The organism is Micromonospora citrea (assembly GCF_900090315.1).
Lineage (GTDB): Bacteria > Actinomycetota > Actinomycetes > Mycobacteriales > Micromonosporaceae > Micromonospora > Micromonospora citrea.
In genome coordinates, this window is sequence record NZ_FMHZ01000002.1 from 6088028 (window position 1) to 6203370 (window position 115343).

The 115343-nt window shown below is 75.0% G+C and carries 88 protein-coding genes and 1 pseudogene (2 of these 89 running past the window's edge); 44 read left to right on the forward strand and 45 right to left on the reverse strand.

What is annotated here, in order from left to right:
• Nucleotides 1-401, reverse strand: partial view of an RNA polymerase recycling motor ATPase HelR gene (gene helR / locus GA0070606_RS27840; RefSeq protein WP_091106203.1) — the start only. The gene continues 1756 nt to the left of window position 1, outside the view; 401 of the gene's 2157 nt are visible here — the first part of the coding sequence; it begins with the start codon at nt 399-401; its stop codon lies off the left edge, out of view.
• Between the two features lie 777 nt (nt 402-1178).
• Between helR and GA0070606_RS27845 the strand changes: the two genes are divergently transcribed.
• Nucleotides 1179-2051, forward strand: a complete 873-nt coding sequence (locus GA0070606_RS27845) for a class I SAM-dependent methyltransferase (protein WP_091108271.1) — start codon at nt 1179-1181, stop codon at nt 2049-2051.
• A 6-nt stretch (nt 2052-2057) separates the two neighbouring features.
• Here the strand turns inward: GA0070606_RS27845 and GA0070606_RS27850 are convergent, their stop codons facing one another.
• Entirely contained in the window at nt 2058-3209 is a 1152-nt protein-coding gene (locus GA0070606_RS27850; protein ID WP_091106204.1) for an FAD-dependent monooxygenase, read from the reverse strand.
• Between the two features lie 59 nt (nt 3210-3268).
• On the opposite strand from GA0070606_RS27850, the gene GA0070606_RS27855 reads away from it, so the two are divergent.
• Nucleotides 3269-3892, forward strand: a complete 624-nt coding sequence (locus GA0070606_RS27855) for a TetR/AcrR family transcriptional regulator (RefSeq protein WP_091106205.1) — start codon at nt 3269-3271, stop codon at nt 3890-3892.
• A gap of 335 nt (nt 3893-4227) precedes the next feature.
• Here the strand turns inward: GA0070606_RS27855 and GA0070606_RS27860 are convergent, their stop codons facing one another.
• A complete protein-coding gene (locus GA0070606_RS27860) occupies nt 4228-5121 on the reverse strand; it encodes a hypothetical protein (protein ID WP_141721865.1) in 894 nt (297 codons plus the stop codon).
• A gap of 404 nt (nt 5122-5525) precedes the next feature.
• Between GA0070606_RS27860 and GA0070606_RS27865 the strand changes: the two genes are divergently transcribed.
• From GA0070606_RS27865 to GA0070606_RS27885, 5 genes are all read left to right on the forward strand, one after another.
• A complete protein-coding gene (locus GA0070606_RS27865) occupies nt 5526-6383 on the forward strand; it encodes a DUF4132 domain-containing protein (RefSeq protein ID WP_091108273.1) in 858 nt (285 codons plus the stop codon).
• Entirely contained in the window at nt 6380-11467 is a 5088-nt protein-coding gene (locus GA0070606_RS27870; protein ID WP_091106207.1) for a hypothetical protein, read from the forward strand. The genes GA0070606_RS27865 and GA0070606_RS27870 overlap by 4 nt, the downstream gene beginning before the upstream one ends.
• A 116-nt stretch (nt 11468-11583) precedes the next feature.
• Nucleotides 11584-12774 carry an ATP-binding protein gene (locus GA0070606_RS27875; protein WP_176737447.1) on the forward strand — a complete coding sequence of 397 codons (1191 nt, stop codon included), beginning with the start codon at nt 11584-11586 and terminating at the stop codon, nt 12772-12774.
• Nucleotides 12771-16541, forward strand: a complete 3771-nt coding sequence (locus GA0070606_RS33580) for a DUF5682 family protein (RefSeq protein ID WP_091106208.1) — start codon at nt 12771-12773, stop codon at nt 16539-16541. The genes GA0070606_RS27875 and GA0070606_RS33580 overlap by 4 nt, the downstream gene beginning before the upstream one ends.
• On the forward strand, nt 16538-18454 hold the full coding sequence (locus GA0070606_RS27885) for a hypothetical protein (protein ID WP_218106073.1): 1917 nt from the start codon (nt 16538-16540) through the stop codon (nt 18452-18454). The genes GA0070606_RS33580 and GA0070606_RS27885 overlap by 4 nt, the downstream gene beginning before the upstream one ends.
• Before the next feature lie 182 nt (nt 18455-18636).
• On the opposite strand, the gene GA0070606_RS27890 is transcribed toward GA0070606_RS27885, so the two are convergent.
• Both GA0070606_RS27890 and GA0070606_RS27895 read right to left on the reverse strand, forming a co-directional pair.
• Nucleotides 18637-19074, reverse strand: coding sequence for a DUF6463 family protein (locus GA0070606_RS27890; RefSeq protein WP_091106210.1), 438 nt, complete (start codon nt 19072-19074; stop codon nt 18637-18639).
• Nucleotides 19075-19261: 187 nt separating this feature from the next.
• On the reverse strand, nt 19262-20416 hold the full coding sequence (locus GA0070606_RS27895; protein ID WP_091106211.1) for an epoxide hydrolase family protein: 1155 nt from the start codon (nt 20414-20416) through the stop codon (nt 19262-19264).
• A 62-nt stretch (nt 20417-20478) separates the two neighbouring features.
• Here GA0070606_RS27895 and GA0070606_RS27900 point away from each other — a divergent pair, with 62 nt between their 5' ends.
• Nucleotides 20479-21429 carry a helix-turn-helix transcriptional regulator gene (locus tag GA0070606_RS27900; RefSeq protein ID WP_091106212.1) on the forward strand — a complete coding sequence of 317 codons (951 nt, stop codon included), beginning with the start codon at nt 20479-20481 and terminating at the stop codon, nt 21427-21429.
• 299 nt (nt 21430-21728) lie between these two features.
• Here GA0070606_RS27900 and GA0070606_RS27905 read toward each other — a convergent pair whose 3' ends face one another.
• Complete coding sequence (locus tag GA0070606_RS27905; protein ID WP_091108277.1) at nt 21729-22421, reverse strand: cation efflux transmembrane domain-containing protein; 693 nt, start codon at nt 22419-22421, stop codon at nt 21729-21731.
• The gene (locus GA0070606_RS27910; RefSeq protein ID WP_091108279.1) at nt 22418-22777 is read right to left on the reverse strand and encodes an ArsR/SmtB family transcription factor; all 360 of its coding nucleotides are present in this window, start codon (nt 22775-22777) and stop codon (nt 22418-22420) included. The genes GA0070606_RS27905 and GA0070606_RS27910 overlap by 4 nt, the downstream gene beginning before the upstream one ends.
• Nucleotides 22778-22993: 216 nt before the next feature.
• Between GA0070606_RS27910 and GA0070606_RS32755 the strand changes: the two genes are divergently transcribed.
• From GA0070606_RS32755 to GA0070606_RS27925, 4 genes are all read left to right on the forward strand, one after another.
• Nucleotides 22994-23143, forward strand: coding sequence for a hypothetical protein (locus tag GA0070606_RS32755; RefSeq protein WP_176737448.1), 150 nt, complete (start codon nt 22994-22996; stop codon nt 23141-23143).
• A gap of 16 nt (nt 23144-23159) precedes the next feature.
• Nucleotides 23160-23408 (forward strand): hypothetical protein, encoded by a 249-nt coding sequence (locus GA0070606_RS27915; protein WP_091106213.1) that lies wholly within the window; start codon nt 23160-23162, stop codon nt 23406-23408.
• The gene (locus tag GA0070606_RS32975; RefSeq protein WP_218106075.1) at nt 23405-24649 is read left to right on the forward strand and encodes a M28 family metallopeptidase; all 1245 of its coding nucleotides are present in this window, start codon (nt 23405-23407) and stop codon (nt 24647-24649) included. Before GA0070606_RS27915 ends, GA0070606_RS32975 begins: the two co-directional genes overlap by 4 nt.
• 149 nt (nt 24650-24798) lie before the next feature.
• On the forward strand, nt 24799-25365 hold the full coding sequence (locus GA0070606_RS27925) for a hypothetical protein (RefSeq protein WP_091106214.1): 567 nt from the start codon (nt 24799-24801) through the stop codon (nt 25363-25365).
• On the opposite strand, the gene GA0070606_RS27930 is transcribed toward GA0070606_RS27925, so the two are convergent.
• The 13 genes from GA0070606_RS27930 to GA0070606_RS27990 all read right to left on the reverse strand — a co-directional run bounded on the left by GA0070606_RS27930 (nt 25362) and on the right by GA0070606_RS27990 (nt 44064).
• Complete coding sequence (locus GA0070606_RS27930) at nt 25362-26033, reverse strand: lysophospholipid acyltransferase family protein (protein ID WP_091106215.1); 672 nt, start codon at nt 26031-26033, stop codon at nt 25362-25364. The two genes, GA0070606_RS27925 and GA0070606_RS27930, sit on opposite strands and share 4 nt — an antisense overlap.
• Nucleotides 26034-26079: 46 nt before the next feature.
• Entirely contained in the window at nt 26080-26667 is a 588-nt protein-coding gene (locus GA0070606_RS27935; protein WP_091106216.1) for a TetR/AcrR family transcriptional regulator, read from the reverse strand.
• Nucleotides 26668-26860: 193 nt separating this feature from the next.
• The gene (locus GA0070606_RS27940) at nt 26861-32374 is read right to left on the reverse strand and encodes an ATP-binding protein (RefSeq protein WP_091106217.1); all 5514 of its coding nucleotides are present in this window, start codon (nt 32372-32374) and stop codon (nt 26861-26863) included.
• A gap of 259 nt (nt 32375-32633) precedes the next feature.
• Complete coding sequence (locus GA0070606_RS27945) at nt 32634-33938, reverse strand: FAD-binding oxidoreductase (RefSeq protein WP_091094741.1); 1305 nt, start codon at nt 33936-33938, stop codon at nt 32634-32636.
• Between the two features lie 25 nt (nt 33939-33963).
• The gene (locus GA0070606_RS27950) at nt 33964-35400 is read right to left on the reverse strand and encodes an MFS transporter (RefSeq protein WP_218106077.1); all 1437 of its coding nucleotides are present in this window, start codon (nt 35398-35400) and stop codon (nt 33964-33966) included.
• 220 nt (nt 35401-35620) lie between these two features.
• Nucleotides 35621-36130 (reverse strand): hypothetical protein, encoded by a 510-nt coding sequence (locus GA0070606_RS27955; protein WP_245724839.1) that lies wholly within the window; start codon nt 36128-36130, stop codon nt 35621-35623.
• Nucleotides 36131-36241: 111 nt separating this feature from the next.
• Nucleotides 36242-38068, reverse strand: a complete 1827-nt coding sequence (gene cydC / locus GA0070606_RS27960) for a thiol reductant ABC exporter subunit CydC (protein ID WP_091106219.1) — start codon at nt 38066-38068, stop codon at nt 36242-36244.
• Nucleotides 38068-39789: an ABC transporter ATP-binding protein/permease gene (locus GA0070606_RS27965; protein WP_091106220.1), complete on the reverse strand. Its 1722-nt coding sequence runs from the start codon at nt 39787-39789 to the stop codon at nt 38068-38070. The genes cydC and GA0070606_RS27965 overlap by 1 nt, the downstream gene beginning before the upstream one ends.
• Nucleotides 39786-40583: an ABC transporter ATP-binding protein gene (locus GA0070606_RS27970; RefSeq protein WP_091106221.1), complete on the reverse strand. Its 798-nt coding sequence runs from the start codon at nt 40581-40583 to the stop codon at nt 39786-39788. The genes GA0070606_RS27965 and GA0070606_RS27970 overlap by 4 nt, the downstream gene beginning before the upstream one ends.
• Nucleotides 40580-41554, reverse strand: a complete 975-nt coding sequence (locus GA0070606_RS27975; protein ID WP_091106222.1) for a FecCD family ABC transporter permease — start codon at nt 41552-41554, stop codon at nt 40580-40582. Before GA0070606_RS27975 ends, GA0070606_RS27970 begins: the two co-directional genes overlap by 4 nt.
• Nucleotides 41551-42525: a FecCD family ABC transporter permease gene (locus GA0070606_RS27980; RefSeq protein WP_176737449.1), complete on the reverse strand. Its 975-nt coding sequence runs from the start codon at nt 42523-42525 to the stop codon at nt 41551-41553. The genes GA0070606_RS27975 and GA0070606_RS27980 overlap by 4 nt, the downstream gene beginning before the upstream one ends.
• Complete coding sequence (locus GA0070606_RS27985) at nt 42522-43499, reverse strand: ABC transporter substrate-binding protein (protein ID WP_218106078.1); 978 nt, start codon at nt 43497-43499, stop codon at nt 42522-42524. Before GA0070606_RS27985 ends, GA0070606_RS27980 begins: the two co-directional genes overlap by 4 nt.
• Nucleotides 43500-43608: 109 nt before the next feature.
• A complete protein-coding gene (locus GA0070606_RS27990; protein ID WP_342672194.1) occupies nt 43609-44064 on the reverse strand; it encodes a DUF6463 family protein in 456 nt (151 codons plus the stop codon).
• A 228-nt stretch (nt 44065-44292) separates the two neighbouring features.
• Between GA0070606_RS27990 and GA0070606_RS27995 the strand changes: the two genes are divergently transcribed.
• The 3 genes from GA0070606_RS27995 (at nt 44293) to GA0070606_RS28005 (ending at nt 46994) form a co-directional block, all read left to right on the forward strand.
• Nucleotides 44293-45120 carry a peptidoglycan-binding domain-containing protein gene (locus tag GA0070606_RS27995; RefSeq protein ID WP_091106225.1) on the forward strand — a complete coding sequence of 276 codons (828 nt, stop codon included), beginning with the start codon at nt 44293-44295 and terminating at the stop codon, nt 45118-45120.
• A gap of 456 nt (nt 45121-45576) precedes the next feature.
• Nucleotides 45577-45924: a PadR family transcriptional regulator gene (locus GA0070606_RS28000; RefSeq protein ID WP_245724840.1), complete on the forward strand. Its 348-nt coding sequence runs from the start codon at nt 45577-45579 to the stop codon at nt 45922-45924.
• Entirely contained in the window at nt 45921-46994 is a 1074-nt protein-coding gene (locus GA0070606_RS28005) for a hypothetical protein (RefSeq protein ID WP_091106227.1), read from the forward strand. The genes GA0070606_RS28000 and GA0070606_RS28005 overlap by 4 nt, the downstream gene beginning before the upstream one ends.
• A gap of 71 nt (nt 46995-47065) precedes the next feature.
• On the opposite strand, the gene prfH is transcribed toward GA0070606_RS28005, so the two are convergent.
• Together prfH and GA0070606_RS28015 are read right to left on the reverse strand one after the other, a co-directional pair.
• Complete coding sequence (prfH, locus tag GA0070606_RS28010; protein ID WP_176737450.1) at nt 47066-47746, reverse strand: peptide chain release factor H; 681 nt, start codon at nt 47744-47746, stop codon at nt 47066-47068.
• The gene (locus GA0070606_RS28015) at nt 47743-48930 is read right to left on the reverse strand and encodes an RNA ligase RtcB family protein (RefSeq protein ID WP_091106228.1); all 1188 of its coding nucleotides are present in this window, start codon (nt 48928-48930) and stop codon (nt 47743-47745) included. Before GA0070606_RS28015 ends, prfH begins: the two co-directional genes overlap by 4 nt.
• Nucleotides 48931-49141: 211 nt before the next feature.
• Between GA0070606_RS28015 and GA0070606_RS28020 the strand changes: the two genes are divergently transcribed.
• Together GA0070606_RS28020 and GA0070606_RS28025 are read left to right on the forward strand one after the other, a co-directional pair.
• Nucleotides 49142-49591, forward strand: coding sequence for a VOC family protein (locus tag GA0070606_RS28020; RefSeq protein WP_176737451.1), 450 nt, complete (start codon nt 49142-49144; stop codon nt 49589-49591).
• Between the two features lie 150 nt (nt 49592-49741).
• Nucleotides 49742-50722, forward strand: coding sequence for a DUF2804 domain-containing protein (locus GA0070606_RS28025; RefSeq protein WP_091106229.1), 981 nt, complete (start codon nt 49742-49744; stop codon nt 50720-50722).
• A gap of 30 nt (nt 50723-50752) precedes the next feature.
• Here GA0070606_RS28025 and GA0070606_RS28030 read toward each other — a convergent pair whose 3' ends face one another.
• Nucleotides 50753-51973: an MFS transporter gene (locus tag GA0070606_RS28030; RefSeq protein WP_091106230.1), complete on the reverse strand. Its 1221-nt coding sequence runs from the start codon at nt 51971-51973 to the stop codon at nt 50753-50755.
• A 194-nt stretch (nt 51974-52167) separates the two neighbouring features.
• Here GA0070606_RS28030 and GA0070606_RS28035 point away from each other — a divergent pair, with 194 nt between their 5' ends.
• The 7 genes from GA0070606_RS28035 to GA0070606_RS28070 all read left to right on the forward strand — a co-directional run bounded on the left by GA0070606_RS28035 (nt 52168) and on the right by GA0070606_RS28070 (nt 61828).
• Nucleotides 52168-55482, forward strand: a complete 3315-nt coding sequence (locus GA0070606_RS28035; RefSeq protein ID WP_245724841.1) for an AfsR/SARP family transcriptional regulator — start codon at nt 52168-52170, stop codon at nt 55480-55482.
• Between the two features lie 47 nt (nt 55483-55529).
• Nucleotides 55530-56165 carry an NAD(P)H:quinone oxidoreductase gene (wrbA, locus tag GA0070606_RS28040; protein ID WP_091106232.1) on the forward strand — a complete coding sequence of 212 codons (636 nt, stop codon included), beginning with the start codon at nt 55530-55532 and terminating at the stop codon, nt 56163-56165.
• A 263-nt stretch (nt 56166-56428) separates the two neighbouring features.
• On the forward strand, nt 56429-57634 hold the full coding sequence (locus GA0070606_RS28045; protein ID WP_091106233.1) for a macrolide family glycosyltransferase: 1206 nt from the start codon (nt 56429-56431) through the stop codon (nt 57632-57634).
• 102 nt (nt 57635-57736) lie between these two features.
• Nucleotides 57737-59239: a B12-binding domain-containing radical SAM protein gene (locus tag GA0070606_RS28050; RefSeq protein ID WP_091106234.1), complete on the forward strand. Its 1503-nt coding sequence runs from the start codon at nt 57737-57739 to the stop codon at nt 59237-59239.
• A gap of 377 nt (nt 59240-59616) precedes the next feature.
• Nucleotides 59617-60210 (forward strand): hypothetical protein, encoded by a 594-nt coding sequence (locus GA0070606_RS28055; RefSeq protein WP_091106235.1) that lies wholly within the window; start codon nt 59617-59619, stop codon nt 60208-60210.
• A gap of 5 nt (nt 60211-60215) precedes the next feature.
• Nucleotides 60216-60773, forward strand: coding sequence for a copper resistance CopC family protein (locus GA0070606_RS28060; RefSeq protein WP_091106236.1), 558 nt, complete (start codon nt 60216-60218; stop codon nt 60771-60773).
• 482 nt (nt 60774-61255) lie between these two features.
• Entirely contained in the window at nt 61256-61828 is a 573-nt protein-coding gene (locus GA0070606_RS28070) for an SRPBCC family protein (protein ID WP_091106238.1), read from the forward strand.
• A gap of 73 nt (nt 61829-61901) precedes the next feature.
• Here GA0070606_RS28070 and GA0070606_RS28075 read toward each other — a convergent pair whose 3' ends face one another.
• The 11 genes from GA0070606_RS28075 to GA0070606_RS28125 form a co-directional block, all read right to left on the reverse strand.
• Complete coding sequence (locus tag GA0070606_RS28075) at nt 61902-63128, reverse strand: cytochrome P450 (RefSeq protein WP_091106239.1); 1227 nt, start codon at nt 63126-63128, stop codon at nt 61902-61904.
• Nucleotides 63125-64555, reverse strand: a complete 1431-nt coding sequence (locus GA0070606_RS28080; protein ID WP_091106240.1) for an NDP-hexose 2,3-dehydratase family protein — start codon at nt 64553-64555, stop codon at nt 63125-63127. Before GA0070606_RS28080 ends, GA0070606_RS28075 begins: the two co-directional genes overlap by 4 nt.
• Before the next feature lie 89 nt (nt 64556-64644).
• Complete coding sequence (locus tag GA0070606_RS28085; protein ID WP_091106241.1) at nt 64645-64911, reverse strand: MoaD/ThiS family protein; 267 nt, start codon at nt 64909-64911, stop codon at nt 64645-64647.
• A gap of 2 nt (nt 64912-64913) precedes the next feature.
• The gene (locus tag GA0070606_RS28090) at nt 64914-65864 is read right to left on the reverse strand and encodes a formylglycine-generating enzyme family protein (RefSeq protein WP_091106242.1); all 951 of its coding nucleotides are present in this window, start codon (nt 65862-65864) and stop codon (nt 64914-64916) included.
• 4 nt (nt 65865-65868) lie between these two features.
• Nucleotides 65869-66939, reverse strand: coding sequence for a methyltransferase (locus tag GA0070606_RS28095; protein WP_091106243.1), 1071 nt, complete (start codon nt 66937-66939; stop codon nt 65869-65871).
• Between the two features lie 30 nt (nt 66940-66969).
• On the reverse strand, nt 66970-70785 hold the full coding sequence (locus tag GA0070606_RS28100; RefSeq protein WP_091106244.1) for a type I polyketide synthase: 3816 nt from the start codon (nt 70783-70785) through the stop codon (nt 66970-66972).
• Between the two features lie 42 nt (nt 70786-70827).
• Nucleotides 70828-71862 (reverse strand): ketoacyl-ACP synthase III family protein, encoded by a 1035-nt coding sequence (locus GA0070606_RS28105; RefSeq protein WP_091106245.1) that lies wholly within the window; start codon nt 71860-71862, stop codon nt 70828-70830.
• A 49-nt stretch (nt 71863-71911) separates the two neighbouring features.
• Entirely contained in the window at nt 71912-73174 is a 1263-nt protein-coding gene (locus GA0070606_RS28110; RefSeq protein ID WP_091106246.1) for an NAD(P)/FAD-dependent oxidoreductase, read from the reverse strand.
• 42 nt (nt 73175-73216) lie between these two features.
• The gene (locus GA0070606_RS28115; RefSeq protein ID WP_091108289.1) at nt 73217-74440 is read right to left on the reverse strand and encodes a cytochrome P450; all 1224 of its coding nucleotides are present in this window, start codon (nt 74438-74440) and stop codon (nt 73217-73219) included.
• A 77-nt stretch (nt 74441-74517) separates the two neighbouring features.
• Nucleotides 74518-75654: a nucleotide disphospho-sugar-binding domain-containing protein gene (locus GA0070606_RS28120; RefSeq protein ID WP_091106247.1), complete on the reverse strand. Its 1137-nt coding sequence runs from the start codon at nt 75652-75654 to the stop codon at nt 74518-74520.
• Between the two features lie 33 nt (nt 75655-75687).
• Nucleotides 75688-76818 (reverse strand): DegT/DnrJ/EryC1/StrS family aminotransferase, encoded by a 1131-nt coding sequence (locus GA0070606_RS28125; protein ID WP_091106248.1) that lies wholly within the window; start codon nt 76816-76818, stop codon nt 75688-75690.
• 135 nt (nt 76819-76953) lie between these two features.
• On the opposite strand from GA0070606_RS28125, the gene GA0070606_RS28130 reads away from it, so the two are divergent.
• Together GA0070606_RS28130 and GA0070606_RS28135 are read left to right on the forward strand one after the other, a co-directional pair.
• Nucleotides 76954-78006, forward strand: a complete 1053-nt coding sequence (locus GA0070606_RS28130) for an aldo/keto reductase (protein WP_091106249.1) — start codon at nt 76954-76956, stop codon at nt 78004-78006.
• A 44-nt stretch (nt 78007-78050) separates the two neighbouring features.
• Complete coding sequence (locus tag GA0070606_RS28135) at nt 78051-79244, forward strand: macrolide family glycosyltransferase (RefSeq protein ID WP_091106250.1); 1194 nt, start codon at nt 78051-78053, stop codon at nt 79242-79244.
• A 229-nt stretch (nt 79245-79473) separates the two neighbouring features.
• Here GA0070606_RS28135 and GA0070606_RS28140 read toward each other — a convergent pair whose 3' ends face one another.
• The 3 genes from GA0070606_RS28140 to GA0070606_RS28150 are packed head-to-tail and all read right to left on the reverse strand — an operon-like array spanning nt 79474 to nt 83752.
• The gene (locus GA0070606_RS28140; protein ID WP_091108292.1) at nt 79474-80664 is read right to left on the reverse strand and encodes a DUF2268 domain-containing putative Zn-dependent protease; all 1191 of its coding nucleotides are present in this window, start codon (nt 80662-80664) and stop codon (nt 79474-79476) included.
• Between the two features lie 50 nt (nt 80665-80714).
• The gene (locus GA0070606_RS28145) at nt 80715-82391 is read right to left on the reverse strand and encodes an ABC transporter substrate-binding protein (RefSeq protein WP_091106251.1); all 1677 of its coding nucleotides are present in this window, start codon (nt 82389-82391) and stop codon (nt 80715-80717) included.
• Nucleotides 82388-83752, reverse strand: a complete 1365-nt coding sequence (locus GA0070606_RS28150; RefSeq protein ID WP_091106252.1) for an aminotransferase class V-fold PLP-dependent enzyme — start codon at nt 83750-83752, stop codon at nt 82388-82390. Before GA0070606_RS28150 ends, GA0070606_RS28145 begins: the two co-directional genes overlap by 4 nt.
• A gap of 159 nt (nt 83753-83911) precedes the next feature.
• Between GA0070606_RS28150 and GA0070606_RS28155 the strand changes: the two genes are divergently transcribed.
• From GA0070606_RS28155 to GA0070606_RS28170, 4 genes are all read left to right on the forward strand, one after another.
• Entirely contained in the window at nt 83912-84910 is a 999-nt protein-coding gene (locus GA0070606_RS28155) for a methyltransferase (protein WP_091106253.1), read from the forward strand.
• Nucleotides 84911-84935: 25 nt separating this feature from the next.
• Complete coding sequence (locus GA0070606_RS28160; protein WP_091106254.1) at nt 84936-86642, forward strand: ABC transporter substrate-binding protein; 1707 nt, start codon at nt 84936-84938, stop codon at nt 86640-86642.
• A gap of 117 nt (nt 86643-86759) precedes the next feature.
• Nucleotides 86760-87746: an ATP-binding cassette domain-containing protein gene (locus tag GA0070606_RS28165; protein WP_091106255.1), complete on the forward strand. Its 987-nt coding sequence runs from the start codon at nt 86760-86762 to the stop codon at nt 87744-87746.
• The gene (locus GA0070606_RS28170; protein ID WP_091106256.1) at nt 87743-88585 is read left to right on the forward strand and encodes an ABC transporter permease; all 843 of its coding nucleotides are present in this window, start codon (nt 87743-87745) and stop codon (nt 88583-88585) included. The genes GA0070606_RS28165 and GA0070606_RS28170 overlap by 4 nt, the downstream gene beginning before the upstream one ends.
• Nucleotides 88586-88896: 311 nt before the next feature.
• Here the strand turns inward: GA0070606_RS28170 and GA0070606_RS28175 are convergent, their stop codons facing one another.
• The 3 genes from GA0070606_RS28175 to GA0070606_RS28185 form a co-directional block, all read right to left on the reverse strand.
• Nucleotides 88897-89457, reverse strand: a complete 561-nt coding sequence (locus GA0070606_RS28175; RefSeq protein ID WP_176737452.1) for an SRPBCC family protein — start codon at nt 89455-89457, stop codon at nt 88897-88899.
• Nucleotides 89454-89999, reverse strand: a complete 546-nt coding sequence (locus GA0070606_RS28180) for an SRPBCC family protein (RefSeq protein WP_091106257.1) — start codon at nt 89997-89999, stop codon at nt 89454-89456. The genes GA0070606_RS28175 and GA0070606_RS28180 overlap by 4 nt, the downstream gene beginning before the upstream one ends.
• Nucleotides 90000-90208: 209 nt before the next feature.
• Entirely contained in the window at nt 90209-90982 is a 774-nt protein-coding gene (locus GA0070606_RS28185) for a class I SAM-dependent methyltransferase (protein ID WP_091106258.1), read from the reverse strand.
• A 206-nt stretch (nt 90983-91188) separates the two neighbouring features.
• On the opposite strand from GA0070606_RS28185, the gene GA0070606_RS28190 reads away from it, so the two are divergent.
• Entirely contained in the window at nt 91189-92376 is a 1188-nt protein-coding gene (locus GA0070606_RS28190) for a glycosyltransferase (protein ID WP_091106259.1), read from the forward strand.
• A 229-nt stretch (nt 92377-92605) separates the two neighbouring features.
• On the opposite strand, the gene GA0070606_RS28195 is transcribed toward GA0070606_RS28190, so the two are convergent.
• Nucleotides 92606-93019: an ArsR/SmtB family transcription factor gene (locus tag GA0070606_RS28195; RefSeq protein ID WP_091106260.1), complete on the reverse strand. Its 414-nt coding sequence runs from the start codon at nt 93017-93019 to the stop codon at nt 92606-92608.
• 130 nt (nt 93020-93149) lie between these two features.
• On the opposite strand from GA0070606_RS28195, the gene GA0070606_RS28200 reads away from it, so the two are divergent.
• Both GA0070606_RS28200 and GA0070606_RS28205 read left to right on the forward strand, forming a co-directional pair.
• A complete protein-coding gene (locus GA0070606_RS28200) occupies nt 93150-93884 on the forward strand; it encodes a class I SAM-dependent methyltransferase (RefSeq protein WP_091106261.1) in 735 nt (244 codons plus the stop codon).
• Between the two features lie 356 nt (nt 93885-94240).
• On the forward strand, nt 94241-95425 hold the full coding sequence (locus GA0070606_RS28205; protein ID WP_176737453.1) for an acyltransferase family protein: 1185 nt from the start codon (nt 94241-94243) through the stop codon (nt 95423-95425).
• A 95-nt stretch (nt 95426-95520) separates the two neighbouring features.
• Here GA0070606_RS28205 and GA0070606_RS28210 read toward each other — a convergent pair whose 3' ends face one another.
• The 3 genes from GA0070606_RS28210 to GA0070606_RS28220 all read right to left on the reverse strand — a co-directional run bounded on the left by GA0070606_RS28210 (nt 95521) and on the right by GA0070606_RS28220 (nt 98821).
• The gene (locus GA0070606_RS28210; protein WP_091106263.1) at nt 95521-96510 is read right to left on the reverse strand and encodes an NAD-dependent epimerase/dehydratase family protein; all 990 of its coding nucleotides are present in this window, start codon (nt 96508-96510) and stop codon (nt 95521-95523) included.
• Between the two features lie 6 nt (nt 96511-96516).
• On the reverse strand, nt 96517-97878 hold the full coding sequence (locus GA0070606_RS28215) for a nucleotide sugar dehydrogenase (protein ID WP_091106264.1): 1362 nt from the start codon (nt 97876-97878) through the stop codon (nt 96517-96519).
• Between the two features lie 76 nt (nt 97879-97954).
• The gene (locus GA0070606_RS28220; protein ID WP_245724842.1) at nt 97955-98821 is read right to left on the reverse strand and encodes a helix-turn-helix domain-containing protein; all 867 of its coding nucleotides are present in this window, start codon (nt 98819-98821) and stop codon (nt 97955-97957) included.
• Nucleotides 98822-99087: 266 nt separating this feature from the next.
• Between GA0070606_RS28220 and GA0070606_RS28225 the strand changes: the two genes are divergently transcribed.
• The 7 genes from GA0070606_RS28225 (at nt 99088) to GA0070606_RS28255 (ending at nt 111073) form a co-directional block, all read left to right on the forward strand.
• The gene (locus GA0070606_RS28225) at nt 99088-100056 is read left to right on the forward strand and encodes a DUF1702 family protein (protein ID WP_091106265.1); all 969 of its coding nucleotides are present in this window, start codon (nt 99088-99090) and stop codon (nt 100054-100056) included.
• Nucleotides 100057-100059: 3 nt separating this feature from the next.
• Nucleotides 100060-102033 (forward strand): CRTAC1 family protein, encoded by a 1974-nt coding sequence (locus tag GA0070606_RS28230; protein WP_091106266.1) that lies wholly within the window; start codon nt 100060-100062, stop codon nt 102031-102033.
• Nucleotides 102030-102992 (forward strand): enediyne biosynthesis protein, encoded by a 963-nt coding sequence (locus GA0070606_RS28235; protein WP_141721867.1) that lies wholly within the window; start codon nt 102030-102032, stop codon nt 102990-102992. Before GA0070606_RS28230 ends, GA0070606_RS28235 begins: the two co-directional genes overlap by 4 nt.
• Nucleotides 102875-108745: a type I polyketide synthase gene (locus GA0070606_RS28240; protein WP_091108298.1), complete on the forward strand. Its 5871-nt coding sequence runs from the start codon at nt 102875-102877 to the stop codon at nt 108743-108745. The genes GA0070606_RS28235 and GA0070606_RS28240 overlap by 118 nt, the downstream gene beginning before the upstream one ends.
• A gap of 2 nt (nt 108746-108747) precedes the next feature.
• A complete protein-coding gene (locus tag GA0070606_RS28245; protein ID WP_091108299.1) occupies nt 108748-109188 on the forward strand; it encodes an acyl-CoA thioesterase in 441 nt (146 codons plus the stop codon).
• Between the two features lie 5 nt (nt 109189-109193).
• A complete protein-coding gene (locus tag GA0070606_RS28250; RefSeq protein ID WP_091108301.1) occupies nt 109194-110330 on the forward strand; it encodes a trans-sulfuration enzyme family protein in 1137 nt (378 codons plus the stop codon).
• 83 nt (nt 110331-110413) lie between these two features.
• Complete coding sequence (locus GA0070606_RS28255; protein WP_091106267.1) at nt 110414-111073, forward strand: NHL repeat-containing protein; 660 nt, start codon at nt 110414-110416, stop codon at nt 111071-111073.
• An 86-nt stretch (nt 111074-111159) separates the two neighbouring features.
• Here GA0070606_RS28255 and GA0070606_RS28260 read toward each other — a convergent pair whose 3' ends face one another.
• Entirely contained in the window at nt 111160-111867 is a 708-nt protein-coding gene (locus GA0070606_RS28260) for a DUF899 family protein (RefSeq protein ID WP_091106268.1), read from the reverse strand.
• 105 nt (nt 111868-111972) lie between these two features.
• Here GA0070606_RS28260 and rfbA point away from each other — a divergent pair, with 105 nt between their 5' ends.
• The 4 genes and pseudogenes from rfbA to GA0070606_RS28280 all read left to right on the forward strand — a co-directional run.
• Nucleotides 111973-112866, forward strand: coding sequence for a glucose-1-phosphate thymidylyltransferase RfbA (gene rfbA, locus GA0070606_RS28265; RefSeq protein ID WP_091106269.1), 894 nt, complete (start codon nt 111973-111975; stop codon nt 112864-112866).
• 99 nt (nt 112867-112965) lie between these two features.
• Nucleotides 112966-113826: pseudogene (locus tag GA0070606_RS28270) on the forward strand (class I SAM-dependent methyltransferase); the annotation flags it as partial.
• Nucleotides 113827-114074: 248 nt separating this feature from the next.
• Nucleotides 114075-114893, forward strand: coding sequence for a crotonobetainyl-CoA--carnitine CoA-transferase (locus tag GA0070606_RS28275; RefSeq protein WP_091106271.1), 819 nt, complete (start codon nt 114075-114077; stop codon nt 114891-114893).
• Nucleotides 114890-115343 carry the start of a cysteine desulfurase gene (locus tag GA0070606_RS28280; RefSeq protein WP_091106272.1) on the forward strand. Its footprint extends 815 nt past the window's final position, so 454 of the gene's 1269 nt are visible here — the first part of the coding sequence; the start codon lies at nt 114890-114892; its stop codon lies beyond the right edge, outside the window. Before GA0070606_RS28275 ends, GA0070606_RS28280 begins: the two co-directional genes overlap by 4 nt.

A 115343-nucleotide genomic window follows, 5' to 3' on the forward strand; every position in this document is an offset into this window, starting at 1 on the left:
GCATGGGTGGCGCCGAAGAACGGCTCGGCCGCGGGTGAGCGCCAGTCGAGCAGCAGTTGGCGGCCCGCGCTGTCGGTCAGACCACGTCGTCCGATGTACACGGTCTCGGAGTCGTCCGCCCTGACCATGTGCCCGAGACACAGGTCCAGACCGAAGCGATCCAGTGCGCGCAGGCGGGCGGTCAGCCGGCGGATCTCCTGGTCCCGGTCCACCGCCTGCCGGCCCTTGCCCCCGGGAGCCCTGCGTGCGGCGTCGAGGCGATCGGTCAGATCGGTGGACAACTGCTCGAGGCTCTCCGCGAGGGCCGCGAAGTGCTGTTCGTCGCGGGCGATCAGCGCCGGATCGGCCTTCTGGGCGTGGCGGTCGGAAAGGTCGAACACGGCGGAGGTCAGGAAACGCAATTCACAATTCCGATCTGAGGTCATTTCTGTTTCCCGGGTGGGTGGGCGAGGAACCGCATTCGCGGCGTGACGAATCTGGCGGCGGCGAAGGCGGCACGGGCCCGTCGCCGTCGCCCGTTCAGGTGGCCAGGGTCCGCCGGATCCGCGTCACGGGCCCCGGCCCGGCGCCTCGGCCGCTGGCCAGGCCGGGTCCACCGACGACGGCGGCGCGCTCGTCAGCGCGTGGACCGGCCGGGGCGGGCCACCGGCACGCGCCCGGCGAACTCGGCGCGCACACCCACGCCCCGGCACCGGGCGCGCGAGCGCACCGCGCGCCCGGTGCCGGGGCGCCCCGCACGCGCACCTCGCCGTCCGAGCCGCGGTCGGACGTCCTCCTGTGACCCAGGGGTCGATAACAACACACGCATTTCGCGACGTCCATTCCTGTGGGTTCCGGCTCAGGCGGACGATTCTGCGGCACGACCCGGGTCTTGCCGCAAGCCCCCGGGTGCGCTATACATTACGAGTGGGAGGGATTGTGCTTCCTCCAAAGGTCGGCACATTCAGCCGCGAGAGAGTCCTCAATTTCCCCGGGCGAGGCCGGCCCGGCGTCGGCGAAGAGCGCTCCGATCCTCACCAGGTTCGCCGACGCGCCGGCCGCGCGCCGGACGGAGGCCCGCAGCGCCCGCCCGTGCGAAGGTCGAACTCTGGTGGGCCTGGTCGCCGACGGCTGCCACGGGCGGACGTGCTCGACGGTTCCGGGCTGCCGGCGACCAGCCCCGCACGAGCGGAGTGGACATGCCCGACGGATGGCAGTGGGACCCGACGTTGTTCCAGGGCAGCGCGGCCTACTACGAACGGGGCCGCCTGCCGTACGCGCCGCGGTTCGCCGAGCGGCTCGCCGAGGAGTTGGCGCTGGACGGTTCCGGCCGGCTCCTCGACGTCGGCTGCGGGCCTGGCACCGCGACGCTGGCGCTGGCGCCGTACTTCGTGGCGGTCGTCGGCGTCGATCCCGACCCGGACATGCTGGTCGAGGCCGGTCGCCGCGCGCGGCGGCTCGACGTCGGCAACGCCCGCTGGGTGGCGGCGCGGGCCGAGGAGCTGCCGGCCGGCCTGGGGGAGTTCCGGGCGGTGATGTTCGCGCAGTCGTTCCACTGGACCGACCGGGACGAGGTCGCCGCGGTGGTGCGCGGGATGCTCCCGCCCGGCGGGGCCTTCCTGCACATGAGCGACCGCAAGGGGCCGCCGACCGAACCGGCCGGGCTGCCGCACCCGGCCCCGCCGTCGGGGCCCGTCGCCGCGCTGGTGCGCAGCTATCTGGGCGAGGTGCGCCGGGCCGGGCGGGGCGTGCTGGTGGACGGCACGCCGGGCGGGGAGGAGCACGTGCTGGCGCGGGCGGGGTTCGAGGGGTTCCGGCGGCTCATCGTGCCGGCCGGCGCGGTGGTGGAGCGCTCCGCCGACGACGTCGTCGCGAACGTGTTCTCCCGCTCGGACTCGGCGCCGCACCTCTTCGGAGACCGGCTGGGCGCGTTCGAGCGGGACCTGCGCCTCCTGCTTCGCGAGACGTCGCCGGGCGGCGTCTTCGCGGAGCGGGTGCCGGACACCGAGATCAAGATATGGCGGCGGCCGGTCGCCGCACGCCGGCGCCGGGGCCGGCGACCCTCGTCGTGAGCGTCCCTACTGCGCACGCCACGTGGCGGCCAGCAGGCGGGTGGCGAGCTGAGGCGGCACGGCCCGCAGCAGGGCGTCACGCAGCCACGCGGCGCCGCCGGTCCGCGAGGTCATCCGCGACTGCCGGGACGCCGCCGCCATGAGGCGGCTGGTGCGGGGCCGGCGTTCGGCGTCGTAGCGACGAAGTCGATCAGGAACGTCGACCGGGCGGGCGTCGGCGAGGTGCCGGGTCAACGCGGCCGCGTCCTCGAACGCCTGGCTGGCGCCCTGGCCGAGGTCGGGGGTCATCGCGTGGGCGGCGTCGCCGAGCAGCGCCACCCGGCCGACCGCGAACGACGGCAGCGGCTCGGCCAGGCGGGCGATCGCGTCGACGTGGACGTCCGTGGGCGGAGTGGCCTCGATCAGCGCCGGGACGGCCGGGTGCCAGTCCGCCATGAGGGAGAGGACCTGTCGGCGCGCCTCCTGCGCCGCAGGCGGGGGCCCGGCCAGCGCCGAGTCGGTGAACCAGTACAGGTCGCTCTCGCCGAGCGGGAACAGGCCGAACACGGCTCCGGTGCGACGGTCGACCATGATGCTGGCCAGCAGCTCGGAGACGTCCAGGCCGGCCGGCGTGGGCAGCACGCCCCGCAGGTCCAGCCGGCCGACCTGCCGCAGCCCCGGATGGTCGGGAAACAGCTGGCCGCGCAGGCCGCTGCCGATCCCGTCGGCCACGATCACGGCGTCGGCCCTGGTCACCCGGTGTCCCTCGGTGACGACGGCCACCTCGTTCCCGTGGGGCTCCAGCCGCCGCACCGGCGTGCCGGTCCGCAGCAGCGCGGTGGGCAACGGCGCGCGCAACGCCCGGTGCAGCCCCGCGCGGGACACCACGTGCGCCGCGCCGACCGACCGCTGTGCCTGAACGGCGTCCGCGACCAGCAGCGCCCTGCCGCGCCAGTCCCGTAACCCGCCGCTGGTCGCGCGTACCGCCTGGCCGCGCAGGTCGTCGCCCAACCCGAGCGCGTCCAGGGCGCGGGCGCCGTTGGGCATGATCACCACGCCGGTGCCCGCCTCGCGTAACTCGGCGCCGCGCTCGTACAGCGTCACCTCGTGACCGGCCCGGTGCAGCCCGACCGCCACCGAGACCCCACCCAGACCGGCACCGACCACCGCGACCCGCATGACACCCTCCCCTGAACCACTACGATCGTTCTACTACGGATATTGGATACCATGGAGCGATGCCGCCGACCAACCCCGGCCGTCGCCGAGCCCTGACCGACGCCGCCATCGACCTGCTCGCGACGTCCGGCGTCCACGGCGTGACGCACCGCGCGGTCGAGCAGGCCGCCGGGCTGCCCCCGGGCACCGCCTCCAACTACTTCCGCAGCCGCGAGGCGCTCCTGGTCGCCGCGGCGCGACGCATCGTTGACCTGCACCACGCCGACACGGACGGGTTCGCCCCCCGCGCGGGGACCGCCGAGGCACCCGCCGCGAGCGCGCCCGCCGGCACGAGCGCACAGTTGGCCGAGCTGCTGGCCGAGTCGCTGTTCGCGGCGGCGACCACACTGCGCAACCGCTACCTGGCGGTGTTCGAACTGCAGATGGAGGCGACACGGCGACCGGCGCTGGCCGCCGTACTGACCGCGTTGCAGGACAGCTCGTTCCGGCTCACCGCCGACCAGCACGCCGCACTCGGCCTGGCCATCCCCGCCGAGCGGATCCCCATCCTGGTCGCCCTCTACGGCGGGACGCTGTTCGCACTGGTGGCGGCACCGCCCGGGCACGTCAGCAGGGAACTCGTCGACGATCTCGCTTGGGCCATCGTGCGCGGCGCGCTGCCCGATCTCGACGTGGGTGCCTGACCGTTCTGGGGCACCCCCGGCCGATTCACCGTCGCTCACACAGGGGCGTCCACCTGCGCCGCCCGACGACGTGCGCGCACCGAGCGGCGCAGGTGGACGCGGCCGTCCAGCGTCACGGCCGCGGGCGCTGCCGGCCGCCGAGCGGCGGAGGTGGACACGGCGGTCGAGCGGCACGGCCGGGCGCCACGGCCGGGCGGCCGAGGTGGACACGGCGGCCGAGCGTCACGGCCGGTCGGTCGAGCGACACGGCGGCCGAGCGCCACGACCGGCCGGCCGCGCCGTCGGCGCTGGTCCGGCCGCTGCGGGTCAGGCGCCGGTGGTCCGGCCGCGGCGGGTCAGGCGCCGGTGGCCCGGCCGGCGCCGTAGCCGTGCCGCATCCGGAACCTCATCGGGTCCGTGCCCGTCGCCGTGACGTGGTCGATCAGCACGGTCCGCAACGGCTCGGGAAGCTCGGCGCGCGGCGGACGGGTCCACTCCAGGGACGTGAACAACTCCGCCGCGCCGTCGAGCTGTGCCGGAGTCGGTGACACCGACGCCAGGGCCTCGAAGATCAGCTCGGTCGGCTCGGCCAGCAGGAGGCGCTGGGGCGCCAGCTCGTGCCAGGGCGTGCCGTCCGGCTGACGGGGTGGGAAGCCGGCCCAGGCGAGAAGGGCCAGGACGCGCTCGACGGCGTCAGGGTGTCGGCGGGCCACCAGATCGACGAGTCGCTCCTCCGCGCCGGCCTCCCGGCGCGACGTGGCCGCCGCGACGGCGGTGAGGCCCCGCGGCGCGGCCGCCACCCACCGGGCCCGCCGGTCCTCCCGCTCGACGGCCGCACGGGCCAGGGACTGCTGGACGTCACGCGAGCCGGTCAGGCCCCGGCCGGCCAGCCACCGGGTGAGGGCGGACCCGTCACGAAGAGCCGCGTCGCAGTTTCCCAGGCCGCCCAGCGCGGCCTGGTGATGCAGCGTCCACAGGGCGAGCCGCCGGCCACCGGCTGCCGACACGAGGACCGTCGGCCAACCCGGGCACCGACAACGGTCCCCGGTGCCGCCGTCCACGACAGACAAAAGTCGGGCCAGCTCCGCGATGTCCTCGCCGGTCACCACGGTCCGTGCCGCGTCGGCGCGATCCAGCTCGTCTGGCGACGCCTCGACGATCACCACCTCGGCCGCCTGGGCGAGGACGCTCTCCAGCAGCGCCGTGGTCGGCGCGCCGTCCACATCGTCGGGCACCGTGGGGTCCGTCACGGCGGAGAGCGTACCCACCGGTCCCGCTCGCCGGTCGAGCCGGATCCGCGTGGTGGTCCGGTGTCGCCACGGCAGGGCGACCAGGAGCAGCCGGCCATCGCGTCGCCCGGTCGGGGCGACGCGCCGTCGTGGGGCGGGACACCGGCAAGCCGAGGACTTCGCTGTGACCCCCGTCACTTAACGCTGGTGGCGGGGGTGGCCGGCGTTTGCCCGCGGTCGGATCGGACGGGCCGGACCTGCGGCTCCGACAGATCCTCGGGCCGCTCGTCCCGCCGTACGCGCACCGCCGCCCCGCCGGCGGGGCGCTGTCGTGTCGGTCACTACTGTTAGCGTGCCCTGCGGCGTCGATCGTGGCTGATTCCTCATGAAATATGCCTAGTTTGCCACTGCGGAGGGTGTTCCTGATGGCCTGGCTACCGATGGGAGACTCGTACGAGATCTCCCTCGTGGACGGAAAGGTGGCGGCCCGGTCCAGCGGCCCGCGTGCCACCGGCCGTCCGTTGAAGATCCTGCCGAAGGCGTTGCGCGACGACCCCGAGGTGGACCGGTTGCGCCAGCTCGCCCAGTGGCTGGACCGGCACGCCGCCGAATGCCTGGCCCGGGTCGACGCGTGGGTGGTGTCCTCGCTGCCGGTGCCGACCGGGCTGCTGGCCCGGGTCTGGCCGGATCCGGCCTGGCGGGACGCGCTGCGTGACCTCGTGGTGCTCGGCGACGACCCGGCCGAGCCGGGCTTCCTGCGGGACGTCACCGACACCGGCGACCTGCGCGTGGTCAACCTCGACGGGGAGACCGTCCGGTCTTCGCCGGCCACCGCGACCCTGCCCCACCCGGTGCGCCTGCCCGACCTGGCCGACCTGCGTGGCTTCGCCGAGGAGCTGGAGATCACCCAGCGGATCGAGCAACTGTACCGGGGCACCTGGGGCAGACCCGACAACGTCCGGGAGCGCGACACCACGATCACCGACTTCCAGGGCGCCACGGTCCCCAACCGGCTGGCCGCCCGGGCCGCCACCCTCGGCTACCGGGTCTCCGGCTCGCAGGTCACCTGCCGGGTCTGGGAGGACGGCCGGACGGTCGAGGCCGCCATGTGGTTCGACGAGGACTACTGGGACTCCGAGGCGACCCTGGGCACCCTCTCCTGGTCGGTGGTGGACGGGCCGACGCTGCGGTTGACCGAGGTCGGGCCGGTGGCCTGGTCGGAAGGAATGCGGATGGCGACGGCCCTGTCCGGCGCCGCGACGCGAGCGGGGGAGAAGGCGTGAGCGGTAAGAAGACGACGGCGGACGAGGAGTCGACCGAGAGCCTGCTGGCCGCCGGCGCGGTGCTGCCCGCCGACACCGCCGGGGCCGGCGACCGGGCCGTGCCCCTCACCGCCCGCACCTACCGGCACCCGGCCCTCGACGATCGGCCGGTGGTCCGGCTGGTCGACGCCGCGCTGGGCGAGGGCGAGGACGTCGCCGTCAGCTTCCTCGGCCTGGCCCCGGCCGCCGAGCCGGTCGTCGTCGGGCTCGGCCCCCGCCGTCCGCTGGCCTTCCCGGAGTGGGTGCTGGTGCACCACCCGGCGGACGGCCGGCACGCGCTGGCCGTGGTGCCGGAGCTGCAGAAGCTGGCCAAGCAGGCACGGTCCCGGCCGAAGGCCGCCCTGGACGGGCACCAGGCCATCGCCGACCGGTTCGCCCGTACGCTGCCGCACTTCCTGCCGACGTTCTTCGAGCAGGCGGCGCGGGTGTTCCTGGCCGCCGGGCAGGACACCTACGCGCTCCAGCTGTTCAACAAGGCACGCAAGGCGGAGGCACAGCACGGCCTGCCGGTCGACCCGAGCCGGCTCGACGAGGTCTACGTGGAGTTCGTGTCCGCCAAGGTGGTGTCCGCGACCGCGCTGGCCGCGTACGCGAAGGAGCTGGCCGCCCTGCTGCCGGCGGACGAGGCGTTGGAGCGGTTCTGCCGGCTGGCGCTGCGGGCGGCGACCGCCGGCGTGGTGCCGTCCGCGCAGTCGGCCAACGCCGTCAACCGGCTGGTCCGCGCCGCCACGAAGGCCGCCAAGGCGGGTGCCGGCGCGAAGTCCGCGAAGGCGGGCACCGGCGCGAAGGCCGTCAGGACCGTCGCCGACAGGGAGGCGGCCTACCTGACCGAGCTGCTGCGGCTGCCGGTGGTCGCCCAGGCGCCGGCCGGCTGGTGGAAGGCGCATCTGCCCGCGGTGACGGCGCTGGCCGGCCGGGATCCGGCGATCCGCGGCAGACTGCTCGACCTGATGCCCGCCGACCGGGACGACCTGGTGGCGTGGCTGGCACTGTTGACCGACACCGGCGCGCTCGCCGGGCTGACCGACCCGGACGTGCCGGACGCGGCCCGGCCGCGGGACGGCGTCGTCGGCTGGCTGCGCCGCTTCGTGAACCGGGTGCACTCCGGCTACCACCGTCGCCCGCTGCCGCAGCTGTACCCGCTCGTCGAGCGGATGGCCGACCGGCTGCGCGCCGAACTGGCCGACAGCGGCGAGACCCTCACCGTCCACGAGGACCTCGACCTGCTCGACCTGCTGCTCGCCCTCGACGTGCCGGTGACCCCGCCGAAGGAGCGCGAAACCCTCGACCTGGCGCGGTGGGCCGGGGCCGGGGGAGAGCGGGACCTGCTCGCCGTCGCCGGCGACGACCGGTTCACCGCGGCCCTGCGCCGGGGCCTCGACCAGCTCGACGACAACCAAGCCGCCCTGCGCCGGACGGCCGGGACGCCGGGCATCCGGCCGCTGCTCACCGACTGGCTGCGGGCGCGGCTCCGCGACCGCTTCGCCGCCGGGCTGCCCCACCTGCCCGAGGCGGTGGACTGGCTGGGCAGGCTCCCGATCGAGGCGCTGCGCCTGGTGTCCGACGAACTCCGCCGGCCAGGCGACGCCGGGACGGGCGGCGACCTCGGGCAGGGCCTCGGCGTCGACCTCGCCGAGCGCGTCACCCGCAGCCTGCGCGGCGGTCTCCTCGACGAACTGGGCTGGCCGGACTGGGAGCTGGCCTGGCAGGAGGTGACCGGCGGAGACCGCCGGGTCGAGGTCGTCCAGGCGGAGGCCTGGCCGTACGTGATCCTGGGCGGGCCGACCACGGTGCGCGTGATCGGCACCGAGGGCATCGTGCTCCGCCACGACCTGCGCATCCCGGCCGGCGACATGTACGGCAAGCCCGGCTACCACTACGTCGACGGCCACCTGCTGGTCTACTGGCGTTCCCAGGCGCTCGGCTACGACCTGCGCGGCTACTGGCACTCGTCGCCGGGCGAGCCGCAGCCCATGCAGGGCCGGCACCACGGCAGCGAGCGCGGCAACGAGGTCACCCTGCCGCTCGCCGGCGGCGGGCGGACGACCGGTGGCGGCGTGCTGCACGTCGGTGACACCGTCGTCCCGTCCGAGCTGCCGGTCATCACCGACGGCACCTGTCACTGGGTCTACCGGAGCGGCGAGGACGACGGCGCCTTCGGCTGGCGCGAGTACGACCCGGCCGGCAACGCCCACGGCCGGCGCAGCCTGCCCCGGTTCCTGGCCGACGCCCCGGTCGACGGTGGCCGCCTCCGGGAGTCGGCCAGCTGGCTGCGGCCGGCCCTGTCCGACCGGGCCACCCCGGCCGCCGTGCCGGTGGACGGTCTGCTCGGCTGGCGGGTGGTCGGCCTGCCGGACGGCTCGGTGCGTGGCGAGGACCTGGCCGGCCGCAGCGTCACCGTGGCCGCCGGGCAGGAGCCGATCGCGGCGCTGGTGCTCCCCGGCGACGACCGGCCCCGGGCCGTCCTCAAGGGCCTCGCCCTGGTCGACCCGGACGGGATGGTGTCGGCCGTCGCCGGGCCGCCCGACAGCCGGGACTTCCACCGCCGCCGGCACCCGCTGCCGGGGCCGAGGTTCCTCGGCCACCTGGTGCCCCGCGATCCGGCCGGCTCCGCCGCCCTGCGCCGGATCGACCGGGACACCGTCGCGGCGCTGCTCAAGTTCGCCGTCGACCAGCGCCGCGCCGCCCTGGCCGAGCAGGCCGCACGGGCCGCGGCCCGATCCGGGCTGACCGCGGCCACGCAGGCCGTCACGGGCCTGCCCGTCGCAGTCCCGGCGTCCCTGGTCGGCGCCCCGGCCGGCGCCTCCGGCCCCGCCACCTCCGACGAGGACGACCGGAACACGCTGTTCGAGCTGGTCCGTTCGACGCTGCCGACGGTCAGCCACGAGGCGGTGCTGGCCGCGGTGACCGGGGCGCTGCGGCTGGCCGCCCGGGTACGCACCGACCTGGACGCGGTCACCAAGCGGATCACCAGGTCCCTGTCCACCCCGAAGCCGGTGGCGGCGGCGGCCGTCGTGACCGGGCCCAGCGACGCGCAACTCGCCACGGCGCTGGACGGCCTGCGCGGATCGGTCCGTGGGGGAAGCGGCTCGCACCAGGTCTTCACCCAGTTCCAGGCGTTCACCGCCCAGCGCTCGATCGCCGGCGACAGCGGCTCCGGGGTGCGGCTGCACCTCGACGGGCCGTCGCTGCCGGCGGCGCCGGACTGGTGGTCCCTGCTCGGCGGTGTGGCGGCCGTCGCCTACCGCGCCGTCGCGGCGACCACCCCCGACGAGGACCGGGAGACGCTGCGCGCCCTGCTCACGGAGCTGGACCGGCTCCACCTTGGTGCGGCGGCCGAGCCGGCCCGGTGGCGCCGCTTCAGGCTGCACCTGCTGCACGACGACCTCAAGAGCCATGACGGCACGCGCCGGCCTCCCCGGCCGGGTCTCCTGCCGTTGCCGGACGGTGCCTTCATCGCCGTCCTCAACTACAGCGGCTCGCGCACCGGATACCTCTTCGAGGCGCTGTACCACGACCCGGCCGGCGTGTTCGCCGTGCCGGAGCCGTACACCGTGGAGTCGTCGACCCCGGTCGGTGACGATCGTCCCGCCGGCTGGCTGGCCCGGTTCCGCGCCGAGTGGGCCGCGCGCGGCCCGCTGCCCTGGCGGCCGGAGGCGGCCGAGCGGTTCGCCGAGCTGACGGGTGTCACCCCCACCGCCGGGAAGCTGGTGCTGGCCGGTCTGCCGTACGCCGACTCGGCGAACACCGTGCCGGCCGAGCTGCGCAAGGCCCTCGGGATCAAGCAGGTCGGCGAGGTGCGGCTGGCCTTCGGGATGCTCGACGAGGCCCGCCCGAAGGCGCGGCGGGCCGTGCTCTCGGCGCTGCTGCCCGACGACCCGGCCCGGCTGTGGACCGACGGTCCGGACGTGTCGGCCGCCGCGGCGGTCTGGAACGCGGAGCTGGGGCGGCGCGTGGCGGTGCCCGAACAGCTGCTCGCCGAAGCGGTGCGCGCGGTACGCACCGACTGGGAGCCGGCGAAGGCGTTGCCGGCGCTGCTCGCCCCGGCCCGTTCGGCCGAGCTGAGCGCCGACCTGGCCTTCGCCATCAGCGGCGACCGGGCCCGGCCGGTCGACGACCGCACCCGGGGCTTCACCGGCGTGGTGCTGCGCTCCACGGTCGCCCTGGCGGCCTGGGTCGCCCACCACACGCCGGCCGGCGATCCGTGCCGGGCCGCGCTGCCGGCCGCGCTGGCCGCGGTCCGGGACCGGCTGGCCAACCCGGACCTGCTGCTGGACCTCAACCGGTACGTCTCGCTGCCCGAGTTCCGCCAGGTGGCCGGCAGCCCGTCGGAGACCGGTCCGGGGTGGGAGCGGTACGGCGCGATCGTCCTGTCCACCTACGACAACCAGCCCTCGCCCGCGCTGCGGCCGCATCTGCTCGACGCCGACGGGACGGACCCGTACCTGCCGGCGCTGCGACAGGACGCCGCCAAGCCGTACGCGACGGAGGTGGCGCTGCGCCTGGCCCGCGACCCGCGCTTCGCGGCGCTGCTCGGCGATCCGGGGCAGCCGCTCGGCGAACCCCCGGCCGCGGACGGGACCTGGTGGCCGCAGGACCCGACCCGGTCGGTACCCGGCCTGGTCGCCGAAATCGCCGGCGAACTCGGCCTGCACGCCGACGCGGCGGCGGTGTACCTGATGCTGCTGGCCATGCCGGATCCGACCGACCGCAACACGGCGAGGTGGACCGGCTGGCGGCCGGCCCGGCTGAAGGCGGCCCGCGCCGAACTGGCCGGCACCGATCTGGTCGTCGAGGCCAGCCGGTCCCGGGCCGGGCGGTCGCTGTTCCTGCCCGGCCCGTGGCTGGAGCGCGGCGGCGGGCAGGCGCCGATCGAGGGCTGGAAGGTGCCTCTGTTCGACCTCGCGCCCGACGGCACGGCCGGGCTCGGCGTGACCGTGCCGTTCGAGCCGGTCGCCGACCTCTACCGGCGGGCCCGGCAGCGCCTGCGCGACGGCGACCGGCCCCGGCTGAACAGCATGCCCACCCGCGGCGCCCGCCGCTGACCCCGAACCCTGACCGGCGGCGGTGGCGCCGACCCGACCGTTTCGCCGTGCGGTGCCACCACGCCGCCGGCCCCTGTCCCGAACACCCCTTCGAACCAGAGAGATCGAGGAACCCCGTGACCGTGACGGAACACGTCCGCCCCACCGTGACGCCGGAGACCGCCGCCCAGGTTCTCTCCGCCGAGCAGCGGTACGCCGACGAGTTGGCCTTCCTGGCCGCGTACGACGACGGGGCCCGGCCGCCGGGCTGGGCGCTGACCCCGCGCGCCGTGGTCACCTTCATCCGGGGCAGCGACGGCGAGGCGCTGAAGCTGCCCGCCGGGCGGCGCACCGGCCCCGACGGCGCCGAGCTGCCGGCCAGCATGACCATCCCGGCGAAGTTCGTCGGCGAGCGGAGCCTGGTCGAGCGGTGCGTGGTCACCCTGGCCGGCGAGCGGGGGCTGCTGCTGGTCGGCGAGCCCGGTACCGCCAAGTCCATGCTCTCCGAACTGCTCGCCGCCGCGGTCTGCGGCACCAGCGCGCTGACCGTGCAGGGCACCGCCGGCACCACCGAGGACGCCTTCCGGTACGGCTGGAACTACGCCCTGCTGCTCGCCCAGGGCCCGACCCCGCAGGCGCTCGTCGACTCGCCGGTGCTGACCGCGATGCGCACCGGCCGGGTGGTCCGGATCGAGGAGGTCACCCGCTGCCTGCCCGAGGTGCAGGACGCGCTGGTGTCCATTCTGTCCGACCGGCGGATGAACGTGCCGGAGCTGTCCGGCAGCGAGGACGGTCTGATCCGCGCCGTGCCCGGGTTCACCGTGATCGCCACCGCCAACCTGCGCGACCGGGGTGTGTCGGAGATGTCCTCGGCCCTCAAGCGCCGGTTCAACTTCGAGACGATCCACCCGATCTCGGACGCGCAGACCGAGACCGACCTGGTCCGCCGGCAGGCCACCGCCGCCGTGCAGCGCGCCGGCGCGGCGTACACGGTCGACGACGCGGTGCTGGACGCCCTCGTCACCGTGTTCCGTGACCTGCGCTCCGGCCGCTCCGGCGAGGGCTGGGACGTGGAACGGCCCGGCACCGTGATGTCCACCGCCGAGGCGGTGCAGGTGGCGGTGTCGCTCGGCCTGGCCGCCGCGTACCTGCCCGGCGGGGACGCGCTCGACCTGGTGCCCGGGCACCTGCTCGGTGTGGTCCGCAAGGACGACCAGAACGACCACGCCCGCCTGCTCGGCTACTGGGACGGCCCGGTCCGCCGTCGCGCCGAGGACGGCTCGGCGATGTGGCGGCGGCTCTGGGACCTGCGGGAGAGCCTGCGATGACGGCACCTGCCAGCACGTCGCCCGGCGCGGCCCCGCCGGTGGCCGCCCCCGCGGCGGTCGATGCGACGACGGCCGACCCGCGAGCGGTGGTCGACGCGCTCGCCGGATCGGCCCGGCCGTACCTGATCGGGGTGCGGCACCACAGTCCGGCGCTGGCGGCGGTCGTCCCGGCGCTGCTGGACGCCGCCGGGGCCGAGGTGGTCTGCGTCGAGCTGCCGGTGGACTTCCAGCGCTGGCTGCCGCACCTGTCCGACCCGGCCGCCCGGGCCCCGCTGGCCCTGGTCGGCAGCCACGGCACCGACGGGCCGATGGGCTTCTACCCGTTCGCCGACTTCTCGCCGGAACTGGCCGCGATCCGCTGGGCCCGGCAGCGCGGCGTCGAGGTGGTCTGCTGCGACCTGCCGCTGGCCGACCCCGGCTGGGCGGCAGACGCCGACCCGACCGCAGACGCCGATCCGGCGGCGGGTGCCGCGCCGGCCGCCGGGGGTGGTCCCGGCCCGGACGCCGGTGGATCGACGCCCGGCCCGCGCCGCTCCTACGCGGCCGCGCTGAGCGCCAGTGGCACCGGCCGCGACGGTGACGACCTGTGGGACCGGGTGGTCGAGGTGCGTGCCCCGGGCTGCGCGCCGGAGGCGATCCGCCGGGCCGCGCTCGGCGTCGGCTGGGCGATGCGTACCGACAGCGCGGGTGGCGACGGCGTGCCGGCCCGTGACCTGGCCCGCGAGCGGCACATGCGCCGGGTGCTGGCCGAGGCCGGCGCGGACGGCCGGCGGGTCGCCGCCGTCGTCGGCGCCTTCCACGCCCCGGCCCTGCTGGCCGCCGGCCCGTCGGACGCCGCCGGCTCCACCGTGGCCGCCGGCTCCACCGTGGCCGCTGCGTCGACCGCCGCCGCGTCGACCGACGCCCCCGCGTCGACCGATGCCGCCGGGTCCATCGCCGCCGCGTCCACCCGGACCGTCGCCGCCCCGCCGGCGCGGGCCGTGCCGGGCCGTGCGGAGTCGGCCGACGGTGGCGGCACGGCGGTGACCTCGCTGGTGCCGTACGCGTTCGACCTGCTCGACTCCCGGTCCGGCTACCCGGCCGGGATCCGCGACCCGCGCTGGCAGCAGTCCGTCCTCGCCGCCGACGGCGACCCGGAACGGATCCGGGCCGCCGCCGCGCGGGCCGTCACCGACCTGTGCCGGGAACTGCGCGCCGCCGGGCACACCGCCGGCACCGGTGAGGCCGCCGAGACGGTACGACTGGCCGACGACCTGGCCCGGCTGCGCGACCTGCCCGCCCCCGGCCGGGGCGAGGTGCTGGAGGCGGTCACCACCGTGCTCGGCCAGGGCGAACTGCTCGGCCGTGGCCGGGCCCTGGCCAAGGCGCTGGAGACCGTGCTGGTCGGCACCGAGCGCGGCCGGATCGCCCCCGGCACGCCCCGGTCCGGGCTCGGCCCCGCCGTCGAGGCGGAGCTGGCCGCGCTGCGGCTGCCCGACCCGGACAGCCCGAAGCCCCGCGAGGTCCGCCTGGATCCGCTGCGCACCGAGCTGGACGGGCGGCGGGAGATCCTGCTGCAGCGCCTCCAGGTCTGTGGCGTCGGCTACGGCGAACCGATCGCGGTGTCCGGCACCGGCGACGGCGCCGCCCTGACGACCCGCTGGCAACTCGCCTGGACGCCGTCCGTGGCGGCCCGGCTGGACCTGGTCGGCGTACGCGGGGTGACCGCGGCGCTGGCCGCGGCGGGCACCCTGCGGGAGCGTTTCCGCCGGGAGGCCGCCGACGGCGGTCCCACCGCCGCGCAACTGCTCACCGGCCTCCACGACGCCGCGCGGTGCGACCTGCCCGAGCTGGTCACCGACCGGCTCGAACTGGCCGCCGCGGTGCTGCCGGGCACCGGCACGCTCCCCGAGCTGCTGGCCGCGCTGGACCTGCTGGAGGCGCTGCGCCGGGAGCACCTGCCCGGCACCACCGCCGACGGCCGGGCGCGGGCGGCGGAGCTGGCCGTGCTGCTGCTGGACGCGGCGGTACGCGGGCTGCCCGGCCTGGCCGGCAGCGACGCCCCGGCCGACGCCGCCGCTCTGGTCGACCTCGCGGTGCGGGCCGGCGAGGACCGGATCGGCCTGCGCCTGGACGAGGCCCTCGACCACCTGGCCCGGGCCGGTTCGTCGCTGATCCAGGGCGCCGCCCTGGCCGCCCGGGTGCTGCTCGACCTGACCGACGTGGGGACCCTCGGCGCGCGGGTGGCCGGCTGGATCGACGCGGCGACCGGACCGGACACGCGGCGACACCTGCACCGGCTGCTCGCCGGTCTGCTCACCGCGGCCCACCCGCTGCTGCAGTCCGCGCCGGCCGCCCTGGACCCGCTGCTGGACCGGATCGAGCGGCTCCCCGACGCCGGCTTCCTGGACCGGCTGCCGGCGCTGCGCGGCGGGTTCGACGTGCTCACCCCGGCAGCCCGGGACCGGCTGCTGCACACCGTCACCGAACGGCTGGGCGACCGGCTCGACCTGAGCCTGTCCGCCCCGCCCGAGCTGCTGGCCCGCTGGGCGGCCGCCGACGCGGCCGGGCGGGCCGCCCTGGTGGCCCGCGACATCCCGATCCCGGGCACGTCGACCGACACCGACGCCCCCGCCCCGACCCACGCCGCGCACGGACCGGACGACCCGGACGCCCGGCTCACCCCCACGGACCGGTGGCGGCTGCTGTTGGGCCGCCAGCCCGACAACCTGCCCGCCGACGCCCGCCGCTACGCCCGTGCCCTCGACGAGCTGTACGGGGCCGGCCAGGGGGAGGGCGCCACCGATCTCGGCCAGGGTGTCGGCGGCGGCCAGGAGGCGTCCTTCCCGACGGCCCGCGAGTGGGCCGACGAACTCGAGGCGCTGTTCGGCACCGCCGTACGCGAGGAGGTCATCGCCCGGGCCGCCGAGACCGGCCGCACCGACGTGCTCACCGAGCTCGACCCGGCCGCGGTACGCCCCTCGATGGACCTGCTGACCTCGGTGCTGTCGCTGGCCGGTGGCCTGCCCGAGGGGCACCTGGCCAAGCTGCGGCCACTGGTCCGGCGGCTGGTCGAGGAGCTGACCAGGCAGCTGGCCACCCAGGTGCGCCCGGCGCTGACCGGGCTGACCAACCCGCGTCCGTCGTACCGCCCCGGCGGCCGGATCAACCTCGCCCGTACGCTGCGGGCGAACCTGGCGCACACCCAGCGGCTCGGCGACGGCCGGACGGTGGTGGTGCCGCAACGCCCGGTCTTCAACAGCCGCACCCGCAGGGAGGCCGACTGGCGGCTGGTGCTGGTGGTCGACGTGTCCGGCTCGATGGAGGCGTCGGTGGTGTGGTCGGCGTTGACCGCTGCCGTGCTGGCCGGGGTGCCCACCCTGTCCACCCACTTCCTCGCCTTCTCCACCGAGGTGGTCGACCTGACCGACCGGGTCGACGACCCGCTGTCGCTGCTGCTGGAGGTGCGCGTCGGCGGCGGCACGCACATCGCCGCCGGGCTGGCCGCCGCCCGCTCGCTGGTGACCGTGCCGAGCCGCACCATCGTCGCGGTGGTCAGCGACTTCGAGGAGGGCTACCCGCTGGCCGGGCTGCTCGGCGAGGTCCGCACGCTGGCGGCCTCCGGCGTGCACCTGCTCGGCTGCGCCGCGCTGAACGACAGCGGCGTGCCCTGCTACTCGGTGCCGGTCGCCGAGCAGCTCGTCGCGGCCGGGATGCCGGTCGCCGCTCTCAGCCCGCTCGAACTCGCCCGCTGGGTGGGCGACCGCGTACGCGGAGGATCACGTTGACGGACCGCACATCCACCGCCGTGGACACCGACCGGTTGCCGCCGGTGCTGCCGGGGGTCACCGCCGCGGCGGTGGCGGCCCTGCCGCCCCGGCTGCACCGGCGGCTGGACGCCACCGTCGAACGGCTGGCCGCTGTGCCGGTCGGCCGGGCCGACGGTGGCGTGTCGGTCGACTGCGGCCCCGAGGCACTGGTCACCCTGACGCCCGGTCCGGCCGGCGCGGTCACCGGCCCGGAGCAGGCGCGGTGCAGCTGCCTGCTGGCGCCGCGCTGCCTGCACCGCACCGCGGTCCTGGTCGCCTGCCCGGTCGCGGATCCGGCCGCCCACCCCGATCCGGCGTCCACCGCCGCGCCGCCCACCTCGGACGGCGCCGGCACGGTAGCCGGCCGGGTCGGGCGTGCCGGAAGGTCGGCCGCCACGGTCGGCCGGGCCGGCCGCGGCGCGGCGCCGACGAAGGCTCAGCGGGCCGCCGCCGGCGCGCTGTGGCGGGCGGCCGCCGCCGTGCTCGCGGCCGGCGTGCCGGCCGCCGGCGCGGTGCCGCAGGCCGAACTGCTGCGGGCCGCCCACGGCGCCCGGCTGGCCGGCCTGCCGCGGGCCGAGAGCGCCGCGCTGCGCACGGTACGTGGCCTGCGCGCGCACCGGGAACGGCAGAACGGCCACCGCCTCGCCGAACTGGTCGAGGTGCTGCACGACCTGCTGTACGTGACCGGCCGGCTGGCCGCCGGCGACGCCGACCCGGCCCTGGTCGGCATCCTGCGGCGGGCCTACCAGCCCGACGGCACGCTGGAGGTGTACGGCGTCTGCCGGGAGCCGGTGATCAGCGCGACCGGGTACGCCGGCGTGGTCACCCACCTGGTCGCCGCCGACGGGCGACAGCTCTCCTTCGGCGACGTGCGACCGGGCGGCCCGGACCGGGCGCGGGACTGCGCCCGGGCGGTCACCGAGATGGGCGCGGTCGCGGTCAACCACGCGGTGCTGGCCCGCGGCGGCCTGCGGATCACCGGCACCACCGTCTCCCCGGACGGCCGGCTCGGCGCCGGCAAGGGCGTCCGGGCCACCCCGCTGACGGCGACCGACTGGTCCACCGGGGCGCTGGCGGCGCTGTTCGCCCGCCCGCTCGCCGAGGTGGTGACCGCCCAGCTCGCCACCGAGGATCCGGAGGACCCGGCCCGGGCGGGGACCGCGCTGCTCGGCTGCGACCTGGTGGTGGTGGGCGCCGCCGGCGACCAGGTGCTGGCCCGCGAGCTGGCCCCGCCCACCGCCCTCGGAGCGGACCGCGCGCCGGTGGCGGACGGGCCGGTGATCCGGCTGGCGCCGGTCGACTCCCACCCCACGCTCGCGCACGTGGCCAACCTGCGGCGGCTCGCCTCCCGGCCGGGCCTGCGGATCCGGGTGGTGGGCCGGCTGGACCCCGACCGGGCCAGCACGCTGCGACCGCTGGTGGTCGGCCCGGTGCCCGACGCCGCCGCGACGCTGCGGCTGCCGGCGGACTGGCACGGCCGGGCCGACCTCGGCTACGACGAGATCCAGGGCGGGCACCTGCCGCCGCGCGACCCGGCGGCGACCACCGAGTCGGTGGTGGGCGCCGACGCCGTCGCGGAGTCGCCGCTGTGGCGGGTTCGTCGGCTGGTGGAGTTGGCCGTCTCCGGCGGTCGTCGCGCGGTCGCCGAGGCGGCTCGCGGAGACGGCGCGGGGCTGACCGGTCCGCTGCGCCGCGCCGGCTTCACCACCGCCGCCGCGGTGGCCGCCGCCCTCGCCGACGAGTCCGATCGTGGTGGCCGTAACGCCTTCGGCCGGCGTACCGATCCCGACCAGGACCGGTACGCCTGGGCCTGGCTCGCCGCGACCGCCCATCTCGCCGCCGCCGAGCGGGAGCTGGTCCGGTCCTCCTGGACCGCCCCGCCCGTAGGCTGACGGCGAGCAGGGTGGGCTCGCTGCGGCAGCGGTGAGCCGACCGCCGGCAGCGGGGGTGTTCGCGGCGCCCGACTGGCTTCGTGCCTTGCGGGAGCCGTTCACCCCCGCTGTCGGCACCGGTCCGACGGAAGACGTGTGGTCTCGGTCGCCATCTCGTCGAGCGGGGTGAGGGTGGCACGCGCTCAGTGCGGCGACCGGGCGTACCGCCTCCGTTCGGCTGCCGGCGTCGACGCGTCCCGGGCGGCGTCCCGACGGCGTGCCAGCAGGTCCTCGGCGATGAGCAGGCCGGCCGGGACGAGGCCCAGCAGGAAACCGCTGGGACCGATGAGCAGCGCGCAGCCGGCCGCCCAGCCGCCCAGCGCCCAGCCGGCGTAGGCCGGCGCGCGCTCGCCGCGCCGCCCCAGCCGCACCACCAGGAGGCCCAACAGGACCAGGGGGACGACGAAGCTGCCGGGCAGGGCCCAGAACACGGACAGGGACGCGTCGCCGCCCTCGCCCGAGCGCAGCCCGCCGGAGAGCCACTCGTCCCAGTGGGGGTGGGGCAGGAAGACGACGGCGTGCAGGACCCCGATGGTCGCCAGCGACCATCCGGCGGCGACGGTCAGTCTCTTCTTGATCATGCCCTCAGCCTGCGCCTTCCGCCGGGGCCACGCCTCCCCCGGGAGAGCGGCCCTCCTCCCTCTGCGGAGGGACCGCGCGCCGGGCGGGGCGGCGCTCGTACGACCGAGGGACGCGCCCCGACGCGCACGAGCCGCCGGTGGCGCCGAACCACGGCGCCGACCTGGTCGGGGCCGGCGCCGCGGCGGTTCAGCGCAGCTTGCGGAAGAACTCCCGGATGTCGCCGACGAGCAGGTCGGGAGCCTCCATGGCGGCGAAGTGGCCGCCACGGTCGAACTCGGACCAGTGCACGACCGTGTGTTCCCGCTCGACGGCGCGTCGGATCGACACGTCCAGGGGAAACACCGCGACCCCGGTCGGCACCGTGGAACGCTCACTCGCGCTCCAGGCTCCGGCGTGCGCGGTCTCGTAGTAGCTGTTGGCCGACGACCCGGCGGTGCCGGTCAGCCAGTACAGCATCACGTTGGTGAGCAGCAGGTCCCGGTCCACCGCGTCCTCGGGGAGTTCGGCGGCCGGATCGGTCCACTCCTTGAACTTCTCGACGATCCAGGCCAGCTGCCCGACCGGCGAGTCGTGCAGCGCGTGTGCCAGGGTCTGCGGCCGACTGATCTGGATCATCACGTAGCCGCTCTGCTCGGTGTGCAGGTATTCCAGGTGCGCCAGCCGCGCCCGCTCGGCGTCGGTCAGCTCCGCCGCCTCATCGGAGTCGATCTGGGTGAACGCGGAGAGCCCGTTCGCGTGCACGCCGACGACCCTGTCGGGGTTGAGCCGGCCGAGCCCGGGGGAGACGACCGCGCCGGTGTCCCCGCCCTGCGCGCCGTAGCGGTCGTAGCCGAGCCGGTCCATCAGCTCGGCGAACGCCCTGGTCACCCGGTTGGTGTCCCAGCCGGCCTCGACGGTCGGCCCGGAGAACCCGCTGCCGGGGATCGACGGGACGACCAGGTGGAACGCGTCCTCGGGGGCGCCGCCGTGCGCCCCGGGGTCGGTCAGCGGGCCGATGACGTCCAGGAACTCGGCGATCGAACCGGGCCAGCCGTGGGTCAGGATCAGCGGCAGCGCGTCCGGCTCGGGCGAGCGTACGTGCAGGAAGTGGATGTTCTGCCCGTCGATCTCGGTGGTGAACTGCGGGTACGCGTTCAGCCTGCGCTCGTGGACGCGCCAGTCGTAGCCGTCGCGCCAGTATTCGGCCAACCCCTTGAGGTAGCTCGCCGGCACTCCGCGGCTCCAGCCGACGCCGGGCAGGTCCGTGGTCCAGCGGGTCCTGGCGAGCCGGTCCCGCAGATCGTCCAGGTCGGCCTGGGGGATGTCGATGGTGAAGGGCCGGATCTCGCTGTTGTTCTCCATGCCGGAACCCTGCCAGCCGGCTAGGTCAGGCTCGGTCCTAGCTGGCTGGCAGACTTCGGATCATGTGGGAAACCTCCGCACGGCTGCTGCGACTGCTCTCGCTCCTGCAGACCCGACGCGACTGGTCCGGCGCCGAACTGGCCGAGCGACTGGAGGTCACGCCGCGTACCGTGCGCCGCGACGTCGACCGGCTGCGCGGGCTCGGCTACCCGGTGCTGGCCACCGCGGGCATCGCCGGCTACCGGCTGGGCGCCGGGGCGGACCTGCCGCCGCTGCTGCTCGACGATGACGAGGCCGTCGCGGTCGCGATGGGCCTGCGTACGGCCGCCGGCGGCTCGATCACCGGCATCGAGGAGACCTCGGTGCGCGCCCTGGCCAAGCTCGAACAGGTGCTGCCGTCCCGGCTGCGTCACCGGATCAACGCCCTGCACACGGTGACGGTGCCGATGGCGAACACCGGTCCCACCGTCGACCCGAGCACCCTCACCGCCATCGCCGCCGCCTGCCGCGACTCGCTGCGCCTGCGCTTCGACTACCGCACCCACGACGGAGCGAGCAGCATCCGCACGACGGAGCCGCACCGGCTGGTGCACTCGGGTCGCCGTTGGTACCTGGTCGGCTGGGACGTCGACCGCCGGGACTGGCGTACCTACCGCGTGGACCGCCTCGACCCGCGCACACCGACCGGCCCCCGGTTCACCCCGCGCACCCCGCCGGATCCCGATGTCGGCGGCTACACCTCGCGGGCGGTCTCCACGTCGGCCTACCGCTACCAGGCCCGGTTCACCCTGCACGTCAGCGCCGAGACCGCGGCGGAGCGGATCGCCCCCACCACGGGCACGCTGGAGCCGATCGACGAGCGCAGTTGCACCCTGCGGGCCGGGTCCAACTCACTGGACGAGTTGGGCATCTACGTGGCGACCATGGGGTTCGACTTCCAGGTGCACGAACCCCCGGAGTTGGTCGAGCACGTCAGGACGCTCGCGGCCCGGCTCGCCGGGGCGACGGGCTGAGGTTTGTCGCTCCGGGGGCGTGGGCCCATCCGGGGATGGGCGGCCCCGGCCGGTCTCAGCCGCGTACTCGGGAGTCGTCGACCCCGAGTACGCCCGCGAGCGCCGGGTGCGGACGGCCGGTAACGGAATCCGGCTCCGCGTCGCCTTGTCGTGGGGCCGGCGTCGCCGAGCCGGTTCCTGGCCGGGGTGGCCCTTCCCAACCGGGTCGTCCCAACTGACCCCGGCCGCCGTGCAGGGGCGTCGCGGCCTGCGCGTCAGCACGACGAGGCGGTGGGTGTCGTGGGGGACAGGGGACGCCGTCACGCCCTGCCGTCGGCGCGGCAGCCGTCGGCGCAGACCCCGACGTGGTCGACGGCGGCGGGCGGGGGCGCGCAGTCGTCGCAGTGCTCACCGCGCCAGGCCGCCACGCCCTCCTTGACCGCGACACCGGCGATGACGAGCGCGGCGACCGGGTCGGCCCACGACCAGCCCCAGACGGCGTTGAGCACCAGACCCACGAGCAGCACCGCCGAGAGGTACGTGCACAGCATGGTCTGCGTCGAGTCGGCCAGGACCGTTGCCGAGCCCAGTTCCCGGCCGGTGCGGCGCTTGGCCCGTACGAGCAGCGGCATCACGATCAGCGACGCGACGGCGAGACCGATGCCGACCGGGCTGGCGTCGGCGTCTCCGCCGGCGGCCAGCAGGGACCGGACGGCGTCGACCGTCACCCAGGCAGCCAGGGCGAAGAACGACACGCCGATCAGCCGCAGTGCCAGTCGCTCCCGTTCCTCGGGCACCCGCGAGCGGAACTGCCAGATCAGCACGGCGGCGCTGGACACCTCGACGAACGAGTCCAGGCCGAATCCGACCAGCGCCGTCGACGAGGCTGCCGCGCCGGCCGCGACCGCGACCAGGCCCTCCAGGAGGTTGTAGCCGGCGGTGGCGTACGCCAGCCACAGGCTGCGGCGCGACAGCGCCGCCCGACGCTGCGGGGTCAGCGGTGTCGTGCTCACGAGCCGGCCTCCGGGCGGGAGCCGGCCGGCGTGCCGTAGACCGGGCACAGCGCGACCGCCTCGCCCGTGGCGGCGAGCACCTGTTCGGCCGAGCGGAGCAGGTCCAACAGCTCCGGGCGCGTCAGCGCGTAGAACGACTGGCGACCCTCGATCCGGTAGTCCACCAGGCCGCAGTCGCGAAGGCAGGCCAGGTGCTTCGAGACCGTCGACTGCGCCAGCCCGAGTTGGCCGGTCAGGTCCACCACCCGCCCCTCTCCGGACGCGAGCCGGCGCAGGATCGCCAGCCGGGTCGGGTCGCCGAGCGATCGGAACAGCGCGACGGCGGGCGTCAGGTCGGGAGCACAGTCGATCGTCACCACGCGATGATAGCGCCCGGCGGGAATTGATCGGGTCGGTGCGGTGCCGGGTCGGGTTGCGGTGCCGGCCCGGCCCGGCCGAGACGACCCGGGGTGCGGGACGTGTGGCCACGGCGGCGCTGATTAGATGATGTTCTAGATTGACAGATATCTAATCAGCATGCAGTATCTGATTCGACGGACGTCAAATCAAGCGTCCGAGGACAGGGGACCACCATGTTCGGCGCCATTCGCCGCCCACGCGCACCGCTGACCACCGTTCGGTTCTGTGACTCCTGCGCGCAGGTGTCGACCTCCGCCGAGCGTGCCGAACGCCGCTACGACGCCACCCGCACCACCACCCACGCGCTGATCAGCCCGCGCTGAAGAGAGAAGGACCGACATGAGCGCCGACACCACCGCCCCCGGCGGCTTCGCCGGGGACCCCGCCGCCGCCCTCCAGGTCACCGGCTCGGGTGCCTGCTGCGGCAGCCCCGCCCAGCCGGTCGGCGGGATCCTCCCGTCGACCGGCGACACCGGCCCCGCCGACTCGTGCCGCGGCACCGCACGGGCCGCCCGGACGTCCGACTCGTGCTGCGGCACCGGGGCCCGGGCCGACGCCGTCGCCAGCGGACGGGGATGCTGCGGATGACCGTCCCCACCGACCTTCCGGACCTGCTCGGCAGGGTCGACCCCGACCGGATGACCGCCACGGTCGGCACACTCGCCGGCGATCCCATGACCGGGCGGCGCGTCGGCTCACCCGGCGGGGCGGCAGCCCGCGCGTGGCTCGTCGACCAGCTCACCGCCCTCGGCGCCGAGGTGCGCACCGAGGCGTTCCCGGTCCGCGTCGTGCCGCAGGTGTACGAGGCGCCGGCGGTCACCTGGGGCGACGGCGGCGGCTCGACCACGCTGGTCTTCGGGCGCCAGGTGGCCATCCACCCGGCCTCCGCCGACACCAACCACCCGCGCCGCGGCGCCCTCGGCGTCGCGGACACCCACGACCCGGCCGGGCGGTGGCTCGTGGTGCCGGCCGAGACGAGCCTGTTCGACGCCTACCGCGACACCCGGGGCGCGGCCGGGCTGCTGGTGCGTCGCCCCGTCGACGCCGAGGGGTGGCAGTTCACCATGCTCGCCGGGCCCGACCCGGGACCGCTGCCGGTGCTGACGCTCAGTCCGGACGTCCATCACGCCGTGCTCGCCGCCGCGACCGGGGGCGACGGCTGGCTGGCCGCCGCCACGCCGCTGCGCCGCGACGACGTCACCGGCGTCAACGTCCACGGTGAGTTCGGGTCGACCGCCCCCGGCGGCACGGAACTTCTGCTGACCGCCCACTACGACGGCGTCGGCGACCATCCCGGCCTGCGCCTGCCCGGGGCGTCGGACAACGCCACCGGCGTCGCCGTGGTCCTCGAGGCCGCCCGGGTCCTCGCCACCGCCCTTTCCGGCGGCGTGCGGCTCGCCGTCGCGCTGCTCGACGGCGAGGAGGTCGGCGCGCTGGGCTCGGCACACCACGCCGCCCGGCTCCGGACGACGGGAGCCGCGCCCCTGGTGATCAACGTCGACGGAGCCGGCAGCCTCGACGAGGCCGCCGCCGTCGAGGCCGGTGGTCCCGCCCACCGCCTGCTGGCCCTGCTCGACCAGGCCGGCCGCCACACCGGAGTCCCCCTGGCGGCGGGCCCCGTGGCCTCCGACAACCGTCGCTACGGCGCCGCCGGCCTCGCCGCCGTCGGCATCGGCGCGGGCATGGGCGGTTACCACAGTCCTGCCGACAGCCCCGACAAGGTCGACCCGGCCACCCTGGCCGCGATCGCCCGCCTGGTCGTCGCCACCGTCCACCTCGCCGCCACGGCACCCGCCGCCCAGCCCGAACCCGTCGGCGACCAGCGGTAGCGGGCGGGGCGGCGGACACCGGGACGCGCCACGCCTACTCTGGCCCGACGGCAGTCGTCGCCGAGGGCCGGGGAGCCGCCGGCCGCCCCGCGTACACCTCGTGCCGCCCTGCCGGCGACGACGGCCCGCCGCGCGGTTACCCTGCGGCGGTGACGGTCGACGAGGACGGGGAGCGGCTGGCGGCGTCGCTGGCAGGGCGGCTCGACGCCGTCACCTTCGCCGACCTGACCACCGACCAGGTCACCGCGCGGCTGATCGACGCGGTGGTCGACTGGGCCACGGCGCGCGGCTGGCGGGTCTACCGCCGCGCGCCCAGCGTGCTGCCCCTGCCGCCGCCGATGTCCGCCCAGCGGTCGGTGCTCGACGTCGCCTGCGCGCGCCCGGACGGGCCGCCGATCGCCGTCGAGGTCGATCACGGTACCCGCCGCCGGACCTGGGACAAGCTGCTCGCCGAAGCCGACGCGGGGCGCATCGCGCTCTGGGTGCGTTGGGGCGCCGGCCGGTTCACCGCGCCGCCCCCGCCGATCCGGATGGTGACCTGCGAGGTGAGCGGGCGCCCGGACCCGACCGGCCGGGGGCGGCTGCACAGCCGCTCGCCGCGAGCCGACAAGCTGCCCCCGGCGCACTCCGCCCTGCGGGTCGAGGAGGTGGCCGCCGTCGAGCTGCCACTGCCACCGCCCGGGCCGTCTCGGCAGATCGGGAACCGAGGCGGCTAAGCGGGTACGGCGTCGCGGCGGGGGGCGTACCGGGGCACGTACTGCTGGCCGGTCAACTCCTGGATCCGGGCCATCACCTCGTCGGTGACGGCGCGGATGGCAGCCGGGCCGTCGGTGCGGCCGGTGACGTCGATCGGCTCACCGAATCTGAAGGTGACCACGCCGAGGCGGGGAAACCGGGCGTCGACGGGCTGGACCTCGTCGGTCCCGAGCACGCCGACGGGAATGATCGGGACGCCTGCCTGCCGGGCGAGGCGGACCACGCCGGTACGGCCCCGGTAGAGACGCCCGTCGGGCGAGCGGGTGCCTTCCGGGTAGACGGCGACCAGCCCACCCGCGCGCAGCACGGGGACGGCGGCGTCGAAGGCCGCCAGGGCGGCCCGGCCGCCGCCGCGCTCGACCCTGATCGCGCCCATTCCGGCGACGACGGCGCGGGTGAGGCCGCCACGCAGGCCCCGGCCCGAGAAGTACTCGGCCTTCGCCCAGAAGGCGATGTGCCGTGGCACGACCGCCCCGAGGAACAGTTCGTCGGCGACGGACAGGTGGTTCCCGGCCAGGATGGCGCCGCCGGCCCGGGGCACGTGGGAAAGGCCGTGCACGGTCGGCCGCCAGCACAGCCGCAGCACGTTGCCGACGGTGAGTTTGCTCAGGGCGTACAGCGGCGGCACGGGGCTCTCCTCGACGAGGGGGTGGGCGTGGGCGTACCGGGGCGGATCATCGGGGTTCCGGGCCGAGGTGGGCGTCCAGGGCCGCGTGGAGCAGTTGCTCCACGTCGTCGATACCGGTGGCCAGGGGGAGGCTTCCCCAGTTCCACAGCTGGACGATGCCGTGCATGTTCGTCCACAGCGCTCCCGCGACGACGGATGCCGACGCCCCGCTGTCGGGGCGTGCCCGCGACACCAGATCGACCAGCAACTCGAACAGCGGCAGGCTGACCTCCCGTAGCCGCAGGTGGTCGCTCTCCAGCAGGTCGTGGCGGAACATGAGCTCGAACATGCCGCGGTTGTCGCGGCCGAACTCGACGTACCGCCGGGCGAGCGCCGCCAGACGCGGGCGCGGGTTGTCCGGACAGTCCGCGAGCGCGGCGGTGAGCTGCGCGGTCAGGTCGGCGAACCCCTCGCGGGCGATCGCGGACAGCAGGGCGAGGTGGGTCGGGAAGTACCGGCGCGGTGCCCCGTGGGACACGCCGGCGCGTCGTGCGATCTCCCGCAGCGTGAGCGTCGGCAACCCCTCGGAGCGCACCATGTCCACTCCGACCCGCACGAGCCGGGCACGCAACCCGGCGTCATCGTCGTCGGTCATAGACAGTGTCTACCAGGGTCAGTAGACACTGTCTACTCCCTGCGCGCCCGCCCGGCGGGTGGCCCGGCCCCGTCCGCCGCGGACGCGTGAGGGCGGGGAGCGCCCTGTCGCGCTCCCCGCCCTCACACGGCGTCCTCAGGCGACCCGCTCCCGACGGCACGTGACGCGTCCGGCGCGGCGGGCCCGCCGCCGGCTACCCGAGCCGCGACTCGCCCGTCGGCTGCCGCAGCCGCGACCCGCCCGTCGGCTGCCGCAGCCGCGACTCGATGGCCTCGATGATGCGCGGGCGGAGTTCGGCCGCGCGGACGACGGCGTCGACGGAGCCGACCTCGACGGCGCGCCGGATGTCGTGGATGCGGTCGAACTCCGTCGCCACCTCCCCGAGCTTCTCCGCGCGCACCGACGAGCGGAGTTCGTCGAGTTCCGCGGTCAGCGCCGCCCGGTCGGCGCCGGAGGCGGCCGCGACGCGGGTCTCCAGGTCCCGTACGCGCGGGTCCGCGGCGGTCCGGGCGTTGACGTCGCCGGAGAACACCACCGCCGCGGCGGGAGCCCCGCCGAGCACCGAGGCGAACGAGCCCTCCAGCGCGAGCACGGTCATGTCCGGGTTCAGCGCCTTCGAGAACACCACGAACGCGCCGCCGTGGTACCGCGAGATCACGCAGAACACGATCGGCCCTCGGAAGTTGACGATGGCGCGGCCGATCTCGGCGCCGTACTCCAACTGCAACTTCCGCATCGACTCCGGCGAGCCGTCGAAACCCGACAGGTTCGCCAGCACCACCAGCGGCCGGTTGCCGCTGGCCGCGTTGATCGCCCGCGCGGCCTTCTTCGACGACCGCGGGAACAGGGTGCCGGCGGTGTAGGCGTCCGGGCCGTCGGTGGGCGGGAAGCCGCGCCGCGGCACCGACCGCGACTCGATGCCGAGCAGACAGACCGGCATGCCGCCCAGGTGCACGTCCTGCACCACCGCGGTCTCCGCGTCCGCCATGCCCGCCCAGCGCTCCAGCACCGGGTGGTCCTGGTCGGAGAGCGCCCGCATCACGGTCCGGATGTCGAACGGCTTCTTCCGGTCCGGGTTGGCCTCGGCGGAGAAGATCTCGCCGACGGTGGTGAAGTCGCTGCCCGCCACCGTGTGCGGGAAGTCGGAGACGTCCCGGTCGACGGGGTCGGTCGTGGTGGCCCGCCGTGGCGCCTGCTCGCCGGGCGCGACGTACGTGTGCTCGTAGTGCGCCATCAGCACGTCCCGGGCGGCGACCAGGTTCGGCGCCCAGTACTGCGCCTGCCCGTTCGGGCCCATCACCCGGTCGTAGCCGCCGATGCCGAAGTTGTCCTCGGCCGACACGCCGCCGGAGAAGTCCAGCGACTGCTTGCCGGTGAGCACCATGGCCGAATCCGGCGTCATCACCAGAACGCCCCTGGTGTGCATGAGCATCGTCGCCTCGGCGTTCCAGTACGGCTGCGCGCCGACGTTGATGCCGGCGACCACGATGTTGATCTCGCCACCGTCCTGGGTGAACTCGACGATCCGCTTGAGCGCCGCGGCCACCCAGTCCATGTTCTCCGTGCCCGACTCCATCGAGATCCGGGCGCCGGAGGAGAGCGCGTACCACTCCAGCGGCACCCGCAGCCGCTCGGCCAGGTCCAGCGCGGCGATCACCCGGCGGCACTCCGGCTCCGACAGCGCGCCGAGCGACTTCGTCGGGTCGCCCAGCAGCACGACCCGGGTGACGCCCTGCGGGTGCCGGGCGGTCGCCGTGGTGACCACGCCCGCGACGATCGCCGCCGTGTTGCGGCCCTTGGGCCGGTCGACCGGCACCAGCACGTGGTTCTCGTCCAGGTCGTGCTCGACGAAGTCACCGAGCAGACCCGTCAGCTCGTAGGGGTAGACCGTGTTGCGGCTGCTCGCCCGCAGCACCTTCTGCCGGTAGTCGTCGAGCGGCTCGACCGGCTCGTCCGACGGCTCGCCGACGGTCAGCTCGGCGCCGCCGGTGGCGTCGAACGAGATGCGCACCGCGATCCTGGTCAGCTCGCCGGTCTCCGGGTCGCGTTCGCGCGCGATGAACAGGATCTCCTCCAGCCCGGCGCCCGCGGTCGTCGGGAGCACCCGTCCGGCGATCATCTCCAGCTCGGCGCGGGTGAACTCGACCGGCGGCCAGACGTAGACGACGATCCGGTTGGTGTTGAGGCGTTTCGCCGACGGCCGCCGCGCCTGCGCGCGGCGGATCGAGTCGAGGCAGGTGGCGACGGTGTCCTCGGCCGTCGGCAGCGCGACCAGCCTGCCGTCGTGCTCGCGCAGCTCGGTCAGGTCGCGGACCTGCGCGAACGCCACGAGCCGGTCGTCCGACGGGTTCTCCCGCGCCACGCACCGGAACAGGTAGACCTCCTCGTCGGACGACGGCAGCCGGGTGAGGTCGAACTTGCGCAGCCGGTCCAGCTGCATCCGCTGTGCGATGTACGGGTGCAGGCCGCGGACCAGCCGTTCCTCGGCCATCCCGGCGGTCGACGGGCGGAACGTGAAGTGGTGGTGCATGACCGTGCCACTGCGGCCCGCGACGGTGGCGGTGAGCCGGCGGACCTGACTCGGCAGCGGGTGGGCGCCGACCACCTCCTGCAACGCCGCCGCCATCGCGTCGGAGCCCTCCGGCTGGTTCTCCCAGGCGAGGTAGATGTCGGCGTCGACGGCGTCCTCGCCGCTGGCCAGCTCGGCGAGCCCGCGCAGCGCGCCGCCCAGCGCGTCGAAGCGCACCGCCGAGGAGACCACGCAGGAGTCCGCGCGCCCGGCGACCACGAAGGTGCAGCCCGCGACCTCGCTGGTGCGCACGCCGGTGAGCCCCTTGTTGCCGTAGTACCGCCGGGTCAGCACCTCCAGCATGGTCGCGTGGTCCAGGCCGTCGCGGACGAGCCGCTGGCCGAGCAGCCGCACCAGCGGCTCGGTGCTGCGCACCATCTCGGCGACGCGTTCGACGCGGTCCGGCGCGTCCGGGTGCGCGTCCAGGTGGCGCAGGTGCCGGCGTACGTTCGCGTAGACGCGGGCGCGGTTTCGGCGCAGCAACGGCTGGGCCAACCAGGCGAACACCACGCCGCGCGCGAGGTCGGCGACCACGGGGAAGCGGACCTGCGTCGCCGCCACCAGCCGTTCCAGCGCCAGGCCGGCGGGCTCGCGCAGCGCCTCGTCCGGCGGCGGCTCCCGCAGCCACGCGCGCAGCAGGGTCGCGACGACCGTCGCGTCGGCGGCCGCCCGTTGCTGGGCGAGGAAGATCCGGAACACCGCGGCCTCGAGCTCGGGGGAGCGCTCCAGGTCGGTCACGCCGTAGTGCGCGAGCGCCTTGGCGAGCTTGGCCTGGAACGTCGCCGGCAGCCCGGCCCGCTCGACGTCGAGACACTGCAGGTAGGCGTGGAAGTACTCGCGCGCGCTGTGCACGTGGCCGTCGCCGCCGTCCTCGCCCGCCGGCCGGTTGCGGCTCAGCTCGGCGAGGTCGGAGAACAGGTCGACGAGGTCGAACTCCTCGGCCAGCGGCCGGTGGCCGTCCTCGGCGGCCGCCCGGCGGGCGGCGAGGTAGTCGTCGAGCGCGCGGCGGTCGTCGTGCGGGTCGACGTCGAAGCCCAGCAGCAGGCTGCGCAGGTCCTCCTGGCCGCGCGTGATGCGCTCCCGCGCCGGGACACCGTCGGGCGCGGCGGGCAGGTCCAGCTCGACGGATTCGGCGGCCGAGGCGTCCTCGGCGTCGCCGGTGTCGGCGAGCGGCTCGAGCCGAAGCAGCGGGGCGCCGGCCTCCACCTGGCTGCCCACGGCCACGGCGCACTCCTTCAGCCGAGCCCGGAACGGCGCGCGGAGCACCGTCTCCATCTTCATGGCCTCGACCACCAGCACCGGCGCGCCCGCCTCGACCTCGGCGCCGACCTCCAGGGGCGTGGCGACGACCAGCGCGGGCATCGGTGAGCGGACGACGCCACCCTCGTCGCGGCTGACCCGGTGCGTCACGCCGTCCACCTCGACCAGGTGGATCGGCCCGTGGGTGCCGGTGAGCAGGCGGTAGCGGGTGCCGTTGACGACGATCTGCCCGGTGTGGCGGTCGAAGCGGTCGAGTTCGACATCGGCGGTGCGGGTGTCGCCTCCCGCCTCCAGGCCGACCCGGAACCGGTGCGGGCCGACCCGCGCGACGCGCACGCGGTAGCCGACGCCGCGCAGCTTGAGATCCAGCGGTCGGCCGCTGGAGTGCTGCACCTGCGGGCGTCCGCCGGCGGCCGTCGACAGCAGCCGCTGCCGCTCCGCGCGTTCCTCCTCCTCGTACGCCTCGATGGCGGCGGCCGCCAGCGCGACGGCCGAGTGCCGGTGCGAGACGAGCCGGCCCTCGCCACGGACGCGGTCGATCCAACCGGTGTCCGCGCTGGCGTCGATCACCTCCGGCTGGTCGAGCAGGTCGAGCACGAAGCTCTTGTTCGTCGCGCCGCCCTCGATGATGACCGTGGTCTGGGCCATCGCCCGGCGCAGCCTGCCGAGCGCCTCGTCGCGGTCGCGGCCGTACGCGATGATCTTCGCGATCATCGAGTCGAAGTCGGCGGGGATGGTGTCACCCTCGCTGACGCCGGTGTCCACGCGGATGCCCGGCCCGGCCGGCAGGTCGAGCCGTGCGATGCGGCCGGGGGAGGGCGCGAAGTCGCGGTCGGGGTCCTCGGCGTTGAGGCGGGCCTCGACGGCGTGCCCGCGCTCCACCGGCGGCGCGCCTTCGAGCCGGCCGCCGGAGGCGACGTGCAGCTGCGCCTTGACCAGGTCGAATCCGGTGGTGCACTCGGTGATCGGGTGCTCGACCTGCAGGCGGGTGTTGACCTCGAGGAACGCGAACAGCCTGTCCCCGGGGTGGTAGAGGAACTCGACGGTCGCCGCGCCCCGGTAGTCGACCGCGACGGCCAGCCGTTCGGCGGACGCCTTCAGCTCCGCCGCCTGCGCGGGGCTGAGCACCGGCGACGCCGACTCCTCGATGACCTTCTGGTTGCGGCGCTGCACGGAGCAGTCGCGGACGCCGAGCGCCCAGGCGGTGCCCTGGCCGTCCGCGATCACCTGCACCTCGACGTGCCGCGCGCCGGTGACCAGGCGCTCCAGGAACACGATGCCGCTGCCGAACGCCCGCGCGGCCTCCTGGCTCGTGCGCTCGTAGGCGTCGGCGAGGTCCGCCTCGTTCGTGACCACGCGGATGCCCCGGCCGCCGCCGCCCGCGGTCGCCTTGAGCATCAGCGGGTAGCCGATCTCGGCCGCCGCCGCCAGGGCGGCGTCCAGGGTCTCCACCGCGCCGCGGCTCCACGGCGCGACCGGCACGCCGACCTGCTCGGCGATCAGCTTCGCGCCGATCTTGTCGCCGAGCTTGCGCATGGCCTCCGCGCTCGGGCCGACGAAGGTGACTCCGATCTTGTCGCACAGCTCCGCGAACGCCGGGTCCTCCGCGACGAAGCCCCAGCCGACCCACGCGGCGTCGGACCCGGTCTCGACCAGCGCGCGTTCCAGCGCCTTCAGGTCGAGGTACGGGCGCGCGGACGCGGGACCGAGATCGTAGGACAGGTCCGCCTCGCGGACGAAGGTGGCCGTACGGTCGACGTCGGTGTGCAGGGCGACGGTCTCGATCCGTGTCCCGGTCTCCGCGGCCAGGTCCCGCACGGCGTGGATGAGCCGCATGGCGGCCTCACCACGATTGACGATGGCGACACGACTGAACACCCGACCGAGCCTTCCTGTGGACCGATGATGTGCCCGCCGCGAAGCGGCGGCCCCCGGGCAGTGTTCACCATCGCGCCGGCACCTGAGAACCCCTGTTCCGCCGATCGCGCTCGTCCCTCTCCCGATGCTGCCGTCGGCCGGACGTCGACGGGGGCGCCCGGTCCCGCCACCACCTCGGAGGTTCCGGCAGGCACGCCGGGTGACCGGTCCGACGGGACCGGCCACCCGGCGCGCAGCACCTTCGGGCGGGGCGTCCGCGTCAGCCGGTCACGGGGAAGTTGGCGCGGAAGGTGTCGTGTGGGTCGTGGCGGTGTTTGATGTCGCGGAGGCGGTTGATCACGTCGGGGGTGAAGGCGTCGGCGATGGTTTCGGTGGGGTTGAGGAGGGTGAGGGGTTTGCGGCCGCTGGTGGGTAGTGCGTCGGCGAGGGTGCGTTGTTTGGTGGTGACGGCTTGTGCGCGGGTGGGGTCGGTGGGTAGGCCGAACATGTAGAGGGCGTAGGGCTCGGTGAGGGGGCCGTGTGGGCTGTCGGAGGGGTGGGCGAGTGCGCCGCCGAGGTGTCGTAGTTGTGCGCTGAGCAGGGGTGCGATGGGGTTTTCGAGCAGTGTCGTGACGGCTTGGTCGTCGAGGGTGGTGAGGAGTTCGGTGTGGGACAGGCCTGCGGCGGGTTCTGTGGGTTCGGCGGTGATGGCGCCGAGTTCGGCGGGGGTGATGGGTTTGCGGGTGTCGGACAGTGGTGTGGGTAGGCGGTCCAGCGGGCTGAGGAGTTCGTGGGCCTGGTTCGGGTGGCCGAGGTAGGTGGTGTCGATGGCGACCATGGGGTCGGCGCCGGGGAAGTGGAGGAGGTCGAGCCAGACGGTCAGTTCGTCGGGTGCGGTGGCGGTGATGGTGCGGTAGGTGTCCATCACGGCCGGGGCGTGTTGGGCGGGCCAGAGGATTCTGCCGCCGTAGAGGTGGGGTGCGGGGTGCAGGGCGAGTTCGAGGGCGGTGACGATGGCGAAGCTGCCGCCGCCGCCGCGTAGTGCCCAGTACAGGTCGGGGTCGGTGTCGGTGGTGACGTGTCGGTGGTGGCCGTGGGCGTCGACGATGTCGAAGGCGGTGACGTTGTCGGCGACCCAGCCGTGTGCGCGGCCGAACCAGCTCAGTCCGCCGCCGAGGGCGACGCCGGTGACGCTGACCACGGGTGAGCTGCCGGGCAGGCCGGTCAGGCCGTGGGGTGCGGCGGCCGCTTGGAGCAGGCCGGACGGTACGCCCGCGCCGACGCGGGCGCGGCGGGTGGCGGGGTTGATCTGGAGGGTGTCCAGGCTTCGGGTGCGCAGCAGGATCGTGCCGGCGGTGCGGCCGGTGGCGCCGTGTCCGTTGGGTTGGGTGGTGATGCGAAGTCCGGCGGCGCGGGCGTGGCGGACGAGCGCGACGACGTCGGCGGTGTCGGTGGCCTCGACCACGGCGTCGACCTGCTGGTCGATGGCGAGGTTCCAGGGCCGACGGGCGGCGTCGAAGGTGGGCTCGCCGGGCAGCCACACCTGGCCACGGACGACGGAGCGCAGAGCGTGCAGAGCGTTCACGGGGTTCCTTCTTCTTCTCGTGGTTTCAGGCGGCGGCGTGGACGACCGCGACGTCGGTGTCGGTGGTGGTGCGGCGGCTGGCGGGGGTGAAGCCGAGAGCGACCAGCGCGGTGACACCGATGCCGGCCGCCGCGACGAAGACCGCCGTGCGGAGCCCGTCCGTCGTGGCGGCGCGCAGGGCCGGGCCGGTCAGCCCGTTGGCGGGCGAGTTGGCGAGAGCGACGAGCACGGCGAGGCCGACCGCGCCGCCGACCTGCTGGGCGGTGGAGGCCACCCCGGAGGCGATGCCCTGCTGGTGGGCGGGCGTGGCGGCGGTGGCTGCGCCGAACATCAGCGTGTAGCCGGCGCCCTGCCCGAGGCCGAGGACGACCAGACCGGGCAGCAGCGCCAGGTAGGAGCCGTCGACGGTCAGGCTCGCGCCCAGGATCGCGGTGCCGGCTCCACCCACCACGAGGCTGGTGATCATGGCGGTACGCGTGCCGCGGCTGTTCGCCAACCGGCCGGCGAGCTGGGAGCCGGCGACGATGGCGGCCATCGGCACCAGGAACGCCAGCCCGGTGCGCAGCGCGTCGTAGCCGCGGACCGTCTGGAAGTAGACGGTCAGGAAGTACAGCAGCGTGCCGAACGTCGCCATGTACAGGAACGTGACAAGCGTTCCGGTGCCCAGGTCCCGGCCGCGCAGCAGCCGCAGCGGCAGCAACGGATCCGCGCTGCGCACCTCCACCGCGACGAACGCGGCCAGCAGGACCGCGCCGGTCACCGCCGAGCCGAGCACGGTTGGCGCGGTCCAACCGGACTCCGGCCCCTGCACCAGCGCGAACACCACCAGCGTGGTGCCGGCGGTCGCGGTCAGCGCACCAGCCAGGTCGAAGCGTCGGCCGGTCCGGCCGGCGGCGGCACGCGGCACCAGGGGCAGCGCCAGCAGCGCGGCGATGCCGGCGAGCGGCACGTTGACCAGGAACACGGAGGTCCAGCCGAACGCGTCGGTCAGCACTCCACCCAGCAACGAGCCGAGGATCATGCCGCTGCCGCCGGCGGTGCCCCAGACCGCGTACGCCCGGTGCCGTTGCCGCCCCTCGGCGAAGCCGGTGGAGACCAGCGTCAACGTGGCCGGGAACAGCAGCGCGCCGCCGAGCCCCTGCGCCGCACGTGCCAGCACCAGCAGCACCGGGGAGGTGGCCAGCCCGCCGGCCAGGGACGACGCCGCGTACAGCGCCAGTCCCAGCACGAAGACCGGGCGCGGCCCGAACAGGTCGACGGCGCGACCGCCGAGCAGCAGGAACCCGCCGAAGGCGACGGCGTAGGCGCTGACGACCCACTGCAGCGTCTGTGCCGAGAACCCGAGCTGCGCGCCGATCTCGGGCAGCGCGACGTACACGATGTTGTAGTCCAGCGAGATGATGAGCTGGGCGAATGCCAGCAGGGCCAACGCGAGCCCTGGGTGACGGAAGCGGTTTTCCACGATGTCTCCTGACGGCGGCGACCGCCGCTGATTATCTGGATGGTTTGTGTCCAGAATGACGGTCTCGGAAAGCCCTTCCGCGCGGGAAGGGCTGCATCCTGGACACTACATGTCCAGGATATGTGGCGCAACGCTTATCCGGCCCTGCCTACGGTCGCCGCGCCCGAGCCACCGGCGCGCGGCGACCGGGTCTACTCCCGAGGGCCGCTCAACCGACCGCTCAACCGGCCGCGCAGACCGCCTCCACCTGCTTGACGGCGGTCTCCAGGGCTGCGGTGCTGGGCTTCGTCCGGGGGTTGGCCGCGTGCTTGTCGGCGAGTTCGGTCATCGCGGTCGCGACCTGCTTCGTCGCGTCGTTGACCGCGGCGTTCGAGGTGAAGGTGTGCACGTAGAGCCCCGCCGCGCCCGCGGAGTACTGCGCGCTGACGGCGGAGTGGCCCGCCGGGGGCCCGATCTTCTCCGCCTCGGCCACCTTCGCCAACGCGCTCTTGATGTCGCCCTTGATCCTGGTGCACGCGGCCTTGGCGTCGGCGCTCATCGCCGAGCCTCCGTCGGCGCCCGCGCTCGTGGCGGTCGCCTCCGCCGTGCCCGTCGTCGCCTGCGCCGGGCCCGACGAGCCCTCGCCCCCGGACGGCGTCGAGCCGCCCGCCGAGTCGTCGCCGCCGCAGCCGGCCAGCGCCGCCGCCGCGATCATGGCCGCGCTGATCAGTCCGAGCCGAATCGTCCGCACAGTTGCCTCCCCCGTCGCCCGTTGTGTCGGCGGAACCTACCAGACGGTCGAGTGACCGCGGGACGCCGGCTGTCCACAGCCGACAGGGACACCCCCGTCGTGACCGGCGCGTCAGCGGCGGGGCGGTCCCTGCCGGTGCCGTGCGGGCTGGTCGGCCAGCAGGCCCGCCAGCGGTTCGCGCTCGCGCAGGCTGTCGAAGGAGCCGTCGGCGACGACGCGGCCGGAGTCGAGCACCACCACCCGGTCGGCGCGCACGATGGTGGAGAGCCGGTGGGCGATAACCAGGGTCGCCCGGCCCGACCCGGTGGCGGCCAGGGCCCGGCTCAGGTCGCGCTCGGTGCGGGCGTCGAGGTTGGCGACGGCCTCGTCGAGGACGAGCACGGGCGCGCCGGTGAGCAGCGCCCGGGCGACCGCGACCCGGGCCCGCTGCCCGCCGGACAGCGTCGCGCCCCGCTCCCCGACCGGGGTGTCCAGCCCGTCCGGCAGCCCGCTGGCGAACGCGCTGACCTGCGCGGCGTCGGCGGCGAGCCGGACGTCGGCGTCGGTGGCGTCGGGCCGGCCCAGGCGGATGTTGTCGGCGATCGACCCGGGGAAGAGGTGCACGTCCTGCGGGACGACCGTGACGGTGCGCCTCAGCTCGGCGTCGGCGAGATCCCGCAGGTCGACGCCCCCGACAGTGATCCGCCCGGCGGTCGGGTCCGCGAAGCGCAACAGCAGGTGCGCGCAGGTGGACTTGCCGACCCCGGAGGCGCCCACCAGGGCGACCGTCTCGCCGGGCCGCACGGTCAGCGAGACGCCCCGCAGCACGGGCCGACCCGGCAGGTAGCCGAAGTGCACGTCGTCGAAGACCACCTCGCCGCCGCCGGTGGGGGCGGGCACGGGGCGGGTCGGGGCGGTTACCGCCGCCGGCGCGCCCAGCAGCGCGTCGATCCGGCCGGCGGCGGCACGTAGGGTGCCTGCCTGCTTCAGCAACAGCGCGACCTGGGCGGCGGGCCCGAGAACGGTGCCGGCGAGGACGACCGCGACCGGTCCCAGCGCGGGGTCCACGCGTGCGCGGCGGACGCCGTCGACGACGACCAGCAGCGCGGCGACGCCGGCCACGGCCAGCAGCGTGTCGACAAGCGCCGTCTCCAGGCCCGCCCGGGCGGCGTTCGCCCGCTGCGCCCGGCCGAGCTGACGGGTCCGGGCGGCCAGGTCGGCGCGCCGCCGCTCCAGCGCCCCGAAGACCGTCAGCTCCCGCAGGCCCTGCACCGTGTCGACCACGTCGGCCGCCAGCCCCGCCGTCGTGTCCCGGATGCGGGCGCCGTGCCGATCGGCGGCGCGACGCAGCAGCCAGGGCGCCACCGCGACCAGCCCGGCCAGCGGCAGCACCACGGCGGGCAGCCACGGGTCGACCGACGCCGCGAGTGCCGTGCCGGCGGCCAGGACGACGGCGGCGGTGATCAGCTGCGCGATCGTGTGCGCGAAGAGCCACTCCAGGGTCTCCACGTCGGACAGCGCGACGGTGGCGAGGTCACCGGAGCGGCGGCCGGCGAGCCGACCGGGGACCAGCCGGGTGATCGCGTCGTAGACCCGCAGCCGCAGGTCGGCCAGGACCCGGTAGGCCAGGTCGTGCGAGACCAGCATCTCCCACCAGGTGACCGCGGCGATCACCGCGACCAGGCCGCCGAGCGCCGCCGCGGCCGTCCCGACCGGCGTGGGGCCGCCGGTCACGGCCCGCCCGACCAGCCAGGCGCCGAGCGCCGCCGCGCCGACGGTGGCGAGCTGCCCGACGAGGTTCGCCGCCAGGGTCGCCCGGAACGCGTCGGAGTGCCCGGTGACCGCCGGCAGCAGCCGCCGCAGGGCGCCGGGTCGCGGACCGCCGGGCGGTGACCCGGCGGCGCCGGCGGACGGCGGGGCGGTCGGGAGCGCGTCGGACGCGCGGTCCGTGGCGACCATCAGGCCTCCTCCTGCACGGTGACCAGGTCGGCGTACGCACGGGACGTGCGCAGCAGTTCCTCGTGGCGGCCGGTCGCGGTGATCCGGCCGTCGCACATCAGCGCGATCCGGTCGGCGTGCCGCACGCCCGCCAGGCGGTGCGCGATGACGAGGCAGGTGCGCCCCCGGGCGGCCCCGGCGAGGGCGGTCAGGATCTCCGCCTCCTGCCGCCGGTCCAGGTGGGAGGTCGCCTCGTCGAGGATCAGCACCGGGGTGTCGGCGAGCATCGCCCGGGCGATGGCCAGCCGCTGCCGTTGCCCGCCGGAGAGGGTGGCGCCCCGCTCGCCGACCGGGGTCGCGTACCCGTTCGGCAGCGCGGTCACGAAGTCGTGCGCGCCCGCGGCGCGGGCGGCGGCCACCAGGTCGGCGTCGGTGGCGTCCGGCCGGGCCAGGCGCAGGTTGTCGGCCACCGTGCCGTGGAACAGGTACGTCTCCTGGGCCACGACGGTGATCGTCCGGCGCAGCGCGTCCCGGGTCAGGTCCCGCAGGTCGACGCCGTCGACGGTGATCCGGCCGGCGTCCGGGTCGAGGTGCCGCAGCAGCAGGTTCGCCAGGGTGGACTTGCCCGCACCCGAGCGGCCGACCACCGCGACGGTCTCGCCGGGCGCCAGCCGCAGCGTCACGTCCCGCACCGCCGGCCGCGCGCGATCGGGATAGCGGTACCCGACCCGCTCGAAGACGACGGCCGGGCCGGCGGCGAAGCGGCGGTCGACGCGGCCCGTGTGCACGACCGGAGGTCGCGCCGTGAGCAGTTCGGTGAGGCCGTCGACGGCGGTGACGCCGAGGTAACCCGCATGCCAGTGGGCGCCCAGGTCGCGCACCGGCCGGAAGCACTCCGCCGAGATCAGCAGCACCAGGAACACCGTGGCCGCCCCGGCCCGACCGCCGGTCGCCGCCACGGCCGCGGCGACCGTCGCCGCGGCGACGCCGGCGTGGACCAGCAGGGCGCTCACCCCGCCCTCGACCAGCGAGAGCCGCAGCTGCGCCATGGTCGTGGCGTGCAGGTCGCGGCTGCGCACCTCGACTCGGTCCCGCATCCGGCCGACCGCGCCGAAGGCGCGCAGCGTCGCCGCGCCCTGCAGGGTGTCGAGGAAGTCGGCGGCGAGGGCGGTGAACGCCGCCCATCGTCCCCGGCCCCGCCTGAGCAGGGTGGCGTCCCACGCCCGCGGCACCGTCAGCACGAGCAGCACGGCGACGCCGAGCAGCGCCGCGGCGACCGGCTCGACGGTGGCCAGCCACGCCACCAGCACGGTGGGGACGGTCGCCGTGACCAGCACCTGCGGGACGTAGCGGCTGTAGTAGGCGTCCAGCCCCTCCACCCCGTCGACCAGCGTGGCCTGGGTGCGGCCGGTGCGCGCGCCGGTGAGCCAGGCCGGGCCCAGCTCGGCCAGCCGCCCCACCAGCCGGTCGCGCAGCCGGGCCCGGATCCGGGCGCCCGCCGCCGCGGTCGCCACCTCCCGCCACCACAGCAGCCCGGCCCGGAAGACGATCACCGCGAGTACCCCGGCCAGCAGCGGGGGAGCGGCGTCGAGGTCGCGCCGGGCCACCGCCGCCAACGCCGAGGCGAGCAGCAGCGCCTGACCGACGTACGCGGCCGACACCGCCACCCCGAGCGCCGCGCACCCGGCGACCGGCCACGCGACGGCCCCGCCAAGTCGTACCAACTGCCGATGGACGATCACGGCAGCTCCAGCGGGGCGTCAGCCAGCGCCCGGACGGCGCCGGTGTGGGTGTCGGTCAGCACCCGGCCGCGTACGCCGAACACCTCGGCGAGCAGGTCCGGGGTGACCACCTCGGCGGGCGGTCCGTCGGCGGCGACCCGGCCGCCCGCGAGCGCCACGACCCGGTCGGTGAACCGGGCGGCGTGGTCCAGCTCGTGCAGCACCGCCACCACGGTCAGGCCCCGCTCGGCGTGCAGCCGGCGGACCAGCGACAGCACCTCCAACTGGTGGCGTACGTCCAGGAAGGTGGTCGGCTCGTCCAGCAACAGCACCGGGGTGCGCTGCGCCAGGGCGAGGGCCAGGCGGACCCGTTGGCGCTCGCCGCCGCTGAGCGTGTCCACCTCACGCCCGGCGAGCCCGGTCACGCCCGCGGCGTCCAGCGCGGCGGCCGACTCGTCGTCGTCGGGGCGCCACAGCATGCCCAGCGGCCCCCGGTGCGGGTAGCGGCCCTGCGCGACCAGCTGCCGCACCGTCATTCCCGGCATCGGCGGCAGCTGCTGGTGCAGCACGGCGACCTGCCGCGCCACGTCCCGCCGGCGCAGCTCGTACGCCGGGCGGCCGTGCAGCAGCACCCGCCCGCCGGCCGGCCGGTCCGCGCCGGCGAGCAGCCGCAGCAGCGTGGACTTGCCGCAGCCGTTGCGGCCGACCAACGCCACGCACTCGCCCGCGCGGACCACCAGCGACACCCCGTCGAGCACCGGCCGGTCGCGGTAGTGGTAACGGGCGTCCTCCACGGTGAACACCGGCTCCGTCATGACACCTCCACATGCGACGAGCGGCGCGCCACCACGACCAGCGCCACCGCCCCGAGCAGCGCGGTGACCGCGCCCGCCGGCACCCCGAGCCGCTGCCCGGCCGACCCCGACTGCACCGCCACCGTCAACACCTGGGCCAGCACGTCCGCGCCGACGACCGCCGTCGCCCCGAGCAGCGCGGCGGCCGGCACCGCCCGGCGCAGGTCGGCCCCGCACATCGCCCGGGCGACGTGCGGCACCACCAGCCCGACGAAGGCCAGCGCGCCGGCCAGGGCGACCGCCCCGGCGGCCAACGCCACCGCCAGCGCGATCCCGACCGCGCGCGCCCGGCGCGGCGCCAGGCCCAGCGCGGCGGCGTGCCCGTCCCCGGCGGCCAGCACGCCTAGCGCGGCCGAGCACAGCCAGGCCACCACCAGCGCGGCGGCCAGCCAGGGCCACGCGGTCTGCACGTGCGCCCAGACCCGCCCCTCGACGGTGCCGACGAGCCACCGCAGCGCGTTTCCGAAGCGACTCGGCTCGTACGCCAGCAGCAGGGTGGTGACCCCGGCCAGCGCAGCCGACCCGAGCAGCCCGTACGCCGCCACCTCGGCGGGCGCGCGACGACGGGCCAGCAGCCACATCAGCGTGCCGCCGAGGGTGCCGCCGGTCAGCGCCGCGACCAGCGCGCCCGGGGCCGAGTCGGCGGGAACGAGCCCGACCTGGATGCCGGCGAGCACACCGAGCACCGCCCCCGGGTTCACCCCCGTCAGCTCCGGAGCGGCCAGCGGGTTGCGCAGCACGGCCTGCATCAGCAGCCCGGCCGCACCCAGCCCGGCGCCGGCCAGCAGCGCGGTGACGAGTCGGGGCAGCCGCAGCTCGACGAGGATCCGCTGCTCGACCGCGTCGAGCTGCGGCCAGTCGACCCCACGGCCCACCGCCAGTTCCGCCGTCGCCGCCACCAGCAGCGCGGCGACGGCCCACCACCACCTCACGACCGGCCCCGCCGCGCCAGCATGACCAGCCCGGCCACGATGCCCACCGCGGCCGTCCAGGCCCCGAGCGGGGTCTCCGCCGGGGCGAAGACGTGCCGCGCGGCGAGGTCGGCGACCGTCGTGAACAGCGCGCCGAACGCCGCCGCCCAGGGCAGCAGGAGCCGCGCGTCGGCGGTCGGGCGCAGTCTCCTGGCCGCGTGCGGCGCGACGAAGCCGATCCAGGCGATCGGTCCGCAGGGCCCCACCACGGCGGCCACCAGGACGGCGGCGAGCCCCAGCGCGACCAACCGGGCCCGTCCCACCCGCAGCCCGAGCGCCGCCGCCGCCTCGTCGCCCAGGCGCAGCACCCCCAGCGCGGGCGACGCCAGCACCGTCAGCGGGACGCAGGCCAGCAGCCAGGGCAGCGTCAGCTGGGCGTGGGCCCAGGTGACACCGCTGAGGCTGCCCACCAGATACCGGAACAGCGTGTCGTACTGCAGCCGGTCGGCGGCGGCCAGCACGGCCAGGAGCACCGCCTGCAGGGCGGTCGAGACCGCCGCGCCGATCAGCAGCACCGCGCCGGGGCCCCGGCCCGCGCCGGCAGCCGCCAGGCAGATCGCGCCGCCGCACAGCGCGCCGGCCAGCGCCACCAACGGCTGGACCGCCGCGGGGACCGGCAACGCCCAGACGACCACCGCCGCCGCCGCCAGGGCCCCACCGGTGGAGACCCCCAACAGCTCCGGTGAGGCCAGCGGATTGCGCAGCGCGGTCTGCATCAGCAGGCCGGCGGCCCCGACGGCCGCGCCCCCCAGCAGCGCCAGCAGCAGCCGGGGCACGCGCAGCTCCCACAGCACGACCCGCGCGACCTCCGCGTCCGCCGGCAGGCCCAGGACCAGGGTCAGCCCGGCCGCGCCGGCGAGGGCGGCCACCAGCACCGGCACCGCGGGCCGGCGCGGCGTCGGTCGTGCCGCGACCGCTACCAGCGCGCTCACGCGGTCGCCCTGGCGACCGCCTCGTCCAGGATCAGCCCCAGGGCCCGGGTGCCCCGGCCCGAGGCCCACAGCTCCGCCGGCACCTCGTAGGCGCGGCCCTCGCGGACCGCCGTGATCCGCTTCCACACCGGGTTGTCCGCGTACTGGGCGGACACCGTCTTCGCGTCCGGCCCGAACGTGAACGACTGGATGAACACGACGTCCGGGTCGCGGGTGAGGATCTCCTCCACGCTGTACGCCTGCGCGCTGTCGAAACCGCCGCCCCTGTTCGGCCACGGGTAGTCGAACACCTGTGACAGCAGGTGTCCGAGCAGGTCGTCGGAGGTGTTGACGCCGATGGACGTGCCGCCGTACATCGCCAGCGCCGTCGTCTCGCCCAGCCCGTGCTCGCGGGCGGCGGCCCGGGCGGCGGCGAGCCGGTCCCGGAAGCGCTGCTCGGCCGCCACCTGCTGGGCGCCGCGGTCGGTCAGCGCGGCCACGTCGCGCAGGTAGCGCACCGAGTCCTCGTACGTCTTCACGCGGACCAGCCACAGTGGCGCGAACTTCTCGACCGCCGGGCGGAGCTGGTCGTGCACCCCGGCGAGACCGATGACCAGGTCGGGCCTGACCGCGGCGATCGCCGCCACGTCCTCGTTGCCGAACGTGCCCGGCAGGGCCGGCACCGCCCTCCCCGCGTCGCCGAGGTAGTCGGGGCGGGCGACGAGCTTCGGCGTGGTGGTCGCCGCCGGCGTCAACCCCAGCTCCACGAGCGTGTCGTCGCACAGCCCGGTCAGGCAGACGATCCGCTCGGGCTTCGCCTTCAGGCTGACCGTCTGCCCCCGCACGTCGGTCACGGTCAGGCCGTGCGTGACCTGCTGTACGGGCGGTGCGGACGGCGCGGGGGCGCCGGTGGACGGTGCGGGAGAACCGCCGCAGCCGCCCAGTGCGACACCGGCGGCGAGGAGGGAGATCAGGGTCAGACGCAGTCGTGTCACAGCCACGCACTTTCCATCGGCGACGAGGACGCGACAACGATAACGATTTCCATTTCGGCCCGCACAGGGGGGTGGGCGGGCAGTCCCCGTACCGCCCGGCGGGCCCGGGTCACGTCAGGGGGTCCTCCCGGTCCCGCGCGGCGCGGGCGCGATTTGCTCCCCGTGCGGCCAGCACGACGAGCGCGCCGGCGACGACGCCCGCGAAGTACGGCGACGGCACGAGCAGGACGCCGCCGACGAGGCACCACGCCGCGAGCGCCCAGCCGATCCCGGCGGGTACGGCCACGCCGCGCCCGGCGAGGTGCCAGGTCAGCCAGCCCAGCAGGATCAGGGGTACGGCGAAGCTTCCCGGGCCGGCCCAGAAGGTCACCTCGTTGCGCAGGGACTCCGCGGTCCGGTCGGCGCCGTCCGCCGGCGCGAGTGGGACGGCGGCCCACGGTCCACGGTCGACCCAGTCGCCGACGCCCTCCCCGGCGAAGGCGGTGAGCAGGGCCAGGTGGCCCGCCCCGAGCGTGATCATGATGCCGCTCGCCCAGCGCAGCAGCCGCTGCCCGGCGCGCGTCAGCCCGGTGCCGCCGGGGCGGGGCGGTGACGATCCGGGGCCGGGCGACGGCGCCCTTCCGCCCGGTGGAGTTTTCTGCCACTATCCATCGAGGCATGGAAGACTTTCTTGCTATGGGTCAGTCGGTCATGCCTCGCGCCGGGGCCGGTGGCGGTCACCCTGCCCGCCGCCGCGGCTCTCGTGCGGCCCACGCCACCGGCGTGGCAGGAGTCCGTCATCGGGGGAGGAAAGATGCTGACCAGAAGGAACCTGTTGACCGGCGCGGCCGCTGCCGCGGTCGGGGCCGCGGTCACGGGGCGGGCGGCCCACGCGGCCCTTCCCGTGGTGGACATGGAGGCGCTCATCAAGGCCGCCCAGATCGACCCGCGCCGCGCGGACACGGCGATCACCACCGGCAGCAAGGACAGCGTGCTCCTCGTGGAACGCGCCCTGCAGGCGCGGGGCCTGCTGTCGGCCACCTACGTCGACGGCCACTTCGGCACCAGCACCGTCGCGGCCTACGCCGCCTACCAGCGCTCCCTGGGATACTCGGGACTCGACGCCACCGGCCTCCCCGGCCAGACGTCGCTGCGGCTCCTGGGTGAGGGGCGCTTCACCGTGACCCGGCTGTTGACCCCGGGCGGCGTCGTCGCGTTCCGGGGCGTGCAGGTGAACACGCGCACCAGGGCCATGCTGCTGGAGGCCGAGCGGCTGCTCGGCGGCCAGTTGACCATCACCCAGGGCTCGTACAACGTCAGCAACCCGGCCTCCGCCGGCACCCACGACGGCGGCGGAGCCCTGGATCTCTCCGTCAGCGGCATGTCCACCACCTACCGGACCACGGTCGTGCGGCAGTTGCGCCGGGTGGGCTTCGCGGCGTGGCTGCGCACGCCGGCGCAGGGAAACTGGCCGTACCACATCCACGCCATCGCCCTGGCCGACACGGACCAGGCCGCGAACGCACAGCACCAGGCCGGCGACTACTACCTCGGCCTCAACGGGCTGGCCAACCGGGGCGCCGACGACGGTCCCGCCGTCACGCCCAAGGTGACCTGGGAGGAATACCAGCGGACGACCTGACCGCGCCGACCGGATGGCGCTGCGTGTCGGCGTGCCATCCGGTCGGGCCGCGCCCGTGCGTGCCGCTCACGCCGGCCGGGCGTCAGGTGGCTGGGGGCGCCCTTCGTGGTGCGCCGGCCGCGGATCCGTTCCCGCGCCGTTGCCGGGATCGCTGCCCGCGACCGGCGGGGGCGGCGGCGCCTGGTGCGCGGTCCGTGGCAGCGTGATGCGGCCGCGGTAACCCGGACCAGGGCCCGGCACGATGGCCGCCCGGTTGGCGGGTGGGGCACCGAAGGCGCTGCTCTCCACCGCCGGTGTCACGGGGGCGAAGTCGGGCCCGCCCACGTCTCCGGCATCCGCCGCGTCACCGTCTCCCATGGCCACTCCTCGGGTCGTCGCCGCGGGCCCGGTCGGTCTGGCCGGCACCGAGCCGCCTTCTGATGCGCAGCATATCTTGCCATCCACTATATTGGCCGGATGACCGCCCGGGCGATGACCGAACCAGCCTTCTTCATCCTCACCGCGCTGCTCGACGCCCCGCGCCACGGATACGGGATCGTGGCGGACGTGGCGGAGCTGTCGCACGGCCGCGTCCAGCTCAAGATCGGCTCCCTCTACGGGGCACTGGACCGGCTCGTCGGTGACGGGCTGGTCGAGCTGGACCGCGAGGAGGCGTGGCAGGGCCGGCTACGCCGGTACTACCGGCTGACCGAGCGGGGCCGCGACGCCCTCGACGCGGAGGCGCGACGGATGGCCGCCAACGCCCGCCTCGCCACCACCCGGTTGCGGGCCCACCGGAACCCGGCCCCCGGGACGTCGTCGTGAGCCGGCTGGAGGAGCGCTACCGCCTCGTGCTGCGGCTGCTGCCCGCCGCCTACCGTCGGCAGTGGGAGGAGGACATGGTCGCCGCCTTCCTGGACAGCGTGGACACCGGCGACCCGGAGACCACCGACGACCTGGCGGAATTCGGTCGGCCGAGTCTGTCGGAGGTTGCCAGCGTCCTGTCACTGGCCGTCCGGTTGCGACTCGGCGGAGCCGACGCGCCACCCCGCTCGTACGCCTGGGGACAGGCCGTGCGACTCGCGACGCTGACGGCGATGCTGACCCAGGCCGTCACGGTCACCGCGAGCATCGCCGTCGCGCTGTGGCTCTCCGGAAAGGTCGACTGGCTGCCGGCCCCCGCGGCGGAACTGGCACTCGCCCCGCCCCGGGACGCCTGGCACACCGCGTGGAACCTCGCCGGCTACGCGTGGTTGCCGGCCTACGTCGCGCTCGTCCTCGGGCACCGGCGCGTGGCCCGGGCGGTCGCCCTGCTGGCCGTCGTGCCGCCCGCCGTCACCACCGCCGTGGAGCAGGCCGCCGGGGCGGCGCCGCCGACCGTGTCGCCGTGGGCGATGCGGCTCGTCGACGTCGTCCTGCTGCTCGCCATGGCGGCCTTCCACCACGATGCCCCGCCGGTGCGGCCCCGCCCCTGGCTGCTCGCGCTGCCGATCGGCATCCTCCTCGTCCCCGTACCGCTGTTCGTCGCCCAGGCGACCACGCCGGCGCTGCGGCTGCTGGACTGGCCGGGCCTGGCCTGCGCGGTGGTCACCGCCGCCATGGCGGTCCACCTGGCGCTCCGGGTGCCCGTCCGCCGGTCCCGTACGCTGCCGTGGTCGCTGGCGCTCACCCTGCTCGCCGTGGCCACGCTCGCCCTGCGAGCCGTCACCCTGCCCGACCACGGCGCCCAGGCGCAGGGCGGCATCCTCACCACGATCGCCGCCGTGCAGGCCGTCGCCGTCCTGGCGGTGGGCGCGCCGGTCGCCGCGTTGGCCGTCCGGGCACTGCGCCGGCTTCCACCGGTCGCCGCCGCCCCGGCGCCCGACCCCGGGGACCCGAGCGTCGGCGTCCCCTGAAGACGGCGGGCGCGACCCGCGGATCCGCCCGGTGCGGCGGCGGAGGGCGTGTCGGCGTCGAGGTGCCGTCCTCAGCGCGGCGCGGTGGACTGCCGCTGTCGGCGACGCGCCCGTAGCCGGGGGGCGGTCTGCGGCCCCGGCGGCTCCGGACGTTCGACGCGGGTGGGGTCGCCGCGTACGAGCTCGTCGTGGACGCGCCACCGGGCGGTGACGGCGGCGCCGCGCGCCGCCTCGTCGCGGCGCTCGATGCGCTGCCGCAGCAGCTGGACGGCGATGCGGCGGTTGAGGCTGAACTGCCGCTCGGTGTCCACGACGACCACGATGCCCGAGGGGCGGTGGGTCGCCCGCACCGCCGTGCTGGCCTTGTTCCGGTGCTGGCCGCCCGGGCCGCCGGTGCGGCAGGCGACGACGTCGACGTCCGCCTCCGCGAACGTCGTCGTCGCGGTGTCGAGCTGGCACGGCCGGGCGGTGACGTACCAGTTCCTCCGGCCGTGGCCCGCCCGGTAGGGGCTGGGGGCCCGCCAGCACAGGGTGCCGGTCCACGAGGCGGCGAACGCCTCGGCTCCGGCGCCGAGGATCCGGACCATCACGGACCGGTAGGTGTCGGGCCGGTCGCCGGGCACCGACTCCACCCGGCGGGTCGTCAGGTTCCGCCGGGTGGCGTCGGCCTCCAGCCGGCGCAGCAGGTGGGCCAGCGCCCAGGCGCACTCCCGCGGGCCGCGCCCGGCGGACATGAGCAGGTGGACGCTCACGGCCGGCCCCGCCCACGCCGGCCGTCGCGGCGCGCGTCGCGGGACGCGGAGCCGGCGTCGGCGGTCTTGTAGGTGACCAGGGGCACCGTCGTGGCGACGGGGGTGGCCAGGCCGTGGTGGACCAGGTCACCGATCACCTGCTCGATGCGCTTGTAGGCCGAGGGCGCCTCCTCGAAGAGCAGTTGGCGGTCGCCGCACACCACCAGCGACCCCAGCGGTGTGCGGCGCAGCTCCTCGACGGTGTGCTTGGCGCGGCCCCGGCGCAGGGCGTCGGCGCGGGACATCTTGCGCCCGGCGCCGTGCGCCACCGAGTGGTTGGCGTCCGGGCCGGCGTGGGCGGCCACGAGGTAGGACGGGGTGCCGCGCGTGCCGGCGACGAGCACGTCGCGGCCGTCACCCGGCGCTGCCCCCTTGCGGTGCAGGTAGACCCCGTCGCGGACCTCGACCAGGTTGTGGCACTGGTCGACGATCGGCGCGCCGGGTTCGGCCCCCAGCGCGTGGGCGACCCGGGCGGCCAGGAGCCGCCGGTTGAGCGAGCCCCAGCGTACGGCGGCGTCGTGCTGCGCCAGGTAGGCGGCGGAGTCGGGGGCGGGGCCCGCGCCGTGTGCCTCGGTGTGCGCCCGCAGGATCCGCTCGCCCAGACCCCGGGAGCCACTGTGCACGACGAGCACCAGGTCGCCGGCCTCGAGCCCGAGGCGGCTCGCGTGGCCGGAATCGAGGACCGTTCCGACCCGTGACAGCTCGACGAAGTGGTTGCCCCGGCCCACCGTACCGAGCCCTTCGACGTGACCGGCGGGCACCTCGCCGTCCAGCGCCGCCCAGGCCGGGTCGTCCGCGTCCTGCTCGGGATCCAGCGCGCGGTCCAGGTCGGGGAAGCGGGCGGCGATCCTCTCGGGTACGACGCGCCTGAGCTTGACGGGAAACACGGCGATGCCGCACCCGATGTCGGAGCCCACCAGGAACGGGTACAGCACCGTGGACGCCATGGCGGCGCCGATCGGGGCGCCCTTGCCGGGGTGCAGGTCCGGCATGGCGGCGACATGGACCATGCCGTCGAGCGCGGCCACCCGCTGGCACTGCACGAGGGCGTCGGACTCGATCCAACTGTTGGCGGAGGCGAAGACGGAGACGGTGGCCGGGGAGGACTTCGGCAGGGAGTCCTGCCGGAGATGATGCGGGGACAAAGACGCTCGCTTCTCGCTGAGGTGTGGGCGGCGGACGGCACGGCGGCACGGTCGCGTGCCGGAGGGCCTGGGAGCAACGGGGTGCTGTCCGTCAGAACGTCATGGCACCACCCTCCCGGAGCCCGCACGCTCGCGGCAAGCGACTTTCGGACTGCTACCGCGCCGCGTCGTCGCCCTCGCCGCCCTGCGGCATCGGGTCGCCGCCCCGATAATGACGTCGGAGGTGATCTACGTGGCCGACCGGGAGAGTGTGCCCACGCTGTGCCAGGTGGTGCTCGACTGCACCGACGCCAGGGCCCTGGCGGAGTTCTACCAGGCCCTGCTGGGGCTGGTCTACCGGCCCGGCGACGAGCCGCCGGAGGCGGGCGAGGCCGACGAACGCGGTCGCGACTGGCTCGTGCTGCGGACGCCGGGCGGCGCCCCCCAGATCGCCTTCCAGCAGGTCGACCACCTGCCGGAGGCGACCTGGCCGGAGCACACGGTGCCGCAGCAGCTGCACCTGGACCTGACCGTGACGTCGGTCGAGGAACTGCTGGTGCAGCACGAGCGTGTGCTGCGCCTCGGCGGCCGGCTGCGGTACGACCGCATCGACGACCCCGACGAGCCGCTCCGCGTGTACGCCGATCCGGCCGGCCACCCGTTCTGCGTCTTCGTCGCCTGACGGCGCCACCGACAGCTCACCGCGTCGCACCGGCGTGCCCGCGACCGCGGCGCGAACCCGGGTGACGAGACGCCCGAGGGATCCGGCGGGGAGTGGACGCCGCCCCGGACGGCGGACCGGGCGCCCGCGGTGGGCCGATAGCCTGCGTCCGTGACGCACGAGCGCGAGATCACCGAGCCGGTCGACCTGTGCCTGCCGAACGGGCGGCTGAACCCGGCGGCGGTCGGCTGGAGCCGCCGGCCGCTGCACCGGGCGAACCTGCGCGGCTGGGGGCGGGCCAAGCGGTGGGAGTACTGGGGGATCGTCACCCCGACGCACATCGTCGGCCTGGTCGTGTCGTCGCTGGACTACGCCGGCGTGCACGGCGTCTACGTCCTGGACCGCCGCACGGGCGTCGAGACCGACCGGGAGGCGGTCGTCCCGCTCGCCCGCGGCGCGGTGTTCCCGCCGGTCAGCGGGGCGGGGCCGGTGCGGGCGAGCGGGAGCGGGTTGGCGTTCCACATCGACCAGCGCCCGGACGGCACCACGATCCGCGCCGCCGCGCCCGGCGTGGACGTCGACGTGGAGGTGCCGCTGCCGCCGGGGCACGAGTCGCTCGGCGTCGTGGTGCCGTGGAGCACCCGCCGCTTCCAGTACACGGTGAAGGACGTGGGCCGGCCGGTGCGGGGCACGCTGCGCCTCGACGGCACGGCGCACCCGATCGGCGGGGACGACTCGTTCGCCGTGCTCGACCACGGCCGCGGCAAGTGGCCGTACGCCGTCCGCTGGAACTGGGCGGCCGGCAGCGGACCGGGCCGGGCGATCCAGCTCGGCGGCCGCTGGACCGACGGCACCGGCTCCACCGAGAACGCCCTCCTGCTCGACGGGCGGCTGCACAAGATCGGCACCGAACTCGCCTGGCGCTACGACCGCGCCGACTGGCTGCGCCCGTGGCGGATCACCGGCACGGGGGTGGACGTGGAGTTCCACCCGTTCCACGAGCGGGTCGCCCGCACCAACCTCGGCGTGCTGGCCAACGAGACCCATCAGTGCTTCGGCCACTTCTCCGGCTGGGTGTGCGCCGCCGACGGGGAACGCGTCGACCTCGACGGCCTCGTCGGCTGGGCGGAGGAGGCACGCAACCGCTGGTAGGTCCCCCGTCACCGCCGGTGCCGGCGCGGGTCAGGGCAGCGTGAGCGCCACGGCGATCGCCGGGCCGAACGCCACGCTGAGCAGGTAGGCCACGGTGAACAGGCCCAGCGCCTCGGCCCGGTGGGCGGCCGGGACGGCCGCGGTGGCGCGTACCGCGAGAGCGCCCTGTCCCGTGGCGGCGGCGAGGGAGCCGGTGGCCATCGCCGCGAGCAGCAGCGGTACGGCGGTGCCGACCGCGGCCACCAGCGGCGCGGCCACACCGGCGGCCAGCAGCGCGCCGACCACCACCCGGGACGACACGCGCGCGGACGCCGCCACCAGGAACGCCGAGCAGAGGCCGCCGAACAGGTACGGCGCCAGCAGCACCACCCCGGTTTGCGCGCTCGTCCAACCCGCGTGGCGGTGCAGCAGGTCCGGTGCGGCGTACAGCAGGGCGAAGTTGACCACCCCCAGCGCGAAGGTCAGCGCGCACGCGGCCAGGTACCGGGCGTTGCCGGTCAGCGCGGCGGGCACGGGGCCGTCGGGCCGGACGCGCGCCCGGGCTGCCAGGAGCAGCACCAGCACGACGGCGGCCGGGCCGGCGGCCAGGGGCCGGTGCGGAACGACGACCAGCGCGGTGACGAGCAGGGCCAGCAGGAGCGTGCCGAGCCCGTCCAGACGCGACCGGGGCGGCGTCGGCGCGGCGCCGCCGCGGCGGACCGCGGGCACTGCCAGCACCCCCAGCAGCGGCAGCGCCAGCGTGGCCCGCCACGAGAGCACGTCGGCGACCAGCGCGCCGACCAACGGGCCGGTGGAGCCGACGACCGCCAGCGACGCGGTGACCACCCCCATCCGCCGGGCCGAGTCGGCCAGGCTCATCGCCGCGACCGTCAGTCCGGCCGAGCCCAGCGCCTGCACGGCGGCGCCGGCCACCAGCACCGGCAGGGCCGGGGCGAGCACGACCAGCAGCGTCCCCGCCGACACCAGCGCGGCAGAGGCGGCCAGCAGGGCCGGCAGGCCGCGACGGGCCAGCACCGCCGCCAGCAGCGCCGTGCCCAGGGCGATGCCCCAGCCGAAGGCGGTCACGGCCAGCGCCGCCGACTCGGAACCCACGTCCAGGGCCCGCGCGATGTCGTCGACGATCAGTGCCGGCGCGGCGATCCCGAACGACAGGGGACCGGCCAGCACCGCGAGCCAGGGCCCCGGCACCCGGCGCGCCGGTGCCGGGGTGGCGGGAATGCGGGTGTCGGTGTGGTGCGGCGATGGGGTCACGGGACACTCCTTTCGAGTTCGATCGCGTCCAGCCTGGGCGCCGGCGCTTACGGCCGACTGACCGTCGGCTGACCCCGCCCGGCCGGCGCCGTCGGCTGATCCTGTCGGGCCGGCGCCGTCGGCTGACTCCGCCCGGCCGGGCCCACCGGTTGACCCCCGTCGGGCCGGCGCCGTCGGCTGGTTACCGTTGCACTGTGCGATTCGGGGTGCTCGGCACGGTGGTGGTCTGGACGTCGACCGGCGCCGCCGTCGCCGTGCCCGGCCTGAAGGTGCGGGCACTGCTGGCCGACCTGCTGGTTCACGAGGGGCGCCCGGTGCCCGTCGACCGGCTCGTCGAGGACCTGTGGGCGGGACGGCCGCCCGGCAACGCGCTCGGCGCGCTGCAGGTCAAGGTCTCCCAGCTGCGCCGGGCGCTGGAGACCGGCGAGCCGGGCGGCCGCGAACTGGTCGGGTCCGGCGACGCCGGATACCGGCTGCGGATCGCGGCCGAGTCGGTCGACGCCGGGCAGTTCGCGGCCCTGCTCGCGCGCTCGCGGGCGCAGGCCGAGCCGGCGCGGCGGGTCGCCCTGCTGACCGAGGCGCTGGCCCTGTGGCGCGGTCCCGCGTACGCCGACTTCGCCGACGAGCCGTTCGCGCGTCAGGCCGTCGAACGCCTCGGCGAGCAACGGCTGGCCGCGCTGGAGGATCTCGCCGAGGCGCGGCTCGCGCTCGGCGAACACGCCCTGCTCACCGGCGAGCTGGCCGACCTCGTGGACCGCCACCCGTGGCGCGAGCGGCTGCGGGCCGTGCACCTGCGCGCGTTGTACGGGTCGGGACGCCAGCGCGAGGCGCTGGCCGCCTACGACCGGTTCCGCCGCGACCTGCGCGACGAACTGGGCCTGGATCCGGGGCCGGACCTGGTCGAGCTGCACCGGGCGATCCTGCGTCAGGACCCTGCCCTGCGACCGCCGGCGGCGCCACCGCCCCGCGCCCGGACCAACCTGCCCGCCCCGGCGTCGGCCGGACCGTACGGAGGGCTGATCGGGCGCGACGAGGCCGTCGAGGCCGTTCGCGAGCGGCTGGCGGGGGAGCGGCTGGTGACGCTGACCGGCCCGGGCGGGGTGGGCAAGACGCGGTTGGCGGCCGAGGCGGCCCGTACCCTCGCCGACCGGTTTCCCGACGGGGTCTGGATGGTGGAGCTGGCCGGTCAGCCGGCCCTCGCCGAGCCGGCGGCGGTCGGCGAGATCGCCGACGCGGTGGCCGACACCCTCGACATCCGCGAGGACGGCGCGCCGGGCCTGCCGGGTGACCTGTCCCGCGACGCCACCGATCGGCTCGTCGACGCGCTGCGTGACCGCCGGACGCTGCTGGTGCTGGACAACTGCGAGCACGTCGTCGTGCCGGTCGCCCACCTGGCCGAGCGGTTGCTCGGCGCCGCCGCCGAGCTGCGGATCCTGGCGACCAGTCGGGAACCGCTCGGTGTCGCCGGCGAGGCGACGCTCCCCGTGCCGCCGCTGGCGCTGCCCGAGCCGGGGGCGACGGCGGAGCAGGTCGCGCAGGCCCCCGCCGTACGGCTGTTCCTGGCCCGCGCCCGCGCCGCCGAGCCGGGCGTCACCCTCGACGCGGAGACCGCCGCGACCGTCACCACGATCTGCCGGCGCCTCGACGGTGTGCCGCTGGCGCTGGAGCTGGCCGCGTCCCGCCTGCGCGCGCTCGACCCGGCGGAGCTGGCGGCCCGGCTCGACGACCGGTTCCGGCTGCTGTCGTCCGGCCGGCGCACCGCCCCGGCGCGCCAGCAGACCCTGCGTGCCGTCATCGACTGGAGCTGGGAGTTGCTCTCGGGCCGTGAACGCGCGGTGCTGCGGCGGCTGGCCGTCTTCGTCGACGGCGCCACACTGCCCGCCGCCGAGCGGGTGTGCGCCGACGGTCGGGTGGCGCCCGAGGACGTCCTCGACGTGCTGGCCCGGCTGGTCGACCGCTCCCTGGTGAGCGTCCGTCAGGGCGAACAGCCGCGCCGCTACCGGCTGCTGGAGACCGTCGCCGCGTACGGCGCTGAGCAGCTCGAACGCGCCGGCGAGGCCGCCGCGACGCGCCGTCGGCACGCCGAGTTCCACGCCCGCCTCGCCGACGACGCCGCCGCGCGCCTGCGCGGCCACGACCAGCACGCCGCGCTGCGGGAGCTCGACGGCGACGTCGCGAACCTGCGGGCGGCGGCGGACGCGGCGGCGGCGCACGGCTGGGCGCACCTGGGCCTGCGGCTGGCCACCTCGCTTGCCTGGTACCGGCTGGTGCGGGGCCGCCTCCGTGAGGCCCGCGCGGCGTTGCGGACGGCGCTGGAGACCGTGCCGGCCGGCGCGGACGACACCGCTCCCGACGCGCTGCGGCTGCGGGCGTCGACGTGGCTGGCCGCGATCGCCACCCGCGACGGCGACCCGGCCGCGCCGCGACAGCGCGTGCTCGACGGGTACGCGGACACCGACGCGCAGGGCCGGGCGTTCGCGCAGTGGCTGTTCGCCTTCACGCTGCTCGGCTCCGGTGACACCGCCGAGGCGGCGCGCCTGCTCGGCGCGGCCCTGGCGACGTTCCGGGCGGCCGGCGACCGGTGGGGGATAGCGGCGGCCCTGGCCACCCGCGTCGAGCTGGCGCTCGTGCAGGGCGACCTGTCGACCGCGCGGCACGACTGCGAGACCAGCCGGTCGTTGTTCGTCCGGCTCGGCGACTGCTGGGGGCAGGCGCACTCGACCAGCCTGCTGGGCACCCTCGCCGAGATCGGCGGCGACTACGCGGCCGCCGCAGCGTCGTACCGGGAGGCGCTGCGCATCGCCGAGCAGCTGCGGCTGTGGGCGTCGGTCTCCCGCCAGCTGGCCAGCCTCGGCCGGCTGGCCCTGCTGGCGGGAGACCACGACGAGGCCGTGGCCCACCACGAGCGCGCGCTGCGGCTGGCCGAGGAGCAGTCGAACCGGCCCGCGGCGGCGTTCGCCGGCACCGGCCTGGCGATGATCGCGCGCCGGCGCGGCGACCTCGACGCCGCCGAGTCACGCCAGCGGGACCTGCTCGACTGGAACCGCCGGACCGGCTACCTGCCGGGCTGCGCGCTGGCGCTGGCGGAGCTGGGATTCGTCGCCGAGCAGCGCGGCGACGCCGCCACCGCCGAACGCCGCCATCGGGAGTCGCTCGACGCCGCCCGCGCCACCGGGGACCGCCGCGCCGTCGCCCTGGCCCTGGAGGGACTGGCCGGCGTTGCCGGCCTGGCCGGCGAGCACCGCCGCGCCGCCCGGCTGCTGGGCGCGGCGGGGGCGTTGCGCGAGGGGGCGGGGGCGCCGCTGCCGACGGCGGAGCGGTACGACGTGGATCGGATCACCGCGCGCTCCCGCGCCGCGCTCGGCGCCGACGAACTCGCCGCCGAACTGGGGCGTGGCGCGCGGCTGGACCCCGACGACCTCGGCGCGGAGCTGGGGCGCGGCGGGCGGCTGGACGTGGGGGATCCGCCGCTGACCGGGGACGGTCAGCGCACCGTCACCGCGCGGTAAGTCCGCTCGGCATGGTGGAGGCATCGTTCGACAGAGAGGAGACACCGATGCCACGACCGGAGACCAGGATCGCCGTCATCCACTACTCCGCCACGGGGACCGTGCACCGTCTCGCGCAGGCGTTCGCGGACGGTGCCGCCGACGCGGGCGCCGAGGTGCGCCTGCGCCGGGTGGCGGAACTGGCCCCCGACCACGTCGTCGACGCCAAGCCGCAGTGGCGGGCCCACCTCGACGCCACCGCCGACGTCCCGGTCGCCACGCTGGACGACCTGCGGTGGGCGGACGGGTACGCCTTCGGCACGCCGACCCGGTTCGGCAACGTCTGTTCCCAGCTGCGCCAGTTCCTGGACACCACCACCGCCCCCTGGCAGGCCGAGGAGCTGGCCGACAAGCCCGCCACCGGCTTCACCGCCAGCTACGAGGAGCACGGCGGCCAGGAGTCGACGCTGTTGAGCCTCTACCAGACGTTCCACCACTGGGGATCGATGGTGCTGCCCACCGGTTACGTCAACTACGACCTCAGCCACGCCGCCGGCGGCAACCCGTACGGCGTCAGCCTGGTGGAGAGCCGCGCCGCCCGGGATCCCGGCTACCTGCAGGCGGTGCTGGCGGCGGCACGCCACCAGGGCGCGCGACTCGCCCGTACGGCGGCGGTGCTGGCGGAGCTGCGGGTCGCCGCCTGACTCCGCGCCGGCGGTTCGCGCCCGACGGCGCACGGCGGCCGGGGCAGCGGACAGCGGGGCCGCGACGGGCATCCGTCGCGGCCCCGCGCCGGCGTTCCCGGGCATGGCGACTCCCACCCATCGCGTGCTATATATGTTTCAAGTCTTGGTCCATCGCGTCCCCGCCGCCCCCGTCGGCGGGCGCGGTCGGATCCCGGTGGGGCTCCCGCTCCGCCGTGCACGCGGCGTCGACGACGCCGAGACGACCAGCCGGGAGTGAGCCCATGCGCCAGCGTCACATCCTCTTCGTCAACGTCCAGGGGCACGGCCACGTCTACCCGTCGCTCGGCCTGGTGAGCGAGCTCGCCCGGCGCGGGCACCGGATCACGTACGTGACCACGGCGCTGTTCGCCGACGAGGTCAAGGCGGCCGGGGCCGAGGTGGTGCCGTACAAGTCTGAGTTCGACACCTTCCACGTGCCCGAGGTCGTCAAGCAGGAGGACGCCGAGACGCAGCTGCACCTGGTGTACGTCCGCGAGAACGTGGCAATCCTGCGGGCCGCCGAGGAGGCGTTGCGGGACGACCGGCCCGACCTCGTGGTCTACGACGTGTTCCCGTTCATCGCCGGGCGGCTGCTCGCCACCGCGTGGGGCCTGCCGGCCGTACGCCTGACCGGCGGCTTCGCGGCGAACGAGCACTACTCGCTCTTCAAGGAGCTGTGGAAGAGCAACGGCCAGCGCCACCCGGCCGACGTGCCGGCGGTGCACTCCGTGCTGGTCGACCTGTTGGCGCGGTACGGCGTCGACACCCCGATCAAGGAGTACTGGGACGAGATCGAGGGCCTCACCGTCGTCTTCCTGCCGAAGTCGTTCCAGCCCTTCGCCGAGACGTTCGACGAGCGGTTCGCGTTCGTCGGCCCCACCCTCACCGGCCGCGACGGACAGGCCGGCTGGCAGCCGCCGCGCCCCGGCGCGCCGGTGCTGCTGGTGTCGCTGGGCAACCAGTTCAACGAGCATCCCGAGTTCTTCCGCGCCTGCGCGGACGCCTTCGCCGGCACCGACTGGCACGTGGTGATGGCCATCGGCGGCTTCCTCGACCCGGCGGCGCTGGGCCCGCTGCCGCCCAACGTCGAGGCGCACCAGTGGATCCCGTTCCACTCGGTCCTCGCCCACGCGACGGCGTGCCTGACGCACGGCACCACGGGGGCGGTGCTGGAGTCGTTCGCCGCGGGCGTGCCCCTGGCGCTCGTGCCGCACTTCGCGACCGAGGCCGCCCCGTCCGCGGCGCGCGTGGTCGAGCTGGGCCTGGGCCACGTGCTGCCGGCCGACCGCGTCGAGCCGGCCGGCATCCGCGAGGTCGTGGAGCGGCTCGCCGCCGACTCCGCCCTGCGCGAGCGGGTCCGTCAGATGCAGCGCGACGTCCTCTCCGCGGGCGGGCCCGTCCGGGCGGCCGACGAGGTCGAGTCGTACCTGCGGCGCTCGGCGCCCTGACCTCGACCAGGCCGCGGCCGTCTACTTGAGATACATGTTCCAGAGCTCGGCGGGCGGCGGCATATTCTTGTTGGTCACTTCAAAAGCAGATAGTATCCCGCCATGGGTCTTCGTGACGTCAGCGTGCTGCTGCTGTACCCGCCGAACCAGACCGCCCCCGGCACGGTGTGCAAGCCGAACGGCTCGCTCGCGTACCCGAACCTGGGTGGCGCCCTGCGCGAGCACGGCGTCCACGTCAGCGTCTTCGACGCCTGCGTCGGAGCGGGCGACGACCCGCTCGACGACATCTTCGCCAACCCCGTGCCGCTGCCCAGCGGGTTCCTCCGCACCGGCGTCAGCGACGAGCGGATCCTCGACGTCGTGCGCGACTTCGACATCGTCGGGATCACGTCGATCTTCACGGACCAGGAGTCGATGGTCCTGCACTGCGCGCGGCTGATCCGGGCGGCCTTTCCGGAGAAGATCCTCGTCTCCGGCGGGGTCAACGCGCGGTCGCGGCTGCCGCAGTTCTTCGGGGCCGGCTTCGACGTGGTCTGCCTGTCCGAGGCCGAGCACACCATCGTCGACATCGTCGAGGTCGTACGGCGGTCGGCCCGCCCGAGCTTCGCCGACATCCACGGCGTCGCCTTCCTCGACGACGGGCGGATCCGGGTCAACCCCGCCCGCGCGCAGGACGTGGTGTGGGACCTGGACACCCTGGCCATGCCGGCCTGGGACCTGCTGCCCAACGAGCGCTACTGGGCCATCGCCCGGCCGCACTCCGGCCTCTTCGAGCCCGGCGCCGAGCTGCGCTACGCCACCATGATGACCTCGCTCGGCTGCCCGTTCCACTGCGCGTACTGCCACATCGCCGGCGAGCAGGAGGGCAGCCTCAGCGGCCCGATCGGCAAGTTCCGCGTCAAGTCCGACGACCGGGTGCTGGCCGAGATCGAGACGCTGAAGGGCCTGGGCGTCGACAACGTGTTCATCGAGGACGACTCGCTGCTCGGCGACAAGCGACGCGGCCTGCGGCTGCTGCAGAAGATCCAGGGCGTCGGGGTGACCATCTGCGACCTCAACGGCATCAACCTGATCCACCTCCTCAAGCGCTGGAAGCCCGACCACGAGGTCCTCGAGGCGATGCGCCAGGCGGGCTTCACGCAGATCAACATGCCCTTCGAGTCGGGCAACCTGCGGATCATCCGCAAGTACGCGAGCAACAAGCTCAACATCGAGAAGGCCGACCTGCGCGGGCTGATCGTCGCGATGAAGGAGTACGGCTTCCAGATCTACGGCAACTACATGATGGGTTACCCGGACGAGACGCTGGAGGAGATCGAGACGACCATCCGCCTCGCCAAGGAGCACGTCTCCCACGGGTTGGACGCGGCGAACTTCTTCCTCGTGGTGCCGCTGCCCGGCGCCCCCCTGTTCGACATGGCGATCGCCGGCGGCCACATCAGCCCCGACTTCGACCCGGACACGATGAACATCTACCGGGCCAACATGACCGGCACGCTCGTCCCCGCGGAGGTACTGGAGGAGTTGCGCCACCGCGCCTGGGACGAGGTCAACTCGCCGACGTGGAAGAACGCCAAGAAGGCCTGGGCGGCGACGGTCGCCTGACCGTCACCGGGCGCGGCGGCACCGCGACGAAGCCGAACCGAGATGCGCCGCTGCCGCTCGCCCGCCATCCCTCGCCGTCGTCTCCGCGCGCCCGCCATCCCTCGCCGTCGTCTCCGCGCGCCCGCCATCCCTCGCCGTCGTCTCCGCTCGCCCGCCATCCCTCGCCGTCGTCTCCGCGCGCCCGCCAACCCCGCCGTCGTCTCCGCGCGCCCGCCGGCTCCCGCCGGCGTCGCCGGGGCGGGCGGACGGTGAGCAACCTCAGAGTCACGCTCCGGCGAATTCGCCTCTAGCGTGGAGGGACACCTTCCGGTGTGGACATCGCGCCCCTTCCGGCTTCGCCGAGCCCGCACCCCCGCCGACCCGGCTCTGGAGGACCCATGACAAGCACTGCGCGCAAGGCGTCGCCCGGCCTGATGGCGTCGATCAACGGTCGGTACCACCGCACGGCGCTGGCCCTGTACCTGGCGGTGGTCGTCGGGCACTGGGCGGAACACCTGGTGCAGGCGTACCAGATCTGGATCCTCGGCTGGCCGCGCCCGGAGGCGCGCGGCGTGCTCGGGATGCCGTTCCCGTGGCTGGTGAGCTCCGAGTGGTTGCACTACGGCTACGCCGTCGTGATGCTGATCGGCCTGTTCCTGCTCCTGCCCGGCTTCACGGGCCGGTCCAGGGCCTGGTGGACGGTCGCCCTCGCCCTGCAGTTCTGGCACCACATCGAGCACGGTCTGCTGCTCGTGCAGGCCCACAGCTCCTTCCGGCTGCCGGGCTCGGCCGAGCCGACCAGCCTGCTGCAACTCATCGTGCCCCGCGTGGAGCTGCACCTGTTCTACAACTCGGTGGTCTTCGTCCCGATGGTGATCGCCATGTACCTGCACCTGCGCCCGAACGCCGAGGAGCGGGCCGCGGCGCGGTGCTCCTGCGTACGCCCAACCGACGTGCCGGCCTGGCGCGGTCCCGTGGCCGCCACCGACTGACGCCGATGTCCACCACCGGACGGATCTACGCCGGCGCCGCCCTCACCGTGGCGGCGCTGGTCGCCGTCCTCGCCGTCGCCGGTCGGATCGACTCCCCGTCGGCCACGGCGTCGAAGGTCGAGGTGATCTCGGTCGAACCGGCCGACGGCGCCGTCCTGGCGGGCGCGCCGACGGCGGTACGGATCCGCGTCGACGGCCGGCCGGACGTCGGCCGCTCCCACGTCTCCGCCTACGACGCGGACCGGTCCCTGCTCAACCAGGGGGAGCTGACGGCCGCCGGGCGGGACGGTCTCGCCCAGGCGGTGCGGGTCAACGGGTCCGGTGAGGTCTCCGTCGCCTACCACGTGGTCACCGTCGACGGCCGCGACGCCTCGGGCGTCGCCCGGTTCACCGTCGGCGCGGCCGGCGATCCGGCGGCAGCGCCCCCGCCGGAGCCGCCGGCCCACGCCCACGGGATCGATCCGGTCGGGGCCGCGCTGCTCGCCGTCGACGGCCTCGTGCTCCTCGCCGCCCTCGTGCTGCTCATGCGGCGGCCCTCCCGCAGCGACCGCGATCGGGCCTGAGCCCGCCCACCGCGCCCGCGTCACCGCTCCCGCCCGACCGGCCCGCCCGACGAGGCGCGCCGCCCGACCGGCCCGCTCGGTCCGCCTGACCGCGCGGCCCGCTCGGTCCGCCTCACCGCGGCCCCGCTCGACCGCGCCGCCCGCCCGACCAGACGCGCCGCCCGCGCCGCCCGCTCGCCCGCGCCGCCCGCTCGCCCGCGCCGCCCGCGCCGCCCGCTCGCCCGCGCCGCCCGCGCCGCCCGCGCCGCCCGCTGGGCCCGTTCGACCGCGCCGCCCGACTGGTCCGCCCGGCGAGGCGCGCCGCCGGGCGGTCGCGGCGTGTCGGTCGCCGGCACGCTCACCCGATCGTGGCAAGTCCCTGGCAACGCGCCCCCGCGGCAAGCACAAATCGGACGTTATGTAAGTCATGGCTGCTAAAGTCCTCGGCGTGCGGACCGGGCCGGCTCCGGTGGCACCACGCACCTGTAGGAAGGTCAAGTGGCATGAACAAGACGTCCGACGTCGTCAGGGACACCGAGCGCGAGCTGCGCGACCACCCCAGCGGCATGAACGCCCTGGTGGTCCGCCGCAGCTACGACGCCTCACCGGAGGAGCTGTGGGACGCCATCACCGATCCCGAGCGCCTGGTGCGGTGGTTCCTGCCGATCTCCGGTGACCTGCGGGTCGGCGGGCGCTTCCAGCTGGAGGGCAACGCCAGCGGCGAGATCCTGCGGTGCGAGCGCCCGAGCAGCATCGGCCTGACCTGGGAGTCGGGCGGCGGCAGCAGCGAGGTCGAGCTGCGCCTCACCCCGGCGGGGGAGGCCACCGTCCTGGAGCTGGAGCACGCACCGGTGCCGGCGGAGATCATCCCCAACGCGGCCCCGACGGCGTGGGGCATCGGCGCCGGCTGGGAGATGGGCCTGGTCGCGCTCGGCGACTACCTCGCCGGCGACCTGCCGCAGGGGCGGGCGGTCGACTGGATCGCCACGGCGGGCCCCGAGCAGATGGCCGCCGCCGCCGAGTCGGCCGAGCGGATCAGCGAGGCGTGGACGAAGATGATCTCCCAGCGTCGGTGACACCCCGGCCGGCGCGGCCCGGGGCGCCGCAACCCGCCCCCGCGGTCCGGCCGGGGCCGGCGGTCGCCTCGGCTCACCAGGCCACCGGCAGCGCGTACAGGCCGAAGATGTTGCCGTCCTCCTTCAGCGGCAGGTCGCCGACCTCGGCCGCGAGACGCAGCCCGGGCAGCCGCGCGACCAGCCGGCTCAACGCGACCTCCAACTCCAGCCGGGCCAGGTGCTGGCCGGGGCAGATGTGGCGCCCGTAGCCGAAGGCCAGGTGGTGCCGGGCGTCGCGGTCGGGGTCGAACTCGTCCGGCCGGTCGAACGCGGCCGGGTCCCGGTTGGCGGCCTGACCCAGCGCCACCACCCCCTCGCCGGCCCGGATGGTGACGCCGCCGATCTCGACGTCGGCGGTGGCGGTACGCGCGGTCGCCGCCTCGACCACGGTGAAGTACCGCAGCAGCTCGTCCACGGCGGCCGGGAACCGCGCCGGCTCCGCGCGCAGGCGGGCGAGCCGTTCCGGGTGGGTCAGCAGCGCCAGGACGCTCAGCGAGATCATGTTCGACGTCGTGACGTGCCCGGCGACCAGCAGCACGAAGGCCATGCTCACCACGGCCTCGTGGTCGGGCCCGCCGGCGGCGCGCTGCCGGGCGAGCAGCCGGCTGAGCACGTCGTCGCCGGGGCGGCGCTCCTTGTCGGTGACCACACCGTCGAGGAAGTCGCGGATCTCCCGGGCGCACCGGGCGCGCTCCTCGGCCGGCGTGCCCCGGCTGAACATGCGTGTGGAACGGCGTTCGAAGAATTCGTGCTCGGCGTACGGCACGCCGAGCAGCTCGCAGATCACCTGGGACGGCACGGGATAACTGAACGACGGCACCAGGTCGGCGTTCGACCGCCCGGCCGTCATGACGTCGAGATGCGCGTCGACCAAGCGTTCGACCATCGGCCGCAGCTGCCGCACCCGCCCGGCGCCGAACTCGTCGACGATCTGGCGGCGGGCGGCGGTGTGCTCCGGCGGGTCCATCCAGTTCAGCGGCGGACGGAAGTTGTCGAACGACGCCTGCCGCTGCCCCTCGGTGGTCGGCGCGAACCGCGGGAAGCCGACGCGGCGCCGGTCCGCGCTCATCCGCGGGTCGCTCAGCACCCGCCGCACGTCGGCGTGCCGGGTCACCACCCACGCCGTGTTGCCGCCGAGCATGGGCAGCCGGGCGACCGGCTGCTCGGCCCGCAGCCGGGCGTACTCCGCCGGTGGGCTGAACGGGCACCGCCGCGGCAGCGGAAAGGCGTCGATCTCGATGCCGGCCGCGTCCCCGGTCATCGCAGGGCTCGCAGGCAGAGCAGGAGGCTGCGGGCCTCGATGTTGACCTGGTAGCTGAAGGCCGCCATGGCGGTCAGTTGACGCAGCGTCAGCCAGGTGTAGTCCGGCGGCGTCGCGGTGGGGAAGTCCGGGCCGACCTCCACCACCAGGTGCCGGGTCACCGCGTGGTGGAACCGCCCGCCCTCCTCGGACTGGAGCACGTCGTAGTGCGCGCGCACCTCGTCGGAGAGCACCAGGTCGAGGTACTCGGGGCGGCCGGACCGGGCCGGTCCGGCGAAGTTGTCCGGGGTGCACTGCACGGTCGGTCCGAGCTCGACGGTGTCCCGGTAGCCCGGCCGCAGGTCGGCGTGGGCCAGCACGTGCAGCACGCCGTCGATGCGCCGCACGACGAACGCCACCAGGCCGGTCCCGCACGGCGCCAGCAGCGGCTGGCACCACTGGGCCACCTCGCGGTTGCTGGCCCGCACCCGTCGGCCGACGATGCGGAAGAACCGGCCCGAGCGGTGCCGGATCTCGTCGTCGGTCCGCTGCCAGTCCCGCACCTCGCGCATCGGCACCCGCCGGGTCGCCAGCGTGGGCCCGGCCTTGTTGGCGGTCAGCCAGTTGCGGACCCCGAGCAGCGGTTGCCACGCCCCGTCCTCGGTCAGCGAGGACCGCGCCACCGCCGCGCCGATCGTCCCGGCGCCGGGGTCGGGGGCCAGCGCGTGGCCGGGCAGGCAGGACAGCACCGTACGGGCGTCCATGTTGACCAGGTTCGGGCGGTGCAGCAGGTCGTGGATCTGGCCGAGGGTCAGCCACACGAAGTCCTCGTGCGGCTCCACCTCGTCGGCGACCTCGACGACGATGTTCCGGTTGCGCTTGCCCCGGAACCAGGAGCCCTGCTCCGACTGGAGCACGTCCACCAGCACCCGGCCGCGCCCCGGCTCCAGGAAGTACTCCACGTAGCGCGACCGCGCGCCGCGGTGCGTCCGCTGGTAGTTGCTCGGGGTGGACTGCACGGTGGGGGAGAACTGGACGCCGTTGACGTTTCCCGGCTCCATCTTGGCCTGCATGAGGAAGTGCAGGACCCCGTCGATCTCCCGGGCCAGGATGCCGAGGATCGCCCGGTCGGGCTGGTGGATGATCGGCTGCCACCACTCGGCGACCGGCCCCCGGTCGGTCCGGACGTGCAGACCCTCCACGCTGAAGAACCGCCCGGTCTCGTGCACGAGGTCGCCGGAGTCCGGCGCGAAGCGCCACCCGGTCAGCTCGGCGAAGGGCACCTCGGCGACCTCGAACGGGTTCGCCCGCTGTCGCTGCGCGAGCCAGGCCGCCAGCTCGGCGGCCGGGCGGGGGCGGTGGGCGGCCGACCGGGCCAGCCGGAGCGCGAGGGGGGCGCGGGCGGACCGCCCGGGACCGGGTCGGGCGTCGGTGTGCGGTAGGAGCATGGTTCCTCCGGAGACGGGACGCGCTCGACGGGACGCCGGTGGCCGGACGCGCCGCCCCGGATCGCGGGCCCGGGCGTCCGGCCGGTGGGTCAGCCCCCGGCCAGCGGCGGGACGATGGCGACCGTGCTGTCGGATCCGGCGGTCACCCGGGACCGGTCCGCCTTCTCGACGAGGTCCCCGTCGAGGTAGACGTTGTAGTAGGTCAGGGGCTCACCCGTGTCGTCGAGCAGCCGGCGGCGGTAGGCGGGGTACGTCTCGACGAACTCCTTGATCACGTCCCGCACGGTGCCCTCGTGGCACTCGAAGCTCTTCTGTCCCCGGTGGGCCCAGCCGGCCGACAGGAGCACAGTGACCATCGCTACCTCCCGTTGTCATCCGTGTCGGGTTCCGTCGTGGCGTCGCGCGCGCAGCGGAAGCCGAGGGCGAAGTTGGACCAGCCGGTCGGGTCCCCGTACAGCCGTTCCGCGCACCGCACCTGGTAGCGGAAGTTCATCCAGGACCCGCCCCGGATCACCCGGAACCGCCCCATCACCAGGTGGATCGTCGGGTCGCACCGGGTGGTCGGCGCGTACAGGTGCGCCAGGGTGGACGTCCACTCGTACACGTTGCCGGTCATGTCGGCGCACCCGTCGACGCTGTCGCCCCGGGGGGAGAACGCGCCGACCGGGGTGGTCTGCGGCACCGGCCCCTGCGCGGCGTGGATCGCCCCCCACCACGTCCGCCAGGCGTCGAGGTCGCCGAGCGCCCCGGCGGTGTGCTCGGCGGTGTTGGCGTTGCCGCTGTCCCAGGTGTCGCCCCATGGCCAGAGCCGGTACGACGGGCCGGTGGCGGCCCGCTCCCACTCCGACTCGGTGGGCAGCCGCAGGCCCGCCCAGCTCGCGTACGCCTCGGCGTCCGGGTGGGAGATGTGCACCACGGGGTGGTCGTCGCGGTTGCGGATGCCGCTGCCGTACCCGGCCGGACGGTGCCAGCAGGCGCCCTCGCGGACCTCCCAGTACCGATCCCCGTAGACCATGCTGCCGCCGGCCCGCTCGGCCGACGTCACGTAGCCGGTGCGGGAGACGAAGTCGGCGAACCTGGCGACGGTCACCGGGTACCGGTCGATGAGGTAGTCGGGCAGCGTGACCGGCACCTGCGGCGTCTCGTCGGTGAACCAGTCCCGGGGGAACGCCTGCCCCTCGCTCTCCAGCCAGTCCAGCGTCCGCTCGGGCGAGCCCTGCCAGAACGTCCCGCCCGGGATGCGGACCATGTTGCGCGGCACCGCCTCCGGCGCGGGCCGGGCGGCGTCGAGGTCGCCGGTGCGCGCCATCGCCTCAGCCCCCGTCCGCCGGGGCGGCCGGCGACGGCACCGCCTCCACGACGCCGACCACGCTCGGCGCCGGGCAGGGCGTGACGGACTCCAGCCGGAAACCCGCCGCCCGCAGCAGCTCGCGGAACTCGGCGACGGTGCGCTCCCGGCCGCCGTGGCAGACCATCATGTTCAGGTCGTTCATCACCACCTGGGCGACGCTCGGCGCCGTCGTGACGGTCGCGGGCATCAGCGACTCGATCAGCAGCAGCCGGCTGTCGGGTCGGGCCGCCCGGCGGACGGTCCGCAGGATCCGCAGGCACTGCTCGTCGTCCCAGTCGTGCAGCACGCTCTTGAGCACGTAGGCGTCCGCGCCCGGTGGCACCGACACGAAGAAGTCACCGGCCTCGACCCGGCACCGGTCGGCCACGCCCTGCTCGGCGACGGTGCGCGCGGCGTCGGCCACGCCGTCGGGGGTGTCCAGGACGGTGCCGCGCAGGTGCGGGTGCGCCGCGAGCACCCCGGCGAGCAGGGCCCCGCTGCCGCCGCCCACGTCCACCACCGTGTCCAGGTCGCCGAAGTCGTACGCCGACAGCAGCGTGGGCACGAACGCCCGCGAGCCCTCGGCCATGGCCGCGTTGAACGCCGCCTGCCGGCCCGGGTCCGCCATCAGGTGGTCGAAGCAGCTCCGCCCGTGCACGTGGTCCCAGGCGACCTCGCCGGTGCGTACGCTGTGCTCGAGCCGCCCCCACGCCGCCCAGCTCTCGGGGCCGGAGAGCAGCAGCACCAGTTCCCGCATCGACCCGGTCACGTCCGCCCGCAGCACCTCGCCCTGTTCGGTGAGGGCGAAGGTGCCCGGCGAGGGCTCGTCGAGCACCTCCAGGTGGACCAGCGCCCGCAGCAGCCGGCGCAGCGACGGGGCGTCCGCCCCGGTCGCCGCCGCGAGGTCGGCGGCGTCGCGCGGGCCGTCGGCGAGCAGGTCCGGTATCCGCAGCCGGACCGCCACGTGCAGCGTCTGCGCCGTGAAGAACCCGTAGATCAGCTGTTGCATCCGGTGCCGCAGTCCGGGCCGGGCGGCGGTCGGGGTGAGTTCCATGCGCTCCTCCGGGTCGACGCGTCCGGTGGGTCAGCGGGCCACGGCGTCGGCGACGGCCTCGTCGGTCGACGGGGCGGCGATCAGCTCGGCGAGGTGCACCGCGATCGCCGTGACGGTGGGCTGCTGCCAGAACAGCGAGGCGGGCAGCACCTGCCGGTAGGTCTTCTCCAGCCGCCGGCGCACGATGACCGTCATCACCGAGTCCATGCCCTGCTGCACCAGCGGCAGGCGCGGGTCGAGCGACTCGACGGCCAGCTTCATCTCGGCGGCGACGACCGCCCGCACCTCCTCGACCAGGCGGGCGCGCAGCTCCTCCGGGTCGAGGTCGGCCAGGGACTGCCGGGCCGGGCCCGCCCCGTCGGTGTCGGCGGCGGGGGCGTCGGGCACCACCGGGTAGCGCAGGCCGGTGAGCCGGGCGGCCACCGTGCCGTCCGGCGCGGAGACGGTCACGTCGACGGTGTCCTCGCGCGCGTCGTCCCGCACGACGTCGACGAGGGCGACGGTCGGCGCGGCGCCGGTCGTCCGGATCCGCTCGATCCCGTCGACCAGGCGCAGCCGGGGCTCGCCGGGGAAGGCGGCCGGCGCGATCGACACCGCGGCGTCGATGACGGCCGCCCAGTCCCCGGCCGGCTCCGGGAAGCGGACCCGGGCCCGCAGCCCGCCGTTGCCGGTGGTGAGGCGGTCGACCGTCCACGGGAAGCCCGTGTCGGGGACGCCGACGCGGGCGAGCCGGTCCCGGACGAGCCCGGGGTCGGCGACCACTCCGCCCGGCCCTCGGGCGCTGGGGGTCCGGGCCGGCGGCGCGTCGGGCCCGTCGGGCGCGACGCGGGCGGTGGCGTGGGTCAGCCAGGGCGCGTCCGCCGTGCCGGCCGGCCGGGAGGCGAGCAGCAGCCGCCCGCCGTCGTCCACCACCTGGATCTCCTGGCGCCCGGCCGTGGCCAGCGGCACCCGCATCGACAGGTCGTGCAGCGCCACCTGCGCGCCGTCGCGGGCGCCGGCGGCCAGGAAGGTGGCGGCGAGCACCGCCGCCGGCACGAGCTCCGCGCCCTGGACGGTGTGGCTGCCCGGGTACGGGCGGCTGGCGTCGCTGAGCACCGTGTGCCACAGCCGCAGCTCGCTGCCGGCGACGGTGGTCGCCGCACCGAGCAGGGTGTGCGAGCCGATGTCGTGCCCGCCGGCGGCCACCGGTGCGGTGGGCTCGCGCCACAGTTCCTGGTGCCGCCAGGCGTACCGGGGCAGGTCGGTCAGCCCGCCGGCGGGCCGCAGCCGGGCCCAGTCCACCCCGACGCCGTGGCAGTGCGCCTCCGCGACGGCGGCGAGGGCCGCCCGGTGCCCGGGTGCGTGCCGGCGCAGCGTGGTGCCGACGTGCCCGTCCTCGATGCCGGCGTGGTCGAGGGTCTCCCGCAGCGAGTGGGCGACCACCGGGTGGGCGGAGATCTCGACGAAGGCGCGGTGCCCGTCGGCCAGGGCCGCGCCGACGGCGTCGACCAGGCGGACCGGCCGGCGCAGGTTCGCCGCCCAGTACTCCCCGTCGCAGCCGGCGGCGGCGCGCGGGTCGTCGAGCACCGTCGAGTACATCGGCACGGTCGGCGCCGCGACGCGCAGGTCGGCCGCCGCGGCCCGCAGCTCGTCGGTGAGGGCGTCCATGTGCGGGCTGTGGAAGGCCACGTCGGACTGCACCCGGCGCACCGCGATCCGGTCCGCCGGCCACTGCTCGATGACCGCGTCCACGGCGGCGATGTCGCCGGAGACCACGGTGGAGGCGGGGGCGGAGGCGATCGCCGCGACCAGGTCGGTGCGGCCGGCGAGCCGCTCGGCGACCTCGGCGAACGGCAGGGTGACCATGGCCATCGCGCCCCGGCCGGCGGCCCGCCGCAGCAGGGCCGACCGGCGGCAGATCAGCCGGGCGCCGTCGGCCGGGGTCAGCACGCCCGCGGTCACGGCGGCGGCCACCTCGCCGACCGAGTGGCCGATGACGGCCGCCGGGCGGACCCCGTACGACCGCCAGAGGGCGGCGAGGCCGACGTGCATGGCGAAGGTCAGCGTCTGGATCCGGTCCACCCCGGCCAGTTCGGCGTCGGCGAGTGCCTGCCGCAGCGAGAAGCCGGCCTCCTCGGCGACGACCGGTTCGATCTCGTCGATCGCGGCGGCGAAGGCGGGTTCGTGGGCGAGCAGGTCGCGGCCCATGCCGGCCCAGTGCGAGCCGTGCCCGGAGAAGACCCAGACGGGGTGGGCGGGCCGGCCGGCCGGCGCGACCCCGGAGACCGTCGCGGGGTCCGGCTGGCCGGTGGCGAGCCGCCGCAGGGCGGCGACGACCTCGTCGTGGTCCTGGCCGGTGACCACCGCCCGGTGGGTCAGGTGGGCCCGGCGGTGCGCGAGGGTGTGGCCGACGTCGGCCAGCTCCGGCGGGTCGTCGCCGGCGAGCCGGTCGGCGAGCCGGGCGGCCTGCTGACGCAGGGCGGCGTCCGAGCGGGCCGAGAGCGGGAACAGCGGCCGGGCGTCGTCGTCGGTGGCGGGCGCCCCGGCGCCGGTGGGTGCCGGCGCCTCCTCCAGCACCACGTGGGCGATCGTGCCGCCGTAGCCGAACCCGGAGACGGCGGCCCGGCGTGGCCCGTCGCGCCGGGGCCAGGAAAGTGTGCCGGTCACCAGGCGCAGCCCGGTGCCGTCGGCGACGGCGTCGATCGCCCGGCCCCGCAGCGGCGTGCCCGGGATCTGACCCCGGTGCAGCGCGAGGATCGCCTTCATCAGCCCGGCGACCCCGGCGGCGCCCTCCAGGTGTCCGACGTTGGACTTGATCGAGCCGATGAGGCAGGGCCGGTCGTCGGGGCGGCCGGGGCCGTAGACGGCGGCGAGCGCGGTCGCCTCGACGGGGTCGCCGAGCTGGGTGCCGGTGCCGTGCGCCTCCACGTAGTCGACGCTGGTCGGGGCGACGCCGGCCCGCTCGCAGGCCCGCCGGACGACGTGCTGCTGGGCGGGGCCGGACGGGGCCATGATGCCGTCGGTGTGCCCGTCCTGGTTGACCGCGCTGCCGCGGATCACCGCGAGGATCCGGTCGCCGTCGCGTTCGGCGTCGTCGAGCCGCTTGAGCACCAGCACGCCGCACCCCTCGCCGCGGCCGTACCCGTCGGCGTCGCGGTCGAAGGACTTGCTGACGCCGTCGGGCGCGAGGGTGCCGGCGGCCTGGAGGGAGGCGTTCTGGCCCGGGCTGAGCACGAGGTTCACGCCACCGGCCAGGGCTACCGTGCTCTCCCGCAGCAGCAGGCTCTGGCAGGCCAGGTGCACCGCGACCAGGGACGCCGAGCAGGCGGTGTCGACGGCGACGCTCGGCCCGCGCAGGTCCAGCGCGTAGGAGACGCGGTTGGCCAGGGCGCAGGTGGCCGCCCCGATGCCGGTGTACGCCTCGACGGTCGGCAGGTCCTCCATCAGCCGGTCGCCGTAGTCGGTGGTGCTGACCCCGACGAAGACCCCGGTGTCGGTGCCGGCCAGCCCGGTCGGCGGTACGCCGGCGTGCTCCAGGGCCTCCCAGCCGACCTCCAGCAGGATCCGCTGCTGCGGGTCCATCTCGGCGGCCTCGCGGGGCGAGAGGCCGAAGAACTCGGCGTCGAAGCCCGCCACGTCGCGCAGGTAGCTGCCGGCGGTGACGGTGTCCCGCAGCACCGCCTCGTACTCGGGACCGCGTTCGCGGTAGGCGCGCCAGCGCCGCGCGGGAATCTCCCCGGCGGTCTGGCCGCCCTTGAGCAGCAGCTCCCAGAGGGCGTCCGGGGTGTCGACGTCGCCGGGCAGCCGGCAGCCGATGCCGATGACGGCCACCTGGTACGGGCGGTCGGCGGGATCGTCCCGGGTCATCGTCGTACCTCCGTTGGTCGGGTCGCGGCGCGGGCGGGTCGGTCAGCGGTCGACGTAGGGGTTGTCGAGGACGCGCAGGACGGCGGCGGTGAACTCCACGCCGGGGCCCATCGCGAGCCAGAGCACGTGGTCGCCGGCGGCGACCTCGCCGGCGCGCAGCGAGTGGTGCAGGGCGAGCAGGTGGTCGCTGGCCCCGCAGTGGCCGATCATGCGCCCGAAGTCCCAGGTGGACTTCTCCATCCCCAGCCCCAGGGGCGCCATGCAGCGCTGCTCGACGACCTCGCGGGAGTAGTTCATGAAGGAGACCTTGGCCAGGTCGGCCGTGCCGATGCCGGCCTCGGCGAGCGCCTGCTCGGCGACGGTGGTCATGGTCTCCTGCGCCTCGCCGAGCACGGCGAGCACGGGCGTCTGCTCGGTGATGTGGTAGAAGAGCCGGGCGCCGAAGTCGAGTTCCTTGGCGAGCGTCGCGCCGGGCGGGAACATCGGCTCGCCGCCGCGGTGCACCTCCTCGGCCTCCGGCACGGTGATGGAGCAGACCGACAGCAGCTCGACGAAGCCGCTCTCGGTGCTCAGCACCACCGCCGAGGCGGCGTCGCCGAGGATGAAGCCGAGGTTGGTGCGCCAGCGGTCCAGCAGCGGGGTGCCGTAGTTGTCGGCGGCGACGAGCATCGCGGCCTTGCGCTCCGGCGCGGCCCTCAGGTAGCTGGCCGCGAGTTCGAGCATGGTGAACATGCCGTTGCAGCCCTGCCGGATCTCGGTGGCCCGGGGCACCCCGCCGAGGAGGTAGTGCTGGATGTAGGAGTGCGCCAGCCAGCCCTCGGGGCCCTGGTGCCAGGCGGCCGCGTAGAGCAGCAGGTCGATGTCGCCGCGGCCCAGCTCGCTCTCCTTGAGGGCGTCCTGGGCCGCGCGCAGCGCCATGTCCGGGGCGGGCATCTCGCCGGCGATGGCCGCGCCGCCCAGCCCGTGCGTCTCGATGTCCTCCTGCGGGTACAGGCCCCGGGCGACGGCCTCCTCGACGGTGACGGTCTCAGGAAGGTAGGCCCCGATCCCACGGATGTACGTTCCGGCGGTGCGCATCGGCTTCTCTCCTCGGCGTTGGAATTGATCGAGGCATTTCGCTTTAAGATTATATAGCGCCTGGCGGCCGGTCAATGGCCGCCCGAGGGGCGGTGTCGAGCGTCTCGTCGCCCCTCGCCAGCCCCGACAGCAGGGAGACGAACGAGATCTTCGGAGGCATCAGCCGGTCCGGGTCCACGATGGCCTGGGCGCGCAGGTGCAGCTCGTCGCGGCCGTGCGCGCCGTCGTAGAAGAACCGGATCAGATCCAGCAGGGCGGCGAGGAAGTCCCGGTAGCGGTCCTCGTACACCTGCATGAGGTGGCGCTCCTTCTCCGGCGCGGCCAGCGCCTCGTGCACCGCCCGGGACAGGCTGAGCGCGCCGCGCATCGCCAGCGACACGCCGGAGGAGAGCAGGGGGTCGATGAAGGCGGCGGCGTCGCCGACCAGCACCCAGCCCGGCCCGGAGAACTGGCTGCACGCGTACGACCAGTCCCGCGCGGTGCGGTAGACGTCGACCCGCCGCGCGCCGGCGGTGAGCCAGGAGACCTCGTTCGACTCCGCGATCTGTTTCTCCAGCAACTGCTCCGGGGGTAGGCCGGACTCGGCGAACCGGTCCGACGGGGTGACGTACCCGATCCCGGTCAGGGTGGGGCTCAGCGGCGCGTACCAGAGCCAGCCGTGGGAGCGGCTCTCGACGAGCAGGTCGCCCTCGTGGTCACCGGGGTAGCGCAGTGCCCCGGCGTAGTAGCTCCACGTCGCCATGTTGCGCAGGTCGTCGTGCCAGGAGACCAGCCCGAAGTGCCGGCCGAGCCAGCGCTGCTGTCCCGACGCGTCGACCACGATCGCGGCGCGGGCGTCGACCGGGTCGGCCTCGCCGCGGAACTGGTAGCTGACGCCCACGATCCGGTCGCCGTCGGTCAGCGGCCCCCGGACGGTGGCTCCCTCGACCACCAGCACGCCCAGTTCCCGCGCCCGGTCCAGCAGCATCGCGTCGAACTCGGCGCGCCGAACCTGCCACGAGTAGTCGAACCGGGCGTCGCGGATCTCCCGGAACCGGAACGACCACGGGGCGGTCTGGTCGGCCCCCCACAGCAGGCTGCCGCCGTGCTTGACCTGGAAGCGCAGCTCCGCCATCCGCTCCCGCACGCCGAGCGCGTCCAGGGTGAGCGTGACGCCGCTGATCAGGGACTCGCCGATGTGGTAGCGGGGGAACTTCTCGCGCTCCAGCAGCAGGACCCGGTGGCCCTCCTGGGCGAGCAGGCCCGCCGTGCTCGATCCGGCCGGGCCGCCGCCGACGACGATCACGTCGTACTCGGGTTCGGGATGGCTCATGGTCGACACTTCCTCCTGCTCGGGCGGGGTTCGGCGGGCCGCTCAGGCGTCCGGGGCGAACGCGGTCGGGGTGAACGCGATCGGCAGGCTGGCCAGGCCCCGGAACATGGTGCGCGGCTGGTAGGTCAGCCCGTCCCGGGCGCACGCCAGCCGCAGGCCCGGCAGCCGGAGCAGGGCGCCCAACGCGGCGCGCAGCTGCGCGCGGGCCAGGTAGGAACCGAGGCAGTAGCGCATCCCCGCGCCGAAGGACATCGAGGGGATCGGGTCCCGCCGGACGTCGAACTCGTCGGGCCGGTCGTACCGCCCGGGGTCGCGGTTCGCCGCGCCGGCCAGGACGACCACGACGTCGTCGCGGCGCAGCCGCCGGCCGTGCAGCTCCACGTCGCGGTCGAGCTGCCGGGTGTTCGACTGCACCGACGGGTCGTAGCGCAGGCACTCCTCGACGGCCCCGGCCAGCAGGTCCGGCCGGCCCCGGAGCAGGTCGAGCTGGTCGGGGTGGTCCAGCAGGCTCAGCAGGGCGTTGCCCACCTGGCTGGCCACCGTCTCGTGGCCGGTGAAGATGAACGTGACCACCGTGCTGACGATCTCGTTGCGGCTCATCAGGCCGCGGTCGTGGGCGGTGAGCATCAGCGCCAGCAGGTCCGCGCCGCCCTCGCGCCGCCGCCTCGCCAGGGCCCGCTCCACGTACTCGGCGAACTCGGCGATCGCGGCGTGGCCGCGGTGCATGTCCTCGGCGCTGGCGCCCCGGTCCAGGGTCCGCCCCACGTCGCGCGACCAGCGCCCCACCGGCCGCCAGTCGGCGGCGGGCAGGCCGAGCAGTTCGAGCACCGCACGCAGCGCCAGCGGGTACGCCAGCTCGTCGACCACGTCCGCCGCGCCCCGTGCCAGGGCGGGGCGCAGCAGGTCCTCGACGGTGCCGGCGATCACCGGCTCCAGCCGGCGCAGCGCGGAGGGGGAGAAGGCCGGGCCGACGACGCCGCGCAGCCGGCCGTGGTCGGGCTCGTCCTGGAACAGGATGATGTCGCCGACGATCTCGGCGAGCGGCCCGGGCCCGACGAGGTCGGTCCAGAACCGCCGGATGCCGGTACGGGCGAAGCGCTCGTCGCCGAGCACGGCGCGCACGTCGGCGAAGCGGGAGACGTACCAGACGCCGTGGGCGCCCCGGTGCACGGGGTCGTGCCGCAGCAGCCAGTGGTAGGACGGGTACGGGTCACGCCGGACGTCGGCGTCGGTGGGATCGAACGCGGTCACGGCATCGACCAGCACGGGTGCCCCTTCCAGCGGTTCGTCGTGCCGCCGGCCGCCGGCGACGTGGCCTCCGGCGGCGGGCGGCACGACCCGGATCAGGCCGAGACGCGCTCGACGATGCGGCGCACCGTCTCGGCGGGCGTGGGCAGCGCGACCATTTCCTCGCGCACCTCCCGGGCGGCGGCGCGCAGCGACTCGTCCCCGATCAGCCGGCGCAGCAGGTCCGCGTCGACCTTGTCGGAGGTGCTGACCAGGCCGATGCCGCGGCGGCTGACCGCCTCCCGGGCGGTGTGCTGGAACTGGTCGCGCGGGTCCGGGGCGAGCAGCTGCGGGATGCCCGCGTCGATCGCGGTCATCACCGTGCCGCCTCCGCCGTGGTGCACCACCGCGGTGCAGGTGCGCAGCAGGGTGTGCAGCGGTGTCCAGCCGACGGCCCGGACGTTGCGCGGCAGCGTGCCGAGCGGGCTGATGTCGAGGTCGCCGAGGGCGAGCACGAAGTCGGCGTCCACCTCGCCGGCGGCGGCGACGATGGGCTCCACGGCGCCGATGCCGAAGGCCTGGAGCTCGATGGTGCCCATGGTGATCGCCACCTCGGGCCGGGCGGGCACGGGCGGCAGCCGGTCGCCGAGGACGGCCCCGCCGCCGTACGGCACCCAGCGCATGAACCAGCCCTCGGGCTCCGCCTCCAGCAGCAGGCTCGGCGGGAACGACTCGATGGTGGCCACCGGCTCGGGCAGCTCGACCTGGTGCTTCGCCATCAGGTCGGTGAGGAACGAGGCGATGGAGCGGTGCATGCCCCGGGTCCGCCAGGCGCTCTGGTTGCGCTGCACGGCCGGCACCCCGGCCCGGTCGGCGGCCAGCAGGCCCACGGTGGCGCCCTGCTCGTAGACCACCAGGTCGGGGCGGTAGTCGTCGACCAGCGCCATGGTCCCGTCGACCAGCGGGCGGTTGACCGCCGCGATCTGCACGCCCCACTCCTCGAGGTCGATGGCGGGACGGGTGGCGACGGTCTCGGCGAAGCGCGGGTTGTCCTTGGCCACCTGCTCGAAGACCTTGACCGCGCTGTAGTCCGGCGCCACGTCGACTACCTCCAGGCCGGCGGCGGCGGCCCGGTCGGCGTGCTCGGCGACGGCGACCAGCACGTCGTGCCCGGCGGTGCGGAAGCCCCAGGCGAGCTGGATCAGCGGGAAGAGGTGGCCGATGCCGGGGGAGGAGACGAACAGCACGCGCATGTCGGAGCCCTTCTGTTCGGGATCCGGCGGGGGTCACCAGCCGGACTTGATCGTTTCGACGACGTGGGAGCGGTCGTCCTCGGTGAGCCACCAGCCCACCGGGATGTGGACCACCCGGTCCGCCACCCGGTCCAGGCCGGGCAGGGTGGTACGGGCCGACGCGACGCAGCTGTGCGCGTCGTTGCGGCGCGACACCACGCTGGTGGCGATGCCGGCGTCGCGCAGGCGGCGCATGAAGGCGGGGCGGTCGCGCACCTTCAACGGGTACATCCAGAAGGCGGGCTCCCGGTCGTCGGCGCGTTCGGTGTGCTCGACGCCGTCGATGCCCGCCAGTTCCTTGTCGTAGTACGCGGCGTTCTCCCGGTGCCGGCGCAGCAGTTCGTCGACCCGCTCCAGGTTGGACAGCCCGATCGCCCCGCCGATCTCGTTGAGGATGAACCGGTAGCCCCACTCGGCGACGTCGTAGTCGCCGGTGATCCGGTCCGAGGCCCGCTCGATGCCGAGCCAGCGGCGCAGCCGCAGCCGGTCGTACAGGTCGTCGTCGGGCAGCACGACGAAGCCGCCGCTGCCGGTCGTCAGGATCTTGATCGCGCCGGTGCTGTACACGCAGACGTTGCCGTGCGTGCCCAGCGGCGCGCCCCGGTACGTCGCGCCCCACGCCTGCGCGCAGTCCTCGACGACCAGCGGGCGGCGGGCGTACCCCGCGGTGGCCCGGTCCACGACGGCGCGCAGCCGGATGAGGTCCACCGGGTAGCCGAGCCAGTGCACCACCACGATGGCCCGGGTGGCGGGCGTGATCTTCGCGGCCAGGTCGTCGAGGTCCATGTTGAGGGTGGCCGGGTCGACGTCCACCCACCGGATGCGCAGCCCGTTGGCGAGGATGGGCCAGTTCGTGCCCTCGAAGGTCAGCGGCGTGCTGAGCACCTCGCCCGGGCCGTCGTGCTCCGCCTCGTCCGCACCCGGCCGCGCGGCGAGGCTCAGCGCGAGGTGCAGTCCGGCGGTGCCGCAGTTGACCGAGACCACCCGGGGGTTGCCGATGCGGCTGCCCACGGCCGCCTCGTACTCGGCGACGGTCGGCCCGTGTTCCAGCCGGCCGCTGCTCAGGACGGCGGAGACGCGCGCGCCGACGTCCGGAGACATGGCGACCTTGGACAGCGGGATCATGACGCCCCTCTCGCTAGTTGCAACATGATTCTCAAGCGCTCGGAAGGGGCCGTCAAGGGAGCCCCATCGATATCGCCCGCCTGGTGTTCTTCCCGCTTGCGGAACTCGCGACCGGCTCGCTGGTGAAGTTGAGAAATGTATATCTTCAACGGGTCGCCGGACGTGGGTCCGGCACCGGGTGCGTGGGAGGTCCGGGTGTCGTCGCTGCATGTCCGGCTGGGGCGGACCGGCCTGCGGGTGAGCCGGGTCGCGATCGGGACCGTCAACTTCGGCGGCCGGGTCGACGAGGCCGACGCCCACCGGCTGCTCGACCACGCCGTCGCGCAGGGCGTCAACCTGGTCGACACCGCCGACATCTACGGCTGGCGGGTGCACCGGGGCTGGACCGAGGAGATGATCGGGCGCTGGCTGGCGAAGGACCCGGCCCGCCGGGACGAGGTGGTCCTCGCCACCAAGGTCGGCAACCCGATGGGCGACGGGCCCAACGCCAGAGGGCTCTCCGCCCGGCACGTCGTCGCCGCGTGCGAGGCGTCGCTGCGCCGGCTCCAGACCGACACCATCGACCTCTACCAGATGCACCACGTCGACCGGGAGGTCGGCTGGGACGAGGTCTGGCAGGCCATGGAACAGCTCGTCCGGCAGGGCAAGGTCCGCTACGTCGGCTCCTCCAACTTCGCCGGCTGGGACCTGGTCGCCGCCCAGGAGGCCGCGCGGCGGCGCCGCCTGCTCGGGCTGGCCAGCGAGCAGTGCGTCTACAACCTGGTCAGCCGGTACGTCGAGCTGGAGGTGCTGCCGGCAGCCGCCGCCGAGGGCATCGGCGTGCTCGTCTGGTCGCCGCTGCACGGCGGGCTGCTCGGCGGCGTGCTGCGCAAGCTGGCCGACGGTACCGCCGTCAAGTCCGCGCAGGGCCGGGCCGCCGAGGCGGTCGAGCGGCACCGCGCCACCCTGACGGCGTACGAGCGGTTCTGCGCCGAGATCGGTCGGGACCCGGCGGAGGTCGGCATGTCCTGGGTGCTGCACCGGCCGGCGGTGACGGCCGCGGTCGTCGGTCCGCGTACCCCCGAACACCTCGACGGCGCCCTGCGGGCCCTGCGCCGGCCGCTGTCGGCCGCCGAGCTCGCCCGGCTCGACGAGCTGTTCCCGCCGCCCGGCCGGGGCGGTCCCGCCCCGGACGCCTGGATGTCCTGACCCGTGCCGGCGCGCCGGGCCCCCGACCACGGACGGAGCCGACCATGGCCCACCTCCTGATCGTCAACGTCGCCAGCCACGGCCTGATCCTGCCCACCCTCACCGTGGTCACCGAGCTGGTCCGGCGCGGGCACCGGGTCAGCTACGTGACCGCCGGCGGGTTCGCCGAGCCGGTCCGCGCCGCCGGCGCGACCGTCGTGCCCTACCGCTCGGAGATCATCGACGCGGACGCCGCCGAGGTGTTCGGCTCGGACGACCTCGGCGTGCGCCCCCACCTGATGTACCTGCGCGAGAACGTGTCCGTGCTCCGGGCCACCGCCGCCGCGCTCGACGGCGACGTGCCGGACCTGGTCCTCTACGACGACTTCCCGTTCGTCGCCGGGCAGTTGCTGGCCGCCCGTTGGCGGCGACCGGCGGTGCGGCTGAGCGCGGCCTTCGCGTCCAACGAGCACTACTCGTTCTCCCGCGACATGATCGCCCTCGCCGGCACGATCGACCCCCTGGACCTGCCGGTGTTCCGCGACACCCTGCGCGACCTGCTCGCCGAGCACGGCCTGTCGCGGTCGGTCGTGGACTGCTGGAACCACGTCGAGGAACTCAACCTGGTCTTCGTCCCGAAGGCGTTCCAGATCGCCGGCGACACCTTCGACGACCGGTTCGTCTTCGTCGGGCCGTGCTTCGACGACCGGCGCTTCCTCGGCGAGTGGACCCGCCCGGCGGGCGACCTGCCGGTGGTGCTGGTCTCGCTCGGCACCACCTTCAACGACCGGCCCGAGTTCTTCCGCGACTGCGCGCGGGCGTTCGACGGCCAGCCCTGGCACGTGGTGATGACGCTCGGCGGGCAGGTCGACCCGGCCGCCCTCGGCGACCTGCCGGCCAACGTCGAGGCGCACCGTTGGGTCCCGCACGTCAAGGTGCTCGAACAGGCGACGGTCTGCGTGACGCACGGCGGGATGGGCACCCTGATGGAGGCGCTGTACTGGGGGCGCCCGCTGGTGGTCGTGCCGCAGTCCTTCGACGTGCGGCCGATGGCCCGGCGCGTCGACCAGCTCGGACTCGGCGCGGTGCTGCCGGGCGAGAAGGCCGACGGCGACTCGCTGCTCGCCGCCGTCGAGGCCGTCGCGGCCGACCCCGCGCTGATCGCCCGGGTCGAGGCCATGCGGGGCCACGTCCGCCGGGCCGGCGGCGCGGCCCGCGCCGCCGACGCGGTGGAGGCGCACCTGGCCCGCGCCCGGTGAACCCGCCCGCGCCCGACCGGCCGCGCCGGTGAAAGCGCCGCGCCCGACCGGCCGCGCCGGTGAAAGCGCCGCGCCCGACCGGCCGCCCGGTGAACCTGCCTTCGCCCGACCTTTCGCGCCCGGCCGCCCGCCTTCGCCCGGCCGGCCGCGCCGGTGAAAGCGCCGCGTGCCGACCGGCCGCGCACGGCGCGGCCCGGTGGGCGGGGCGGCGGTCGTCGGCGCGGTGCGCTCAGCCGGCGGCGGGCACCGCAGGCGGGCCCGCGGGGACGGTGCCGTCGCGGAGCTGCGCGGGACGCAGCTGCTCGGCCAGCAGGGTGCGGTACCGCGCCACGAGCGGCTCGCCGGCCGGCCGCGCGGCGAGCCACCCGCCGACCAGCCGGGCCCCCTCGACGTACGTCACCGAGTAGGCCCGCCACAGCGGATCGGTCAGGAAGGTGGCGATCTGCGCGGCGCGGTCGCGCGGCAGCAGCAGCCACCGGTGCAGGTGCTCCACCGCGTCGTCGATCGACGCCCCCCGGTCGTGCAGCAGGACCGCCGCGTCCTGCCGGGCCGGCATCAGCTCGTTGACCAGCCCCACCATCCGCTCGACGAGTTCGCCCTCGACGGGCACCCCCTCGCCGGCCAGCAGCTCGGTGGTCCACCGCCCCCAGCCGGGCCCGAGCAGCGCCGCCGCCGCGTGTTCGGCCGTGCCCTCCGCCACCAGGCACTGCGGCGTGTTGACCAGGGCGATCCGGTGCTCGTCCCAGCCCCGGGCGCGCACCAGGCCGGCCTCCTTGAGGCAGTGCTCGGTGTGGTGGCCCGGGTACGCCTCGTGGGTGGCCATCAGCGGCAGCACGCCGATGGTCCGCCCCGCCGTCTCGTTCAGCGTCACCGTGGAGCGGAAACCGCCGTGGTACCGGTTGAACGCGTTCCACGGCCGGTCGCGTACCACCTCGACGTCGACCCGCTCGGCGTCGGGCAGGCCGAGCAGCGGCCGGGCGCGGGCGCGCAGCGCGTCGGCGACGGCCCGCACGGCGTGGCCCAGCCGCTCGGGCGGCACCACGTTGCGGGCGTAGAACGCCTCGACCCGGTCCATGAGCGGGCCGCCGCCCGGCAGCAACGCGTCGATGGCGTCGTGGGCGGCGGCGTACCGGTCCGGGTCGCCGAGCCCCACCTCGACGTCGAAGTAGGTCTCCACCTCGGCCAGGAAGCCGATCCGCTCGCCCGCCGCCCGCCTGGCCGCGCACTCCACGGCGGTCAGTTGCCCGGCGAGGAACCGCCGCCGCTCCGCGTCGAGGTCCGCGTCGCCCAGGCGGCGCAGCAGGTCGCGGGCCTGCCCGGCCAGCGCGACCGGGTCCGGTGCCGGCTCCGCGGCGACCCGGTCGGCGAGGGCCGGGTCGCCGAACCAGCAGTCGACGTAGCCCTCGACGAGCCGGCCCATCCGCAGCCCCAGCGCGAGGTAGTCGGCGACCACCGCGTCGGCGGCACCGGTCACCGGTCCACCCCGAGCCGCACGTCGGCGAGGTCGGGCAGGCCGGCGAGCGCCGGCAGGGCCGTCGCGCGCCGCACCCGGGGCCCGCGCGGCGCGGCGTCCGTGGCCCGCCGGAACAGCAGCGGTACGACCGCGGCGTCGGCGAGCAGCAGCCGCTCCACCTCCTGCCACCGGGCGACCGCCTCGCGCGGGTCGGCGGCGTCCAGCGCGCGCTCGACCAGCTCGTCGACCCGCGCGTCGCGGTAGCCGCCGGGACTGCCGGGCCCCGCGCCGACCAGCGGCTGCAGGAACACCCGGGCGTTGCCGTAGGCCCAGGGCGCGGTGAACGCGGCCACCGCCAGGTCCCACCGCAGGGCGGGCGCGTCGCCCGTGCCGGCGAGCAGGGCCCGGTGGTCGGCGTCGTCGAGCGCCACCAGGCGTACGTCGATGCCGGCGGCGCCGAGGTCGGCCGCCCACGAGCGGGCCAGCGCCAGGTCCTCGGCCGTGTCGGGATGCACCGCGGTCAGCGTGAGCCTGTCCGGGTGCCCCGCGGCGACGAGCAACTCGCGCGGGTCGGCGTCGGGGGCCGGGTCGGCGAGCGGGTCGGGTTCCCGGTGCCCGTCGTTGCCGGGCGGCACGACGGTGTGCGCGACGCGGACCTCCGACCACGGGTCGGCGGCCCGGGCGACGCGCACCAGCGCCGCCCGGTCGACCGCCGCGGCGACGGCCCGCCGCACGGCGACGTCGGCGACGGCCGGGTCGGCGGGATCCCGCAGGTTGAACACCAGGCAGGGGTCGAGCCGGTGCCCGGGGACCGGGCCGCACGGCACGCCCCACGGCAGGTCGGCGTCGTCGGCGGCGAGCCGGTCGGTCAGCTCGCGCGGTCCGCCCGTGGCGACGCGGAACTCGACGGCCTCGAACCGCTGCCGGCGGATCGGGTCGGTCTCCGCGCGCCACGCCGGATTCGGCTCCAGCCGGATCGTGCCCCCCGGCCGCCACGAGACGACGCGGTACGGGCCGTTGGCGACCAGGTGGTCGTGCAGGTCGGCGCTGCCCGGCAGGTGGGCGTCGTACTCCGCCGGCGCCGGGGAGGCCCCGCTGAGCGCCAGCATGTCGACGAAGTCCAGCGCCGGGCGGTCCAGCTCGAAGACCACCGTCTCGTCGTCGACGGCGAACACCCCCGGGATCTCGTGGGCGTCCTGGAAACCGGCGAGCAGCGCGGCGGTGACCGGGCGGCCGGCGACCGCCGCGGCGTACTCGTCGCAGTAGTGGCCCATGCCCCGCAGCGTGCCCCGGAAGTACGCCAGCGCGGGGTGCCGGGTGAGCGGGTTGGCCAGCCGCTTGAAGCCGCGTACGACGTCGTGGGCGGTCACCGGCCGGGGGGTCGGCGTGTCCCAGAGCACCCCGGGGCGCAGGTGCACCACGTAGCTGCGGTGGCTGGCGCCCAGGCCGGCGTTGTAGGTCGACGGGACGTCGGCGGCCAGGTCGGCGACCGGCGCGAGGGCCCGCCAGTCGTGCGGGTCGGGCGCCGGCCGGTAGCTGATCAGCTGCCGGGTGCACAGCCGCAGCAACTGGCGCTCGGCCGGCGACCAGGCGGCCGCCGGGTCCGCCTGGTGGACGGCGGCCGGCCCGAGCAGCCGCAGGGTGCCCCACCGCCGGGTGTCGTTCGTCGTCGTTGCACTGCGCGCCTGCGTCAAGACATCTCCTCGGCGAGGCGGACCATCGTCCGCACGGCGTGGTCGATCTCTTCCCGGTTGTTGAACAGGTGGGTGGTGATGCGCGCCGCGTAGTGCTGGTGCGGCGAGCCGGGCACGTCGAACTCCGTCCAGCGGGTCCAGATCCGGTGCTCGGTCTCCAGGCGCCTGACGAAGCCGATGAACTTCTTGATGTTCCAGGCGTCCTCCGGCCGCCGGAACGGGTTGAACGCGATCAGCGGCGAGCGCAGCCGGGGGTCGGCGCCGGGGGAGTACATCGCCTCGGTGCCGAAGGCGTCGACGAGCCGGTCGCGGGCGTACTCGGCCAGCTCCATGACGTACGCCTCGATGCGGTCGCGGCCGATGTCGTCCCACAGCTCGAAGGCCCGGGCCAGGGCGGCGCCGCGCGCGAGGTTGGCGCTGCCGGCGCTCTGCAGGTAGTCGCCCATGTTGCAGCTCTCCACCGAGGTGGTGGTGCGCGGCGGCGGGCTGCCCATCATCGGGTACCAGGTCGAGATGAGCGGCCAGAACGTGGGCAGCGGGAGGGGGTTGTGCTCGGGGTGGACCTTGTTGCGGACGTAGATCAGGCCGGTGCCGAGCGGGCCGCACTGGAACTTCGACCCGGAGCAGGTGATGAAGTCCGCCCCGGTCGCGCGCAGGTCGATGTCGAGCATCCCGGGGATCAGCGCGCCGTCGATGACGGTGGTCAGGCCGTGCCGGTGCGCCAGCTCGCACAGCTGCCGGACCGGGAACATCGTCCCGGTGAAGAGGGTGATCGCGGCGAACGAGAGCACCTTGGTCCGGGGCGTGATCGCCGACTCGACCAGCTCGACGATCTCCTCGGCGCGCACGTCGTGCCCGGAGGGCGGGGTGACGGTCCTGAGCACCACGCCGAACCGGTTGCGCAGCAGGTTGAAGTTGGACAGCACGGAGTAGCACTCGTGGGTGGTCGTGACCACCTCGTCGCCCTCGCGCAGGTCGAGGCCGTGGATGACCCGGGCGACGCCCTCGGTGGCGTTGTGGCAGATCACCATCTCGTCCTCGTCCACGCCGAACGTCCGGCCGATGGCGGCCCGGTACTCGGTGAACATCGCCGGGCGGTAGACGTCGAGCAGGCCGCCGGTCCACTGCCTGGTCACCCGGTCCACTGTGTCCAGCACCTCGTAGGGCATCGCGCCGACCGTCCCGGTGTTCAGGTGCACGGTGGTCGGGTCCAGGGCGAACAACTCGCGGATCTGGTCCCAGGAGGCGGTGCGCAGCGGGCTCCGCGCGGGCGACGCCGACGTGGCGGCCGGGCCAGGGGATTCCACGGTACGGCTCACGGTGATCCCTTCGTAGCCGACGGGCCCGGCGCGCGGCGGCATCCCGGGCCGGGAACTGCCACCACTTTCTCAAGTGGATTCGGCGGCGACTATCGCGCAAGTTGCGGTCCTGACCCCCGTTGCACCTGACAGACACTTGACTCAGGTATAGCATTCTATGCAGTTCGTCGGCACAGTCCGCCATCACGGGCCGGAGGGGACATGGACAGGTTGCAGTCGGCGCTGGCCCTCTACGAGGAGGCGATGGGCTACACCTACGCGGCGGCCCTGCGGGCCGCCGCCACCGTCGGCGTCGCCGACCATCTGGTCGACGGCCCCCGTACGCCCGCCGAGCTGGCCGCCGCGACCGGCACCGATCCGGACGCGCTGCGCCGGGTGCTGCGCCTGCTGGCGGTCCGCGACGTGGTCCGCGAGACCGACGGCCGGTTCGCACTGACCGACAAGGGCGCCGCGCTGCGGTCGGACTCGCCGGTGCCGGCGCGCGCCGGCATCCTGATGTTCACCGACACCATGTTCTGGACGATGAGCCACCGGGTCGCGAGCGCGCTGGGGCCGGAGCGGCCCGCCTTCGCCGACATCTTCGGCAGTTCCCTGGACGCCTACTTCGACGGCGACGCCGAGGTCGAGGCGCTCTACTACGAGGGCATGGAGACGGTCAGCGCGGCGGAGCACCTCATCCTCGCCCGCGCCGGCGGCTTCCCCGCCACCGGCACCGTGGCGGACGTCGGCGGCGGCCGGGGCGGTTTCCTGCTCACGATCCTGCGCGAGCACCCCGGGTTGCAGGGCGTGCTGCTCGACCGGGCGGAGGTGGTCGCCCGGCACCGGCTGGACGCCCCGGACGTGGCGGGGCGCTGGAAGGTCGTCGAGGGCGACTTCCTCAGCGAGGTGCCCCACGCCGACGTGCACGTGCTCAAGCGCATCCTGCACAACTGGGACGACGAGGACAGCGTCCGGATCCTGACCAACTGCCGCCGGGCCATGCCCGCGCACGGCCGGGTGCTCGCCATCGACGCGATCGTCCCCGAGGGCAACGAGGCCCACCAGAGCAAGGAGATGGACTTCATGATGCTCGCCGCGCGCACCGGCCAGGAGCGCACCGCCGCCGAGCTGGCGCCGCTGTTCGCCGCGGCCGGGCTGCGCCTGGAGCGGGTGGTCGGCACCACGTCGGTGATGTCCATCGCGGTCGGCGTGCCGGCCTGAACGTCGAGGGAAGGGGCCGCAGACCGTGCCGGACGACGACCGCCCCCGCCACGGCGGGACGCTGCGCTACTACGGGCCCGGTGGCCTCGACCACCTGGACCCCGCCGCCGCCTACTACGCCTTCTCCCACCAGGTCATCCGGCTCTTCGCCCGGCAGCTGTTCAGCTATCCCACCACCGAGGACGCCGCGGCGCTGGTACCGGTCCCCGACGTGGCCGCCGAACTGCCGACGGTGGAGAACGGCGGCCTGAGCGAGGACGGGCGCACGTACACGATCCGCCTGCGCGACGGGGTCCGCTGGGACACCGACCCGCCCCGGCCGGTCACCGCCGGGGACTTCGTGCGCGGCTTCAAACGGATGGCCAACCCGGTCGCCGGCGCCGGCGCCATCGCCTACTACACGAGCACCATCGCCGGGATGGCGGAGTTCGCCGAGGGCTACCGCGCCCGCTTCGCCGGCCGTACGCCCACCGCCGCCGAGCTGGCCGACTACCAGAACGGCCACGAGATCGGCGGGCTGTGGGCCAAGGACGACCGGACCCTGGTGATCGAGCTGCTGCGCCCCGCCAACGACATGCTCAACCTGCTGGCGATGCCGTTCGCCTCGGCCGCGCCCCGGGAGCTCGACGACGTCGTCCCGGACGGGCCGGACTTCGCGCGGCGGGTCCGCTCCAACGGGCCGTACCGGATCACCAGCTACCTTCCCGGCAGCCACCTCACCATGGACCACAACCCCGCCTGGCGGGCCGACGCCGACCCGATCCGCCGCCGCTACGTCGACCGGATCGAGGTGCGGATGGCGCGGGTGAGCGACGAGCGGGTCCGCGCCGAGATCGAGAGCGGGGCGGCGGACCTGTCCTGGGGCGCCGCCGTGGGCAGCCCGCGCCGGCGCGTCACCGACGCCGACCGCAACCTCGGCTGGGCGCTCAACCCCTACCTGGCGTTCAACCTGCACAGCCCGCGCGAGCGGGGCGCGCTGCGCCGACGGGCCGTGCGGCTGGCCATCGCGTACGCGATCGACAAGGCCCGCCTGGTGCGGTTCTTCGACGACATGGACATCGGCACCGTGACCCGGCCCGCGCACACCGCCATCCCGCCGGGCAACTTCGGCCACCGCGAGTACGACCCGTACCCGACGCCGGGCGACCGGGGCGACCGGGCGCGCTGCCGGGAGCTGCTCGCCGAGGCCGGCTACCCCGACGGGCTGCGGCTGACCATGATCTACCGGATCGACGCGGTGCACGGCCAGGTCGCCAGGGCGATCGCCGAGGACCTGGCCGCCGGCGGCGTCGACGTCCGCCTGGTGGAGATCGACCGGACCGACGAGTACTACCGCATCCTCCAGGATCCGTCCCGGGCGGCGGCGGGGGAGTGGGACATCACCCCGGCGGCCTGGATGCCGGACTGGTTCGGCAACAACGGCCGGTCGTACGTGCAGCCGATGTTCCAGTCCAACACCGCCGTCGGCACGGCCAACTACGGCGGCTACCACAACCCGGTCGTCGACGACCTGATCGACCGGGCGCTGTCCGCGCGCACCGAGGCCGAGGCGGAGGAGCTGTGGCACCGGGTCGACCGGCAGGTGCTCCGGGACGTCGCGATCGTGCCGATCCTGGCCTGCGAGCCGACCATCGCGCACCTGACCAGCTCGCGGGTACGCAACGCCATCCCGCTGCCGCACGTGGACCGCTGGTACGACGCGGCGAACCTCTGGCTGGACCCGCCCGACTGAATGTGGCCCACGACTAATAGCAGCCTTGACTGATATAAGCGGTTCTTGTAGTTTGACGCCGACGGGATTTCGTGATCCGGCTGCCCGGGTTCGCCTTGTGACGCGACGGGAGAGAGCATGACAACCAATCCGGCCCTGGCCATCGAGACCCGCGAGCTGGTGAAGGTCTTCGGCCAGACGCGCGCGGTCGACGGACTGGACCTGGCGGTGCGGGCCGGGACGATCCACGGGGTCCTTGGCCCCAACGGGGCCGGCAAGACCACGGCCATCAAGATGCTCGCCACCCTGATGCGGCCCACGTCCGGCACCGCCACCGTGCTCGGGCACGACGTGGTCCGCGAGGCCGCCCAGGTCCGCCGCCGCATCGGGCTCACCGGGCAGACCATGTCGGTCGACGAGGACATGACCGGCCTGCAGAATCTGATCCTCGCCGGTCGCCTGCAGGGCCTGCGACACGCTTCCGCGACGGCGCGGGCGGAGCAGCTGATGGAGGCGTTCGACCTCACCGAGGTCGGCAACCGGCTGGTGAAGACCTTCTCCGGCGGTCAGCGGCGCCGCATCGACGTGGCCGCGAGCATGGTGGTCACCCCGGAGCTGCTGTTTCTCGACGAGCCGACCACCGGTCTCGACCCGCGCAGCCGCAGTGAGGTCTGGGAGATGATCCGGGCGCTGGTCCGGGACGGGGGCACCGTCCTGCTGACCACGCAGTACCTCGACGAGGCCGACCATCTCGCCGACGAGCTGACGCTCATCGACCGCGGCCGCATCGTGGCGCAGGGCACCCCGCCGGAGCTGAAGGCGAGCCGCGCCGCCGGCGTGCTGGACGTCCGGCTGCGCGACCCCGAGCGCCGGGCCGACGCGGGCACCCTGCTCGCCCGCGCCGTCGGCGCCTCCGTCGACCTCGACTCCGATCCGGCCCGGCTGTCGGTACGGGTGACCGACGCCGACCGGGCCGCGCTGGCCCTGGGCGAGCTGGCCCGGGCCGGCATCCACGTCGACGACTTCACGCTCGGCCAGCCCTCGCTCGACACGGTGTTCCTCGCGCTCACCGGTCACTCGACGCTCGACGCCAGCGAAGAAGAGGAAGCAGAGGTACGGGCATGACGACACCCAGCACGGAGGTGCGGCCGCTGCCGGCCGAGATCTTCAGCCGGTCGGTGGCCGGCGCGGAACGACCACCACGCCCCGGCCCGCTGTTCGCCGTCCGCACGTTCGCCTGGCGGAATCTGATCAAACTCCGCTACGTGCAGGACCATCTCGGCACCGCGGTGGTCTTCCCGATCATCCTGACGTTGGTCTTCACCTACCTGCTCGGCGGCGCGATCGCCGGGTCGCCGCGGGAATACCTGCAGTTCTTTCTCCCCGGCGTGATCGTCCTGTCGCTGGTGTCGTCGAGCATGATGAGCGCGCTGACGCTCAACCGGGACATCGCGACCGGCATGTTCGACCGGGTCCGCAGCACGCCCATCTGGCAGCCGGCCGTGCTGGTCGGGGCGATGGCCGGCGACGCCGTGCGATACGCGCTGACCTCGATCGTGCCGCTGTCGCTGGGCCTGCTGCTGGGCTTCCGGCCGGACGGCGGCCTGTCCGGTGTGGTGCTCGCCCTGCTCTACCTGCAGCTGTTCACCTTTAGCGTCGCGTGGCTGTGGATGCTCTTCGCGGTGCTGATCCCACAGCCGACCGCCGCCGCCGGCGTGGTCAACCTCCTGCAGTTCGTGCTGCTCTTCGGCAGCAACATCCTGGCGCCGTCGCAGACCATGCCGGGCTGGCTGGAGGCGGTGGTCAAGCTGAACCCGGTCACCCACGCCGCGACCGCCGCCCGTGGGCTGATGCACGGCACGGTGACCTCCGGGGAGATGGGTGCCGGCCTGCTCGCCTGTGCCATTCTCATCGCGGTGCTCGCCCCGCCCACGATCTGGCTCTACAGCCGCAAGCAGCGCTGACGCCCCGCGCCGACGGCCCCGGTGCCCCCGCTCCCCGCGCGGGGCCCGGGGCCGTCGCGTCGTCACCCCCCGCCGCCGCGCCGGATCGCGCGCGGGCTCACCGACCGGGGCGGACCCGGGTGCGGTCACGCCCGCCCGTGCGCCCGGCAGTTCGTCCGCAGTGGACCGGCGACGGAGTCTGCGCCCGGCGGTCCGCTTCCGGGTACCGGTGACGGAGTGCGACGCCGCCGGTGCGCCGACAGTCGAAAGCCCCGGCGGACTCCTGTCCGCCGGGGCCGCGTCGCATCGGTCGAGCCGCTGCCTCCGCCCGCCTACGAGGCGGACTGCACCAGCGCGGCCCAGGTCTCGGCGCGCTCCTGCGACACCCGCATCATCTCGGGGCTCGGCTCGAACTCCTCGGCCGCGTCCTCCGGAACCGGGCCGCCCGGCAGGTCGCCGCGGACGAACATGCCGAGGAAGTCGAGGGCCATCTCCCAACCGACGCCCACCTCCACGAGCATCGGCTCCGAGACCGTCGCGTGTTCGAGCTCCAGCAGGGTGCCGTCGCCGTCCTCGCTGAGCCGCAGCTCGACCTCGCTGTCGGGCTTGTCGCCGTAGATCCAGCTGAGGGTGAGGCGGTGCGGCGGCTCGCAGCGCAGGATGTCACCGTGGGCGTTGCCCTGCAGGGCGAAGTTGCCGCCCTCGCGGAGGTCGCCCTTGGGCTCGATGAACCAGCGGTTGATCCGGTTCGGGTCCGTGCAGGCGCGCCAGACCTCGTCCACGGGCGCGGCGTACCGCTGCCGGATGACGATGCTGCGGGCGTCGCCGGCCGGGATCGTGCGCCGGCCCAGGGCGCGCTCCGTCGGCTGACCGGAGGCCACGGGATTGTTCACTTCGATCCCCCCTCCTCGTCGATCTTCGCCTGGAAGGACTGGAGGATCGTCGGCCAGCCCTTGTCCATGCCGTTGCGGACGCGCTTGGCGTGCTTGGTGCCCATCCGGTCGAAGTGCGTGTGTTCGACGTCCACCCGGGTCTTCTTCTGGCCGTCGGCCACGAAGGTGACGGTGAACTCGCTGGAGTTGTCGGGGTCGATCCGGCCGAAACCGTTGAGCCGCCAGCCGATGACCAGCGTGTCCGGTTCGTCGACCTTCCGGATCAGGCCGAAGGTGTGCTCCTCGCCCTGCTCGTCGATCTCGTACCAGCGGCCGCCCTTCTTGTCGACGCCCAGCGGGGCGCCCACCTTGGTGGTCCGGAAGTTGTTCGGCCACCACTCGGGGAAGCCCTCCAGGAACACCTTGAAGGCGGTCTTGCGGTCGGCCTTGACAGTGACGCTGTGCCGGACGAACGGGTCGTAGTTCGGGGGCTTCGGCTTCTTCGCGGCGGTGCTCTTGGTTGTCGTGCTCTTCGCGGCCGGCGCGGTCTTCTCCTGAGTCATGTCTCGTCCTCACTGTCGCTGCGCGGAAGATGGGCGGGTCAGACGGGGTCGGCCCATCCTCCTCCATAAGTCGGCACGAACGTAAGTTATAGTTTATACGTAGTCCGGTCAATCGCGCGGCGAGCGTGGCGCGAACCGCCGGGCGCCGGCCTCCGAGGCGCCGGTACTTCCGGCCCGGCCTCCCCGTGGCCCGGTCGGCGTGGCGCCGGTCAGTCACCCCAGCGCAGGTACGCGGGCGCCGGGCGGCCCGGCAGCAGGCGCAGCGGCGCGTGGTCCAGGCCGAGCACCTCCCGCATCGCGATGTTCTCGCCGGGCCACTTCGGATTGTCGAGCTCGTCGAACGCGACGATGCTGCCCTTGGTCAGATAGGGCCTGATGGCCTCCAGGACCGCCTTCGTCGGCTCGTACAGGTCGAGGTCGAAGTACGCCAGCGCGATGACGGTCTGCGGGTTCTCCGCGAGGTAGCGCGGCACCGTCTCCCGCACGTCGCCCTCGACGAGCACGCTGCGCCGGGTCACGTGGCCGAAGAAGTCGCTGCACTCGTGCGCCTCCAGCACCTCCCGCAGGTACGCGGGGTAGCCGCCGGGCACCGCGAAGCGCCCCTGGTACGCGGTCGGGCCGACCCGGTCGACGTCGTTGACGTCGGGGAAGCCGGTGAAGGTGTCGAAGCCGACGATGCGCCGCAGCGGGTTGTACGGCTCGTAGACGCCCCGCAGGGCGGCGAAGGTGGCGAGGTGGCGGCCGAACCGCACGCCGAACTCCATGATCACGCCCGGCACGTCGAGGACCTCGCGGTAGAGCGCGTCCATGGAGAGCAGGTCGGTCATCTGGTGGCGGCGCAGGAACAGGGGAAGGTTGTTGACCAGTTCCTCCGTCGGGACGGGGGAGCTGGTCAAGAGCTTCGTCAGGCGCTGGGTGGTCTCCGTCTCCTCCGGTGAGTCGTGCACGAAGGCACGCAGGTCCTGGCCGTCGCCGCTGTCCATCCGCAGCCTCCACTGGCTAGATCACTTTATAGTTTCAAGCGTAATGGAGTGGTGTTGTCGGCACAACACGGTCGGTCGTGGCGCGATCCAGTGCCCAGCGCAGGTGCGCGTACTTCCGCAAGATGAGCCACTGTAGATCGACTCGTCCCTGTGCTAGATATGACTCAAGTAGACGGGTCGCCCCTGCCCACTTCCCGGAAAGGCAAGTGATCACCGTGCGCGTGCTGTTCGCCAGTCTCGGAACCCACGGCCACACCTACCCCCTGCTGCCGCTGGCCACGGCCGCCCGTGCGGCGGGCCACGAGGTCACCTTCGCCACCGGCGAGGGCTTCGCGGGCACCCTGCGCAAGCTGGGCTTCGAACCGGTCGCCACCGGCATGCCGGTCTTCGACGGGTTCCTGGCGGCGTTGCGGATCCGCTTCGACACCGACAGCCCCGAAGGGCTGACCCCCGAGCAGCTCAGTGAGCTGCCGCAGATCGTGTTCGGGCGGGTCATCCCGCAGCGCATCTTCGACGAGCTGCAGCCGGTGATCGACCGGGTGCGTCCCGACCTGATCGTGCAGGAGGTCAGCAACTACGCCGCCGGCCTGGCCGCCCGCGCGGCGGGCATCCCGGCCGTCTGCCACGGCGTCGGACGGGACACCCCCGACGAGCTGACCCGGTCCATCGAGGAGGAGGTGCGGGGGCTGGCCCAGCGGCTCGGCGTCGAGTTGCCGGCCGGGCGCATCGACGGCTTCGGCAACCCGTTCATCGACATCTTCCCGCCCTCGTTGCAGGAGCCCGAGTTCCGGGCCCGCCCGCGCCGCCACGAGCTGCGCCCCGTGCCCTTCACGGAGCAGGGCGACCTGCCCGGCTGGGTGTCCTCCCGCGACGGCGCCCGGCCGCTGGTCTACCTGACCCTGGGCACCTCCAGCGGCGGGACGGTGGAGGTGCTGCGGGCGGCGATCGACGGCCTCGCCAGCCTCGACGCCGACGTCCTCGTCGCCAGCGGCCCGTCGCTCGACGTCAGCGGGTTGGGCGAGGTGCCGGCCAACGTGCGGCTGGAGTCGTGGGTGCCGCAGGCGGCCCTGCTGCCCCGCGTCGACCTGGTCGTGCACCACGGGGGCAGCGGTACGACCCTCGGCGCCTTCGGCGCCGGCGTGCCGCAGCTGTCCTTCCCGTGGGCGGGCGACTCCTTCGCCAACGCCCAGGCCGTGGCGCAGGCCGGTGCCGGCGAGCACCTGCTGCCCGACGACATCAACCCCGACGCGGTGGCGGCCGCCGCCAAGCGGCTGCTGACCGACGACAGCTACCGGAAGGGGGCGCAGGCGGTGGCGACCGAGATCGCCGCCATGCCGGGCCCCGACGAGGTCGCCCGCCTGCTGCCGGGCTTCGCCGCCCGGAACGCCGGCTGACCGGCCGAACGCCACCGGGGCCGGCGTCGGCCGGCTCCGGTCGGCGTTGCGGTTGAGGTCGGACGCCTGGCCTCGGTCGGCGTTGCGGTTGAGGTCGGATGCCGGGCCCGGGTCGGCGTTGCGGTTCCGGTCGGACGCCGGGCCTCGGTCGGTGGCCGAGCCCTCGTCGGGCGGCTCGCCCAGTGCGCGCACGGCCCAGGGGCCGTGCGCGGCGACCGCGCCTGGCCGCTCAGCCCTGGTTGTCGTCGGCCGCCCGGCGCCGCGGCCGACGCCCCTCGGACCCGCCGGCGCGGCCCTCAGCGCCGCCGGCACGCCCCTCGGCCGCCCGCGCGCGCCCGCGGGCGAGTTCCGTGCCCAGGGCGTCGAGGCGCTGGTTCCAGAACCGCCGGTAGCGGTCCAGCCACCGGTCGAGCTCCTCCAGCGGGGCGGGGTCGACCGCGTAGAGCCGCCGGGTGCCCTGGGGGCGGACGGTGGCGAAGCCGTTCTCGCGCAGCACCCGCAGGTGCTGCGAGACGCCGGGCTGGGAGATGCCGAACTCGCGCTGCACGACGGCGCCGACCTCGCCCGCGGACAGCTCGCCGTCCGCCAGCAGCTCGATGATGCGCCGGCGGACGGGGTCGCCCAGGATGTCGAACGCGTGCACGGGTACGACAATATCAGACCGGAGTTATAGAAGACGCTGGTTCGTCCGGTCGTTCCGTCGGCGCCACCTCGGCCGTCACCGGCCCGGTCGGCGGGTGGCGGACGTGGCGACCGCGCCGCGAGGGGGAGAGATGTTCGGACCGGAGCACGCCGAGGTGTACGAGGCGGCCTACCGTGGCCGCGGCAAGAGCTGGCAGGACGAGGCGGCGGACGTGACGGACCGGATCCTGGCCGCCCGCCCCGACGCCGCCCGGCTGCTCGACGTCGGCTGCGGCACGGGTGCGCACCTGGAGACCTTCGCCACCCGCTTCCCCCACGTGGAAGGGCTCGAACTGGCCCCGGCGATGCTGGCGCTGGCCCGGCGCCGGCTGCCGGGGGTGCGCCTGCACGCCGGCGACATGCGGGCGTTCGACCTCGGTGCCACCTTCGACGCGGTGACCTGCCTGTTCACAGCGGTCAACTTCCTCGGCACGGTGGCCGAGATGCGCGCCGCCGTGGCCGCGATGTCGGCGCACCTGGTGCCCGGGGGTGTGCTGGTGCTGGAGCCGTGGTGGTTTCCGGAGCGGTTCATCGACGGGTACGTCGGCGGCGACCTCGTGCGCGAGGAGGGGCGGACCGTGGCGCGGGTGTCCCGGTCCACCCGGCAGGGCCGGGTGACGCGGATGGAGGAGCGCTGGCTGGTCGGTGACGCCGCCGGGATCCGCGAGTTCAGCCAGGTCGGGCTGCTCACCATGTTCACCCGACAGGAGTACGACGCGGCGTTCGCCGACGCCGGCTGCGAAGCCGCGTACGTCGAGGGCTGGCTGACGGGTCGGGGCCTCTTCGTGGCGACGCGTACCGGTGCCGCCTCCCCGGCATTGGGCTGACCGTCCGGGTCGACCGGTTCGACGGTCGATCTCTCCGTGCCGTTGTATAGCCGACAGGACGCTGGTCGCGGCATTGCCGACATGACACTCTGCTGTCGACAGCGATCTATTCGTCAGTCGTAGGGAAAATGCCGGGCCGGACGGCGGCGCCAATGACGTGGCATGTCCACGGATCCGTCGCGGCGCGTCCCGGTCTCATTTCCGTGCCTGACCGGATCGACCACGACGGCGTGCTGCTCCCGACCGAGGCCGGCGGGGGATGCCGCGCGGGTCCGGCCGGCCACGGCGGGACGCGCGGCACCCCGACCCCCGTCGCTCGTCGCCGTGGCCGCGGCTCGACACCCTCGAGGAGCGACGTGACCGACACCGACGGACGACCGCACCGACTGCCGGCTCTCACCGGGTACCGCTTCTTCCTCGCACTCACCGTGGCGCTGGTCCACGTCCTCTCGACGTCCCAGCTCTTCGCCGACGACGCGCTGCAACTCGGCCTCGGGCTGACCACGCCCCTGGCCTCGGCGGCCCTGGCCTCGTTCTTCACCCTCAGCGGCTTCGTCCTGACCTGGTCGGCGCCGTCGGGCGACACCGCCGCCCGGTTCTGGTCCCGCCGGTTCTGGAAGATCGTGCCCCTGCACGTGCTCGGCTGGGCCGTCGCCGTCGCGTTCCTCCTGGCGACGACCGCGCCCTCGCCGGCCACCGGGGTCTCCGCCGACCTGGAGCCCGGGCCGGCGGCGGCGAGCCTGCTGCTGGTGCAGGGATGGGTGCCGTCCTGGGACTACCTGTCCTACCTCAACGCCCCGGCCTGGTCGATCTCCACCGAGGCGTTCTTCTACCTGCTCTTCCCGCTGCTGCTGCCCCTGGTCCGACGGATCCCGGCGCACCGGCTGTGGCGGTGGTGCCTCACCTTCGCCGGCGGGATCCTGCTGGTGTCGGTGCTGAGCCCGCTGCTGCCGGGGGCGCCACGGCTGAACTGGCTGCCGTTCAACCTCAACGAGTACTGGTTCGTCTACACCTTCCCGCCGGTGCGGCTGCTGAACTTCGTGATCGGCATGGTGCTCGCGCGGATCGTGCTCACCGGCCGATGGCGCCGGGTGGCCCGCTGGAAGCTCGTCCTCGGCACCGTCCTGGCCTTCCTGGTCACGCCGATGCTGCCGTTCACCTTCATCTTCAGCGCCGCGCTGTTCGTGCCGCTGCTCGCCCTGATCCCCAACCTGGCGCTGGCGGACCTGCAGGAGCGTGGGCGGGTGCTGCGCGGCCGGATCCTGGTCGCCCTCGGCGACGCCTCCTACGCGCTCTACATCATCCACTTCCCGATCATGCTGATCGTGCGACACCTGGTCGGGGCGGAGCGGCGCTTCGCCGCCGGCACCGGAGTCTTCGTCGCGGTGGGGATCCTGCTCGTCTCGACGCTCGTCGCGCTGGGCCTGCACCGGTGGTTCGAGGAGCCGCTTCGGCGGCGCTTCGCCGCCCGGCGTCCCGTCGGCCGGCCCGACCTGGGCACCGGGCCGGGGCCGGCGCCGGTCCTGCCCCGGCAGGCCTGACCACCGCGCCGGCGGCGCGTGCTCCCGGCCCGGCCCGACCCGGCCCGGCCCGGGCCGACCGCCGCCGGCCGCGCGACACCGCGCACCCGCTCGGCCTACCGGACGACCAGTCCGTCGTCGGCCTGCGCCGTCCACCAGGGGTTGCGGCGGGCCCACTCGACCGTCCGGCGCAGGCCGGTCACCAGCGGCACCCGGGCCCGCCAGTCCAGCAGCGCCGCCGCCTTGCCGCAGTCGGGGACGCGGCGCGGGATGTCCTGGTAGCGGGCGCCCAGCCCGGCCCCGGTGTCCGCGGTCAGGGCCGCCACCGGCACCCCGGTGACCGTCCCCGCCAGCCGGATCGCCTCGGCGACGGTGGTCTCGACGCTGCTGCCGATGTTGAAACACTCGCCGACGGCCCGGGGGTGGGCCGCCGCCAGCAGGGTCGCCTCGGCGGCCTCGTCGATCCAGGTGAAGCAGCGCGTCTGACGGCCGTCGTCGTACACCACCGGCGGGACGCCGCGCAACAGCCGGGCGATGGTGCGGCTCAGGACGTACGCCGGGCGCTGGCGCGGGCCGTAGACGTTGAAGTACCGCAGGACCGTCACCGGCAGGCCCTCCTGCCGGTGGAAGGCGAAGGCCAGGTGCTCGGCGGCCGCCTTGCTCGTCGAGTACGACCACCGGTCCGTCGCCGTGCTGCCGAGCACCCGGTCGTCGTCCTCCCGCCACGGCACCCGCGGGTTGCGCCCGTACACCTCGCTGGTGCTGGAGACCACGACCCGGGCGCCGGCGCGCAGGGCGGCGCGCAACGCGTTCCGGGTGCCGTCCACGTTGATCTCGACCACGTCCAGCGGCCGGCTGAGGTACCGGTCGACGCCGACGACAGCCGCGAGGTGGTAGACCTCGTCCGCCCCGGCCGCGGCGGCGGCCAGCGCGTCGGCGTCCCGCACGTCGCCGCGGACGTGCCGCACCGCGCCCGCGGCCGGCGCCAGGTCCGGCGGCGGGTCGGCGAGGTCGTAGACGACGACCTCGTCGCCGCGGCGGACCAGCCGCTCCACGACGTGACTGCCGACGAAGCCGAAGCCGCCGGTGACGATCGATCTGGGCACTGTTGCTCACCTTCCAATGCCGCGGTAGGCGAAGCCGAACCGGTGCAGCTCGCGGATGCGCGCCGGCGGGAGGTGCATGCGGCCGTCGAAGACCAGGCAGGGCTCGTCCACCTGGCCGGCCAGGGCGGCGAAGTCGAGCTCGTGGAACTGGCGGTGCCCGGCGAGGAAGGCCAGGCAGCCCGCCCCGGCCACCGCCTCGTCCAGGCTCGCCGCGGGTGCGGCGCCGAACCGGGCGGCGATCTCGGCGGGATCGGCGAGCGGGTCGAAGATCCGGACCTGGAAGCCGGCGTCGCGCAGCGCCGCCACCACGCCGCGTACCGGCGTGTTGCGGACGTCGCCGGTGTCGTTCTTGAACGCCGCGCCGAGGACGGCGATCGTCGTGTCCGACCGGTCCCGGCCCAGCTTGACCAACTCGTCGGCGATGACGGCGGCGGTGTGGCGGGGCATGTCGTCGTTGACCGCGCGGGCGGTCTCGACCGTGTGCAGGGGCACGCCCCGGTCCCGGCCGTCGCGCCAGGCCATCCACGGGTCCTTGGTCAGGCAGGAGCCGCCGACCCCCACCCCCGGCAGCAGCAGGTTCACCATGCTGCTGCCCTTGGGCAGGGTGTTGGCCGCCCCGATCACGTCGAGGACGTCCACCCCGAGCACCGCGCAGTAGCGGGCCAACTCGTTGGCGATCGCCACGTTCGCGTCGATCCACCAGTTGGTCGCGAGCTTGACCACCTCGGCGGCCTCCGCCGACGGCACCTGCCGGACGTCCACGTGGAGGGTGGACCGCCAGAACCGTTCGGCCGCGGCGGCGCTGCGCGGGCCGCAGCCGCCCACCACCACCGGCAGCGTCCGCACCTGCGCCAGCGCCACGCTCTCGGCCAGCCGCTCCGGGCAGAAGGCCAGCCCGAAGTCGCGCTCGTGCACCAGCCCGCCGCTCTCCAACAGCGGCGCGACGAGGGTGCGGGTGGTGCCCGGCGAGACCGTCGACTTGAGGATCACGAGCTGACCGGCGCGCAGCCGGGGGGCGATCTGCTCGCACGCCGCCACGAGCTGGTCGGCGACCATCTCGTGACCGGCGTCGGTCGGCGTGCCGACCGTCACGATCACCACGTCCGCCGCGCCGACCGCGTCGTACGACGTGCTGGCCGTCAGCCGTCCGGTGCCGGCGAGGGCGCCGACCGCCTCGGCCAGACCCGGCTCGGGCAGCCGGCAACGGCCGGCCCGCAGGTCGGCGACCGTGCCCGGGTCGCTGTCGACCGCGACCACCTCGACGCCCCGACCGGCGAGGGTGACGGCGAGACAGGTGCCGACGTAGCCGGCACCGGCGATGACGACCCTCAGCGGGGACGGTCCGCCCGGGTCGGGAAGGAACGGCATGATCGCCCGGCACCGCCTTCCTGATCATGACCTCGTGGTCCTGTCGCCGACAAGCGCGCCCGTCCGTGCCGCCGGTTCACGCGATGGCCGCCGTGGCGAGCGCGGCGCGGCCGGCGGCCCAGGCCCGCTCCGGCGGGCCGGACAGGCGCGTGAACCTCTCGACGAGCCGGCACACCGGCCCGATCGCCAGGGCCGGCGGATCGGTGGGCCGCGGCGGCGCGGCGTCGACCCGGCCGACCGCGCAGCCGTCCTGGGGCAGCACCAGGTCGGCGACGCCGACCAGGTGGCTCGTGGGCTCCTCGTCCACCAGGGCGCGGGTCAGGGTGCTCTCGCCCCGGACCAGCACCACCCGGGCCTGGTACTCGCCCGGGCGGCCCACCACCGGTACGGCGGAGCCGCCGGCCGCCACCGCCCACGCGGTCGGCGCGTCCGTGGCCTCCCGGCCGGCCCGCAGCCCGACCAGCACGAGGTCGCCGGGCGCGCCGTCCGGCACGTGCAGCATCAGCCGGGGCCGGGCGACCTCGGCGACGGCGTGGCGCAACCAGCCCGCCAGGACGTGGCAGGGCCGGTCGGCCAGCAGCCGGGCCAACTGCCGGAAGTGCCCCGGGGACGTGCCGACGAGGCGGGAGAACTGGGTCGTGAAGGTCCCCGCGCTCGTGTAGCCGACGTGGCCGCTGATCGCGGTCACGGTGAGGCCGGAGTGCAGCAGCATCCGGCGGGCCTCCGCCATCCGCAGGGCGGCGAGGAAGCGGGCCGGGGTCATCGTGGTCACGTCACGGAACAACCGGTGGAAGTGGAACGGGCTGAACGGGACCACCCGGGCCAGGTCGGCGAGCTGCAGCGGCTCCGACAGATGCCGGCGCATGTAGTCGATGGCCCGCGCCGCAGCCGCCTCCCGGGACTGTTCCACCGTGTTCCGGGCAACGCCAGACGTCGATTTCACATCAGCTCCCTGTGGCAGTGGATCGGGCACCGCAGAGGAGTCTGCGCAGTCCTCCTTGACGTTTTCTTGAACGCCTCGGCCGCCCGCTGGTGGCGCCGTTGCCGCCGCAGCCGAGCAAGTTGGGAGAAGCAGATCCGATGAACGCCGTGAAACATGGGTCCGGAGCGGTACGGCGATCCGCCGGCTTCCCCCGGAGCCGGAATTCGACGAACCATTTCGTCAATGTCGCCTGATTTACCGCGTCCGACCTGCTCAAGGAGTGCGCCATGCCGGTAAATTGGCGAACCATTCGTCAATACGTCCTGACGCCGGGGATGGCCCAGACCAGGTTCGCCACCCGGGGCTTCCGGGCCCGCGACGAGGCCACCCGCGAGCGTCTGGAGTCCGTCGGCGCCCACTTCCTCACCGGATACGGCCACGCCGTCGGCGCCCGCGACCCCGACGAGGCCGCCGTGGCGCTGGAGACCGTCGAGCCGGAGCTGCGCGGGTTCGCGTACGAGGGCGCGGCGATGGGCCTCGCCGTCCTGGACGGGCTGACCGGCGGCCGTCGCGTCGCCCGGTTCCTGGCCGGCCCGGCCGCCCGGCACGTCTACATGGTCCACGTCGGGGTGGGCTGGGCGATGGCCCGCCTGCCCCGCTGGCGCCGGCACGCGATCCAGCCCGCCGACCGCCTGCTGGGCTGGCTCGCCCTCGACGGCTACGGATTCCACCAGGCGTACTTCCACACCGGGCGGTACGTGCGGTCACACCGCCGCGACGAGGTGCTGCCCTGGTCCGGCGACCCGATCGGGCGGTGGACCGGGCGGGTGGTGGACCAGGGCGTCGGCCGCGCCATGTGGTTCGTCGAGGGCGCCCACCCCGACCGGATCGCCGACGCCGTCGACGGGTTCCCGCCGGACCGGCACGAGGACCTGTACAGCGGGGTGGCGCTGGCCGCCACGTACGCCGGCGGGGCGCCGCCGGAGGACCTGCGCCGGCTGCGCGAGCGCGGCGGCGCGTACGCCCCGGCGATGGCGCAGGGCAGCGCGTTCGCGGCGGAGGCCCGGGAGCGCGCCGGGCTGACCACCGCGCACACCGCCGCCGCCACCGAGGTCTTCTGCGGCGCGCCGCCGGCCGAGGCGGCGGCGGTCACCCAGGCCGCGCTGGCCGACCTCGACCGGGACGGACCGGTGCCGGCCTACCTGGTGTGGCGGCAGCGGATCGCCGAGCAGTTCGTCACGCTGGGGAGGTGCTGACCCTTGTCGGCAATGATCACGATGTTCCGGCGGCAGTTGGCCGGGCTGGTCGCGCTGGTGCTGCTCACCGGCATGTACGTGCTGGTCCGGCAGCCGGAGGCGAACGCCGACGAGCGGCGCGCGATGGCCCAGCCCTACCGGTTCACGCCGATGTCGCTGCCCATGCCGGGCGGCCTGCCGCAACAGTCGATCCGCCGGGTCAACGGCGCGTACCAGCACCTGGCGGCGTGGATCTCCTCCGTCGGCGCGGGCGTCGCCATGAACGACCTGGACGGCGACGGGCTGCCCAACGACCTCTGCGTGACCGACCCCCGGGTCGACCGCGTCGTGGTCACCCCCGCCCCGACGGCCGGCGCCGACCGCTACCAGCCGTTCGTCCTCGACCCGGCGCCGCTGCCGATGAACCCGCACATCGCCCCGATGGGCTGCCTGCCGGGCGACGTCAACGCCGACGGCCGCACCGACCTGCTCGTCTACTGGTGGGGGCGGACCCCGGTGGTCTTCCTCGCCCGGGCCGACGCCACCGGGCTGTCCCGTGACGCGTACCGGCCGGTCGAGCTGGTGCCCGGCGCGGCCGGCGACGGCAGCGCGTACGACGGGCCGAAGTGGAACACCAACGCGGCCACCCTGGCCGACTTCGACGGCGACGGGCACCTCGACGTCTACATCGGCAACTACTTTCCCGACAGCCCGGTCCTCGATCCGGGCGTGCACGGCGGGGTGGCGATGAACCGGTCGATGTCCAACGGCCTCAACGGCGGCGAGGACCACGTCTTCCGCTGGACCGGCGGCAGCGTGGGCCCCGCCCCGAGCGTCTCCTTCGCCGAGGTGCCGGACGTCTTCGACACCAAGGTCTCGCGGGGCTGGACCCTCGCGGTGGCCGCGAACGACGTCGACGGCGACCAGCTGCCCGAGCTGTACGTGGCCAACGACTTCGGGCCGGACCGGCTGCTGCACAACCGGTCGGAGCCGGGACGGATCTCCTTCGCGCTGGTCGAGAGCCGTGGGCTGCCCGGCCTGACCCCGAAGTCCAAGCGGCTGGGCCACGACTCGTTCAAGGGCATGGGCGTGGACTTCGGCGACCTCGACGGCGACGGCATGTTCGACCTCTACGTCGGCAACATCACCACCTCGTTCGGCATCCAGGAGAGCAACTTCGCCTTCGTCAACACCGCCGCGAACACCGAGGAACTGCGGGCCGCGCTGCGGGCCGGCTCGGCGCCGTGGCACGACCGCAGCGCCGAGCTGGGCCTGGCCTGGAGCGGGTGGAGTTGGGACGTCAAGTTCGGCGACTTCACCAACCGCGGGGAGCCGGCCATCGTGCAGACCTCCGGCTTCGTCAAGGGCGAGGTCAACCGGTGGGCGCAGTTGCAGGAGGCGGCCACGGCCAACGACGACCTGCTCGCCGACCCCCGCTGGTGGCCCAAGGTCGAGCAGGGCGACGACATCGCCGGCGGCCAGCACCTGGCCTTCCACGTGCGCGGCGCCGACGGCCGCTACGAGGACCTCAGCCACGAGCTCGGCATGGCCGAGCGGGTGCCCAGCCGGGGCATCGCCACCGGCGACGCCGACGGCGACGGGCGTCTCGACCTCGTCGTGGCCCGGCAGTGGGACGCGCCGGTCTTCTACCGCAACGACAGCCCGGACACCGGAAACTCCCTCACCCTGCGGCTGCTGCACGAGCAGGCGCAGGCCGCCGGCCCGCTCGCCGGGGCGGGGTCGCCCGTCGTCGGCGCCCACGTCCGGGTGACCACCCCCGACGGTCGGGTGCTCATCGACCGGGTCGACGGCGGCAGCGGCCACTCCGGCCGCCGCAGCAACGAGGTGTCGCTCGGTCTCGGCGACGCGACCGGCCCGGTGGCGGTCCATCTCACCTGGCGGGACCGCTCCGGCGTCCCGCACGAGCAGGAACTGTCGCTCACCCCCGGTCGACACACCCTCACCCTCGGCTCGCAAGCTCGGGAGGTCTCGCGATGACGCAGAAGCCGGCGAAGGACCCGCGGATCACCGCGCTGCGCAGGTTCGCCATCTCCATCACCGTCCTCAACATCGCCGGCTACACCGTGCTCGGCTTCGAGCAGGCCTGGGCGTGGCCGCTGTTCGCGCTCGCCACCGGCTACGCGGTGGAGCTGGTGCTGGAGACGATCGGCGCGCGGGCCGAGCACCGCCCGCCCCGCTACCGCGGCGGCGGGGCGCGGGGCCTGGTCGAGTTCCTCTATCCCGCGCACATCACCGCCCTCGCGGTGAACATGCTGCTGTACGTCAACGACCGCCTGCCGGTGATGCTCTTCGCGGTGGCCGTGGCCATCAGCGGGAAGTGGCTGTTCCGGGTGCCGGTCAACGGCCGGCTGCGGCACTTCATGAACCCGTCGAACTTCGGCATCGCGGTGGTGCTGCTGCTGTTCCCGTGGATCTCCATCGCGCCGCCGTACCAGTTCACCGAGTATCTCGAAGGCCCGGCCGACTGGATCGTCCCGGCGGTCATCGTCGTCTTCGGCACCATGCTCAACGCCAAGCTCACCGGCCGGATGTGGCTGATCGCCGGCTGGCTGGGCGTCTTCGTCCTCCAGTCGGTGGTGCGGGGGCTCGTGCTGGACACCGCCATCCTGCCGGCGCTGGCCACCATGACCGGGGTGGCGTTCGTGCTGTTCACCAACTACATGATCACCGATCCGGGGACCACCCCGTCGCGGCCGTTGTCGCAGCTCGCCTTCGGCGGCGGGGTGGCCCTGGTCTACGGCGTCCTGACCGGCGCGTCCATCGTGTACGGCCTGTTCTTCGCCACCGCCATCGTCTGCCTCGTGCGGGGCGGCTTCCTCTGGTCGCTGCACGCGGTGCGGGTCGCCGCCCGCGAGGGCAAGGGCGCCCCGCCCGCCGCGGGGACCCTCGACGGCACGGTGCCACCCGCGGTGGCCCGGGAGATGGTGCGGGCATGAGCAGGATCGCCGTCGTCGGCCTCGCCTGCCGCTTCCCGGACGCCGCCGGCCCCGGACAGCTGTGGGAGAACGCCCTCGCCGGGCGGCGCGCGTTCCGTCGCCTGCCCGACGAGCGGATGCGGGCCGCCGACTACTGGTCCCCGGACCCGGCCGCCCCCGACCGCCACTACGCCGGCAACGCGGCCGTCATCGAGGGGTACGAGTTCGACCGGGTCGCGTTCAAGGTCAGCGGCGGCACGTACCGGTCCACCGACCTCACCCACTGGCTGGCCCTCGACATGGCCGCGCAGGCGCTCGCGGACGCCGGGTTCCCCGACGGCGACGGCCTCCCACGCGAGCGGACGGGGGTGGTCGTCGGCAACACCCTCACCGGCGAGTTCACCCGGGCCGGCATGATGCGCCTGCGATGGCCGTACGTCCGGCGCGTGGTGGGCGCCGCCCTCGGCGAGCAGGGCTGGGACGACGACCGGGTGGCGGGTTTCCTCGCCGACCTGGAACGCTCCTACAAGGCGCCGTTCGCCGAGGTCACCGAGGACAGCCTCGCCGGCGGCCTGTCCAACACCATCGCCGGGCGGATCTGCAACCACTTCGACCTGCACGGCGGCGGCTACACCGTCGACGGCGCCTGCGCCTCCTCGCTGCTGTCCGTGGTCACCGCCTGCCGCAGCCTGACCGACCTCGACGTGGACGTGGCGGTGGCCGGCGGCGTCGACCTGTCCATCGACCCCTTCGAGATGGTCGGCTTCGCCCGCACCGGCGCGCTCGCCAGCGACGAGATGCGCGTCTACGACCGCCGGTCCAACGGGTTCTGGCCCGGCGAGGGCTGCGGCATGGTGGTGCTCATGCGGGAGCGGGACGCGCTCGCGCAGGGCCGGCGCGTCTACGCCTCGCTGGCCGGGTGGGGCGTCTCCTCCGACGGCCGGGGCGGCATCACCCGACCCGAGGCGGCCGGCTACCGGCTGGCGCTGCGCCGCGCGTACCAGCGGGCCGGCTTCGGGGTGGACACGGTGCCCCTGTTCGAGGGGCACGGCACCGGCACGGCCGTCGGCGACGGCACCGAGCTGCGCGCCCTGAGCGAGGAACGCCGGGCGGCCGACCCGGACGCCGCCCCCGCCGCCATCGGGTCCGTCAAGGGAATGATCGGGCACACCAAGGCCGCCGCCGGGGTCGCCGGCCTGATCAAGGCCGTGCTGGCCGTGCACCACCAGGTCGTCCCGCCGACCGTCGGGTGCGTCGAGCCGCACCCGGAACTCACCGCCGAGCGGCCCGCGCTGCGTGCCGTGCGCCGCGCCGAGGAGTGGCCGGCCGGCGCCCCCCAACGCGCCGGTGTTACCGCGATGGGCTTCGGCGGCATCAACACCCACCTCGTCGTCGACGGGCCCGCCCGGCCCCGCCGCCGGTCGCTGGACCGGCGGACGCGGCAGCTCGCCCGGTCCGTGCAGGACGCCGAGCTGCTGCTCGTCGACGCGGATACCCGCGACGAGCTGCACGGGCGGCTGACGGACCTGCGAGCGCTCGTACGCGGGCTGGCCTTCGCCGAGCTGGGCGACCTGGCCACCACCCTGCACCGGAGCCTGCGGGGCCGCGCGTACCGGGCGGCGGTCGTGGCCCGGTCGCCGGAGGAGGCCGAGCGTGCCCTCGACCTGGCGGCGCGGGCGTCGGCGCCCGACGGCTCCGGACGCCTGGTCGACCCGGCGCGGGGCGTCTTCCTGGGGCGGGCCGGTCGGCCCGCCCGGATCGGTTTCCTCTTCCCCGGCCAGGGCTCCGGCCGGGGCTGGGGCGGCGGGGCGTTGCGCCGGCGGTTCACCGAGGCCGACGAGGTCTACCGCGCGGCCGGCGAGGCCCTCGCCGACGACACGGCCGCGTCGACGGCGTTCGCCCAACCACGCATCGTCACCGGCTCGCTGGCCGGGCTGCGCGCCCTCGCGGCGCTCGACGTCGACGCGAGAGTCGTCGTCGGCCACAGCCTCGGCGAGCTGACCGCGCTGCACTGGGCCGGCTGCCTCGACGAGGACGAGCTGCGGGAGCTGGTCACGCTCCGGGGCGAGGCCATGGTCACGCACGCCCCGCCGGGTGCGATGCTCGGCGTCACCGCCGGGCCGGAGGAGACCGCCGCGCTGCTGACCGGCACCGCCGCCGTGGTCGCCGGCCACAACGGGCCCCGGCAGACGGTCGTCGCCGGCGACGACGCCGCGGTGGCCGAGGTGGCCCGGCGGGCCGCCGCGGCGGGCCTGAACCGCACCAGGCTGTCGGTCGGGCACGCCTTCCACAGCCCGCTGATGGCGCCGGCGGCCGCCGCCTTCGCCGGGCACCTGCGGTCCCGCCGGTTCGGGCCGCCGCTGCGCCGGGTCGCCTCCACGGTCACCGGCGCCGTCCTGACTCCCGACACCGACCTGCCCCGGCACCTGCACCGGCAGATCGAGGCGCCGGTGCGCTTCGCCTCCGCGCTGGCGTCCGCCGCCGCCGAGGTCGACCTGTTCCTGGAGGTCGGCCCCGGGAAGGTGCTGACCGGGCTGGCCCGCGAGCAGGCGCCCGACGTGCCGGCGCTGGCGGTGGACACGGACGCCGAGTCGCTGTCCGGCCTGCTCGCGGCGGTCGGCGCCGTGTACGCCCTCGGCGGCCCGGCCGCGTACCCGGCACTGTTCGAGGACCGGCTGACCCGGCCGTTCGAGCTGGACCGGCCCCGCACGTTCTTCGCGAGCCCCTGCGAGGCGGCCCCCGAGCTGGCGGCGCCGGCGCCCGTGGCGGCCGCCCCGCCCCCGGCCCGCCCCGGCGACGTCCCGGCGCCGGTTGCCACCGGCGCGCTGGAGCTGGTGCGCAACCTCGTGGCGCAGCGCGCCGAACTGCCGGTGGAGGTGCTGCGGGACGACAGCCGGTTCCTCGACGACCTGCACATGAGCTCGATCACCGTCGGCCAGCTCGTCAACGAGGCCGCGCGCGCCATGGGGCTGCCCGCCGTGGCCATACCGACCAACTTCGCCACCGCCACCGTGCGGGAGATGGCCGAGGCGCTGGAGGCCCGGGAGCGAGAGGCCCCGCACGAGCGGACGGACCTCGTGGCCGGGGTCGCGCCGTGGGTGCGTACCTTCGTCGTCGACCTGGTCGAGGAGGCGCTGCCGGCCACCGACGCGGCGGAACCGTGCGGTCGCTGGCAGGTTTTCGCCAGCCCCGGCCATCCCCTCTCCGACGCCCTGCGCGGGGCCCTCGAAGCGGCCGGGACCGGCGACGGCGTGCTGGTCTGCCTGCCCGACGAGCCCGGCGAGGAGCATCTCGCCGTCGCGGTGCGCGGGGCCCAGGCGGCGCTGCGCCAGCCCTCCGGCGGGCGGCTGCTGGTGGTGCAGCCGGCGGCGCGGGCGACAGCGCTGGCCAAGACCGCCCGGCTGGAGGGCGACCGGCTGCGGACCACCGTCGTGACCACCCCCCTCGACCCGACCGCCGTCGCGCGCGTCGTCGCCGAGGTCGCCGCCACCGACGACTTCACCGAGGTGGTGTACGACCGGGCCGGCGTCCGCCGGGTGCCCCTGCTGCGCCCGGTGCCGGTCTGCGGCGGCGAGCCGGGCGCGGTGCCGCTGGGTCCGGCCGACGTGCTGCTGGTGACCGGCGGGGGCAAGGGCATCACCGCCGAGTCCGCCCTGGTGCTGGCCCGGGAGAGCGGCGCCCGGCTGGCCGTGCTCGGCCGGTCCGACCCCGAGCTCGACGAGGCCCTGGCCGGCAACCTCAAGCGGCTCGCCGACGCCGCGTCCGACCTGCGCTACCTCCGCGTCGACGTCACGGACGCGGACGCGGTGGCCGACGCGGTCGCGGCGGTCACCGCCGACTGGGGCCCGGTCACCGCCGTGCTGCACGGGGCCGGGCAGAACACCCCGACGGCGCTGGTGGACCTCGACGAGGCGGCCCTGCGGGGCGTGTTCGCCGTCAAGGTCGACGGCCTGCGGGCCGTCCTCGCCGCCGTGGACCCCGCGCCGCTGCGCCTGCTGGTCACCTTCGGCAGCGTCATCGGGCGGGCCGGGCTGCACGGCGAGGCGCACTACGCGGCGGCCAACGAGGCCCTGGCCGAGCTGACCCGCCAGGTGGCCGCGACCCGCCCGGGCTGCCGCGCCGTCTGCCTGGAGTGGTCGGTGTGGTCGGGGGTCGGGATGGGGGAACGGCTGTCGGTGGTCGAGTCGCTCAGCGGCTCCGGCGTCACCCCGATCGGCCCGGACGACGGCCTGCGGGTCCTGCGCGAGGTGCTGGCCGACGACACGCTGCCGCCGGTGGTGGTCGTCACCGGGCGCACCGGCGGCCTCGAGACGGTGCGCTACCACCGTCCGGAGCTGCCGCTGCTGCGCTTCACCGAGCGGCCGCTGGTGCGCTACGACGGCGTCGAGCTGGTCTGCGAGGTCGACCTGGCGCCCACCACGGACCCGTACCTGGAGGACCACCGGCTCGACGGCGACCTGCTCTTCCCGGCGGTGCTCGGGCTGGAGGCCATGGCCCAGGTCGCCACCGCCCTCGCCCGGCACCCGGGGGTGCCCGTCGTCGAGGACGTCCGGTTCGACCGTCCGGTCGTCGTCGACCCCGAGGCCGGTACCACCGTCCGCGTCGCCGCGCTCGTCCGCTCCGAGCAGGTCATCGACGTCGTGCTGCGCAGCGCGGCGACCGGCTTCGCGGCCGACCACTTCCGGGCCCGGCTCCGGTTCGCACCCGACGAGACCTGTCCCGCCGACACCGCGGCGCCGGCCCCGGCGGAGCTGCCGGCCGTGCCGCTCGACCCCGCCCGCGACCTCTACGGCGGCGTGCTGTTCCAGGCCGGCCGGTTCCGCCGGATCAGGAGCTACCGGCGGGTGGCGGCGCGCCTCGCCGAGGCCGAGGTGGTCACCAGCGACGCCGCCTCCTGGTTCAGCGCGTTCCTGCCGGGCCGGCTGGTGCTCGGCGACCCGGGCGCCCGGGACGCGTTCATGCACGGGATCCAGGTGTGCGTGCCGGACGCGACGCTGCTGCCGGAGGGCATCGACCGCATCTGGTCGGCCGGTCCCAAGCTGTCGGCCACCGAGGCCGTCACGATGACCGCGCGGGAGCGGGAGCAGCACGGCACCGCCTACGTCTACGACGTCGTGGTACGGGACGCCACCGGGGCGGTGATCGAGCGGTGGATGGGGCTGCGGCTGCGCGCCGTACGCCCGCACACGCCGCCCGGGAACTGGCCGCCGGCGCTGCTGGGGCCGCTGCTGCAACGGCGGCTCGCCGAGGTGTTCCCCGGCGACGTCGCGGTGGCCGCGGCGCCCGGCGGGGCCCGCGACTCCGGTGCGCTGCTGTCCCGGGCGCTGGGCCGGCCCGTCGTGCTGCGGCACCGGCCCGACGGGCGGCCGGAGGTCGACCTGCCGTACACCGTCTCCGTGGCGCACTGCGCGCCGCTGGACCTCGCCGTCGCCGTCGCCGGCGACGGGGCGCTGGCCTGCGACGCCGAGCCGGTGACCGCCCGGGCCCCGGACGTGCGGCGCGACCTGGCGGGTCGGCACGCGAGCCTGGCGGCGCTGCTCGTCGCGGAGGTCGGCGACCCGCCGGACCTGGCGGCCACCCGGGTCTGGTGCGCGACGGAGTGCCTGCAGAAGGCCGGGCGGCCGGAGGGGCGGCTGAGCCTGCTGCCCGGGGCCGTCCCCGACGGCTGGGTGGTGCTCGACGCCGGCGACGTCCGGGTCGCCACCCGCGCGGTCGCGGTGGCCGGCGCCGCCGCGCCGACCGTGGTGGCCGTGCTGGCCGGGTCGGGGCGGTGAGCATGCCCCGCTACTACGAGTACCGGCACGTCGTCGGCTTCGAGGAGACCAACCTCGTCGGCAACGTGTACTACGTCAACTACCTGCGGTGGCAGGGCCGGTGCCGGGAGATGTTCCTGCACGAGCACGCGCCGGAGATCCTCGACGAGTTGCGAGCCGACCTGAAACTGTTCACCCTCAAGGCGGAGTGCGAGTTCTTCGCGGAGCTGGCGCCGTTCGACCGCCTCGCGGTCCGGATGCGGCTGGTCGAGCTGACCCAGACCCAGATGGAGCTGGGCTTCGACTACCTGCGGCTCGGCGACGGCGACCTGCTCGTCGCGCGGGGACGGCAGCGGATCGCCTGCATGCGCGGGCCGAACGGCCGGACCGAACCGGTCCGGGTGCCGGCGGGCCTGGTGCGGGCGTTCGCCCCGTTCCGGTCGGCCACGGTGGGGCAGGGGTGAGCGGCGTGCGCTTCGACACCAGGCTGGTGCACGGCGGCCGTCGGCCGGCGGCGGGCACCGGGGACGTCGTCCCGCCGATCCACCTCTCGACCACCTACGAGCGCCGGGCGCAGGACGAGCCCCGCTACTTCTACGGGCGCGGCGAGAACCCCACCCGGGAGGAGCTGGAGGAGTGCCTCGCCGGGCTGGAGGGGGCGCCCTTCGCGACCGTCTTCTCCTCCGGCCAGGCCGCCGCCGCGACCCTGCTGTCGCTGGTGCGGCCCGGGCAGTGCGTGGTGTGCACCGACGACGTGTACGCCGGCACCGACGGACTGTTGGACCTGGCCGCGCGGCAGGGCGTACGCGTGCGCTACGCCGACCTGACCGGCCCGGAGGGGATCGCGGCGGCCCTCGCGGAGCCGGATCTCGCCCTGGTCTGGATCGAGACGCCCACCAACCCGCTGCTCACCGTGGTGGACGTGGTCGAGGTCAGCCGGCGGGCGCACGAGCGGGGCGCCCTCGTCGTGGTGGACAACACCTTCGCCAGCCCGGTGCTCCAGCAGCCCCTGACCCTGGGCGCCGACGTCTCGCTCTACAGCACCACCAAGTCCATCGCCGGTCACGCGGACGTGCTGGGCGGCGCCCTCGTCTACCGGGACGCGGAGCTGCACGCCGCGGTGCGGGCGTACCGGACGACGGCCGGGAACGTGCCGGGAGCGCTGGACTGCTTCCTGGTCCGCCGCGGGCTGCACACCCTGTCGTTGCGGGTGCACCGGCAGGTCGCCACCGCGCGCGCCCTGGTGGAGCTGCTGCGGGCGAGCCCCGCGGTCGGCGCCGTCCACTATCCCGGGCTGTCGGAGCACCCGCAGCACGCGGTGGTCAAGGCCCAGATGAGCGCGCCCGGCGCGATCGTCTCCTTCGACTATCTCGCCGGCTCCGCCGAGGACCTGCTGGACCGGTTCACACTGTTCACCTGCGGGGTCAGCCTCGGCGGGGTGCACTCCCTCGTGGAGTGCCCGGCCCTGATGACGCACCGCCCGCTGACGGCGCAGGCGCGGGCGCGCCGGGGCATCGGCGACTCGCTGATCCGGCTGTCGGTCGGCATCGAGGACCCGCACGACCTCGCCGAGGACCTGTCCCGGGCGCTGGCCGGCGGCCCCTGACCGCCGTCCGTCCGCGCCCGCCCTTGGTCCGCCGCCCGCCCGCGTCCCGCCCTCCGTCCGCCTCTTCCGAAAGGGGCCGTTCCATGGCCATCCGCGAGATCGACACCACGCTGCCGGTCGTCCGGACGCTGCCCGCGCCGGGTCGTTACCTGTGCGGCCTGACCTTCGACGGTGAGTTCTTCTGGCACTCCGACCAGGAGGCCGGCGAGATCTACGCCCTCGCCCCGGGCGACGGCACCGTCGTGCGGACGCTGTCCTGCCCCCGGGTGCGCGCCGACCTCACCGTGGGCGGCGGCGCGCTCTGCCAGGTCGGCGGCCGGCCGAAGCGGATCCTGCTGATCGATCCGCTCACCGGCGACGTGCTCGGCGAGAAGGAGGTGGCCCCGCCCAGCGGCCGGCTCTGCGGGGTGGAGACCAAGGGCGTGGCGATGTGGATGGGGCTGCGCGGGCCGTCGGTCGTGCAACTGCGCGACGTCGCCACCATGACCGTGCAGCGCGAGTTCCCGGTGCCCGGCGTGCCGTCCGGGCTGACGGTCGCCGGGGACCTCGTGGTCTACGCCGACTTCGAGGGCGCGATGCTGCGGGCGGTCGACGCCCGGCACGGCACGCTGCGCGGGCAGGCCCCCGTGGCCGGGCGGCCGGTGGGCCTGACCTGGGACGGCGGGCTGCTCTGGTACGCCGACTTCGCCGGCCGCCGGCTGGCCGCGGTGCGGCTGCCCGACCTGCTCGCCACCGGCTGCTGACCCCGCCGACCGGCCGGGAGGTGGTCATGCCCGGCCGGGACCCGGCCCGAAGCGCCGGGACGTGGTCATGCCCGCCCGTGGGATGGTCATGCCCGGTCGGGGACGTAGTCGTTGCCGGCGTACCAGTCGCCACGGCCGCGCGGCAGCAGATCCAGGACGTTCCACACCGGGCTGAGCAGGTCGATGCCGCGTTCGCCGCCGTCGGGGAAGCTCGCCGGGGCGGAGTAGAAGTGCCGCACCCGGTCGCCCTCGGCGCGCAGCACGCTGGCCATCGGCCGCTGCGTGCCGTCCGGGTGCTCGGCGCGCAGGTCGGCGTTGAACGACGTCCCGTGGCTGGACAGGATCCGCAGGCCGGTCCAGCCCCGCCGCCGGGCCCAGTCCCGCAACCGGGGCAGCGGCGCCTTGGCCACCACCGCGACGGCGGTGTGCCGACGCAGGTGCGGGAGCACCCCGTGGAAGCCGTCCACCCACAGCGAGCACATCGGACAGGCCTCGGCGGCGTCCGGGGCGAACATCAGGTGGTAGACGAAGAGGGTGTCGTGCTCCTCGAACAGCTCGCGCAGCCGGACGTCGCGGGTCGGCTCCGACCGGTCCAGGTCGGCCGGTCCCTCGGCGAGCCGGTAGTCGGCCAGCAGCGGGCCGGGCGGCATCCGGCGCCGTGCCGCGGCGACCCGTTCGAGCTGGTCCCGCAGCTCCTGCTCGGCCGACGCGAGCGACCGCCGGGCGGCCACGTGCGCGGCGTCGGCGCCGACGGGCCAGCTCGGCAGCGCGGTCTCGTGCTCGACGTCGGCCATTGCCACACTCCTCCGCGACGGTCGGGCCACCTCCGGCAGGCTACCCGCCCGGTACCCGCCGTGACGTTTCCACCACGCGGACGCCCCATGCGTTACGCTTTAAAAATGCGTGGTGTTTTGCTCGCTGGTGGCACCGGCTCGCGGATGTGGCCGGTGACCCGGGCGGTCTCCAAGCAACTGATGCCGGTCTACGACAAGCCGATGATCTTCTATCCGCTGAGCACCCTCGTGACGGCCGGTGTGCGGGAGATCCTCATCATCACGCGCCCCGACGAGCAGGCGCTGTTCCGGCGCCTGCTCGGCGACGGCGACCAGTGGGGCCTCGACCTGCGGTACGCGGTGCAGGAGCGCCCGGAGGGCATCGCCCACGCGCTCCTGCTGGCTGCGGACTTCCTCGCCGGCGGGCCGGCGGTGCTCATCCTCGGCGACAACATCATCCACTCCGCCGAGCTGGACCGGCAGCTCGCCGAGCTGACGGACGTGGACGGCGGGCTGGTCTTCGGGCTCCCGGTGGCGGACCCGCGGCCCTTCGGGGTGCTCGACTTCGACGACTGCGGCGCCGTTCGGGACATCGTGGAGAAGCCGCTGGTCCCGCCGTCCCGGTACGCCGTACCCGGCCTCTACGTCTACAGCTCGGACGTCGTATCCGTCGCCGCTGAGCTGACGCCGAGCGCCCGCGGCGAGCTGGAGATCACCGACGTCAACCGGGCGTACCTGCGCCGGGGCCGGCTGGAGGTGCGGCTGCTCGGGCGGCGGACCGCGTGGCTGGACACCGGCCGGTTCGGCGACCTGATGAAGGCGGCGGAGTACGTGCGCGTGATCGAGGAGCGGCACGGGGTCAAGGTCGGCTGCGTCGAGGAGGCGGCCTGGCGCGCCGGTCTGCTCGACGACGCGGCGATGCGTCGCCTCGCGGTGCCGCTGCGCGCCAGCGGGTACGGCGACTACCTGCTGCGCCTGCTCGACGGCGAGCGTCCGGCGCGCCCGGCCGCCGTCGGGTGAGGCCCGAAAGCGCGGGGGAGGGGTCGACGACGCCGTTGCCTCGCGAACTTGCCAAACATATAGTGATCTGTGGCCGACTCTGCCTGCGAGGAGAGCGACATGACCGCCGTCCGGTTCGACTCCGTGGCCTTCAAGGCCGAGCAACGCGACACCTGGAACGCGGTCAGCGCCGGGTGGGACTTCTGGCAGGACCGGTACGAGCGGGCGGCGGCGCCGGTGACCGAGTGGCTGCTGCGCGCCGCCGCGCTCCGGCCCGGTCACCGCGTGCTCGACGTCGGCTGCGGCACCGGCGAGCCGTCGGTCAGCGCCGGTCGGCTGGTCGCCCCGACCGGCCGGGTGCTCGGCATCGACCTCGCGCCGGAGATGGTCGACCGGGCCCGCCGGTGCGCCGCCGGACTCGGCCACCCGATCGAGTTCGCCGAGTCCGACGTGGAGGCCCTCGACCTGCCGGCGCGCTCCTTCGACGCGGTGCTCAGCCGGTGGGGGCTCATGTTCGCGGTGGACCGGCGGCGGACGCTCGCGAGTCTGCACCGCCTCCTGGCCCCCGGCGGTGTGCTCGCCGCGGCGGTGTGGGGCCCGCCCGAGGCGAACCCGATGACGTCGCTGGGCTTCCGGACGCTGGCCGCCGGCCTGCCTGGCCCCCCGCCGGACCGCCCCGGCCCGTTCAGCATGGCCGACGCCGCGCGCACCCGCGCCGACCTGCTCGCCGCCGGCTTCACCGACGTCGACGTGGAGCCCGTCGGCATCGCCATTCGCTTCAGCTGCGTCGACGAATACCTCGCGTACACCCGGGACGTGACGCCGCCCGGGGTGCTCGCGGCGGTGCGGCACCAGCTCGGCGCCGACGCGGAGCGGGCGAGCTGGGAGCGGCTCACCGAGGCCGCCGCCGTCTTCGCCGACGAGCACGGCGTGGTCACGCTGCCGGGCTCGGCCCTCTGCCTGCGCGCCCGCCGCGCCCCCGCCCCCGAAACCGCCGCCGCCGACACCACCGCGACCGCCGCCGACACCACCGCGACCGCCGCCGACACCACCGCCCTCGACACCGCCGCCCTGGCCGCCGACACCACCGCCCCCGACACCGTCGGCCTGGCCCCCGACACCGTCGGCCTGGCCACCGCAGGCCCCGCCACCGGCGTCGGCCCCGCCGCCCGACGGTCCGCGACCGCCGGCTCCGGGTCGCCGCCGACCGCCGCGCCGGGGAGGGCCGGATGACCGCGGCCTGCCCGAGCGCGCCACGCCCGGTCCGCCCGCCGGCCGGCCATCCCGGCCTGCTGGCGCTGGCCCAGTCGTACGTCGACGACGCCGCCACCCGGGGTGAGCTGCCCCGCCGGGACCTGCGGCGGCTGCCCGGCGCCCGGGTGGACGTCGACCCGGAGTTCTGCCGCGCGGTGGCCCGGCACTTCGACCGGGCACCCCGGCGGGACGTCGGCCCGGGCCTGACGGCCCGCTACCGCAGGTTCACCGAGGAGAACCTGCGCCACTTCGCCCTGCTGGCCCGGGCCGGGATCCGCGTCGAGCCGTGGCGGGGCCCCGGGCAGCCCTATCGGGGCGCGGCCGACCTGATCGACCGTCTCGCCCGCACCGGCGTGCTGCACGTCTACCTGACCCGGGACGGCCACGGCCCCGACGGTCCCGCCCCCGACCACCCGCTGTGCGCCCCGTCCGGCGTCACGGTCGGCGGCGTCCCGCTGCTGCACAACGACATCTTCCGGGCGGTGCACGACGTGTTCGGCCACGTCATGCTCGGCGCCTCGATGGGCGTGGCGGGCGAGTTCCTGGCCGCGTACGGGCACATGGCCATGTACCCGCCCGAGGTGCATCCCGTCGTCTTCACCGAGCAGGTCAGTCAGATCTGCTGGTTCTTCCACGGCCCACACCTGGCCGACCGGTCGGGGCGGTGGCCCCGGCGCGGCGAGCCGGGGTGGATCCCCCCGTCCGAGCGGCCCTACCCGGAGCAGAAGCTGTTCCCCTGCCCGCCGGGTTTCCTCGACCGCTTCACCGCAAGCTTCACGGAGGAAGCAGTATGACCGACACGGCTGCCCACCCCCTGTCCGCGGTGCGGGCGGAGTTCCCGTTCCTCGCCCCGTCCGGCTACGGCCCGCCGCTGGCCTATCTCGACAACGCCGCGACGACGCAGAAACCCCGCCCGGTCCTCGACGCGGTGGTCGACTTCTACACCACCGCGAACAGCAACATCGGGCGCGGCTTCTACGAGCTGAGCCGCCGGGCCACCGGCCGCTACGAGGAGGCCCGGGAGGTGGTCCGGCGGTTCGTCAACGCCGCACACGCCGACGAGATCGTGTTCACGCGCGGCACGACGGACGCGGTGAACCTGCTCGCCGACACCTTCGCCGAGCGGATCGTCGGGCCGGGCGACGACATCGTGGTCACCGGCATGGAACACAACTCGAACCTGCTGCCGTGGCGTCGGCTCTGCGAACGGCGCGGGGCGAGACTGCGGATCGTGCCGTCGCCGG

Bases quoted from the DNA above. Each gene is read 5' to 3' on its own strand.
- GA0070606_RS28055 (WP_091106235.1), top strand. From the start codon at position 59,617: ATGACAAGCACTGCGCGCAAGGCGTCGCCCGGCCTGATGGCGTCGATC.
- GA0070606_RS28235 (WP_141721867.1), top strand. From the start codon at position 102,030: ATGACGCAGAAGCCGGCGAAGGACCCGCGGATCACCGCGCTGCGCAGG.
- GA0070606_RS28075 (WP_091106239.1), bottom strand. From the start codon at position 63,128: ATGACCGGGGACGCGGCCGGCATCGAGATCGACGCCTTTCCGCTGCCG.
- GA0070606_RS28070 (WP_091106238.1), top strand. From the start codon at position 61,256: ATGAACAAGACGTCCGACGTCGTCAGGGACACCGAGCGCGAGCTGCGC.
- GA0070606_RS28215 (WP_091106264.1), bottom strand. From the start codon at position 97,878: ATGCCGTTCCTTCCCGACCCGGGCGGACCGTCCCCGCTGAGGGTCGTC.
- GA0070606_RS28275 (WP_091106271.1), top strand. From the start codon at position 114,075: ATGACCGCGGCCTGCCCGAGCGCGCCACGCCCGGTCCGCCCGCCGGCC.
- GA0070606_RS28180 (WP_091106257.1), bottom strand. From the start codon at position 89,999: ATGACTCAGGAGAAGACCGCGCCGGCCGCGAAGAGCACGACAACCAAG.
- GA0070606_RS28105 (WP_091106245.1), bottom strand. From the start codon at position 71,862: ATGCGCACCGCCGGAACGTACATCCGTGGGATCGGGGCCTACCTTCCT.
- GA0070606_RS28085 (WP_091106241.1), bottom strand. From the start codon at position 64,911: ATGGTCACTGTGCTCCTGTCGGCCGGCTGGGCCCACCGGGGACAGAAG.
- GA0070606_RS28120 (WP_091106247.1), bottom strand. From the start codon at position 75,654: ATGCGCGTGCTGTTCGTCTCCTCCCCCGGCATCGGCCACCTCTTCCCG.
- GA0070606_RS27970 (WP_091106221.1), bottom strand. From the start codon at position 40,583: ATGACGGAGCCGGTGTTCACCGTGGAGGACGCCCGTTACCACTACCGC.
- GA0070606_RS28100 (WP_091106244.1), bottom strand. From the start codon at position 70,785: ATGACCCGGGACGATCCCGCCGACCGCCCGTACCAGGTGGCCGTCATC.
- GA0070606_RS28150 (WP_091106252.1), bottom strand. From the start codon at position 83,752: ATGCCGCCGCGCGCCGGGCCCGTCGGCTACGAAGGGATCACCGTGAGC.
- GA0070606_RS28090 (WP_091106242.1), bottom strand. From the start codon at position 65,864: ATGGCGCGCACCGGCGACCTCGACGCCGCCCGGCCCGCGCCGGAGGCG.
- GA0070606_RS27890 (WP_091106210.1), bottom strand. From the start codon at position 19,074: ATGATCAAGAAGAGACTGACCGTCGCCGCCGGATGGTCGCTGGCGACC.
- GA0070606_RS28125 (WP_091106248.1), bottom strand. From the start codon at position 76,818: ATGATCCCGCTGTCCAAGGTCGCCATGTCTCCGGACGTCGGCGCGCGC.
- GA0070606_RS28000 (WP_245724840.1), top strand. From the start codon at position 45,577: ATGACCGCCCGGGCGATGACCGAACCAGCCTTCTTCATCCTCACCGCG.
- GA0070606_RS28060 (WP_091106236.1), top strand. From the start codon at position 60,216: ATGTCCACCACCGGACGGATCTACGCCGGCGCCGCCCTCACCGTGGCG.
- GA0070606_RS28260 (WP_091106268.1), bottom strand. From the start codon at position 111,867: ATGGCCGACGTCGAGCACGAGACCGCGCTGCCGAGCTGGCCCGTCGGC.
- GA0070606_RS27935 (WP_091106216.1), bottom strand. From the start codon at position 26,667: ATGACCGACGACGATGACGCCGGGTTGCGTGCCCGGCTCGTGCGGGTC.
- GA0070606_RS28255 (WP_091106267.1), top strand. From the start codon at position 110,414: ATGGCCATCCGCGAGATCGACACCACGCTGCCGGTCGTCCGGACGCTG.
- GA0070606_RS28200 (WP_091106261.1), top strand. From the start codon at position 93,150: ATGTTCGGACCGGAGCACGCCGAGGTGTACGAGGCGGCCTACCGTGGC.
- GA0070606_RS28130 (WP_091106249.1), top strand. From the start codon at position 76,954: ATGTATATCTTCAACGGGTCGCCGGACGTGGGTCCGGCACCGGGTGCG.
- GA0070606_RS27855 (WP_091106205.1), top strand. From the start codon at position 3,269: ATGCCGCCGACCAACCCCGGCCGTCGCCGAGCCCTGACCGACGCCGCC.
- GA0070606_RS27915 (WP_091106213.1), top strand. From the start codon at position 23,160: ATGAGCGCCGACACCACCGCCCCCGGCGGCTTCGCCGGGGACCCCGCC.
- GA0070606_RS27900 (WP_091106212.1), top strand. From the start codon at position 20,479: ATGTGGGAAACCTCCGCACGGCTGCTGCGACTGCTCTCGCTCCTGCAG.
- GA0070606_RS28135 (WP_091106250.1), top strand. From the start codon at position 78,051: ATGGCCCACCTCCTGATCGTCAACGTCGCCAGCCACGGCCTGATCCTG.
- GA0070606_RS33580 (WP_091106208.1), top strand. From the start codon at position 12,771: ATGACGGCACCTGCCAGCACGTCGCCCGGCGCGGCCCCGCCGGTGGCC.
- GA0070606_RS28020 (WP_176737451.1), top strand. From the start codon at position 49,142: ATGACGTCGGAGGTGATCTACGTGGCCGACCGGGAGAGTGTGCCCACG.
- GA0070606_RS28165 (WP_091106255.1), top strand. From the start codon at position 86,760: ATGACAACCAATCCGGCCCTGGCCATCGAGACCCGCGAGCTGGTGAAG.
- rfbA (WP_091106269.1), top strand. From the start codon at position 111,973: ATGCGTGGTGTTTTGCTCGCTGGTGGCACCGGCTCGCGGATGTGGCCG.
- GA0070606_RS32975 (WP_218106075.1), top strand. From the start codon at position 23,405: ATGACCGTCCCCACCGACCTTCCGGACCTGCTCGGCAGGGTCGACCCC.
- GA0070606_RS28155 (WP_091106253.1), top strand. From the start codon at position 83,912: ATGGACAGGTTGCAGTCGGCGCTGGCCCTCTACGAGGAGGCGATGGGC.
- GA0070606_RS28045 (WP_091106233.1), top strand. From the start codon at position 56,429: ATGCGCCAGCGTCACATCCTCTTCGTCAACGTCCAGGGGCACGGCCAC.
- GA0070606_RS28225 (WP_091106265.1), top strand. From the start codon at position 99,088: ATGCCGGTAAATTGGCGAACCATTCGTCAATACGTCCTGACGCCGGGG.
- GA0070606_RS27845 (WP_091108271.1), top strand. From the start codon at position 1,179: ATGCCCGACGGATGGCAGTGGGACCCGACGTTGTTCCAGGGCAGCGCG.
- GA0070606_RS28095 (WP_091106243.1), bottom strand. From the start codon at position 66,939: ATGGAACTCACCCCGACCGCCGCCCGGCCCGGACTGCGGCACCGGATG.
- GA0070606_RS28140 (WP_091108292.1), bottom strand. From the start codon at position 80,664: ATGGGCCGGCTCGTCGAGGGCTACGTCGACTGCTGGTTCGGCGACCCG.
- GA0070606_RS28080 (WP_091106240.1), bottom strand. From the start codon at position 64,555: ATGCTCCTACCGCACACCGACGCCCGACCCGGTCCCGGGCGGTCCGCC.
- GA0070606_RS28050 (WP_091106234.1), top strand. From the start codon at position 57,737: ATGGGTCTTCGTGACGTCAGCGTGCTGCTGCTGTACCCGCCGAACCAG.
- GA0070606_RS28170 (WP_091106256.1), top strand. From the start codon at position 87,743: ATGACGACACCCAGCACGGAGGTGCGGCCGCTGCCGGCCGAGATCTTC.
- GA0070606_RS27850 (WP_091106204.1), bottom strand. From the start codon at position 3,209: ATGCGGGTCGCGGTGGTCGGTGCCGGTCTGGGTGGGGTCTCGGTGGCG.
- GA0070606_RS32755 (WP_176737448.1), top strand. From the start codon at position 22,994: ATGTTCGGCGCCATTCGCCGCCCACGCGCACCGCTGACCACCGTTCGG.
- wrbA (WP_091106232.1), top strand. From the start codon at position 55,530: ATGCCACGACCGGAGACCAGGATCGCCGTCATCCACTACTCCGCCACG.
- GA0070606_RS28110 (WP_091106246.1), bottom strand. From the start codon at position 73,174: ATGAGCCATCCCGAACCCGAGTACGACGTGATCGTCGTCGGCGGCGGC.
- GA0070606_RS28245 (WP_091108299.1), top strand. From the start codon at position 108,748: ATGCCCCGCTACTACGAGTACCGGCACGTCGTCGGCTTCGAGGAGACC.
- cydC (WP_091106219.1), bottom strand. From the start codon at position 38,068: ATGGTCGCCACGGACCGCGCGTCCGACGCGCTCCCGACCGCCCCGCCG.
- GA0070606_RS28185 (WP_091106258.1), bottom strand. From the start codon at position 90,982: ATGGACAGCGGCGACGGCCAGGACCTGCGTGCCTTCGTGCACGACTCA.
- GA0070606_RS27865 (WP_091108273.1), top strand. From the start codon at position 5,526: ATGGCCTGGCTACCGATGGGAGACTCGTACGAGATCTCCCTCGTGGAC.
- GA0070606_RS27995 (WP_091106225.1), top strand. From the start codon at position 44,293: ATGCTGACCAGAAGGAACCTGTTGACCGGCGCGGCCGCTGCCGCGGTC.
- GA0070606_RS27895 (WP_091106211.1), bottom strand. From the start codon at position 20,416: ATGGAGAACAACAGCGAGATCCGGCCCTTCACCATCGACATCCCCCAG.